This window comes from uncultured Mobiluncus sp., from assembly GCF_902488535.1.
Taxonomy (GTDB): domain Bacteria; phylum Actinomycetota; class Actinomycetes; order Actinomycetales; family Actinomycetaceae; genus Mobiluncus.
In genome coordinates, this window is record NZ_CABTWO010000010.1 from 1 (window position 1) to 85,176 (window position 85,176).

General features: G+C 57.2%; 69 protein-coding genes, 2 tRNA genes and 1 riboswitch. Of the genes, 34 read left to right on the forward strand and 37 right to left on the reverse strand.

The features are described from left to right. Positions 1–121: 121 nt before the first annotated feature. From RDL66_RS04720 to hisG, 12 genes are all read left to right on the forward strand, one after another. On the forward strand, positions 122–709 hold the full coding sequence (locus RDL66_RS04720) for a flavoprotein (protein ID WP_308535554.1): 588 nt from the start codon (positions 122–124) through the stop codon (positions 707–709). A 17-nt stretch (positions 710–726) separates the two neighbouring features. After that, the gene (locus RDL66_RS04725) at positions 727–1,386 is read left to right on the forward strand and encodes a phosphopantothenoylcysteine decarboxylase (protein ID WP_308535555.1); all 660 of its coding nucleotides are present in this window, start codon (positions 727–729) and stop codon (positions 1,384–1,386) included. Positions 1,387–1,395: 9 nt separating this feature from the next. After that, positions 1,396–2,589: a methionine adenosyltransferase gene (metK, locus tag RDL66_RS04730; protein ID WP_308535557.1), complete on the forward strand. Its 1,194-nt coding sequence runs from the start codon at positions 1,396–1,398 to the stop codon at positions 2,587–2,589. Between the two features lie 92 nt (positions 2,590–2,681). Next, positions 2,682–4,733, forward strand: a complete 2,052-nt coding sequence (locus tag RDL66_RS04735; RefSeq protein WP_308535559.1) for a primosomal protein DnaI — start codon at positions 2,682–2,684, stop codon at positions 4,731–4,733. A 52-nt stretch (positions 4,734–4,785) separates the two neighbouring features. Continuing rightward, the gene (gene fmt / locus RDL66_RS04740) at positions 4,786–5,751 is read left to right on the forward strand and encodes a methionyl-tRNA formyltransferase (RefSeq protein WP_308535560.1); all 966 of its coding nucleotides are present in this window, start codon (positions 4,786–4,788) and stop codon (positions 5,749–5,751) included. Continuing rightward, complete coding sequence (locus RDL66_RS04745) at positions 5,748–7,274, forward strand: transcription antitermination factor NusB (RefSeq protein ID WP_308535562.1); 1,527 nt, start codon at positions 5,748–5,750, stop codon at positions 7,272–7,274. The genes fmt and RDL66_RS04745 overlap by 4 nt, the downstream gene beginning before the upstream one ends. Before the next feature lie 65 nt (positions 7,275–7,339). Continuing rightward, positions 7,340–8,002 carry a ribulose-phosphate 3-epimerase gene (gene rpe, locus RDL66_RS04750; RefSeq protein WP_308535563.1) on the forward strand — a complete coding sequence of 221 codons (663 nt, stop codon included), beginning with the start codon at positions 7,340–7,342 and terminating at the stop codon, positions 8,000–8,002. 48 nt (positions 8,003–8,050) lie between these two features. After that, positions 8,051–8,172, forward strand: a riboswitch (FMN riboswitch). A gap of 99 nt (positions 8,173–8,271) precedes the next feature. After that, on the forward strand, positions 8,272–9,075 hold the full coding sequence (locus RDL66_RS04755; protein WP_308535565.1) for an ABC transporter permease: 804 nt from the start codon (positions 8,272–8,274) through the stop codon (positions 9,073–9,075). Between the two features lie 26 nt (positions 9,076–9,101). Then, positions 9,102–10,217, forward strand: coding sequence for an ABC transporter substrate-binding protein (locus tag RDL66_RS04760; protein WP_308535567.1), 1,116 nt, complete (start codon positions 9,102–9,104; stop codon positions 10,215–10,217). Positions 10,218–10,323: 106 nt separating this feature from the next. Further along, positions 10,324–10,524, forward strand: a complete 201-nt coding sequence (locus tag RDL66_RS04765; protein ID WP_308535569.1) for a hypothetical protein — start codon at positions 10,324–10,326, stop codon at positions 10,522–10,524. A gap of 59 nt (positions 10,525–10,583) precedes the next feature. Beyond that, positions 10,584–10,847, forward strand: coding sequence for a phosphoribosyl-ATP diphosphatase (locus tag RDL66_RS04770; protein WP_308535570.1), 264 nt, complete (start codon positions 10,584–10,586; stop codon positions 10,845–10,847). A 77-nt stretch (positions 10,848–10,924) separates the two neighbouring features. Further along, positions 10,925–11,773 (forward strand): ATP phosphoribosyltransferase, encoded by an 849-nt coding sequence (gene hisG, locus RDL66_RS04775; protein ID WP_308535573.1) that lies wholly within the window; start codon positions 10,925–10,927, stop codon positions 11,771–11,773. Between the two features lie 12 nt (positions 11,774–11,785). On the opposite strand, the gene RDL66_RS04780 is transcribed toward hisG, so the two are convergent. Further along, complete coding sequence (locus tag RDL66_RS04780) at positions 11,786–12,979, reverse strand: DUF3866 family protein (protein ID WP_308535574.1); 1,194 nt, start codon at positions 12,977–12,979, stop codon at positions 11,786–11,788. 68 nt (positions 12,980–13,047) lie between these two features. Here RDL66_RS04780 and RDL66_RS04785 point away from each other — a divergent pair, with 68 nt between their 5' ends. From RDL66_RS04785 to RDL66_RS04805, 5 genes are read left to right on the forward strand one after another with little or no spacing between them, the layout of a single operon-like run. Next, the gene (locus tag RDL66_RS04785; protein ID WP_308535575.1) at positions 13,048–15,195 is read left to right on the forward strand and encodes a WYL domain-containing protein; all 2,148 of its coding nucleotides are present in this window, start codon (positions 13,048–13,050) and stop codon (positions 15,193–15,195) included. Positions 15,196–15,204: 9 nt separating this feature from the next. Continuing rightward, complete coding sequence (locus RDL66_RS04790; protein ID WP_308535577.1) at positions 15,205–15,525, forward strand: histidine kinase; 321 nt, start codon at positions 15,205–15,207, stop codon at positions 15,523–15,525. 12 nt (positions 15,526–15,537) lie between these two features. Further along, positions 15,538–17,988, forward strand: coding sequence for a DEAD/DEAH box helicase (locus RDL66_RS04795; protein WP_308535578.1), 2,451 nt, complete (start codon positions 15,538–15,540; stop codon positions 17,986–17,988). Then, a complete protein-coding gene (lnt, locus tag RDL66_RS04800; protein WP_308535579.1) occupies positions 17,976–19,568 on the forward strand; it encodes an apolipoprotein N-acyltransferase in 1,593 nt (530 codons plus the stop codon). Before RDL66_RS04795 ends, lnt begins: the two co-directional genes overlap by 13 nt. Beyond that, positions 19,555–20,301 carry a polyprenol monophosphomannose synthase gene (locus RDL66_RS04805; protein WP_308535581.1) on the forward strand — a complete coding sequence of 249 codons (747 nt, stop codon included), beginning with the start codon at positions 19,555–19,557 and terminating at the stop codon, positions 20,299–20,301. The genes lnt and RDL66_RS04805 overlap by 14 nt, the downstream gene beginning before the upstream one ends. A 54-nt stretch (positions 20,302–20,355) precedes the next feature. Here the strand turns inward: RDL66_RS04805 and RDL66_RS04810 are convergent, their stop codons facing one another. From RDL66_RS04810 to RDL66_RS04825, 4 genes are all read right to left on the reverse strand, one after another. Next, entirely contained in the window at positions 20,356–20,706 is a 351-nt protein-coding gene (locus RDL66_RS04810) for an RNA polymerase-binding protein RbpA (RefSeq protein WP_297721358.1), read from the reverse strand. Positions 20,707–20,988: 282 nt separating this feature from the next. After that, on the reverse strand, positions 20,989–21,510 hold the full coding sequence (locus tag RDL66_RS04815) for a MerR family transcriptional regulator (RefSeq protein ID WP_297588608.1): 522 nt from the start codon (positions 21,508–21,510) through the stop codon (positions 20,989–20,991). A gap of 194 nt (positions 21,511–21,704) precedes the next feature. Further along, positions 21,705–22,442, reverse strand: a complete 738-nt coding sequence (locus RDL66_RS04820) for a MerR family transcriptional regulator (protein WP_308535583.1) — start codon at positions 22,440–22,442, stop codon at positions 21,705–21,707. Continuing rightward, on the reverse strand, positions 22,439–22,885 hold the full coding sequence (locus RDL66_RS04825) for an FHA domain-containing protein (RefSeq protein WP_308535585.1): 447 nt from the start codon (positions 22,883–22,885) through the stop codon (positions 22,439–22,441). Before RDL66_RS04825 ends, RDL66_RS04820 begins: the two co-directional genes overlap by 4 nt. Positions 22,886–23,057: 172 nt before the next feature. Here RDL66_RS04825 and RDL66_RS04830 point away from each other — a divergent pair, with 172 nt between their 5' ends. Together RDL66_RS04830 and RDL66_RS04835 are read left to right on the forward strand one after the other, a co-directional pair. After that, positions 23,058–28,157: a DUF3320 domain-containing protein gene (locus RDL66_RS04830; RefSeq protein ID WP_308535586.1), complete on the forward strand. Its 5,100-nt coding sequence runs from the start codon at positions 23,058–23,060 to the stop codon at positions 28,155–28,157. 65 nt (positions 28,158–28,222) lie between these two features. Further along, positions 28,223–29,083, forward strand: a complete 861-nt coding sequence (locus RDL66_RS04835; RefSeq protein WP_299294102.1) for a hypothetical protein — start codon at positions 28,223–28,225, stop codon at positions 29,081–29,083. An 88-nt stretch (positions 29,084–29,171) separates the two neighbouring features. Here RDL66_RS04835 and msrB read toward each other — a convergent pair whose 3' ends face one another. Continuing rightward, positions 29,172–29,564: a peptide-methionine (R)-S-oxide reductase MsrB gene (gene msrB, locus RDL66_RS04840; protein WP_308535588.1), complete on the reverse strand. Its 393-nt coding sequence runs from the start codon at positions 29,562–29,564 to the stop codon at positions 29,172–29,174. Then, the gene (gene uvrA, locus RDL66_RS04845) at positions 29,561–32,410 is read right to left on the reverse strand and encodes an excinuclease ABC subunit UvrA (protein ID WP_308535589.1); all 2,850 of its coding nucleotides are present in this window, start codon (positions 32,408–32,410) and stop codon (positions 29,561–29,563) included. Before uvrA ends, msrB begins: the two co-directional genes overlap by 4 nt. Before the next feature lie 81 nt (positions 32,411–32,491). Between uvrA and RDL66_RS04850 the strand changes: the two genes are divergently transcribed. Both RDL66_RS04850 and RDL66_RS04855 read left to right on the forward strand, forming a co-directional pair. Then, entirely contained in the window at positions 32,492–32,776 is a 285-nt protein-coding gene (locus tag RDL66_RS04850; RefSeq protein WP_308535590.1) for a YciI family protein, read from the forward strand. Between the two features lie 34 nt (positions 32,777–32,810). Then, positions 32,811–33,800 carry a bile acid:sodium symporter family protein gene (locus tag RDL66_RS04855; protein ID WP_308535592.1) on the forward strand — a complete coding sequence of 330 codons (990 nt, stop codon included), beginning with the start codon at positions 32,811–32,813 and terminating at the stop codon, positions 33,798–33,800. A 4-nt stretch (positions 33,801–33,804) separates the two neighbouring features. On the opposite strand, the gene RDL66_RS04860 is transcribed toward RDL66_RS04855, so the two are convergent. Next, a complete protein-coding gene (locus RDL66_RS04860) occupies positions 33,805–35,475 on the reverse strand; it encodes a cell wall-binding repeat-containing protein (RefSeq protein WP_308535594.1) in 1,671 nt (556 codons plus the stop codon). Positions 35,476–35,506: 31 nt separating this feature from the next. Beyond that, on the reverse strand, positions 35,507–36,529 hold the full coding sequence (locus RDL66_RS04865; protein WP_308535596.1) for a TerC/Alx family metal homeostasis membrane protein: 1,023 nt from the start codon (positions 36,527–36,529) through the stop codon (positions 35,507–35,509). Between the two features lie 288 nt (positions 36,530–36,817). Between RDL66_RS04865 and putP the strand changes: the two genes are divergently transcribed. Together putP and RDL66_RS04875 are read left to right on the forward strand one after the other, a co-directional pair. Beyond that, entirely contained in the window at positions 36,818–38,473 is a 1,656-nt protein-coding gene (gene putP / locus RDL66_RS04870) for a sodium/proline symporter PutP (RefSeq protein ID WP_308535598.1), read from the forward strand. Positions 38,474–38,599: 126 nt separating this feature from the next. Next, positions 38,600–42,109, forward strand: a complete 3,510-nt coding sequence (locus RDL66_RS04875) for a bifunctional proline dehydrogenase/L-glutamate gamma-semialdehyde dehydrogenase (protein WP_308535600.1) — start codon at positions 38,600–38,602, stop codon at positions 42,107–42,109. A gap of 186 nt (positions 42,110–42,295) precedes the next feature. Here RDL66_RS04875 and uvrB read toward each other — a convergent pair whose 3' ends face one another. The 4 genes from uvrB to rpsA all read right to left on the reverse strand — a co-directional run bounded on the left by uvrB (position 42,296) and on the right by rpsA (position 48,025). Further along, positions 42,296–44,467 (reverse strand): excinuclease ABC subunit UvrB, encoded by a 2,172-nt coding sequence (uvrB, locus tag RDL66_RS04880; RefSeq protein WP_308535602.1) that lies wholly within the window; start codon positions 44,465–44,467, stop codon positions 42,296–42,298. Beyond that, complete coding sequence (gene coaE, locus RDL66_RS04885; RefSeq protein ID WP_308535604.1) at positions 44,464–45,159, reverse strand: dephospho-CoA kinase; 696 nt, start codon at positions 45,157–45,159, stop codon at positions 44,464–44,466. Before coaE ends, uvrB begins: the two co-directional genes overlap by 4 nt. Beyond that, positions 45,152–46,327 (reverse strand): glycerate kinase, encoded by a 1,176-nt coding sequence (locus RDL66_RS04890; RefSeq protein ID WP_308535606.1) that lies wholly within the window; start codon positions 46,325–46,327, stop codon positions 45,152–45,154. The genes coaE and RDL66_RS04890 overlap by 8 nt, the downstream gene beginning before the upstream one ends. A 225-nt stretch (positions 46,328–46,552) precedes the next feature. Continuing rightward, entirely contained in the window at positions 46,553–48,025 is a 1,473-nt protein-coding gene (rpsA, locus tag RDL66_RS04895; RefSeq protein ID WP_297721309.1) for a 30S ribosomal protein S1, read from the reverse strand. A 286-nt stretch (positions 48,026–48,311) separates the two neighbouring features. Here rpsA and RDL66_RS04900 point away from each other — a divergent pair, with 286 nt between their 5' ends. Then, a complete protein-coding gene (locus RDL66_RS04900; RefSeq protein ID WP_308535609.1) occupies positions 48,312–49,574 on the forward strand; it encodes a dicarboxylate/amino acid:cation symporter in 1,263 nt (420 codons plus the stop codon). 56 nt (positions 49,575–49,630) lie between these two features. On the opposite strand, the gene polA is transcribed toward RDL66_RS04900, so the two are convergent. Further along, the gene (polA, locus tag RDL66_RS04905) at positions 49,631–52,426 is read right to left on the reverse strand and encodes a DNA polymerase I (RefSeq protein WP_308535611.1); all 2,796 of its coding nucleotides are present in this window, start codon (positions 52,424–52,426) and stop codon (positions 49,631–49,633) included. 33 nt (positions 52,427–52,459) lie between these two features. On the opposite strand from polA, the gene RDL66_RS04910 reads away from it, so the two are divergent. Continuing rightward, entirely contained in the window at positions 52,460–52,855 is a 396-nt protein-coding gene (locus RDL66_RS04910; protein ID WP_308535613.1) for a PaaI family thioesterase, read from the forward strand. A gap of 39 nt (positions 52,856–52,894) precedes the next feature. On the opposite strand, the gene RDL66_RS04915 is transcribed toward RDL66_RS04910, so the two are convergent. Further along, positions 52,895–53,503, reverse strand: coding sequence for a response regulator (locus RDL66_RS04915; protein ID WP_308535614.1), 609 nt, complete (start codon positions 53,501–53,503; stop codon positions 52,895–52,897). A gap of 108 nt (positions 53,504–53,611) precedes the next feature. On the opposite strand from RDL66_RS04915, the gene RDL66_RS04920 reads away from it, so the two are divergent. The 4 genes from RDL66_RS04920 to RDL66_RS04935 all read left to right on the forward strand — a co-directional run bounded on the left by RDL66_RS04920 (position 53,612) and on the right by RDL66_RS04935 (position 57,180). Next, positions 53,612–53,688 (forward strand) — tRNA-Leu (locus RDL66_RS04920). Between the two features lie 142 nt (positions 53,689–53,830). Beyond that, entirely contained in the window at positions 53,831–54,769 is a 939-nt protein-coding gene (locus RDL66_RS04925) for an ABC transporter ATP-binding protein (RefSeq protein WP_308535615.1), read from the forward strand. Between the two features lies 1 nt (position 54,770). Further along, positions 54,771–56,045 (forward strand): ABC transporter permease, encoded by a 1,275-nt coding sequence (locus RDL66_RS04930; protein ID WP_308535660.1) that lies wholly within the window; start codon positions 54,771–54,773, stop codon positions 56,043–56,045. Beyond that, complete coding sequence (locus RDL66_RS04935) at positions 56,032–57,180, forward strand: ABC transporter permease (RefSeq protein ID WP_308535617.1); 1,149 nt, start codon at positions 56,032–56,034, stop codon at positions 57,178–57,180. Before RDL66_RS04930 ends, RDL66_RS04935 begins: the two co-directional genes overlap by 14 nt. A gap of 75 nt (positions 57,181–57,255) precedes the next feature. Here the strand turns inward: RDL66_RS04935 and RDL66_RS04940 are convergent, their stop codons facing one another. After that, entirely contained in the window at positions 57,256–58,473 is a 1,218-nt protein-coding gene (locus tag RDL66_RS04940) for a DUF4032 domain-containing protein (RefSeq protein WP_308535619.1), read from the reverse strand. A gap of 72 nt (positions 58,474–58,545) precedes the next feature. Here RDL66_RS04940 and RDL66_RS04945 point away from each other — a divergent pair, with 72 nt between their 5' ends. Next, positions 58,546–60,039 carry a DUF1846 domain-containing protein gene (locus RDL66_RS04945; RefSeq protein ID WP_308535620.1) on the forward strand — a complete coding sequence of 498 codons (1,494 nt, stop codon included), beginning with the start codon at positions 58,546–58,548 and terminating at the stop codon, positions 60,037–60,039. A 99-nt stretch (positions 60,040–60,138) separates the two neighbouring features. Here the strand turns inward: RDL66_RS04945 and RDL66_RS04950 are convergent, their stop codons facing one another. The 14 genes from RDL66_RS04950 to RDL66_RS05015 form a co-directional block, all read right to left on the reverse strand. Next, on the reverse strand, positions 60,139–61,254 hold the full coding sequence (locus tag RDL66_RS04950; protein WP_308535622.1) for a Zn-dependent alcohol dehydrogenase: 1,116 nt from the start codon (positions 61,252–61,254) through the stop codon (positions 60,139–60,141). A gap of 178 nt (positions 61,255–61,432) precedes the next feature. Further along, entirely contained in the window at positions 61,433–62,803 is a 1,371-nt protein-coding gene (locus RDL66_RS04955; RefSeq protein ID WP_308535624.1) for a Y-family DNA polymerase, read from the reverse strand. Continuing rightward, positions 62,785–63,225, reverse strand: coding sequence for a translesion error-prone DNA polymerase V autoproteolytic subunit (locus tag RDL66_RS04960; protein ID WP_308535626.1), 441 nt, complete (start codon positions 63,223–63,225; stop codon positions 62,785–62,787). Before RDL66_RS04960 ends, RDL66_RS04955 begins: the two co-directional genes overlap by 19 nt. A gap of 100 nt (positions 63,226–63,325) precedes the next feature. Then, complete coding sequence (locus tag RDL66_RS04965; RefSeq protein ID WP_308535628.1) at positions 63,326–63,565, reverse strand: hypothetical protein; 240 nt, start codon at positions 63,563–63,565, stop codon at positions 63,326–63,328. Between the two features lie 162 nt (positions 63,566–63,727). Continuing rightward, positions 63,728–64,810, reverse strand: a complete 1,083-nt coding sequence (gene lgt / locus RDL66_RS04970; protein ID WP_308535629.1) for a prolipoprotein diacylglyceryl transferase — start codon at positions 64,808–64,810, stop codon at positions 63,728–63,730. After that, a complete protein-coding gene (locus RDL66_RS04975; RefSeq protein ID WP_308535631.1) occupies positions 64,810–65,658 on the reverse strand; it encodes an indole-3-glycerol-phosphate synthase in 849 nt (282 codons plus the stop codon). Before RDL66_RS04975 ends, lgt begins: the two co-directional genes overlap by 1 nt. After that, entirely contained in the window at positions 65,658–66,080 is a 423-nt protein-coding gene (gene hisI / locus RDL66_RS04980; RefSeq protein WP_308535632.1) for a phosphoribosyl-AMP cyclohydrolase, read from the reverse strand. Before hisI ends, RDL66_RS04975 begins: the two co-directional genes overlap by 1 nt. Positions 66,081–66,207: 127 nt before the next feature. Then, positions 66,208–66,999 (reverse strand): imidazole glycerol phosphate synthase subunit HisF, encoded by a 792-nt coding sequence (gene hisF / locus RDL66_RS04985; RefSeq protein ID WP_308535634.1) that lies wholly within the window; start codon positions 66,997–66,999, stop codon positions 66,208–66,210. 9 nt (positions 67,000–67,008) lie between these two features. Beyond that, positions 67,009–68,670, reverse strand: coding sequence for a hypothetical protein (locus RDL66_RS04990; RefSeq protein WP_308535636.1), 1,662 nt, complete (start codon positions 68,668–68,670; stop codon positions 67,009–67,011). Beyond that, positions 68,667–70,070, reverse strand: a complete 1,404-nt coding sequence (locus tag RDL66_RS04995) for a proteasome accessory factor PafA2 family protein (RefSeq protein WP_308535637.1) — start codon at positions 70,068–70,070, stop codon at positions 68,667–68,669. The genes RDL66_RS04990 and RDL66_RS04995 overlap by 4 nt, the downstream gene beginning before the upstream one ends. 3 nt (positions 70,071–70,073) lie before the next feature. Next, positions 70,074–70,271, reverse strand: coding sequence for a ubiquitin-like protein Pup (locus tag RDL66_RS05000; protein ID WP_308535638.1), 198 nt, complete (start codon positions 70,269–70,271; stop codon positions 70,074–70,076). Between the two features lie 45 nt (positions 70,272–70,316). Further along, a complete protein-coding gene (locus RDL66_RS05005) occupies positions 70,317–71,900 on the reverse strand; it encodes a proteasome accessory factor PafA2 family protein (protein WP_308535640.1) in 1,584 nt (527 codons plus the stop codon). A gap of 12 nt (positions 71,901–71,912) precedes the next feature. After that, positions 71,913–73,496: a proteasome ATPase gene (gene arc, locus RDL66_RS05010; RefSeq protein WP_308535642.1), complete on the reverse strand. Its 1,584-nt coding sequence runs from the start codon at positions 73,494–73,496 to the stop codon at positions 71,913–71,915. Further along, a complete protein-coding gene (locus tag RDL66_RS05015) occupies positions 73,489–74,544 on the reverse strand; it encodes a tRNA (adenine-N1)-methyltransferase (RefSeq protein WP_308535643.1) in 1,056 nt (351 codons plus the stop codon). The genes arc and RDL66_RS05015 overlap by 8 nt, the downstream gene beginning before the upstream one ends. A 90-nt stretch (positions 74,545–74,634) precedes the next feature. Between RDL66_RS05015 and RDL66_RS05020 the strand changes: the two genes are divergently transcribed. Both RDL66_RS05020 and RDL66_RS05025 read left to right on the forward strand, forming a co-directional pair. Continuing rightward, on the forward strand, positions 74,635–75,492 hold the full coding sequence (locus RDL66_RS05020) for a PD-(D/E)XK nuclease family protein (RefSeq protein ID WP_308535645.1): 858 nt from the start codon (positions 74,635–74,637) through the stop codon (positions 75,490–75,492). Positions 75,493–75,528: 36 nt separating this feature from the next. Next, entirely contained in the window at positions 75,529–76,536 is a 1,008-nt protein-coding gene (locus tag RDL66_RS05025) for an aldo/keto reductase (protein ID WP_308535647.1), read from the forward strand. A 59-nt stretch (positions 76,537–76,595) separates the two neighbouring features. On the opposite strand, the gene RDL66_RS05030 is transcribed toward RDL66_RS05025, so the two are convergent. From RDL66_RS05030 to RDL66_RS05060, 7 genes are all read right to left on the reverse strand, one after another. Beyond that, the gene (locus RDL66_RS05030) at positions 76,596–76,931 is read right to left on the reverse strand and encodes a DNA primase (protein ID WP_308535649.1); all 336 of its coding nucleotides are present in this window, start codon (positions 76,929–76,931) and stop codon (positions 76,596–76,598) included. A 157-nt stretch (positions 76,932–77,088) separates the two neighbouring features. Then, on the reverse strand, positions 77,089–78,183 hold the full coding sequence (locus tag RDL66_RS05035) for an FAD-dependent oxidoreductase (RefSeq protein ID WP_308535650.1): 1,095 nt from the start codon (positions 78,181–78,183) through the stop codon (positions 77,089–77,091). A gap of 126 nt (positions 78,184–78,309) precedes the next feature. Then, positions 78,310–78,798: a nucleoside triphosphate pyrophosphohydrolase family protein gene (locus tag RDL66_RS05040; RefSeq protein WP_308535651.1), complete on the reverse strand. Its 489-nt coding sequence runs from the start codon at positions 78,796–78,798 to the stop codon at positions 78,310–78,312. Further along, complete coding sequence (locus RDL66_RS05045) at positions 78,791–79,498, reverse strand: GNAT family protein (protein WP_308535653.1); 708 nt, start codon at positions 79,496–79,498, stop codon at positions 78,791–78,793. Before RDL66_RS05045 ends, RDL66_RS05040 begins: the two co-directional genes overlap by 8 nt. 49 nt (positions 79,499–79,547) lie before the next feature. After that, a tRNA-Leu gene (locus tag RDL66_RS05050) sits at positions 79,548–79,632 on the reverse strand. A 130-nt stretch (positions 79,633–79,762) separates the two neighbouring features. Beyond that, positions 79,763–80,125: a hypothetical protein gene (locus RDL66_RS05055; protein WP_297721240.1), complete on the reverse strand. Its 363-nt coding sequence runs from the start codon at positions 80,123–80,125 to the stop codon at positions 79,763–79,765. Between the two features lie 86 nt (positions 80,126–80,211). Further along, positions 80,212–83,199 (reverse strand): DEAD/DEAH box helicase, encoded by a 2,988-nt coding sequence (locus tag RDL66_RS05060; RefSeq protein ID WP_308535655.1) that lies wholly within the window; start codon positions 83,197–83,199, stop codon positions 80,212–80,214. 71 nt (positions 83,200–83,270) lie between these two features. Here RDL66_RS05060 and RDL66_RS05065 point away from each other — a divergent pair, with 71 nt between their 5' ends. Both RDL66_RS05065 and RDL66_RS05070 read left to right on the forward strand, forming a co-directional pair. Further along, complete coding sequence (locus tag RDL66_RS05065) at positions 83,271–83,735, forward strand: tRNA (cytidine(34)-2'-O)-methyltransferase (protein WP_299294174.1); 465 nt, start codon at positions 83,271–83,273, stop codon at positions 83,733–83,735. 103 nt (positions 83,736–83,838) lie between these two features. Beyond that, positions 83,839–84,945, forward strand: a complete 1,107-nt coding sequence (locus tag RDL66_RS05070) for a DNA adenine methylase (RefSeq protein ID WP_308535658.1) — start codon at positions 83,839–83,841, stop codon at positions 84,943–84,945. Positions 84,946–85,176: the final 231 nt, after the last annotated feature.

Sequence of the window (85,176 nt, forward strand, 5' to 3'; positions counted from 1 at the left end):
ATGTTGGATATGCAGTTGAAGGGCGATGAGCCGGAGGAAGAGACTCCTGAGGAAGACACCCCGGCACCGGTGGATCCGCTGGCAGCCTTGGCGGCCTCTTTCCCCGAGGGCCTGGCGAAAGATGACAACGCCTGACCTGGACGCCCCCCGCGGTTCTGAGAAAACCGTCATTTTGGGGGTAGGCGCTTCCGTGGCTTCGTTTAAAGCCATCGAAGTACTGCGCAGTCTCGCTGCTGCCGGGGTTAATGTGTGGGTTTGCCCCACGGTCGATTCCCTCAACTTTGTGGGGAAAGCGACCTGGGAGTCCCTGAGCGGTCACCCGATTCATACCGACGTGTTCCAGACCCCGGACTTCATAACCCACGTCACCTTGGCCAGCCAAGCTGACTTATTCCTGACGGTGGGAGCTTCCGCCGATTTGATGGCACGGTTCCGCATGGGTCTGGCTGACGAGTTCCTCACCCTGGTCGCTATCACGGTGGACTGCCCGCGTCTCATCGCTCCGTCTATGCACCCCACGATGTGGGAAAACGCGGCGACCCAGGACAACGCGGCGGTGCTGCGTGACCGAGGCTGGCGCTTTATCGGTCCTGAAACTGGCAAGCTGGCCGACAACACTTATGGTATCGGCCGCTTGAGCGAACCCGACGTCATCTGTGACGCGGTTTTGGCGCAGCTGGGCGTGAGCAACCCCGGTTCCATCAGTTAGTTTTCACAAGGCCGCCCATGAGTTTTCGTTCCGTAGTGGTGTCCGCCGGGGGAACCCGCGAGCCTTGGGACGAGGTGCGTTTTTTGGGGAATCGGTCTACCGGACGCCAAGGGTGCGAGGTGGCTCGGGCGGCTCTAGAGACCGGAGCCGACGTCACGTTAGTGGCCGGCAACGTAGAAGCGGCCCTCATTCCTCACGGGGTGAAGGTCGTGGAGGCCCCAACCGCTGAGGACATGTTGCGCCAGATGAACGCCGCCGCCGCGGGGGCGGACCTCGTGGTCATGTGCGCTGCCGTAGCGGACTTTCGCCCCGTTCGCATCACTGGCAAGATAACCCGGCACGCCGAGACTATCCCCACCCTACAGTTGGAACGAACCCCCGACGTCCTTATGAATCTCATTGAGCACCGCCGCGAAAACCAGACCATTGTGGGATTTGGGGCGCTGACCGGCAGCGAGGCGCAGGTGCGGGAGCAAGGACGCAAGAAAGCTCTGGCGAAGGGCGCGGACCTGTTGTGCGTGAATCGGGTCGGGGACGGCCACGGCTTCGCAACTGAGACAAACACCTTGATTTTCTTTGATTCCCAAGGCAACGAACGGGGGCAAGCCAGCGGCACAAAACTTGAGGTCGCCGAGGTCATGCTCCGACTAGCTGGAGAAATCTTCCAAAGTCACTAGAATTCATTTATGAGTAAAAAAGTCACTTTCACATCTGAATCTGTCACTGAAGGACATCCCGATAAGGTTTGCGACCGGATTGCCGACTCAATCCTGGACGCTATTTTGGAACAAGATCCGGCGGCGCACGTTGCGGTTGAGACGTTCGTCACCACCGGACTGGTTCACGTTATGGGTGAAGTGACGACCGAGGCCTACGTAGAGATTCCCCACATTGTGCGCCACGAGATTGCCCAGATTGGCTACACCTCCTCGGAGATTGGCTTTGATGGGCGCAGCTGCGGCGTGATGGTTTCCCTGGGACAGCAGTCCCCGGACATTGAAGCGGGCGTCAGCCATTCCCTGGAAGTGCGTCAGGGTCCCGAAGCTTACGACCCTCTGGATCAGCAAGGCGCTGGGGATCAAGGGATTATGTTCGGCTATGCCTGCGATGAGACCCCGGACTTGATGCCGATGCCGATTTGGCTGGCTCATAAACTGTCCCAACGCCTGGCTCAGGTGCGTAAGGAGGGAATTGTTTCCGGTCTGCGTCCCGACGGGAAAACCCAGGTGTCTGTCGAGTACGAGGACGGGGTGCCGCGTGCCCTGTCCACCATCGTGGTTTCAACCCAGCACGCCCCGGACCGCACCCAGGCGGAACTGCGCGCCATGGTCGAAGCGGAGGTTATTCGCCCGGTTCTCGATCAGTTGGATATCGAGCTGGACACAAAGGACACGGAAATTTTGGTGAACCCATCGGGTCAGTTCATTATCGGCGGGCCCGCCGCGGACTCCGGTTTGACTGGTCGCAAGATTATTGTGGACACCTACGGGGGTATGGCACGTCACGGGGGAGGTGCTTTTTCCGGTAAGGATGCCTCAAAGGTCGACCGTTCTGCTTCTTACGCTCTGCGTTGGATTACTAAGAATATCGTGGCGGCTGGTTTGGCGAAGCGCTGCGAAATCCAGACCGCTTACGCGATTGGCCGAGCCAATCCGGTGTCCCTGTCGGTGGAAACCTTCGGGACCGGGGTCGTGGCGGATGAGGAACTGGCCGCGGCGATTCGTGAGACTTTCGATTTGCGTCCCGCCGCCATCATTAGGGATTTGGATCTGACTCGTCCGATTTTCCGCTACACCAGCAACTATGGTCATTTTGGGCGCGACGGTTTCAGTTGGGAAGAAACCAATCGGGCGCAAGCTCTCAAAGAGTATTTCCAGTGAAACCGGCTGCGGGGCTGGTTTTGGCTCCGACTTTCGCGATGGATTGGCAACTGCCGGATTTTTGTCTCCGGGGTATGAGCTGTAATTAAGTCGTGCTTGCTGAACCGATATTGCCACTGGACGATTTCGCGCCTCCCGGACCGCGGGAGGTGCGGGTCGACGGTGTGGAAAAGCCCGTGGCGGAGGTACTGCTCAACACGTTTACGCCCGCCTTGTCCCGGCCTCTCGACTTCCTGATTCCCCCCAAGTTTGACTCGGCGGCCGCTCCGGGTGTGCTGGTGAAAGTGAAAGTGGGGACGAAACGCTACACCGGGGTCATCGTGGCTCGTAAAGACAGTACCGAGTGGCAAAAACCGCTGCGTGAAATCGAACGCACCTTGGGCGACTTGCCCCTGTTAGACGCCTCTACCCTGGAACTGCTGGAAAACGTCTCTCTCTATTACGGGACGAGACCATCCTCCCTGCTGCGTTACGCCCTGCCAGAGCGGCGCGTCAAGGTAGAACAGGCCTTTTCCACCGACCCTCCTCATTGGGACACAACCGCGGTCACGGTGGCGCCACCGGAACAAACGACTTGGGCGCGCTACGACGGGGGAGTCGAGTTTTTCTCTGATTTGTGTCAGGGGCACCACCCTCGTGCCGTCGTCAGCGCGCTACCGCTGGGGAACAATCCGCATTTTCAACAATCTTCGCGCTTCCAGCCTATCGCCGAGTTAGTGGCGGCGACCTGGTCTAACGGGGAACAATCCCTGGTGGTGATGCCTACGGTAGAGCAAGCCGACGAAGCCTATCTGTATCTGCGTGACTACTTCGCCGACTCAAACCAAGTCGTGCTGTACACCTCGGAAATCCCGACTGCCGCCTCCTATGAAACATTCTTGCGTTCCCGTTTCGGTTCCGCCGCGGTGGTGGTCGGCACTCGTGGAGCTGTGTTTTTGCCGTTGGCTCGTCCCGGTTTGTTCTACCTGTGGGACGACTTGGCGTGGTCGCTCAGCTCGGATATGTTCCCGAACTTTTCCGCTCGGCAAGTCCTGCTGATGCGTTCCCAGCTATGCGGCGCCGCCCTAGTGTTGGCGCACTATTCGGTCAACGCGGGGGATCTGCAGCTGGTGACCCGCCACTTTGCCCGCGGTCTGGCCCCGCATCGCGACGTTTTGCGCCAATGCACGGGACGATTTGAATTCCTCAGCGAGGATGCCCAACTGGCGGAAGGCATGACAGGGGCGATGCTCCTGCCAAACGCCGCTCTGCGCCTGGTGCGTCAGGGTCTGAAATCCGGGCCGGTTTTGCTGCTGGTTCCTCCCGACGGGGCGTTCTCCGTCGTGAGCTGCTCAAACTGCGGTGCAAATGCGGTGTGCGAAGTGTGCGGCGGACCCTTGACCTTTGAGGGTTCCCGGCTGGTTTGCACTCGCTGCGGCAACATCCCTGCCAACTATGCCTGTCCGAACTGTGCCAGCATGAAAATGCGCGGGCGCCACCTGCAGTCACGCACCGTGATTGATGACATTGGACGGGCTTTTTCGGGAGTGCCGGTGTTGGTTTCTCGTCCCGGAAAAGGGCGGGTCGGCCTCATTGACGGAGCATCTCGCCTAGTCATTGCCTTTCCGGAGGGAGAACCTTTCGCTGCGGGCGGCTACGAAGCCGCGGTTATCCTGCGGGCTCATATGTGGGCTAATCGGACCGCCTTGTGGACCGCTCAAGAAGTCATGCGGCAATTTTTGGCGGCGGGGGCCTTGGTGAAACCACAGGGACGTATCTTGGTGACAAACCGCATTGACCCGCGCTGGGAACAGGCTTTGGTGCGCTGGGATCCGTGGGGTTTTGCTGCCTTAGACCTGCAGGAACGGGAAGCGGGACACTTTGCTCCCGCGTGGCGCACGGCTTTGTTGCAGGGGGAATCCCTGGGCGAGGTGCTGGCTTTTTTGCGCCAGGAATTTCCGGAAATCACGGTGTTTGGTCCGGTACCGGCACGGGAAAATCCTGCGCTCAGCACCGCGTTTGTGTCGGTAGGGTTGCGTGAAAGTCAGGATTTCGGGCGGGCGCTACGCGCAGTGGAACTGCAAAATGCTCGGGAACGAAAATCTGGCAGTGCCTCCCTGCGCATCGTGGTGGATCCCCCTGATCCCGCCGGTCAAATCGGATAGACCGCGCTGTCGCCTTTAAACCCCTTAGTCGAACTTAGATAGGATAGTTTTTATGCGTATTGTTTTCGCCGGTTCTCCCCAGGCGGCCCTTCCCGTATTGACATACCTCGAGGAATCTGCACACGACCTGGTGGCGGTGTTGTCACGCCCGGACGCTCCCTCCGGCCGAGGCCGGAAGCTGGCTCCGTCACGGGTTTCCACCTATGCGGCCCAGCACGACCTGATGCTCTATCAGCCCAAAACCCTTAAGAACAATACAGAAGCTGCCGCATTTTTGCGTGACCTCCAGCCTGATTTGGGGGTCATCGTGGCTTACGGAGCCATTTTGCCGGCTGATATTTTAGAGATTCCTCAGTTCGGGTGGATTAATATCCATTTTTCCCTGCTGCCTCGCTGGCGAGGCGCCGCCCCGGTGCAGCGTGCTCTCCAGGCGGGGGATACCCAGACCGGTGTCACGGTCTTTCAGCTGGAACCCGCATTAGATACCGGTCCCATTTACGCAACCTGTTCTTACACGGTGCCTGAGCAAGCGGCGGCAGGGGATGTGTTGCTCGAACTCGCCGAGCTCAGCGTCAAACCGCTGGAGCAAGCCCTGTCCTTGATTGAACGGGGAATTGCCCCCGAACCGCAAGCGGACGCCGGTGTCACTTATGCGACGCCCCTGCACCCGGCGGAAGGAGAAATCGACTGGTCCGCTCCGGGCGACACGATTGCCAACCACATCAGAGGATTCACGCCGTCTCCCGGCGCCTGGACGATGTGGCAGGATTCCCGCATCAAACTGGGTGTTCTGGAGGCGAATCCGCCCGTGACGATGCCTATCCCGCCTCTGGAGCCCGGTCAGATTTTTACCACTCGTCACGAGGTATGGGTCGGGACCGGTTCGGCACCCGTCTGTTTAGGCGCCGTGGCTCCAGCCGGTAAGAAACCTATGCCCGCTGAGGCTTGGGCACGCGGAGCCCACCTGGAAAGCGGCGTGAAGTTTGGCAGCTCGAGCCCGATGGGAGGCCAGGAGTGAACCATCCAGGGGGTGCTTCCGGGGGCCAGCCTCGCTCGGCGCACAACAGTGCGAAACCCCAGGGAGCCGGTCGAAATTTTCGGAACTCCCGTACCGGTTACGCCTATCGAAGTAAAGCCCGGCGCGACCCTGCTCGTGACGTTGCTTTTCAAGCCTTGCGTCGCGTAGACCAAGACCAGGCTTACGCCAATCTGGTGCTGCCCGGCCTGATTGAACGGGCGCATTTGCACCGCCGCGACGCGGCTTTTGCTACTGAGCTGGTGTACGGAACATTGCGTTTACAAGGGCGCTACGACGCTATTATCGGACTGCTGAGTGACCGGGAAGTCGCAGCTTTAGATCCGGAGCTACTGACGGTGCTGCGGATGGGGATTCATCAAATCCTCCAGATGCGGGTGGAAAACTACGCCGCAGTAGACACCATGGTTGACCTGGCACGAGACCGTTTATCGGCCGGTCCTGCCGGGATGGTAAACGCAGTGCTGCGCAAGGTCACGGAACATGACCTGTCCTACTGGCTCGATGCCATCACGCAGGGACTGACCGGGGAAAAAGCCCTGAGCCGAGCATTTTCCTATCCGGAATGGATTGTGTGGGCGCTGCGCGATGCCCTGGTCGCCAACGGCCGGGATGCCGCGGAGCTGCCGGGACTCCTACACGCCCAAAACCGTCCCGCCTACGTGACGCTGTGCGCCCGGCCGGGTTTGATAACTGCTGACGAACTGGCGACCGCGGCCGAAACTTATCTCGACGTCGATACTCGCTTGGGTGAACTCTCCGATTGTGCGGTGGTGCTGTCCGGAGGCGACCCGCGGCGGCTGCGCGCAGTAGAGCGGGGCCTCGCCGGGGTCGAGGACGAGGGCTCGCAGCTGGTCGCCAAAGTCCTGGCAGCCGCGCCCGTGGCGGGGGCGGAGCGGACCTGGGTTGATTTGTGTGCCGGACCCGGCGGAAAAACGGCGCTGCTGGCGGGATTGGCTCGCTCGCGGGACGTCTCTGTCATCGCCAACGAGGTTTCGCCACATCGGGCTGAACTGGTGCGTGATTCCACGAAAGCATTTACGGACCAGACAGTGCAGGTTTTACAGGGCGATGGCCGAGATTTTGGTGAACTTCATCCGGGTAAAGCCGACCGGGTGTTGGTGGACGCACCTTGTTCCGGCCTGGGTTCGCTGCGCCGCCGCCCCGAAGCCAGATGGAACAAATCCGCTGCCGACCTAAAGGACTTGACCGCCCTACAGCAAGAGCTGCTGCAATCCGCTTTGCAAACGGTGAAGCCGGGGGGAGTCGTGGGATACGCGACCTGCAGCCCGCATTTGGCTGAAACCCGCCAGGTGGTGGAAAACACGGTGAAAAATCGTGCGGAATTGCGGGTGTTGGATGCTCCCGCGGTGGCCCGCGACATCATCGCCAACCCGCAACATGACCTCGGGCTGGGACCTTACCTGCAGCTGTGGCCCGACCGGGACGGTACCGACGCCATGTTCCTGGCGCTGATTCAAAAAATGCCTGATTCCCAGGAATAAAACCAGGTCAAAACCGTCCGAGACCCACTGCGGAATTAGACAATAGAGGAAAGAAGGGAACCGATATGAGCCTTAAGATTTACCCCTCCGTGCTGAACTGCGACCAGATGCATTTCGCCCAGGCGCTGCAAGACATCAAGAGTGCCGACGGGGTTCACCTCGACATTATGGATAATCATTTTGTGCCTAATCTGACGTGGGGGCTGCCGACTGCCACAGCGGTGCTGAACGCCACGAAACTACCGGTAGATGCCCACTTGATGATTGAAAATCCAGACCGTTGGGCTTTGGAATACGCCAAAGCCGGCTGCGCGATAGTCTGTTTCCACCTGGAAGCCTCGAAAGCCCCGGTGCGAACCGCTGACGTGCTACACAGTTTAGGCGCCAAATCCGGCATTGCACTGAATCCAGCCACCCCGGCTAGTGCAATCAAAGATATTTTGGGTCGGTTTGACCAGGTCACGGTCATGAGTGTGGAGCCGGGCTTTGGGGGGCAAAAGTTTATTCCCGAAGTGTTGCCAAAGATTCGCAAGCTACGCAAATTTGCCGAAGACGCCCGCCTAAACCTCGACATCGAGGTCGACGGGGGAATCAATGAAGAAACCTTGCCGCTGGTGCTGAAAGCCGGGGCTAACGTGGTGGTGGCCGGCTCCTACGTGTTCAAGCGGAAGCCCGCTGAGGCTCTCGCCACGTTGCGCGCCATCGGCGCCGACGCGCACACCCATTAACGCTTTTTCAGGATTGGTCCTGAGTGCGTCGCTGAGAGGCTATACTGTAAGTAGCTCTGGGGGCTGTGTAATTCAGCACCGGCGGTAAAGTCCGCGACCTCGTGTGCGCACGAGTTGAATCGGTGAAACTCCGATACCGACGGTTAGAGTCCGGATGGGAAGAGCCGCACGTTTAGCCGCGCCTGCGTATGTTTACCGAGGCATCGGTGAGCGTTCATCTTTCTTTGCCCTGGGCTGTCCAATGAGGTGACAAACCGAAAGGGGTGAAGATGTCAATGAGTCAAAACCAGACACCGTCAACGGCTAACGCCGTCCCGGAATTTCGGCCGCTCAACGTCATCGCCCCTCTCACTTTGGCGCTGCTCATTGTGGCAGTCTGGTTCCTCGCGACAAGTTCTGGAAACATTCCAACGTTTATCTTGCCGCGTCCCAGTGACGTAGTTCAGTCCGGTGTGGAGCTGTTGAGCGGCAAAACGTTTTGGCTTTACCTGGGCAACACGTTGCTGGCCGCGGCGGGGGGAACCGTCTTGGGACTCATTGTGAGTGTGCCGCTTTCATTTGCGATCCATCACCTGCGGCTCCTGAACGCGGCGGTTCAGCCGTTTTTGGGGGCTTCCCAAGCGGTTCCGGCGGTAGCGCTGGCGCCGCTGCTGTTGATTTGGCTGCCGACGCCGCGTTTTGCCATTGCGGTGTTGTGTGCTCTGATGGTGTTTTTCCCCATTTTGGTTTCCACCACCGTGGGTTTGCATCACCTGAATGCCAGCATTTTGGAAGCCGCCAAACTCGATGGTGCTGGAACGTGGGACCTGATGAAATACATGGAGATTCCGCTGGTGTTGCCGTCCTTACTGGGCGGCATCCGTAACGGCGTGACCCTGTCCATCACCGGAGCGGTGGTGGGCGAGATGGTCATCGGCGGACGCGGCATGGGAACCCTGATTACCTTGCAGTCACACAACGTCGATACACCGGGAATGTTCGTGAGTTTAATCATGATTTGCACCGTAGCCGCGTTGCTTTACCTAGGGGTCTATCGCCTAGAGCGTCATTCCAAAACGGTAAACGCAGTTTAGCTGCGTCTCAAAGAAAGGTTCACAAGATGTCACATCGTTTTATCAGGTCCCTAGCAGGGCTGGCTGTCAGTGCCGCTGTTTTGGCCGGCTGTGCTGCCGGTTCCGGTGCTGATAAAGGCAGTTCCGCTACGTCGCCCGACAGTTCGGCCGGGGCGGACCGGGCGGTCACAATCGGTCTGACGTATATCCCCAACGTGCAGTTCGCCCCGTTCTATGTGGCGGCTCAAGACAAGCTGTTCCGTTGGGATAACGGTGGGGGAGAGCGCCTCCAGCCCGTTAACCTGCGTCATCACGGAGCCGATGAGGGACTGTTCAACGCCCTTTTGTCCCACAAGGAGGACTACGTGGTGGCGTTTGCTGACGAAGCAGTGCAGGCGATTTCGGCCGGTATGGATTTGTGCGTGACTGGTATCCTGTACCAAAAATATCCGGTGGAAGTTATCGCAACCAAGCAGTCAGGGATTACCTCCTGGGCTGATTTGAAAGGGAAAACTGTGGGCGTTCCCGGCCGATTTGGCTCGAGTTGGTTTGGTTTCCAGGCAGGTTTACAGCAGGCGGGTTTGAGCCTTGATGACGTGAAAATTTCGGAAATCGGATATACCCAGCAGACTCAGATGGCCACCGGGAAAGTCGATGCGGTGGTCGGGTTTTCCAATAACGACCTGGTGCAGTTCCAGCTGGCGGGGTTGGAGGTGACCGAGATTCCCCTGCCGTCGAATCTTCCTTTGGTAGGTGCGGCCGTGGTGACTACCGGCGACAGGTGTGAAAACCAGGACGCCGCGAATGAGGGTGTCATCAACGCTATGGCTCAAGCCATCAACAGTATCCAGCAGGATCCGGAAAAAGCGGTGGAATACACGAAAAAGTATGACCAGACGCTGAACACTGCCGCCTCCTTGCAGGCTGCCCAGAAAGTCAACTTGGCGACGCTGGAGTTGGAGCAGTTGCCTGACTACGACCCGGCTGACCCTGGTCGCGCTGCCGCTCCTGACCCGCAAAAATTTAAGGCGATGATTGCCCTTTTGGGCGAGGTCGGGGCATTGGACGACAAAGTTGACCTCAGTTCTTTGGATCAGACAGGTTTGGAAAAAATTGCTAGGCCTTGGCAGTCCCTGCACGCCAAGTCGTCCGCCGCAAAGTAGATTCGGGGCATTTCGCGGGATTCGGGTGGTACAGACCCGAATCCCGCTCCGCATTGTTAAAATAAATGCAGAAAACCGCACTCGCGTATGTAGTTAGGCAAACCTTATGGCAACGATGGAACAGGAAAGCGCGCAACTCCCGACCCAACCGCCTCGTGAAACGGATAAACAATTTCGAGCCGGGTGGACGCTGTCCGAACAGAACGCCAGCACCGCGGGTGAGGTTTCCACTACGGCAGCCACGTTGGCTCACCAGGCCAAGGGATTGGATACGTTGGTCGGAAAGTTTACTTACCGAACCGCCTAGGGCCCTCGCCGTCAGGACAGAGATTTTTAAAACGCGGCGAGGTTGCATACTCTTAAAGAGTGAATAATTTTGAAGACCTGTACCAGATTATTTTGAGCCGAAAGAACGAACGCCCGGAGGGATCCCGTACCGTTGAGGAACTGGACAGGGGAGTCCACGGCATCGGCAAAAAAATCGTAGAAGAAGCCGCCGAAGTGTGGATGGCGTGCGAATACGAATCGGAGGAAGCGGCTCAGATTGAGATGTCGCAGCTCATTTATCACTTGCAGGTCATGATGGTGGCGAAAGGCTTTACGCCCCAAGATATTTACCAGCATATGTAGAGCGGTATTTCCCAGAGCCGGAATCCGGAACGACTCGGAAAACAGTCAATAACAGCTTGAGAAAAGGGGAGTCAGCCATGTTACGAATCGCGGTGCCGAATAAAGGATCGCTGTGCGAACCGGCAGTCACTATGCTGAAAGAAGCCGGTTATAAAGTAACCCGGCGCGGACGCGAGTTGACGATTATCGACAAGGGTAACGATGTCGAGTTTTTCTTCCTGCGTCCGCGTGACATTGCGGTTTATGTCGGTTCCGGGGTCGTGTCCTGCGGCATCACCGGTCGGGATTTGTTGATTGACTCCGGGGTGGAAGCGGTGGAATATCTCGGGCTGGACTTTGCCCGCTCCACGTTCCGGTTTGCCGGGCCGGCGGACCAGTTCCACGACTTTGCGGACATTCAAGGCAAACGGGTGGCGACCTCCTATGACCTGCTGCTGAAAAAGTTTCTCGATGAGCACGGGATTTCCGGGGTTCGCGTGGTACACCTGGACGGCGCGGTGGAATCTTCCGTCCAGTTGGGCATCGCCGATTTGATTGCCGACGTAGTCGAAACCGGTTCCACGCTGCGGGCTGCCGGTTTGCAAACTTTCGGTGCGCCTCTGTTGGAATCGGAAGCCTTGCTGATTACCACCGCGGGTCAAGAAAATCACGCTCAGCTGCAAACGTTGGCGGCACGCCTGCGGGGCGTGATGGTGGCGCGAACCTATGTGTTGATGGATTACAACGCTCCGTCCGCCCAGCTCGCGGGACTCTTGGCAATTACGCCCGGTATTGAATCCCCGACGATTTCCGACCTGGCTGAGGACACCTGGAAAGCGGTGCGGGTCATGGTGAAAGCCGCCGACGTGAACCTGATTATGGACCGTCTCTACGCGGCCGGGGCGCGCGGCATCCTGGTGACTGACCTGAAAGCCTGCCGTCTGTAACGCTGTTGCGCCTCAGCTCGCGGCGCTGGGGTCTTTCTGTGGTTTCTTGGATTCGCGGGTGGGCACGGTCGCTCCGTACGCTCCCGCCGCTGCCGCCGCGAGGAAAGCGGCCGGGTCTTCGCTAAGCGTTCGCCCCATTGTGGAAAGTTTTACCGGGAAGGCCTCTAGAGCCGCGTAAAGTCCCGTAGTGGGTTGGTTGATGACCCGATGGTGTTCTTGCAGAAGGCTCAGTTGGGACGTCACCAGGGGAGCGAACGTTCCTTTTGGGTCGGCCAAAGCTTTTTCTATGGGATTGTCGAGGTCAAAAACCGGAAGCACCACGTCCAGAGGGGGCAGTCCCATCCAGGTCAGCATAGTCAGGGAGTGGTGCGAAATGCCGTAATGCCGGGGGCGCGCGTCGCCGCTGGACATCCGCAGCACCGCAATGGGATGACCGTTTAAAGCCGAAGCCGTATGCAAAAATTGCGCCCCGTCGACCCCAGAGTAACCCCAACGAGTGCCGGTACCCAGATTGCCCGGACCTTGAGACACAATGACCGCATCGGCCTTGACGACCTCGGAGGCCACGAACAGGGCGGAGGGGAAACTGACGGCTTCAAAATCGCCGCCAAAGCATTGCCCGCAGGTGATGGTGGCAGCTAAACTCCCGGACTCGCGCATTTGGGCTACGGTACGGGAATACGCCAAAGGTAGGGCGCCGCCATCAGTTTGGATATAGACCAGCCGGGCTCGCGGGTTTTGGTGGAGGAATCCCGCCACGATAGCTGGCAGAGCGGAATGCAAATCCGTCACCAAAACGGGAAGTCCATCTAGGTTATCTGCCGAACGCAACAGAGAATGGTAGGGACTGTCCGGCTCGTCGGCACCCAGCACCACCTTTTGATGCGGGGTGTAGCGAGCCTTCACCAAGTGGCCAGGATTAGGCAGTTCGTCCGCCGGCAGGCGGGTTTCATTGGCCAGGACCATGGCTTCGCCGCCGGTGCCCAAGGCTTTAGCCAGGGGAGAGACTTCAATCTGGATGATATCGCCGGGCTCAGCGTTACCGAGCAGCTCCGGGTAGCAGATGGCCCGGCAGTTGTCGCCGGGCTGGAAACTCACGGCAGGGCCGGTTTCTTGGCGGGGAGGCGCAGCCACGATTTCGCAGCGCAAAACCTGATGTGGAGTCTGGCGCTGCACTTCCAGAACGCGAGCTTTCCGAATCATCACGGTTTAAGCATAACCGCTTCAACCTAGAGTTCAGAACAATCCCGGAAGTCCACCGCTATAATTTTCCTATGCACCAAGCACCGAGCGAACCCGACATTTTCGACGAAGATGACGATTATGAATGGCGTAAAGACCTCCCCAGTGACACGGAACTCGCTCCAGCATCGCGGCGTTACCAGGGACTTTTAACAGTCTTTTACCGAGAAGCCCGCCCGTTAACGTATGACGAGATCTACGCCGCCTACACCGCCACCATCGGACCTTACTTCCCGGCTCGCCCCGGCGCTGACGACTCGGCCCAGTCTCATGAAAACTACAGTGTCAAAATCCGCAGCGACATCAAAACTCTCAACGAAATCCTGGGCGATATCATCGTGGAAGATAAACGCAACAACGTCGGAACGGAACACCGCTACTTGCTGCGGCCCGATTCTCACCGCCAAACGCTGGCTTTTGACGCTACCGAATCAGTTTGGGTCCACCTGGCGCTGGGATTATTGGAGGGGGACTTTACCAAAATAGATTCCCATGTCCGTTCCGTGAGCGACATCGACCCCGACAATCCGCTGGAAGTTCAGTCGCAGGTGCTAATTTCGAGTCTGACGCAAGACATTTTTCACGCTATCGCCGCGCATCAATTCATCGAATTCGATTACCAAGCCCGCTACGGCGAATACACACATAGACGGGTGCGTCCCACAATGATGATGCTGTCACGCGGATTTTTCTATGTTCGCGGTTTCGATGAAACCCGCCAAGGTTTCCGAACATTCAAGCTGTCCCGGCTCAGCAACCTAGTTATTACGGACCAGATTTTTGACGTTGCCGAGTACGTGGAGTCCCCTCGCGGCGTCTCTCTAGAGAGCCTTTTGGAACGGGTCATCTTTGTGGCAGATCCCGTGAAAGCCTCGGAAGCAGTCATGAACGCGGAACTCATCTGTGAGCATGGTGATGTTACCCGCCAGGGAGCGGAACTGGGGTTGACCGGGCTTGAGCAGGTCCCTGTCGGGTGGAATCTTTATCGGGCCAAACAACCGGATTTCTATACTTGGAGCCGTCTGGCCACCGAAGCAATGACCTACCTGGTAGTGCTCGACCCCCCGAAACTTGTGACGGCAACCGTGCAAGCGGCGGAAAGTCTCACTCAGCTCAAGTTGACGGAGGGTGAGTATGAAACCGGACGTCTCAAATTCGACGAGTTTAGCCCCCGGAAAACTGGCGTTTCCATAGATAACCAGACGCGCGTAACGACCGAATCCCTGGCGGTGATGACGTTTATCTTTAATGCGAGCACTACCGGCGACACCTGTACCGTAGATGAACTGGCGAAACACTTTGGTCTCAAACCTCAGGACATCAAAAATATTATTTGGGATTTCTTGGATTTGGATGCAGCCGCCAGTAACGAAAAATCTGACTACGAAAGTTTCCTGCCCTCGATACGCAAGGACGGGACCATTGAAGTCAACGGTTCTCGCAGTTGGGTGATGCCCCCGTCCTTTAGCGCAGACGAGGCGTTGTCCCTCCTGTTGGGGTTGGAAGTCGCCGGTTATCTGGCCCCCTCGTCACAAGAGGCGATTGCGACCGCTCGTCTAAAGGTCGCCTCTTGGTTGGGGCAGGCGCACGAACTGGCCGCTCCGCAGCTGGTGACGAACACGGTGCCGCCTTCCATCCAAAACTCTCTGGAGACGTTAAACCGGGCCATCGAGCGGGGCCACACGGTCGTCTTTACCTATACCAACGCCAGCTGGGACACCGCGGCGCACCGCGTGGCACCTCGGTCTGTCTATACAGACCGCTATCATGTGTATCTGGTGGGGGTGAACCTCGAGAAGAACAAGTGGCACAAGTACCGCCTGGATCGCCTCAGTAACCTGCGCGTCACCGCGGAGACGATTCCTGAAAAACTCCCTCAAAAACCCAGCTACAAGTACCAGACGGTCGACCTGGAGCTGAAAAATCAGGCGAAATCCTACGTGGATACGATTCTTCACGCCCAGGCGGTCGATCAGTCCTCCACCACGTATCGGGTGCGTTTGAAAGTCAAAGATCCCGCTTGGCTGCAGCGGGTTATACAGATTCTCGCGAGCGAAATAGAAGCCATTATTGGTGGGCCAGCGATAGAGCCGGTGGTGGCGGCTGCCGGCGAGGTGGGCGCCGCGACCCTTGCGCTCTATGCACAGGTCGGCTCCGCACTATCGACCGCGGACAGGTAAGATTGAGTTATGAGTGTTCAGGGTATCGTGTGGCTCATCGCCGTAATTTGTGCCGTGATTATTTTCGCGGCCACGACCGCGTGGATTATCGTGCGTGGAATACGTCTCTATCGGACGGTTCGCGATATCGAGCTGCCCGCCGCCGAAACCTCAGATTCGGTCCGCCCACCGGCTCGAAAGCCAGCTCCCACGGGGGATGCCGCAACTTTGAGCGCGGCACGGGTGGCCCGCGCCGAGGTGAAGCAGGCTCGCAAAGCCAACAAGCAACGCCGCCTGCACTCCGCTCATGACCGTTGGGCGAGCTACGATTTGGTGGCACCGCGGCAGTAAACATCTGAAGCTATGAGTCCCAAACGTCACCGTTACCGCGAGAGCCAGAAAGCCGCTGCGCGATTGGCGCAAACGGAGGCTCCCGAGGCTACCAACCCTTCTCCTGCCCAGCGCTATCAGGCTTTCAGAGCGACCCAGCAATCCCCGGAACTTTACGAGTTCCAAGCGCTGTTCGATTTTCCCCTGGACGACTTTCAAATCGAGGCTTGCCAGGTGCTCGATAAGGACCAAGATGTCCTGGTCAGCGCCCCAACTTCGGCTGGAAAAACCATAGTCGGTCTGTACGGGATTTTCCTGGCTTTGCGCCAAGGCAAACGCTTGTTTTACACCACGCCGATTAAGGCCCTGTCCAACCAGAAGTATCTGGAACTCGTGGAGTTATTCGGTGCGGAAAATGTTGGGTTGTTGACCGGCGATACCGCGATAAACGGCGACGCCGCCATCATTGTGATGACCACGGAAGTGCTGCGGAACATGATTTATGCAGGCGCGCCGCTGGCGGACCTGGGATATGTCGTCATGGATGAGGTTCACTATCTCTCCGATCATTTCCGCGGGCCGGTGTGGGAAGAAATCATTATTCATCTCGATGCGGCGGTGCGCCTTATTTCCCTTTCCGCCACGATTTCCAACGCCAAGGTGTTCGCTCAATGGCTCCAGACCTTACGCGGTCCCACGACTGTCGTTTCTACCTCTGTCCGGCCGGTGCCGTTGAAACACTTTATGATTAGCGCCTCGGGGGAAATTCTGCCTTTGTTCGCCAAAGGCGAGGTGGGCGGACACCTGAACCGGGCTCTGTTAGCGCAGGCTGCCCAGCAGATCATGCCGCGCCGCGGCCGGATGCCCCGCCGGATACGTGCGGACAGACCGGCGGTAGCGCGCAGTCTGGAACAGCAAGAGTTGCTTCCGGCGATTGCGTTTATCTTTTCTCGGCAGGGCTGTAACGATGCGGCGGCGCAAGTGTTTGACGCCGGTTTGCGTTTCACCACCAAACCGGAGGCTGATCAGATTCGCCTCGAGATAGAGACCGAACTGGCAGGTTTCAGCCAGGGCGACCTGAGCGCGATTGACGTTTCGAACTGGGAAGAAACGCTGGCCGCTGGTATCGCCCCGCACCACGCTGGGTTGCTGCCGATTCAAAAGCAGCTGACCGAATCTCTGTTCGCAAAAGGCCTGATTCGCCTGGTTTTCGCGACCGAAACGTTGGCTCTAGGCATTAATATGCCTGCCCGTACCGTTGTCTTGGAATCACTGAACAAGTGGAACGGCCAAGAACGCGCGAACCTAACGCCGGGGGAATACACCCAGCTCACGGGTCGTGCCGGACGCCGCGGAATCGATTCTGTGGGGCATGCCCTGACCCTTATGGAAGTGAAGAATCCCCCGCAGCTGCTGGCCAACCTGGCCAGTCAGCAAACCTACCCGCTACACTCAGCCTTTGTCCCTACCTTTAACATGGCGGCAAACCTGCTGGCCCGCACCACCTTGGAGGGCGCGAAAGAAACTGTCGAAAAATCGTTTGCCCAGTACGTGGCGTTGGGAAGTTCGCGCAAACTGTTCTCACAGCTGCGCCGGTTTGAAGAATTGGCCGCGAATCAAGAACGCGAGGCACACTGCGAGCGTGGGGATGTGCTGGCGCTGCTAGACCTGATGAACGCCCTGTCCAAAGCGGAAAAGCAGGCCAAACAGCGGCGTCACAGCGGGGAAAACACCCCCGAAAACCAGCAGGCCGACCGCCGGGCTATTGAACAGGCCCGCGCCCAGATGAAAGCCCACCCTGTATACAGTTGCCCCGACCGGGACAAACACCTGGTGAAAGCCCGTCAGGCCGCCAAAAATCGGGAATCGGCCCAGATGACTCGCCAGAGGATAGAAAACCGCACCAAGTCCCTGGCTCGCCAGCTGGACCAAACCTGCCAAGTGCTGCGGGAACTGAACTATGTCGATGATGATTTCCGTCTGCGTGACGCCGGCACCATGCTGCAATCGGTGTATAACGAGCGGGATTTGCTGGTCGTGGAATGTTTGCGCCGTGGCGTTTTCGATGATTTGAACGTGGCCGATTTGGCGGGGGCACTCTCGGTGTGCCTGGCGCAAAACCGCACCGGAGGATTGTCCCGCTTGATTCCAGCCGAGGCTTCTCCCAGCCTGGCCACGGCGTTGGAATCCATGGGGCGGATTAACTTTGAAATCGCTACTCTGCAGCAAGAACACTTCCTCGAGACTTACCCGCCGTTAGAAACGGATTTGCTGCCCGGGGTCGTGGCGTGGGCGCAGGACGTCAGCCTTGGGCAGTGTCTGGAACTGACCGGCATGAGCGCGGGCGACTTCGTGCGGGTTATTCGCCAAGTCATTGACCTCGCCGACCAGCTGCGCAAACTGAATCTCGATCCGGCCCTGCAGACGAAATTCCGCAGCGTCATCAACCAGTTCAAGCGGGGAGTGGTGACGTGGGACTTCTGATAGCTCTGCCCCTGGCTTTCATAGGGGGAGTGGCCGGAGCCCTGGCTTTTCCGCACTGGAATCTGTGGCTGTTGCTGGTTCCTTCCGTCATGATTCTGTTGGGCACTCTGCGCTGGCAGTACGGGCACGGCAAAACTGGGCGCCGGGTTCTGTTGGTGTCAGCAGGGTGGGGCCTCGGTTTTTTCGGTCCGCAGTTGACCTGGACCGGGGTTTCCGCTGGTTCGGCCCTGCCGTGGATTGCCCTAACGATTCTAGAGACGCTGTTTATCTGTCTATTTGCACAAGTGTGGGTGCGCGCCGAACAGGCCATCCCACGGTTTCCCCGTTTGTTCGGGCTGGCGCGGCTGGTTTGGGCGCCTTTGGCTTGGGTCGGGGTGGAACAGCTGCGTGCCCTGTTGCCTTTCGGAGGTTTTCCCTGGTCAAAACTCGCTTTTGCCCTGGTTGATACCCCGCTGTTGGCGTGGGCGCCGTGGGGCGGCAGCGCGCTAGTCAGCGGGGTCTGCGTGTTCATTGCCGCTGCCGTTCTGGAAATTCTGGGTCGGCACCGCGGCGTAACAGTGCGGATAGTTTCACTCATTGCCGTTGTCGCAGCTACCGTTTTTCCCAACTTGGCACACCCCGCGTTGCCAGAGATTACCGGCCATATCACGGCAGCGGCGGTCCAAGGCAATACCCCTGGTCGGGAGCCGCAAACGGCTTTCGGACAGCCCTACGAAGTGCTACAAAACCACGTTGAGGAGTCTCTTCGCTTGCGCCAACGGACAGCTCAACACGTCGACGTGGTGCTGTGGGCGGAGAACGCGGCCGACGTGGACCCACGCACCAGCCCTCGTGCCGCCGCGTTGGTGAACGAAGTCGCCGAGGCTTTCCAAGAAGCCCCGCTCATCACCGGGACGTTGGGAGCCGGGGCGCGCGGACCGGGCGTACCCAGTCTCGCCGAAACCAACGCAACTTCCCTGCAAAACACCATCTTGGTGTGGGAAAACGGCCAAGCCAGGGACACTTACGCCAAAAAACACCTGGTTCCTTTCGGCGAGTACCTGCCTTGGCGGAAATTCTTTGCGGCTGCCATTCCCAGTTTCGCCGCTATGGTCCCTACTGACCTTACTGCAGGCGAAAGCGTGGCCCAGCTAGAGGTCTCGCTGGCCGGTAAAGATGTACTCCTAGCCAGCCCGATTTGTTACGAGATTGCCGATGATGACCTGGTGCGTCAAGCGGTCACTGGCGCGAACTTTCTCTACGTGCCGACGTCCAACTCTTTCTTTGGTTCATCTGACGAAGCTGACCAGCAACTCGCCATCGCCCGCTTTCGCGCCGCCGAACACGGCTTAGACACCATTCAAGTGTCCACCATGGATTCCACCGCGCGGATTGATGCCCGCGGACAGATAGTAGGCCGGGTCATTCCGAACTTTGCAGCCGGCAGTTTCGTTACAGATATTCCTCTGCGCAGCGGGGCTACGCCCGCCACCGTCATCGGGGGACTGCTCGGTCTGGGATCGCTGATATTAGTGGTCTTAGCTGCGGTTTTACAAGTATTATTGGCTCTGTCAGAAAGTTGGAAACGTGGAAAACACTAACCTCAACGCGAAAACTGTTATCGCCATCCCGACTTATAACGAGCGGGAAAACCTGGAATGGATTACCGGCGAGGTTTTCGCCCAAGCCCCGGGGATTCATGTCCTCATTGTGGACGATAACTCGCCTGATGGTACCGGTCAGCTGGCGGACGCCTTGGCCGCGGACCACCCGCAGCTCCACGTGTTGCACCGGGAGGGTAAAGAAGGCCTGGGACCAGCGTATTTGGCCGCGTTTGCCTGGGCTGATAGTCACGGATTTACCTGGGTCGGGGAATTCGATGCCGACGGTTCACACCGGCCTCAGGACTTACCGCGTCTGTTGGCTTTGGCCCACGGCAGCGGTCGTCCGGATCTGGTCATCGGTTCGCGGTGGCGCAGTGGGGGAGCGACCGCGGGGTGGTCTGCCTCGCGCCAGCTGCTGAGCCGGGCGGGAAGTTTTTATGTCAACGTGGTTCTGGGCTTGGGCGTGGCCGACACGACGGCGGGTTTTCGGGTCTATCGGGTCGATTTCCTGAACCGTTTACTGCAGCGTTACACGATTGAATCAAAAGGGTACGGTTTCCAGATTGAGATGACTTGGAGGACACGCCGGGCGGGGGGCAAGATTGTGGAAGTGCCCATCACCTTTGTGGAACGCCGGGCGGGTACTTCGAAAATGAGCGGGTCAATCATCAAGGAAGCGTTCCTGGAAGTCGCCAAGTGGCGGATTCGGGAACTGCTCCATAATTCGTGACGTTATGTCATTTTCCTTGGGCAGGGGCCACTTGATAACAAAAATAGGGTACTTTCAACGTCCGTAGTGGCGACGGCCGGTGCGCAGGGCTTCCAGACGTTCGTCTAACAGAATCTGGAGTTCCTCTTCGCTGCGCCGATCCATCAGCTGTTCCCAGTGGGTGCGCTGCGGCTTAGTGGTTTTTTCTTCTTGGAAATCTTCCACACCGTTGCGTATCGCGGTTTTCGAACAAACCGGACATTCCCAAGAGTCGGGCACTTCGGCATCTATCGCGAAGGGAACATCGAAGGCGTGGCCTTCCGGGCAGGTGTAGTCCACGTTTTGGCGCTCGACAAAAACAACGCCTTCTTCGGACTCGAGAGAATTGGAACCCATACGCATCCCGCGTAGTGCGCGATCAGCCACGATAAGTGCCTCCTTGTAATGCTTAGCGGTTCATTCTAACCGATTTGACGGATTTTTTCTCAAGGGCGGTGCCGGGGCGTTGGGATTGCCACCTAGCCGCGCCCCTCCAATCCGATAATATATATTATGTCATTTTATGTATTTCACGTTTATCCTGCTCAGTTCCCTAGGGTACGCGCACAAAAAAGTGTCCCGGTCGAAACGCATCTCCCTAACCCTCGACCGGGACACCACTGTCGTGCCAACGTTTTGGCACCGCGCTTGTGAACGCGAAAAAATTAGTTAGCTAACCTGGCGACGACGCGCGCGGCGCTCCGCCAGTTCATCGCGCACTACCACGTTATCGTCATTGATGTTCTCTACGGGCAGTTGCGCCAGCTCGCCCTCAATTTCGTGCCAGACGCGCCCCACCGCTATGCCGAACACACCCTGGCCGCCTTGCACCAAGTCGATGACTTCGTCCTGTGAAGTACAGGCGTAGACCGAAGCGCCATCACTCATGAGAGTAATCCCCGCCAGGTCTTCCACCCCCATCTTTGACAAGGTCGCTACGGCCACGCGAATCTGTTGCAGGGAAACGCCGGTGTCGAGCAGGCGCTTGACTACCTTTAGCAACAGGCAGTCCCGGAAAGAATAAAGACGCTGTGAGCCCGAACCGCGGGCATTGCGCACGGAAGGTTCCACTAAACCGGTACGAGCCCAGTAGTCGAGCTGCCGATAGGTAATCCCGGCTGCCTTGCAGGCAGTCGGTCCGCGAAAACCGGTTTCTTCGTCGATGACCGGCAGGGTTTCACCAAACAGCATCCCCTGCTTTATCTGCGGTACTCCAGACTTGCTTGGCTTTTCCAAGGCAACCTCCGTTCAAGTGTGTTTCTATTTTAGATTATGCACCATAGAAACGTGGGCAAATGTGCGCGGCGCGCCCAAACCTTGCACTTAAAGTTTAAGTGCAAGCTAGGCCGGAAAACAAACCCATTTCCGCACCTAGCAGCAAAAGCTTACAGTTCCTCAACTCCGACGCTCAGCAACGCCTCGGCCAGAGACGCCAATTGCGCCGAAAGCTCCACCGCCCGTATCTGGGCGCGATCCTTGGCGGCGGCGTTATTTTTTTGCCGTTCCGGGGCGACCACTCGGTCAATCAAATCCAAAATCGCATTTACGGCCGAGTAAACGGAGCGTAAATTGCGTGGCTCTATGCCCTGCTTTTCTAAGACTTCCAAAGCCTGCACCACCCCGACCGTACCGGAAGAAAATCGGGAGGAAAAATCCGGGCTAATGAGTTTGGCATTGACTGCCTTTTCCAGCAGCTCCTCGGAAGCCCCGGTATAAACCAGCAAATCTTGCAGCGTAATACGTGAGCTTACGGGCAGACGCATCTGGCCCTCCGAAGCCACGACTCGCATGACCGGCTGTACCGGCAGTGGTTCCTCCCCAAAATCCAGCAGCCGCAGATTTTCGCCAATCTGATTCAGCGGTAGGTAACTGTCACGCTGGGCTTTCAAGGCATAGCGAATGCGCTCTAAATCAGCCAAAGAATAGCCACGGTATCCATTGGGCATCCGGGCCGGACACACAATCCCGTGCTTCTCAAAATTGCGCAGCTTCGCCTGAGATACTGAAGGAAATTCCTTCACGATGATCTCATGGACTCGTCCAATGGACATAGTCGGCTCATGACTTACATCCGGGGGCCACGAGCTGCCAACGTCATTGACCTTTCGGGCTACCTGGTTCATTTCTTAAAATTCACCGCCGGGTAGTAAGCCAATCGAAACTTGCCAATCTGGACTTCCTCCCCCGGTGCCAGCAGGTGAGACTCGACTCTCTCGCGGTCAATATAGGTGCCGTTGAGGGAGCCGACGTCACGAACCAAGTAACCGTTTTCTTGGCGGAGGAACTCGCAATGCCGGCGCGAAACCGTCACATCGTCGAGGAAAATATCCGACTTGGGGTGCCGGCCCGCAGTAATGCGGTCCGTATCAAGCAGGAAACGCGCTCCTGCGGAGGGGCCACGCTGTACGATTAGCAGTGCCGAACCTGCTGGCAGAGCCGCGACAGCATCCTCGTCAGCGGAGGACAAAACCCGCTTACCCAGTTCTGGTTCCGCCTCAGGAACGCCACCTATAGCCCCGAAAACTGCAGTTTCAGTAGGGTCCGGTCCTGGAATCGTGTCCGACACTTCGTCCTCCTTTTGAGAAAATTTCGATATCTCTACTTTAGTGGAACCGCCGCAAAAAAGTTAACCGATTTGTTACTTTTCGGTCTGTCACAGGCTAGAACGGTACTCCAGGCTCTAAAATGGCATTTGCACGTAAGTATTGAGATGGCAATCAGGTCAAAGGGGAAGTACAGTGACGGACGCAGCCTCCCGGGGATGGGCGCTTTCTCTGACTGATACGCAGGTCGGAGTCACTCCCCTGGCTTCTCCCGCCGCCGCGCTGACTTTTCCCTTTTCCGCCAATTCCCTGAACGCGACCTATCGCCAGCTGCGCACCGGCGGTATTTTCCCGCTTTCTGCCGCCGATGGGGGCACAGAGGCGCAGCTCACCACCGCCGAACACTGGCATTGGCTCTTGGCGAACCGGCGCGATGGACTGGATTTACAGCTGGCTTTCGGTTTCCTCGCCGCAAACCGCGGCAACCTCCGATTTCCGGTTTTTCAGTCCCGCTTGACACCCGAACCTGACCGTCCGGTGGGCTACTTACGGCTGGCTAAGGACGAAAAACTGCAGCTCAACAGCACGTTGGTGCGCCTCTTGCAGCAAAAGTTTCAGATTCCGTCCCGCTGGGTCGGGGCGGGCCGAACCGCCCGCGGCCTCAATCTCGACGCCATTCTCGACGCCTTAGAGCAAGCTCTCCAAGACAGTCCCCTTAGGGCCAAAATGCACCTGGAACGCCAAGCTGCCGTGGGATTGGCTCATCTCAGTTGGTCGCCGGCGCTGACCGACCTGAAAGCCCACCTTGAGGATTACCGCAGCTCCGCCCTGGTGCAGCGCTACGCCGCCAGCAACGCCCCCACCCAACTCTCCGCGGATACCGCAGACACTGCTCCCCTGGCTGCAGATATTTTCGCACCGCTAAAAGCCGACCGTAAACAACTGCAGGTGCCGAAGTTTTTTGGTCAAGGCCACAGCCTCATTCTCTCTGGGGCCCCGGCGACAGGCAAAACTGATGCCGTCGTAAACACCCTGGCACAGTCCCTAGTGCAGCAACACTCCGTGCTGGTGGTGGGCAGCCGAACCAGCCTAAAGCATCTGCGCAGCCGGGTTCGCAAAGCCGGGTTTGAACACGTGTTCCTCACCCTCGACCCGCAAGCCGCCGACCGTGATGAGCGCAGCCGGGCGTTACTGCGGGCAGCTTGGGATCGACCGGTCAACGCTGACGCGAGTTACCTCGATTCCTGCCGAGCTTCCCTGAAAACCTTGTCTCAAGATTTGGATCTGTACCTCAACCAGATTCACGAGGTTGGCCCCAACCATGTTTCCGCGTGGCAGGCCTATACCGCGCAAATCATGACCGCCGCTGAGCTGGAGCCCGAGGAACGCGTTTTGGCAGGCCGCCTGGCGGCGGCTCCGAACTTCCCCTACCTGTCTCATGACCGGTCCGCCGCGGTGAAACTTGGTAAAGAACTGGCAAATCTGGATGCCAACTCGGTGAACGGCCTCGGCGCTAATCCCTGGTCCCTGGTCGGCGAAACCGCACGCAGCGTGGACCGTACGGAACTGAAATTGGCGTTGAAAGCCCTGGAACAAGCCATTACCCAAGCCCACCCCGCTGTGTTGGAAATCATGTCCGCCACTTCTGAACTGCAAGCTTGGCCGATTTTTGCCCGGTGGCTCGACTTGTTAGAAATTGGATACGGCAGGGCTCCCGTGGAACTGACCGAAGCGGAACGCCACGCGGTCACTTCTAGCATTGAAACTTTGCAGCAGTCCCTGCGAGACTTGTGGGACGAGGCCACTCCCCTGCTGGAAATTGCCGCTCCCGCCTATCGCTCCGGTAAAGACCTGGATTTGTTAATGGATGCCCGCCACGCGGAAGCCTCCGGTGGTTTTACCCGTAACAGTCGTCGCAAGGCCGTGCTGGCGCAGTTACAGCCCTACCTCAACGGGCCGGTCACCCCCAACAAGGTAGCGGACCTGTTGGAGGACCTCAACGCCTTGCGAATGCGCGCCGAAGCCTTGGGCTCACAAATTAGCGCCAACCCCGTGCTGGGACTGAAAGATTTTGATGCCCTGGCTGACGACGCCACCGAAAAATTTGCAAATCACGCTGACACGGTGCTCAGCGCCATTGAATTGAGCCGGTATCTGCCCAACCGCCGCTCAGATTTGGAGTCTTTGATGCCGCTGGCTCGCCAGGGCGGGCATCTAGGTCAGCAGGTACGGGCCATCTCCGAGGCTTTTGCTGACGTTTTGCAGTCTTTGCAGGTGTCCAGCCCGGATTTGGAAGCCTGGTCACAAGGCCTGCCGCCCCTGGGCCGTTACCTGCAGGTTCGTAAGGTCTGGGGGACGTCTCTCAGCTCTGAGGACTCGACGTTAGATGATATTTTGGCTTTCCGCGCGCTGACCCCCAAGTTGAAAGCCTTGGGTCTGGATGACCTGGTCGGGTGGGTGGCCGAAGGGAAGCTCAGCGGAATGGCTATTCAAGGAGTGTTGGAACACGCCCTGTCGGTCGCGGCGGTACGGGAGCGTCAGCGGGCTTTGTTGCAGCAGGGTTTCGAGCCCGAGACACACGCAGCTCAGGTGGAACGACTGTCGCTGAACTGCACGGAGACTCGCCGCGAAATCGTCAATCAGGTTATTGCTGCGGCAGGCGGGTTCGCACAGCGAGCCGATAAACAGATTCTGCGCCGTTTCGGGGCACGATTGCGTGAAGAGAACTTTTCCATCCGCCAGGCTTTACGTGACGATTTGGAAGGAGTCCTGACCCGCACTCCGATTGTGGGCCTGACTCCGCTTGAGGTCATCACTTATTTGCCTAATTTTGCTGATGAAACCCCCCGTTTTGATGCCGTGGTCATTTTGGACGCAGCCGAGCTGCCATCCGGAGCCGTGGTGAAGGCCCTGGCCGGAGCCACTCAAGCCATGTTTGTGGCGGCCCTGCCCGCTACCGTGAGTTTTGCAAAAGGCCGGGCGCGCAGCGTTTACGAAGCCGCCAAGTCGGCGGGTTTCCCCGAATACGAATTGACTGCTCGCTACGGCCAGGATTTGACCTCCACCCCCGGTCACTTGGCGCGGCTGTTGAGACCCGACAAGTTAGACACGTGGCCGGTGGCGCAGGTTCAGGCCCACCCGGTTTCAATCCTCGAGTTCCCCGCGGTGCATCGCCCCCTGCCCCTGGACCTAGCCAGTGAAAATCCTGGCTGGAGCGGTCTTGGCGCCGACTACGTGTGGTTTGAAAAGGCCGGAAACCTGTTGATGAATCTGTGCCTAAAGAACCGCGGTAAATCCATCACTGCACTGACTTGGACGTCTGAACTGGCGGCGGGAATCCGCTGGTATCTCGATGAAGCTAACCGCCAGGGTGAAATCAATCTGATGAATCTTCGGGTCACTCACCTCGGTGCCGCCACAGCCGCATTCCCCAATGCGGATTCCACCGCACCGGGGCTCGGCGGAGGTTATAACGATGGTGAAGGTCAAGCTCCCTGCGATTTATTGGTGTGTTTCCTGGGTTCCACGGCTCAGCCGGAACCAATAAAGACTTCTCTCGGTCGGGATTTGTCCTTGGCTTGGACGCAGGCTTTGCTGCAAACTAACGGTCAGGTGCTGTTCGTGGTGAACCGGGACCTCGACCAGAGTGAGCTGCCCGCCTTGCTGCAAGATGTGTTGAATAGTTCAGGTACCGAACGTGATAACGCCCCCGTTTCGGCGGTGCGAGATTATCTGGCCAAGCTGCTGGGACATGCCGGGCTGGAAGTTCGCACCAATTTGGGGCCGGCTCCGTTGCGCCTGGATTTGGCGGTTCGCGGCGACGCGGGGGCACCTTGGCTGGGTCTAATTTTGGACGGCCCCGAACAGCTACAGGTGCGTTCCGCCTGGGATCGAGAAGTCGGTATTCCCCAGTATCTGCTGGAACATTGCGGTTTCGGCGCTATCGAACACGTGTATTTGACTCAGCTGATGGAAAACACTGATGAAGTGACCCGGCGTCTCGTTTCCATAGCCCTGGATCTGGCGTTCCCCGGTGACGTGACGGACGGTTCGGTGGCGAGTGACGACCGCTACACTTCACCCTCGCGTATCGCGGCGGCCCAAAATAACCGCGGTGACGAGCCTTGGGAAGTTCCCGATGAAGATGCGTGGGATTTGCCCTTGCCTCTGCGCGAGGAGTTGGCGCGACTTCAAGCCGACAAACCAACCGTCGCCCCCGCACCGACGATATCCCCGGCAGAGACCGCGCCCCCGTCTCGTGAACCCCAGCCGGAACCTTCTGCCCCCACCCCACCTCCCGCGGAACAGCTCCCGGCCCGTATCGAGGACCTCCCCCCGGCGGCGCAACGGAAAACCAGTTCGGTACTGCCGGTCATCGCCGATATGCCCCCCGATGCCTTTACGCACCTGAATCGCAGGGAACTCACTGAAACTCGTGACGCCCCCACCTTGGGAGACCAACTGGGAGCGCAAGAAACCGACCTTTTCATGGAATTAGCCCAAAGTTCCGGGCCGGACGCGGAACTCGGCAAGATTTCTAAGCCCGGTCTGGGCGCGTTCGCGCCTCTTTTTGCGCCTGAGGCACCCAAGGACAGTTCAGAAAAATCGGCTGGCGTACCGACTAGTGCGCCACCGCTAAAGAACCCCGTGCCTCCACCCTCCGCACCGGCGGTTTCCGAGTCGACAACTCCCAGTTTTACCGCGCAAATTCCAACCAAGGCCGATGCTAAAACGGTCCCGCAACCGTTCGTACCCCGCGGCAAACCCCTGCAAAACCAGTGTTCCAAGGAAGTCCTCGATGATTTACAGGATCCCGCTAACGCTGCCGCCGTGGCGGACGCGTTGTCACAAGTGCTCTACACAGAAGGTCCGATTGGCGCGCCTCGACTGGCTAAACTCGTCGCCGATGCGTTTGGCATGCAGCGGCTACACTCGAAACGCCGCCAACGAATTTTGGAATTGCTGGATTCCGAAGTTCATCAAACAGTCACGAAATTCGGTACCTTTGTCTGGCCTGCCGGAACTTCAGCTCAGGAGTTCAACGTTTTTAGAACCGGATCGATTTATGGGCAGCGCGCCCTGGTGGACATCTGCGATGAAGAGTTCAATAACGCATTGACTTGGGTTATTGACACGCAACAGCCCCTTGAAGACGAAACCTCAGAAGCGGTGGCGCGTGTGTTGGATCTGACTCCGGCTCGCACCGATATTCGTCAACGTATGCAAGCCGGGCTGAAATCTTTGGAGCAGGCCGGGCGTTTGCGGCGTCAGGCGGGTCACCTGTATCTGCAATAATTTGCAAATGTTGAAACGTCGTCGCCTCTCAGGGTTTAATGACGGTAAGTGATTGGAGCTCACAGATGTCAAAACAGAAAAAAGGATCTTCCAAGCCTAATCTGACGGTGTCCAAACCCGGCAATCGTTCCGGCACTATTCTGGCTATTGTGCTGGTGGCTGTCGTGCTGGCACTGATTATCGTGTTTGTTAAGATTGCTAGCACAAAGCACGAAATGACTGCTCAACCTACAGACACCATCGCTGGTACGCAAACGATGATTGGTTTTGCCGAACCTCAAACCTATGCTGCCGGACGGGGAATCTGGCTCAAGGGTGGCAAAGTCTTGACTAACGATGAAATCACCGCCGAATCGAAAAAAGGCACCAAAGTCCTGGAACTGTACTACGACTACTTGTGCAACATCTGTAATGACGTCGAAGACCAGCTCAACAAAGGTAAACAGCTCAATGACTTGGTCGAGGGTGGTAAGGCCATTGTCGTGCTGCGCCCGACCTTGACTCATGCTCAGCAGCTGAAGTTCCCCAACATTGCTTATTCCGCTAATAATCTCATGTATTGGACGGCAGAAAATCAGCCCGACAAGCTATGGGAGCTCAGCAAGGACTTGACCAAGTTCGCCATGGACAACTACAAGTCCGCCGATTACGAAAAGAACCAGAACAATACCGAATGGGCAAAAACTATTCGTGAACCTGATGCCGAGCTAGCTAAAATAGCTGGTGAACACGGTATTGATTACAGTTCTGTCCCCCCGGCGACGGAGCAATCCGGACTTATGCCAATTAATATTTTGGCTGAGCAGCGTCTGAAGAGCCTCGGCCGAGAAAATGCCGGAACTCCCCTCTACATTGCCAACGGTCACCCCGTTGACATGAGCGGAATCGGGAAAGACGACAAGCTGCTAGAGAAAGCTACCCTCTAGAAGCCAGTCTTTAGGACCGGTTTAGCGCTCATTGCGGCATTTTGGTCGGGCGCGACGATACGCCACACCAGCAGGCGTGAATCGGGGTCTATTCCTGGGGTCGAAAACTCAGGGCCACCGAATTCATGCAAAACCGGTTGCCGGTCGGCGTTTGGGGCGCGTCAGGAAACACGTGTCCCAGGTGGGAGCCGCAGTTTGCGCAGCGAACTTCAGTGCGCACCATGCCGTGAGAGGTATCGGTGACTTCGCGTACCGCGCCTGGTTTCGCCTCGAAGAAACTCGGCCATCCGCACCCGGAATCAAACTTTGTGTCGGCATCGAACAGCGGCTCCCCGCACGCCCCACAACTGTAGAGGCCGTCACGTGTTTCATCGAGCAGTTCTCCGGTGCCCGGTCGCTCCGTAGCGGCTTGCCGCAATACTGCATACGCGCGGGGGCTCAGCCGTTCTTTCCATTCCTCGTCGCTGACATTGATAGTCATTTTTTACCTTTCGGTTTCAGGATTTTTGCCAGGTATTGCCCGGTAAACGAACCGGGCATTTTCGCCACGGCCTCAGGAGTGCCCTCAGCCACAACTGTACCGCCGCCTTTGCCGCCCTCTGGGCCGAGGTCTATTACCCAATCGGCACACTTGATGACATCCAGGTTGTGTTCGATGACCACAACCGTATTGCCTTTCTCAACCAGTCCCTGCAGGATGGCCATGAGTTTGCGGATATCGTCGACGTGCAGTCCGGTGGTCGGTTCGTCGAGTACATAGATAGCGCGGCCATTCGTGCGTTTATGCAGTTCACTGGCCAGTTTGACCCGTTGGGCTTCCCCACCGGACAACGTGGTGGCGCTCTGGCCGAGTTTCACGTATCCCAAGCCAACCGCGGTCAAAGTGTCCAGGTAGCGAGACACGCCGGGGATAGCGGAAAAGAACTCGGCGGCCTGAGAAATCGGCATGTCCAGGACATCGCGCACATTTTTGCCGTGATAATACACCTCCAAAGTTTCCCGGTTATAGCGCGCTCCGCCGCAAACCTCACAGGGTACATAGACGTCGGGCAGGAAGTTCATCTCGATTTTCAGGGTGCCGTCGCCGCGGCAGGCTTCACAGCGCCCGCCTTTGACGTTAAAGGAAAACCGTCCCGGTCCATACCCGCGAATCCGCGCTTCTTCAGTCTGTGCGAACAGTTTCCGTATCGCGTCCCAAACTCCGGTATAGGTCGCTGGATTCGAGCGTGGGGTGCGGCCGATAGGCGATTGGTCCACGTGAATAATCTTGTCCAGCAGGGTGGTGCCCTCAATCTGCTTGTGACGTCCCGGAACCACATGGGCACGGTTCAAATCTCGGGATAACGCCTGATACAGAATAGAGTTGACCAGGGTCGATTTTCCCGACCCTGAAACCCCGGTGACGGCGATGAGACACCCCAGAGGGAACGACACGTCGATGTTTTGCAGGTTATTCTCTCGCGCGCCCCGTACCGTCAGAATACGCTGGGGGTCAGGTTTGCGGCGTTGCCGTGGGATTGCAATAGATTTTCGTCCGGCTAAATAGTCCGCAGTCAGCGAGGACTGGTTTTTCAGCAAATCCTCCACCGTCCCGGAATGCACGATTTGTCCCCCGGCCTGACCCGCTCCGGGACCGATGTCCACCACCCAGTCTGCCGACCGGATCGTGTCCTCATCGTGTTCCACCACGATAAGGGTGTTGCCCAAGTCGCGCAGACCTTTCAAGGTGTCGATGAGACGTTGATTATCGCGCTGGTGCAGCCCGATGGAAGGCTCGTCTAAAACATAGAGTACGCCAACCAGTCCGGATCCAATCTGGGTGGCTAAGCGAATGCGCTGCGCCTCACCCCCGGAGAGGGTATTTGCTGCTCGCGATAAGGTCAGGTAGTTCAACCCAACATCAATGAGGAAGGACAACCGCGCCCGTACCTCTTGCAAAATCGGCGTAGCGATTTTAGCTTTCATACCAGATAAAGGAATATCTTTTAAATAGGATTGAACTTCGTCGATGGCTAAATCGGTGAGCTCGGAGATATTAAGTTTCCCGATACGGACCGCTAAAACTTCCGGCTTCAAGCGCCGCCCCTGACACGTCGGACAGGGCACCTCCCGCATATAACCTTCGTATTTTGCTTTGGAAAAATCAGAGTCAGTTTCATCGTAACGACGCTGAATATAGTTCGCGGCACCCTCGAAACCCGTGGTATAGACCCGTTCGCGCCCCCATCGGTTGCGATACTTGACCCGTACCTTATAGTTCTTGCCCCACATCAGGTAGTCGCGCACCTGCTCGGACAGATCCTTCCACGGAGTGTCGAGGTCGAACCCGACCTCGTCTCCCAGTCCCTTCAAGATGCGTTGCATGGTGTCTTTGGAACTGGTCCAAGGGCTGACGGCACCTTCACGCAGGGTCAGATCGGGGTTGGGCACCACGAGTTCGGGGTCAATTACCAGCCGGGAACCAATCCCGGAACAATCGGGACACGCTCCGTAAGGCGCGTTAAAGGAAAACGTGCGCGGTTCGATTTCTTCCAAAGCCAGCGGGTGATTATTCGGACAGGCTCGTTTTTCCGAAAAGCGACGGCTACGTTCGGGATCCTCCGCGTCGCGGTCGACGAAATCGACGACCACCAGCCCTTCTGCCAACCCCAAAGCAGTCTCGATAGAATCCGCCACCCGCGAACGCGAGCCCTCCCGGATAACCACCCGGTCAACGGACACCGAAATATCGTGTTTCAGCTGTTTTTCCAGTGTTGGGGGTTCTTCCAGGCGATGATTCTCACCGTCCACCCGCATCCGAGTAAAGCCTTTGGCGGCCAGCTGCGCAAACAGTTCCGAGTACTCGCCTTTACGTCCGCGGACCACCGGAGCCAAAACCTCTAGCCGCGTCCCCTCCCCTAAAGTGAACAGCCAATTTACGATCTGTTCGGCGGACTGGGCAGTAATTTCCTCGCCGCACACCGGACAGTACTGGGTCCCGGCTCGCGCAAACAGCAGGCGCAGGTAGTCGTAAATCTCGGTAATAGTGCCCACTGTGGAGCGCGGGTTGTGAGAGGTGGACTTTTGGTCAATCGATACCGCGGGAGACAGGCCTTCAATAAAGTCCACCACGGGTTTATCCATCCGCCCTAGGAACTGCCGGGCGTAGGAGGACAGGGATTCCACGTAACGGCGCTGCCCTTCGGCGAAAATCGTGTCAAAAGCGAGAGATGACTTGCCAGAGCCGGACAGTCCGGTGAACACCACCAAAGCATTCCGAGGAATTTCAACATTAACGGCCTGGAGATTATGTTCGCGCGCTCCGTGGACTTTCAAAGTTTCATGCACCAGTTAAGTTTAATGCCCAAGTGTATTTCTGACGATTCGGGTCGGTTTTCGTTGCGCGTGGAGCACGCCTAGAATCGACCTATGAGTAAAATCGTCGTTATCTACCACTATGACCCCACCCGTGAAGCCGACAGGGCCACGATTCGCCCCGAGCATCTGGCTTACTTGGGGAACTTGGAAAAATCCGGGAAACTTCAGGCCGCCGGCGCCTGGATGAACGAAACCGAAAAACCCGGCGCGCTAATACTGATGAACGTCGAGACCCCAGAGGAAGCGTTGACGTATCTGAAACACGATCCGAACCAGGTTCACGGCATAGTGCAGGAAATCGAGACGCATCAGTGGGGACCGGCTATCGGTTCCTAACTGCTGAATCTCCATAGCTGGCTGGCACGGTCCCATGTCTTTCATTCGTTGGTTCTTTACCTACGTAGACTGGTTTGTTTTTACCCTGTTGTTGATTATGATCGCGGGGATTTTTATCCCCCTGCCCGCAGCGGTAGTAGCCTTCGTGGGTGCCGTCAGCCACTACGCCATCGCCGTGCTGTTCTTTGTTTACGGAGCGCGCCTGAAAACCGCCGAGGTCATGGGCGGGTTAAAGAACTACCGCCTGCAGCTGGTCATCTTGGCTTCCACTTTTGTGCTCTATCCCCTGCTGGGAATGTTGAACTACCAAGTTTCCGGATGGTTCCTGGGGCCGAGTTTCGCTCTGGGGATGTATTACACCTGTTTGCTACCTTCCACGGTGCAATCCTCTATCGGCTTTACGTCCATCGCGGGGGGTAACATCGCCGGGGCGGTCACGGCCGCCACCATCTCTAACTTGGTCGGGACCTTCGCGACTCCCCTGCTGGTCCTGTTGCTGCTGGGCAAGGCCGGTACCGTCTCGCTAACTACGTTGCGCGACATCGCCGTGCTGATTCTGTTACCTTTCGTGCTGGGCCAGCTCAGCGGACGATGGACCCGCACGTGGTTGAACGCTCACCCCATCATCACGAAAACCGTCGATAAGGGCACGATTTATCTGGTGGTCGTCTCGGCGGTATCCAGCGCGAAACTTCACGGCTTGTGGGACAGCGTCGGAGTTTTAGACTTCGTGCTGATAGGTGCAGATGCCCTGGTCATCGTCGGTATCATGCTCCTCTTGACCTGGTTCGGGTGGGGCAAACTCTGCGCCTTGAATCGGGCCGACCGTATCGCCGCCATGATGTGTGGCTCAAAAAAATCTCTCGCTACGGGTCTGCCTATGGCCATGATTATTTTTCCGACTTCCATGTTCGGCGCCATTGCGGTACCCATTATGCTGCTGCATTTAGAGCAGCTCATCATGTGTTCGGTCATTGCGTCGCAGTTGGGACGCGGTGCCGGTTCCCGGGAAGCCGATTTCTGAAAACCTAGCCTCGAACCGCCCAGGCCGCAGCATCGCTGACAGCTCCCGGTCCTCCGATGACGACTGAAGAAGCGCGGTTGAGCAGTTGTGCCAATCGGGCTGCTGTTGGCGCGGAGAGATAACCGGGGTGGGTCAGCAGCAGGCAGGCGTTGCGGTGCGCGGCCAAAGCTGCCCCGGCCAGCCCATCGGGGAAGTTCACTCCGCTGGCGATAACTGCGGAAGTGGCGCCGGGTGCAAAGGCTTGGGCCACAAACTGAGCGGTTTGATAACGATCCAAGCCTTGAATGGGTTGTGACTTGTAGCCCGCTAATCCGGCCTGATTCCACGCCCGCACTGCCGGTCCACCGATGGGAAATATACTTGCACCCGACTGCGTTTGGTGAGCTTGGATAAACTCCGCAGTTTCCGGCGGAAGGGAAGCTCCGGCGTTCAACACCACTACGCCGTGAATAAAAGCTGCACCTGCCCCCGCGCTCAGTGCGTCAGGAAATGAAAGTCCGTCCGCAATCAAAATTGGTGTCTGGGTGATTCCCCTCTGGTTCCATTCCGCAATAGTTTGGGCGGCGACCGCTGCGGCGGTGCCGTAGCGATTCATGCCGTAGATGCGGCTCACCTGGACCCCACGTGCTTGTAGAGCCCCCAGCGTGGCGGGGTCAAAAGCGACCTGGCCACCCACCAATCGCACGTCGCGAATTCCCCTGGCTTGGATTTCGGCAACCGTGCCAGGTTCCACAAAAGGACCGTTAGACAGCACCAGCGGAGCGCCCAGCGCCGCGGCTAAAGGACCGGCACTCAAGGCATCAGGAGCCGCTTTACCGGTAGCGATGACCAGGGAGGGACCAGTGAACCCACCTTGGCGCCAGGCTTGTAAAGATGTCTCTACACGATTGCTGCCGGCAATTCTTCCCGGTGCTGCACCAGGTTTAGGCTGCGGATTCGGTTGCGGGGAGGGCGCTGCCCCAGTGGTGCCCTCAACGCTGGAAACCCCGATAGTTTCGAAAATCCAATTTGCGAAAGAAGAGCTCGGCACGTATTTGTAGTCTTCGAACCGCAAGTATCCTCGCGGGGTTTGCACCGCAGCCGACAGCACCCCATAGAGTTTTCCGCCGCTAATGAGAGGTCCGCCGGAATCACCGACCTCCGAATAGTTACCTCGCGCAGAGCGGGCATAGAGATAGCCGTCTTCGACGGTACCGAGCGCAGTCAGCTGAGTCGTCTTAAGATTCAATCCCGTGCCAAAACCGTAGGCTTCGCCAGCCTCTCCGGCAGTGAGGTTTTGGCTGGTGAAAGGCAGCACGGTTCTGCCGGGTGAATCTAAACGCACCAGAGCCACGTCATAATAGGGATGCGCGACGACACGTGTTACCGCAGAAGGAAAGTTTCGATTGATGCTCGCGCCGATGGACGCATAGGCGTATTCCAGATTGGCATTTGTGACGCAATGCGCGGCTGTGAGTACCCAGTTTGAGGAGACAAAGGAGCCGCTGCATTCCATCCAGCCATCGTCAGATGTGCTGGAAATCCGTAATGCGACTGCCCAGCCGGTCTCGCTTGAGTCCGTCAGAGTACCGCCCTCGATGGCGTATGCAGAGGTTTCACTGCCCGCAGCCAGGCCGAGGGTTGCCCCCAAGATGGTGAAAAGGGCGATAAACCGAGAGATAAGACGTCGACTCACGTATCAATTCATCGGCGAAACTTAACAAAATTTAGGCTTCTGGACGCTTCGTGGCGGTTCCGTCCGATTGTTTCCGTTCCCGGTATCGGCTGACCAGCAGAGAAACCACCGTGGTAATAATCAATACCCCGACGATATAGCCTAAAGACACCGGAATGGTCGCTTCGGGCAGTCCCGTAAAGGGCTGGCCGCCGTTGATGAACGGAATTTCGTTCGTGCTCAAAGCGTGCACGATAAGTTTGCCCCCGATGAAGGCCAATATGGCGGCTAAACCGTAGTGCAAGAAAATCAGGCGTTCCATCAGACTTTCAATCAGGAAGTACAACTGCCGCAGGCCCATCAGCGCGAAAGCGTTGGCGGCGAACACGATGAAAGCTTCCTTAGTTAGACCGAAAATCGCGGGAATGGAGTCTACCGCAAACATCACGTCTGCCGTGCCCACCGCCACAATAACCAACAGAAAGGGCGTAATGTGACGTTTGCCATCGATCTTGGCAAAGTATTGATGACCCACGTAATCGGGCGTGACCGGGAAAATCCGGCGAACCCAGGAAACGAAAAAGTTTTCTTTGTACTCTTCCTCTTCTTCGGAGCCGGCGTTGCCTTCGCGAACCTGTTGAAAAGCTGTGAACAGCAGAAACAACCCGAAGATATAAAAAATCCAGCTGAAATGTTCGATGAGGGCGGCTCCCAAGAGGATGAAAATCAGACGGAACGCCAGTGCCAAAGTGATGCCTACCGCGATAATTTTTTGCTGGACCTCACGCGGCGCTTTAAAGGCAGAAATAATGATGACGAACACGAACAGGTTATCCAGGGACAGCGACCATTCGGTGACCCAACCGGCGAAGTATTGTCCGCCCAAGTCCCAGCCTAAAGTTAGGCCGATGACCAGCCCTGCCACCACCGCTATGGAAATGTAGATGGCAGTCCACGCCGCAGACTCCTTTATGGAAGGGAAATGGTCTTTGCGGACGTGGGCGAAAAAATCAAAGGTCAAGATACCGATAATAACGACAAACAGAATTATCCAGGCCAGCAAGGGTATATGCATACGTAAACATTCCTCCGGTACGAAAATAGTGGGGTACCGAAGGTCTCTCCCCGCCTGATGTTTCGCAGGCCGATGGCACCGAGTTTCGCGGTTCCGCAGCACTGGCGGCGGACGGCTTCACTGTGATGACGATGCCCTCAGTTAGTGGGAATACTCCCCCTCGTACCTGCAATTCTATCAGGAGTCAGGACACGTTTCTTAAATGTGGGACTTAAGTACTATGATGGCGCTTGTCGAAGTATACGACCCGCATTGTTGCCGGTCTAATAATTTTCAGAAAGGTTCAATATGTGCATAACTACAGTTGTACCCGCAGGAGCCGCTGGAACCACGGCTAACCCCGCAGGCATCGCCATCGCGATGATTATCTATTTCGTAGCCATGATCATGATTGGTATCTATGGCTATACCCGTTCCAAGAGCTTGGACGACTATATGCTGGGCGGGCGTGATCTGCCCCCCTTCGTAGCCGCCCTTTCCGCCGGTGCGGCCGATATGTCCGGCTGGCTGATGATGGGTCTGCCCGGCGCCATGTACCTCAGCGGGATTTTCAACGGCTGGATTGCGATTGGTTTGACAGTTGGGGCCTGGATTAACTGGCTGGTCACTGCGCCGCGTTTGCGCGCTTACACGGAAGTCGCTGGCGACTCAATCACGGTCCCCTCGTTCTTTTCCAACCGTACCCACGACACCTCCAAGATTATCCGCTACGTAGCGGGCATTATCATCGTGGTTTTCTTTACCCTGTATGTGTCCTCCGGCATGGTGGCCGGCGGTACTTTCTTCCATTCGACCTTTGGCTGGGACTACCACGTCGGCATGGTTTTTGTGGCAGGCATCGTGATTCTCTACACCCTGGTCGGCGGCTTCCTGGCTGTGTCTTGGACAGATATGGTGCAAGGTCTGATTATGATGGTGGCCTTGGTAGCGGTGCCAATCATGGGCCTAGTGGTGATTGGCGGATTCAGTGGTGTCGCCGAGGGCCTGTCGACCACTGGTGACAACTCTCTGTTGAACCCCATGGGCACCGGACTTGACGCCGTAGGGTGGATGGACTGGATTTCCAACGTAGCGTGGGGATTGGGTTACTTCGGAATGCCCCACATTATTGTGCGTTTCATGGCGCTGCGTTCCCCGCGCCAAGCCACTCCCGCCCGACGCTTCTGGCTGGGTTGGATGGTGTTCTGCCTGCTCGGCACCGGTATGACCGCTATTATCGGCCGTGCCATGAGCGAAAAGGGCATTATTCCCGATTTGATGCCGAAAGAGGGCGTGGAGGGCAACCCCCAAGAGACCGTATTCCTGGTTATGGGTACCAAACTGTTCCCGGCCATTCTGGCTGGCTTCATGCTGGCCGCTATCCTGGCCGCGATTATGTCCACCGTGTCCTCACAACTGTTGGTGACTTCCTCGGCCATGGTGGAGGACATCTATCACGGGGCCACTAAGAAACAACTTAGCGATTACAAGGGCGTGATGTTGGGGCGTATCACGGTTTTGTTGGTGTCCGTGGTGGCGGCTGTGCTGGCCATAGATCCGTCAAACTCTGTATTGGGGCTGGTGTCTTTCGCTTGGGCAGGTTTCGGGGCCGCCTTTGGCCCCATCGTTATTCTGTCGCTGTATTGGAAGCGACTGACATGGCAAGGTGCGGCTTCCGGCATGGCCGTGGGCGCCGTGGTGGCGGTGCTGTGGAACAAGGCGTTCAACAACGGCGACGCTTCGTGGATTGTCTATACGCACCTGTACGAAATCGTGCCCGGATTCTTGCTGTGCCTGCTGGTGGCTTGGCTGGTTTCTAAAGCTACCTGGCGCGATGACCCCGTGATTCTCGAGGAGTTTGAACGTGCGGTGGCTATTGCTAAAGGACAGCCCGATCCGAAGGGTCTGATTAAGACTCTAGAAGAAAAACAGTCTGAATCCGCGGAAAAGAAACAGAATGCCTGATCTCTCACCAAAATAGACAGTTAAAGATACTGCAAAAAGTGTTAGTAAATGATAGGTAAAAGGTGACGGAATTGCTCTCGTGAGCAACGAGTACCCCGAGCGAAAACACAACCCAAAGGAGACAAGTTGAAACCGCTCAATGAACAAGAATTAGCTGAACTGAGGGAAGTCGGTCAGCTAGCTATAAAACGAGCTCAGAAATGGATTGAGGCCTCAAAGAAATACCCGGTCGATTACGCTTCTAAGCTGCTGTCACGCACTTTAAAGGACCCGCGTGGCCTAGACTTCACCGTGGCGTTTGTCGATGAAGTCGTGCGTCCGGAGGACATCAAGATTGCCGGCGAGAATCTGGCAGCTTTGGTGAAAGAAAACAAACCGTCTTTCTTACCTCCCTACCTCAAGTTGCCGGCAGTGTACGGTGGGGCTTTGGGTTCAGTCATCCCCGATATTGCGGTTCCGGCGGCCCGGCGTGTGTTCCGTGAACTCGTGGGCGACTTGGCGATTGACGTGACCAACAAGTCCTTGGGGCGGGCTATTGCGAAACTGCGCGCGGACGGGTCCCGTCTGAACATGAACCTTTTGGGTGAAGCCGTGCTGGGCAACAAGGAAGCCTCCCGACGCTTGAGTGACGTTGTGGAACTGCTGCAGCGTGACGATGTGGACTACGTGTCTATCAAAGTGTCCGCGGTAACCGGCCCCCACATCGCTTGGGACTACCAAAAGATGGTGGCATACGCGGTCGAGAACCTGGTGCCGCTGTACCGGGAAGCCAACAAGTTCAGCCCCAAGAAGTTCATTAACTTGGACATGGAGGAATACCACGACCTGCACATGACCATCGATGTGTTCAAGCAGTTGCTGGACCGCGAGGAATTCAAGGACCTGGAGGCGGGTATCGTGCTTCAGGCCTACCTGCCGGATTCGCTGGGAGCTATGCAAGACTTGCAGGCTTGGGCGGCGAAGCGTGTCGAAAGCGGTGGAGCGCGAGTCAAGGTGCGTGTGGTCAAAGGCGCGAACCTGTCTATGGAGCACGTCGATGCCATGATGCACGGCTGGCCGATGACCCCGCAACCCTCGAAACAGCATACCGACGCAAACTACATGCGCATCCTCAACTATGCGTTGACGCCTGAACACACCAAGAACATCCGTATCGGCGTGGCTGGCATGAACGTGTTCACCGCCGGTTTCGCATACGAGTTGGCGAACAAGCGCGGGGTGTTCCAGTCCCACGGCTGCGAGTTTGAGATGCTGACGGGCATGAACAGCTCGATGGCACGCGCGGTCATGGAAGACACCGGCCCGCTGCTGTACTACGTTCCGGTGGTCCACCCTGAGGAGTTCGACGTTGCCATCAGCTACCTGGTGCGTCGTCTGGAAGAAATCGCCGCGGAAGAAAACTTCATGAGCGCGGCTTTTGAGCTGACCACGAACCAGGCTATGTACGAACGCGAACGCAACCGCTTCGAGAAAGCCATTTCTATGGTCAACGACCTGGAGTTCGGGCCGCGCCGCCATCAGGACCGCAATAACGAAACCGACGAGGAACTGGCCAAACTTGTCCAGGACGACTCCGGTAAGTGGACGTTCCGCAACGTTCCGGATTCCGATCCGTCCCTGCCGGCTAACGTGGCTTGGGGCGAAGCGATTGCCGCCAAGATGCAGGATTCTCAGATTGGTCAGGACACAGTAGAGGCCTCCAAGATTAATAACGAAGACGAATTGCAGGGCGTACTGAAGCGCGCTGAGGAAGGTGGCGCAAAGTGGTGGGCGCTCAGCCCGGAGGAACGCGGCGAGATTCTGCACCGCGCCGGTGTCATCATGAGCCAACATCGCGCCGAGTTTATCGAAGTGATGGGTTCCGAGGCCGGTAAAGCCATCGACCAGGGCGACGTGGAAGTTTCCGAGGCTGTTGATTACGCTCACTACTACGCCGCAGAAGCCGTGGCGATGTCTCAGGTGGCGGGTGCCAAGTTTACTCCCGCCAAGATTACCGTGGTGACTCCGCCGTGGAACTTCCCGGTGGCGATTCCCGGTGGTTCGACCATTGCCGGTCTGGCGGCTGGTTCTCCGGTTATTCTGAAGCCGGCCTCCCCCGCTCGCCGTTGTGGGGCGTTACTCGCAGAATGCCTGTGGGAAGCCGGCGTTCCCAAGGACGTGTTGCAACTGGTGACGCTGGCCAACCACGACTTGGGCAAGATTTTGGTCACCGATCCGCGGGTGGAACGCGTTATTCTGACCGGCGGTATCGAAACCGCGCAAATGTTCCGCTCCTGGCGTCCCGACCTGGGCCTGCTGGCTGAGACTTCCGGCAAGAACGCCATCATCGTCACTCCTTCGGCTGACCTTGACTTGGCGGTAAAGGACGTTGTCACCAGTGCGTTCGGTCACGCGGGGCAGAAGTGTTCGGCTGCGTCTTTGGTCATTTTGGTGGGCACGGTTGGTACCTCCAAACGTTTCCACAACCAGTTGATTGACGCGGTGCAGTCGCTGAAAGTTGGTTACCCGTGGGATTTGGGTATCCAGATGGGGCCGGTCGTGGAAAAGCCTGGCGAAAAGCTGCTGCGCGGTTTGACCCAGTTGGAGCCTGGTCAGAGCTGGGCGGTAAAGCCGAAGGAACTTGACGATTCCGGACGGCTGTGGAGCCCGGGCGTGCGCGCCAATGTGAAACCCGGCAGCGAATACCACATGACCGAGTACTTCGGCCCGATTTTGGGTGTGATGCGCTGCGACACTTTGGAAGAAGCCGTCGAGTTGCAAAACCAGGTCGAATACGGCTTGACCGGCGGTATTCACTCCCTGAATCCGGACGAAATCAAGTATTGGCTGGATCATGTTCAGGTCGGTAACGCTTACATCAACCGTGGTATTACCGGTGCCATCGTGCGGCGTCAGCCGTTCGGCGGCTGGAAGCGTTCCGTAGTGGGTGCCGGTTCCAAGGCCGGTGGCCCCTCCTACCTGTACGCTTTGGGCGAATGGAGCCCGGATGACGCGACCTTAGGTAGCATTGCCGGTTCCGCTTCCGGTGCTTTGGCACGGGAATTGACCGCGCTGGCCGATGAAATCGGAGACCATGACAAGCTTGAGAAGTCTTTGGCTGGCGATGAAACCGCTTATGCCCAGGATTTCCAGGTTAATCGCGATCCGTCCCAACTCGGTGTGGAACGCAACATCTTCCGCTGCTTACCGGTTCCGGTGGTCGTGCGTATCGGTGAAAACGTCAAGAACTGGGAGATTGCCCACGTGTTGCACTCCGGGTTGCTGGTCGGTTCCAAGATTACGGTTTCTACCGTCAAGCCGTTGACCCCCGGTTTGGCTGGTTTTGCCTCCAAGCACGGTGTCAGCGTGATGGTTCAAGATGAAGCCGCCTGGTTGAACTGGGCTAAGAGCTGGGCCGCTCACGATGCCGGCTTTGACGGGCGGATTCGTATCATCGGTGAAAGCCGTACCAAGGTCGCTGAAGCTATCGACGGTTCTGTTGATGTTGCCATCTGGGATCACCCGGTCACCTATTCCGGTCGGGTCGAAATGATCCCGTTCCTCCACGAACAGGCAGTTGCTTTGACGAACCACCGCTTTGGAGATCCCACGCCAATCACTAACGGCATTCTCGAGGACCACGTGGTGGACTACTAATCCAACCCTTGGGCTTGAGCTCATAACTTAATCCATCCGGTGGCTGCTGAAACACAGCAGCCACCGGTGTTTTTAGTTCATATGCAAACTTAGACTCCGTAAACCCGAGTGCGCCAAAGCGGGCGAAACCAAGCCAACCCGACCGCCCTTGAGCGCACACTTTAACCCAAAACACGACCCGAAACGCTAGTTGCCCAAGGCTTTCCCGCGGCGGATTTCTTTCTTTAGGTCAGCGATTTCATCGCGCAGCCTAGCTGCCAGCTCAAACCGCAGCTCACTGGCGGCCGTGTGCATCTGTTCGGTCAGTTCCGCGACCAGCGAAACCAAGTCCACGGTATCGTCGTGCTCGCCAGCTTGAGTTGACTGGTTCTCTGTTGCATTGGCTCGCGCTCGATTGATAACCTCCAGAGCCGCGCGGGCGGCAGCCGCATCCTGAGCCGCGTTGCGGGCCGCGGCAGAAGGCTTTTGATCAGGCTGGCGATACCCGGTTCCCAACAATTCAGCCGTATCGATGTCCTCGCGTGCCAACATATCGGTCACGTCAGAGATTTTTTTGCGCAGCGGCTGCGGATCGATACCGTGAGCTTCGTTATAGGCAATCTGCTTTTGGCGGCGCCGCTCAGTCTCGTCGATGGCTTCGCGCATCGCGTCGGAAACCGCGTCAGCGTACATATGAACTTCTCCGTGGACATTACGGGCGGCGCGCCCAATCGTTTGAATGAGCGACTTAGCGGAACGCAAGAAACCTTGCTTGTCTGCATCCAAAATCGAAACTAGCGAAACTTCAGGCAAATCCAACCCCTCGCGAAGCAGGTTGATACCCACCAGCACGTCGAACTCACCTTGACGCAACGATCGCAGCAGCTCCACCCGGCGCAGCGTGTCTACGTCCGAGTGCAGGTATTCCACCCTGATTCCGCGCTGAGCCAGGTATTTTGTTAAGTCCTCCGCCATGCGTTTGGTCAACGTAGTCACCAGTACCCGCTCATCCGCTTCGGTGCGCAGGCGAATCTGTTCCATCAGGTCGTCAATCTGACCCTCCACCGGTTTCACCACAATCTTGGGGTCAACCAGGCCGGTGGGGCGAATAATCTGTTCCACTACCCCATCGCTGAGACCCAGTTCATAGTCCCCCGGTGTCGCGGACAGATACACTGTTTGCCCGATACGGTCTTGGAATTCCTCCCACTTTAGGGGACGGTTATCCATCGCGGAAGGCAGCCGGAACCCAAAGTCCACCAGCGTGCGTTTGCGCGACATGTCGCCTTCAAACATGCCCCCAATCTGGGGCACCGTGACGTGAGACTCGTCAATGACCAGCAGAAAATCCTCCGGGAAGTAATCCAGCAGGGTGTGCGGCGGCTCGCCGGGCTGCCGTCCGTCAATATGCAGGGAATAATTCTCAATGCCCGCACACATCCCAATCTGACGCAACATCTCTAAGTCGTAGGTGGTGCGCATTCTGAGGCGCTGTTCTTCCAACAGTTTGCCCTGATCATGGAACCATTTGCAGCGCTGCTCCAGTTCGTGCTCGATTCCGGCCAAAGCGCGTTCCATTCGTTCTGGACCGGCGACGTAGTGCGAGGCGGGGAACACATAGATTTCGTTCACTTCGTGCAAAGTCGCCCCGGTCACCGGGTGCAGCAGGGCCAGGGCGTCAATCTCGTCGCCGAACATTTCGACGCGCACCCCGAGTTCTTCATACATGGGAATGATGTCGATGGTGTCCCCGCGCACCCGAAAATTGCCACGCGTAAACTCCACGTCATTGCGGTTGTACTGCATCTGCACGAATCGCTTGATGAGGTCTTGACGTCCAATCTGCATCCCTCGAGTCAGGTGAATGCCGCGCGACACGTACTCTTCCGGCGTGCCCAAACCATAGATGCACGATACCGAGGAAACGACCACCACGTCACGGCGTGTCAGCAGGGAGTTTGTGGCCGAGTGCCGCAGACGTTCCACTTCATCGTTGATAGAGGAATCCTTTTCGATATAGGTATCGGTTTGCGGCACGTAGGCTTCGGGCTGGTAGTAGTCGTAATAAGACACGAAGTATTCCACGGCGTTTTTCGGCAGCAGTTCCCGAAACTCGGCGGTCAGCTGGGCCGCCAACGTTTTGTTCGGTTCCAGCACAAGGGTGGGGCGCTGCAGTTTTTCGATGAGCCAGGCGGTGGTGGCGGTCTTGCCGGTGCCGGTCGCCCCCAACAGCACGACATCTTTTTCACCGGCATTGATTCTCTCAGCGAGCTCTGCGATGGCTTCCGGCTGGTCCCCGGAGGGGGTGTATTCGCTGACGACTTCCAGCGGAATCGGATTTTCCACCAAATCGCGAGGTAGCGCCTTTTTTTCAGTCATAGTCCCAGTGTAGGCAAATCCGAGCCACCGTGCTTTGCAAAGTCTGAAAGCTCCGGCACCGGGCGGTCGGACAAAATCTTCCACAACGCTGCGGCGTCCGCTTCCAGATCCCCGCGCGTGCCGTAGTTATCCACCCAAAACGTCGCGATGGCTTCCCGCTGGTCACGGCTGGCTTGCGCGTCAATCCGCGCATGAGCCTGCGCCTCGGTCAGCTGACGATCCCGGGTGAGGCGCGCGAGTCGTACTTCCAGAGGGGCATCCACCATGACGCAGCAGTCAAAACGGGTGTGATTACCGGTTTCGGTCAAGAGAGGAATCTCGGCCACCAGCACGTCTTCCGCCCCTAACTGAGCCAACACCCGGTCCATTTCCTGCCAGACGAGAGGGTGCAAGATGCCTTCCAAGCGAGCTTTCGCGGCGGGGTCAGAAAAAATGAGCTGCGCCAGGGCGGCTCGATTAAGCTGTCCCCCCGGTTCCCACACCGCCGCGCCAAAAGCCTCTCGGATTTGTGCCGTGGCACATCCTTGCGGACCGGTGGCGGCACGTAACACTTCATCAGCGTCAAAACGGACTCCGCCGAGAGCAGCTAAACAGTTGGTGAACGTCGTTTTTCCCGAACCGATACCACCGCTGACAGCGACTTTTAGAGCGCGATTATCCGGAACGGAGAACGTACGCAGCTGTTTAATCATCAAGTGCTTTCAGCAAAATGTCGCTGATGGCCGGATTCGCTCCCACCGTCATCAGCTGCAAAGTCAAAGTTACCGCGTCTTCCAACATGACGGACGCTTTTTCAATGGCGACTTTTTCACCGGTCATAGCCTGATGCATGATGGGAATAATCGCGGTAAATCCGTCCTGCAGCAAAATCTCATGTCCCAAGCCCAGGCGCGCGGTGAAAGCCAAAACGGGAATGTCGTGTTGGCGAGCCAGTTGGGCCACTCCCCAGGGTGTCTTGCCCCGTTGGGTTTGCCGGTCGAGCTGCCCTTCACCGGTTAGCACCAGGTCGGCGCCTACCATAGCTGCGTTCAGATTCGTCGCTTCAGCCACGACCTCGAAACCGCGACGATTTTCTGCGCCCAAAGCGAGGAAAGCGGCTCCCATACCACCGGCGGCACCGGCACCTTCCACGTCCGTCACTTTGACGCCGGTGGTTTCCTCCAACAGTCGGCCCCAGTTCTTAAGGCAGCGATCGAGCTTACCCAACTGCAACGGTTTGGCGCCTTTTTGCGGACCAAATGAGGCCGAAGCCCCGCTGGAGCCGGTCAGGGGGTTGCGCACATCGTTTGCGGCCATAATCTTAACTTTGCTCAAACGCGGATCCAACCCCGACAAATCCAGCCGAGCGGCGTTAGCCAGAACGTGAACTTTCGGTTCGAGCTCGTGACCAGCCTCGTCAAACAGTTTTGCACCGAGATTGTGCATCATGCCCCAGCCGCCATCATTGGTCGCCGAACCACCCAAGCCGACCACTATAGTCTCGGGCTCCAAGTCCAAAGCGGCTTTCAGCAGCATCCCCACACCTTCGGTGTTGGAATCCATGATGTTGCGTTCCAGCATGGAAATGTACATAATCCCGCAGGCCTCGGCGGTGTCCAAGACGACCATGCGCCGCGCGGGAATCCAAGTAAATTCGCCCTGACGTTCGCGACCCAGGGCATCTACTGTCTGAGCAGTTTTCACTTCCCCGCCATAAGCATTAAGCATGACCGCGGCGGTCCCCTCCCCGCCGTCAGCCACCGGCACCGCAACCGTTTCGGCGTCAGGGAATATGGCCTCAACACCGCGCTTCATCGCAGCTACTGCTTCCTCGGCAGATAAAGAACCCTTGAACGAATCCGGGGCAATGACAATTTTCACGACAGTTCCCTCTCTGTGCTGAACTCAACATTGTGGCGGTGCTGAACAGGTTTCATCCGGTCATCGAAAACCGCGGTATTTCTCAGCTTAAGCCACCCCGCTGGGAAATGTGGCCAAATGCCGGTGCAAAATTCGAGCATAAAAGTGATGCGGAAACCAGTTCGTTTCCGCATCACTATTAAAATTGTTGCCGGCTTTGTAGCCGCGCCAGTACTAACGAGAGTTTTACTCTCCGGCCAGCTTGTCGCGCAGCGCCGCCAAAGCCTCGTCGTCCGCCAAGGTACCAGAGGTATCGGCTTCTTCCTCGGTGGTGGAGCTGTAAGAAGTCTGTTCAGCTACGCCTTGAGCGATAGCGGCTTCCTTGTCAGCTTCCTGAGCGACCTTGACCTGTTCCTTGTGGGCTTCAAAACGAGCCTGAGCCGCAGCGTAGGAGGCCTCCCAAGCAGCGCGCTGTTCCTCGTAGCCATCCATCCACTCGTTCGTTTCCGGATCGAAGCCTTCTGGGTACTTGTAGTTGCCCTCCGCGTCGTATTCGGCAGACATACCGTAAAGCGAAGGATCAAAGTCATCAGAGCTTACGTCCAGCCCCTCGTTGGCCTGCTTCAAGGACAGCGAGATCCGGCGGCGTTCGAGGTCAATGTCGATAACCTTGACAAAGATTTCATCACCAATCTTGGCAACCTGTTCGGGAACCTCCACGTGACGGGTGGCCAACTCGGAGACGTGCACCAAGCCCTCGATACCGTCTTCGACCCGGACAAACACACCGAAAGGCACCAACTTGGTGACCTTACCCGGAACGATTTGACCGATCTTGTGGGTACGAGCAAAGGTCTGCCACGGATCTTCCTGAGTAGCCTTCAAGGACAGGGACACGCGTTCACGATCAAAGTCAACGTCGAGAACTTCCACGGTGACTTCCTGGCCGACCTGAACCACCTCGGAGGGGTGATCAATGTGCTTCCAGGACAGTTCGGAAACGTGCACCAGGCCGTCCACCCCGCCCAAATCGACGAACGCGCCGAAGTTGACGATGGAGGACACCACGCCCTTGCGAACCTGACCCTTTTGCAAGGTAGACAGGAACGTAGTGCGCACCTCGGACTGGGTCTGTTCCAGGAAAGCACGACGGGACAAAACCACGTTGTTGCGGTTCTTATCCAGTTCGATAATCTTGGTTTCCAGCTGGCGGCCGATGTAAGGCTGCAGGTCACGGACGCGGCGCATCTCCACCAGGGAGGCCGGCAGGAATCCGCGCAGGCCGATGTCGATGATCAAACCGCCCTTGACAACCTCGATAACGGTGCCGTTGACGACCCCGTCTTCCTGCTTCACCTTTTCGATGTCGCCCCAAGCGCGTTCGTACTGAGCGCGCTTCTTGGACAGCAGCAAGCGGCCTTCTTTGTCTTCCTTTTGGAGGACCAGAGCTTCGATTTCGTCACCAACTTTGACTTCCGCGTCGGGATCCACGTCATGCTTAATGGACAGTTCGCGGGAAAGAATAACGCCTTCGGTTTTGTAACCGATATCGAGCAAAACTTCGTCGCGATCAACTTTCACGACGGTTCCGGAGACAAGATCGCCATCGTTGAAGTACTTGATGGTCTTGTCGATTTCTTTGATGAGATCCTCGGTCGAGCCGATGTCGTTAATGGCAACCTGAGGAACGGTAGTAGGGACATTAGTAGTATTGGACATTTAGTTGGTGACTCCAAGGTCAGGTAGTAGGAATAATTACCGGTGCTACCTCGCTCCGAGAAGGCTAAAAAACCACCTGGAAACGATAAAACACCAAGCATCCATGTTACTGGATAGCGCCAGCGTGTCCAAATTAAATCCGAAAAATACTCCCCTGAGTTTACTTTCTGAGCCTGGCGGGGTTGCTATCGGTCATTACCGGGGTTATTCGAACAGTAGGCTCGGGTCAGCGAACGGAAGGCAACCGGATGAAAGAGGTGTGTAAAAAGTGTGGTTTAATGCAGGAATGCAGTCTCTAGTTAATTTTTTCAAAAAGGGTGGCATCTTGCTCTGGGTTGTCATCGCGATTGTCCTGGGCATTATTTTGGGGCTTTTTGTTCCCAAGCCCGTCGTTGTGGTTTTCGCCACGTTCAACTCTTTGTTTGGCCAGTTCCTGAACTTCTGTATCCCACTGATTATTATCGGTTTGGTGACCCCCGCTATTGCTGACCTCGGTTCCGGTTCGGCGAAGTGGCTGGGAGTGACCGCGCTAGTCGCCTACATTTCGACTATGTATTCCGGGTTCCTGACCTATGGCATTTCCGAGAGTGTCTTGCCGAACTTCTTGCGCAAGGGTTCTCTGGCCTCAGTTGCGGATCCTTCGGCTTCCAGCATCGCCCCGGCGGTGACTTTGGAGATTCCCGCCCCGATTTCCGTACTGGGCGCGCTCATTTTGTCTTTCATTATGGGCATCGGTTTGTCTATGGTGTCCCGCGGCACGTTGCGTCGCGCTTTCGTGGAGTTCCGCGCCATCATCATCAAGTTGATTGAAAAAGTTATCATTCCTCTGCTGCCGATTCACATCTTTGGTATCTTCCTCAACATGACAAAGACCGGCGAGGTTTACAACGTCATCGCCGTGCTGGCGGTGGTGGTCATCCTGGTCTTGGCGCTGGAGGTCGTTATCCTCGTCACTCAGTACCTGGTCGGCGGTTTGGCTTTCGGCGTCAATCCTTTCAAGGCTCTGTTGACGATGCTGCCTGCCTACGCGACCGCTTTGGGGACGTCTTCGTCTGCTGCCACGATTCCGGTGACACTGCGTCAAGTCAAGAAGATTGGGGTTCCCGACCCGGTCGCATCGTTCACGGTGCCGCTGTGCGCCACGATTCACTTGGCGGGATCGACCTCGAAGATTACCGCTTTCGCGCTGGCTATCATTATGACTTCCGATATTAAGGTTACTGTCGCCCAGTTCGTCGGGTTCATCTTTATGCTGGGTGTCACCATGGTGGCGGCCCCGGGCGTTCCCGGCGGTGCGATTATGGCGGCGACTGGAATCTTGTCCTCCATGCTGGGATTCAACGATGCACAAGTTGCGTTGATGATTGCTTCTTACATCGCCCTCGATCCGTTTGGGACAGCTACGAACGTGACCGGTGACGGAGCTATCGCTATGCTAATGGCGCGGTTCTCGAGCGGCAAGATTGACGACAACGACAAAGAAATCGCCCAGAGCTTTGCCGGCGAAAACAACTTCGACACCGATAAGTATCTCGAAGATGTAAAGTAACCGATTCCAACTTACCGCGGACCGGTACCGGATCTCCCGGTGCCGGTTCCTGGTTTTTAGTGCGCAGCGGCTCTCCAATTAGGGCCGATGCCCACCGAAACTTCCAGCGGAACCCGCAGTTTCGCGACACCCGTCATCGCTCTACGTATCAAGGTTTCCAAGCTCTCCTCTTCTCCGGGTGCGACCTCTAAGACGAGTTCGTCATGGACCTGCAGCAACACACGAGACTGCAAATGTTCGCGTTGCAAATCAGCATCAACCTGGAGCATCGCTTCTTTCATAAGGTCGGCCGCACTGCCCTGGATGGGAGCATTTAGTGCCGCGCGCCGGGCATTATCAGCCACGTTCCGATTCGGAGAACGCAAATCCGGCAGGTAACGGCGCCGGCCACGCATAGTTTCGGTGTAACCGACCTTGGTGGCAGTGGCGACAATGGAATTCAAATAGTCCCGCACCTTTCCGAACCGCTCAAAATAGATGTCCATCAGTTGCTTGGCGTCCCTCTGAGAGATATTCAGCTGACCGGCCAAACCAAAAGCGCTCAATCCGTACGCCAACCCGTAAGAAGTCGCCTTGACGTGGGAGCGTTGGGTGGCGGTCACTTCATCGGGTGTCACTCCGTAAACCAAAGCCGCCACCGAACGGTGCAGGTCCTCGCCGGAAGCAAACGCCGCCAACAGTCCCTCGTCTCCGGACAGATGCGCCATAATCCGCATCTCAATCTGTGAATAATCCGCTGTCATCAATGCGGTATACGGTTTCTGAGGCACAAAAGCTTCCCGAATTTTTTGCCCGTCCGCGGTGCGTGCCGGAATGTTTTGCAGGTTCGGATCAATGGAGGACAACCGTCCGGTCGCGGCTACGGTTTGCCCAAAAGTGGTATGAATCCTGCCGTCATCTGCCACCCGGTCGCGCAGATTGCGCACAATCTGCAAAAGTTTTATCCGATCACGATGGTATAAAAGTGCTTCGAGGAACGGGTGTGGGTTGTACCGCGCAAGTTCCTCCAATGCTTTCGCATCAGTTGTATACCCTGTTTTAGTCTTTTTAGTTTTTGGTAACTCGAGCTGGGTAAACAGAACATCCTGTAGCTGCTTTGGGGAGGATAGATTGACCTCGCGACCAATGGATTCGAAAGCGGATTGCTCAGCCATAGTAACTTCAGATTGCAAACTCTGAGCAAATTCATCAAGGCAAAAAGTATCAATACCTATCCCGGTATATTCCATTTTTTCTAAAACCAGGGAAAGTGGGTTCTCCAATTCCAGTAACCCGTCGACCCTCCGGAAACGCGCCAGCTGCTGGAGCATGGGCTGCATCCGCAGCAAAGCATAAGCATAGATACCTTGATTAATCAGGGTTTGTGGCCACGGTTGAGCCACGGACTCTCCGTCCAGTTCCATCCCCAAGTCCAAAGTCATCTGTTCACTGATCTTGCTGATGTCGGAGGGTTTCTCATCAATTTCCCAACCCAGCAGGCGCTTCGTCACCCCGGCAAACTTGGTGCGGTTCCCGTCGGGATTGACCAGGTAATCGAGCATATTCACGTCCGTGACCGCGCCGTGTAATTCCCAGCCATGGGCGCGCAGCGCGTGACGCAACGATTTCGCGTCATACACGGTTTTTTCGCGGTTCCCCATCAAAGCATCGCGCAGCATACGTTCCGTTTCCGGTGTCAGCTCGTCAGGGACAATCAACACACACTGCCCCTGGGGAGTTTTGTCTGTAGCCAAAAACAGCCAGTCAATCCGCGGATTGGTGACCCCGATGTTACCCACTGCCCAAATACCTAAACTGTCGTTCTCAGTGCTTTTCAGCCATTGGGCGAACTGTTCCGAGGTGAGGTCCTTTCCCAGACGGACCCGCTCAGGATTCGGTATCACCCCGAAGCTGTCAGCGTCCTGTGGTTCAGGTTCCTCTATCGCGCTGGACGCAGCACCGGATGCTATTGCATTGGCGGACGTCATCCCGAGAGTTTGACCGAGTTTCAGTATCTGGGTGCGCAGCTGATTGAACTCCAGCTCATCGCACACGGCTTTTACTGCCTCAGCATCGAACCCGGTCCAGTGCAAGTCCTCTAAACCGACCCGAAGCTGCAGGTCGGTGCGTAGCCGGTTGAGCTGGCGATTCCGCAGGACGTCTTCTATGTGTTGACGCAAATTTTCCCCGCGTTTGCCTGTGAGCTCATCACGATGCTCTAGCAAAGCGTCCAGGGAGCCGTATTCGTTAATCCAAGCCGCAGCGACTTTTTCCCCGACCAAAGGCACGCCCGGCAAATTATCGGCGTGCTCGCCCACCAGGGCGGCGATTTCCGGGTACTGCTGGGGCCAGACATCGTATTTGTCTTTTACTGCTTGGGGAGTCATCCGTTTTGTGTCCGCAATACTGCGTCCCGGGTAAAGCACGGTGACGTTGTCGGAAATAAGCTGAAAAGTGTCGCGGTCCCCTGACGAAACCAATACCTCCATGCCGTTTTTGATCCCTTTTGCCGTCAAAGTCGCCAAAATGTCATCGGCCTCAACGTTGGGTTCCGTCAACCACTTAATCCCCATTGCAGTCAGCAGCTTTTGAATATTTTCGACCTGTCCAATGAATTCTTCGGGGGTGTCGCTGCGTCCTCCCTTGTATTCAGGATAAATATCAGTACGGAAAGAATGACGCGACAGATCGAAGGCCGCCCCGATATGGGTCGGCTTTTCGCTGCGAATCATTTTTAGTAACATAGAGCAAAATCCGTGTACTGCATTGGTATAGACACCCGTGGAGGTGCGGAAACTTTCCGGATCACGCGAAAAGAAAGCGCGGAACGCGAGGGAGTGTCCGTCCAATACCAGTAAACGTTTTTCAGCCATGACTTAAGGCTACCAGTAACCCAGGAGGCGAAAATGGACGAGAACAACATTGGTGCAGCGATTGCGAAAATGGGCATCACTTTCCGTGAGATTACGCCCGAACACGCCGTTGGAGTGATGCCGGTGGAAGGCAACACCCAGCCTTTTGGAATTTTGCACGGCGGCGCGGCCGCTTTGCTGGCTGAGACAGTGGCGTCATTTGCAGCCTATAAGTGGGCCCAAAAGTCCGGAAAATCCACAGTTGGGGCACACCTTGACATAACCCACATTAAACCGGGATTGGGCGGAAACGTTGTTTGTACCGTAGACGCGGTACATTTGGGGCGACGCACTGCGGTTTACCGTTTTGAGAACGTCAGCGAAGACAGTGGCAAGGTCATTTCCACCGGGGTGATGAGCTGCGCTATAGTCGAACACCTGGAAAAGTGACCTTTTCCAAATGGTGACGACGCAAACTATTGAACGGAATTAATCCCCTAGCTGGTCAATGACCGCGTCGGCAACCTCCCGCATGGACAAGCGGCGATCCATCGAAGTCTTTTGAATCCAGCGGAACGCTTCCGGCTCGGTCAGTTCCATCTTTTCCATCAAAAGGCCTTTGGCGCGGTCTACCTGTTTGCGGGTGCTGAGCCGATCTTGCAGATCCGCGATGGAATCTTCCAAAGAGAGCAGCTCCTGGTGACGCGACAGGGCTACTTCCACCGCGGGCAGTAAATCTTTGGGGTCAAAGGGTTTCACCAGGTACGCCATGGTGCCGGCATCTTTGGCGCGTTCGATGAGTTCCTTATCGGAAAAAGCGGTCAGCATCACGATGGCGCAGGGGGCTTCTTTCATGATTTTTTCGGCTGCCGCGATGCCATCTAGTTTCGGCATTTTTATGTCCATGACAATCAAGTCAGGTTCCAGTTCCAAAGCCAAGGTTACGGCTTCCTCGCCGTCGGCAGCTTCACCAACCACTTCGAAGTCGTTTTCTTTCATGGTTTCGATAATGTCGAGACGGATTAAGGCCTCGTCTTCGGCCACAATTACTCGCCTGTGTACTTTGGTGTCCTTTGCTGCAGATGTCGTCTTCGCCATCTCTTTCAGATCTCCCTTGTGAGTGGACTCGATTTGCTTTTCTCGTTAGATACTTTAGTATATATGAAGTCTTTGCGACGGGTTATTTACCAAACCTTCACAAAGCATGCCCTGGTAGCCCAACTGGTAGAGGCGGTCGGCTCAAACCCGGCTTGTTAAGGGTTCGAATCCCTTCCGGGGTACCAAAAATTACCGATTATCCTGGGATAATCGGTAATTTTTATTTTGCGAAAAGGTTGCGTTAAGTTCTGGTAAATTCACGAATTTGCACTTTGGGGCGGGTCTACGATGTTGGAGAACTCATAGGCTACGGCGCAAGGAAACATAGTGTCAAACGTGATTGAAGTCCAGAGACTGACCAAGGACTACAAGACATTACGAGCCCTGGACGGACTGAGCTTGGAAGTCCGCCAAGGCGAGATTTTGGGACTACTGGGGCCCAATGGCTCCGGCAAATCTACCGCCATCAACTGTATGTTGTCACTGTTGAAATTTCACAGCGGTACAGTCAAAATTTTTGGAAAAGTAATGCGCCCCGACGCTTATGACATAAAGCGCCGCATTGGTGTGGTGTTTCAAGACGTGGCAGTGTTCAACGAACTTAGCGTGGCGCAAAACCTGGAGTACTTCTGCGGTCTGTACGTGTCAAACAAGGCGAAACGTGACCAGATGATTGCCGCTGCGGTAGAGCTGGTGGGGCTCCAGGATTACCTGAAATTCCGCCCAAAACAGCTTTCTGGCGGCCTGCTACGCCGACTGAACCTAGCTTGTGGCATAGCCCACGAACCGGAACTCATCTTTCTCGATGAGCCAACTGTCGCGGTAGACCCGCAAAGCCGCAACAACATCCTTGACGGCATCGTTACCCTGCGTGACCGGGGTGCGACGGTGGTCTATACCACTCACTACATGGAGGAAGTCGAACAGATCTGCGACCGTATCATCATCCTCGACAAGGGAAAAATCATCGCGCAAGGCAGCGTCAACGAACTCAAACAACTGTCGAATATCGAGGAAAAGATCACTCTGCAAGGCACGGAACTACCCGAAGCGCTGTTGGAAAAATTGCGCAGTGATTCCCAAATCCAATCCGTCGAGACCAAGAACCGCAGCGTGGAAATCATCTATGGACACGGTCAAAACAATGTCTCGGCGCTGATTCACGACCTCGTGGAATCAAAAGTTGCCTACGAGTCAATCTATTCCGAACGCCCCACGCTGAACGACGTGTTTTTGCAGCTCACCGGCAAGGAACTGCGTGACTGAGATGGGACACCTGGTTTTATATAACGTCAAAGTCCTGGTCAGCAACCGCTCTTTAGTGTTTTGGACCTTGGCTTTCCCGATTCTTTTAGGGATATTGTTCAAGGTGGCTTTGGGCGACATTGTCAACAAGGAAGCTTTTGACACGGTGCCGGTAGCGGTCGTAAACTCCCAGGTCTACAAGGACAGTGCCTTTAAGATTGCCTTCGACGAGTTGGCGAAGACCGGAGATTCCAGCGTGACCGGCAGCGACAAACCTCTTCTGAAGGTTACGGAAGTGTCCAGCCTAGAGGCGGGCAAGGAGCTGCTCCAGAATGAAAAAGTCGACGGAATCGTCGAAATTACCGGCACCCCTAGCGAAGGGATGGTCAAAAACGCCCAAGCAAAACTGACCATCGCCACCAACGGCCTAAACCAGACCATCCTCAAGATAATTCTCGACGAAATTACCCAACGGGTGGATATGATTTCCACTCTCACCGAGCGAGAAATCACCGCGCAGCAGGGCGCATTGACACCATCCGCGACCGGCATAGTTGATGGCCCTGCCGGTCCTCCGCCTGGGACGCCCACTTTCAACCCCGGACAAATAGCCAAATCCGTCCAAAACCAGCTCAGTTCCAGCGGCTTTACCCTGCAAGACCGCAGCCCCAAGTCGATGGACTTATTAATGGCGGAGTTCTTTTCCCTTGTAGCTATGGCGGCTCTCTACGGGGGAATGTTTTCGCTGACAATCATGAATAACGCTCAGCCACCGCTGGGGGTTATCGGTCGGCGCATCGCCGTGTCCCCGACCAGTAAGTCCAAGCTGATTATTTCCGGCATCATCACCAGCTACCTGGTGGAATTGATTGGGCTGCTGGCGCTGCTAATGCTGTGCCATTCCCTATTCCAGGTCGATTTCGGCGCAAACTGGGGGTTAACCGTGTTGCTGGCCTCGGTAGGAACCCTGGCAGGTCTGAGTTTCGGGGCGGCCATTTCCACGTTGGTTCCCGGCGGAGAGAACGCCAAGATTGGCGTCCTCATCGCTGTGACCATGTTGGGGGCGATGTTGGCAGGAATGATGGGCGGAGCGATGCGCTACGCAGTGGATTTCCGCTTTCCGATGGTCAACAAGTTTAATCCGGTTGCCCTCATCACCGATGGCTACTATAACCTGTTCTTTCACCCCGGATACGACGGATACTGGCAGGATATCGTCATTCTGCTGGTTATTTCCGCGGTCTTGCTCGGCGCTTCCGTTATTGTCCTGAGGAGGCAGCGCTATGACAGTCTTTAAAGGTTTCGTGCGGGTACTGCTCCGCAATCTCGGTTTTGTCTTTATCCTTACCGCCATCATGGTGGTGATAGGTCTGACGGCTTACCAGGCGCCTGCCGGCGGTGCCGCAAACTTTACCGCCGATAAGCCCAAAGCGATACTGATAAATCAAGGTTCAGAAACCCCCCTGACCCGCGCATTTGACAGCTATCTGCGTCAGCGGACCAGCAACGCCGATGTGAAAATCAGCGAACGCGAAATTGACGACGCCCTGTATTACGAGGCGCTGGCCTACGCGGTTTATCTGCCGCCGGACTTCACCGACAAGATTCTGAAAGGTCAAGAACCGACGGTCGGAATCAAGTCGCGCGCCTCCGCGCAGAGTGCTTCGGCAGAGGCGCTGGTGACGCGTTTCCTGCGTTTGGCCACCGGCTACGGGAAATACCTTAACGACGAAGACGAGCTGGTCAAAGCAATTGAGTCCAGCGCGAAGCTCTCGGCGGATGTCGTCCTCACCAGCCAACTGGACACTAAAACCTTGATGCTGACGGCGGGGCTGTACAACTTCGGCAGCTACACCCTCATGGCCGGTTCCATCTATGTCATGACCATGGTGCTGGCAGCGTTCGCGGAGATAAACGTCCGCCGGCGCACCGTTGTTTCCTCAGCGAAACCACTACGAATAGACCTAAATCGTAATATCGGTTGCGCCATTATTATGCTGCTGCTGGCAGCCTTGAACGTGGGGCTGGTGTCGGTGTTGATACCAGCGTCCTGGTCTACGGGACGCGGAGGACTTTTTGCCCTAAACACTTTTGTCTTTGGTCTGCCGGTGCTGGCTTTGGGATTCCTCATTTCAAAGATTACAACCAACAAGCAGGCCTTGAGCGCAATCGTAAACGTGATAGCTCTGGCCAGCTCGTTCCTGTGTGGTGCTTTCATTCCCACGCGCCTGATGCCCGAGGCGGTCGTTGCTGTCGGACAGGTGCTGCCCGCCTTTTACTACATCGACAACAACAATACCCTGGCGCAAATGACAACCTTCAGCGGGGATGACGCCAACCATTTCTGGATTAATATCGCCGTCCAGATTGGATTCGCGATTGTGTTCTGGATAGCTTCTCTGGTCCTGGAACGCTATCGACGCAGGGTCTAGGTTTTGGCACTCGGTAAGGCAAGTTTTGGTTTTTGGCTAAACCAGATTTGGCTGTGTTTTCATCATGAAATGCGTTTACTGGCCTAAAAGGCTGATTTCATCGGGTTTCTCAGGTAAAACTTTGCGAATGTAAGAGTCAATGGCCTCGTGTAAACTGACCCGCTTCCCGCGGTTTTCCGACAGATACCAGCGGTGATCCAGAATCTCGTGAAACACCTGAGCCGGCTCCAGCTTAGAGAGCAGTTCCTCCGGGAGGGCCGCCAAAATCGGCTCATACACTTTGGTCAGCCAGCGGTGCGCCACTACGTCAAGCGGCACGTTTTCGAGATGATTGAGCATTCGGAAAGTCTGCATATCGTTAATCATGCGCCGCCCCTGGTTTTCCTGAACATCAAGACCTGTCAGGCGCATTACCTGGCGGTGATAATGCCCCGAATCCACGACCTTGGGCTGAATCAGCAACTGGCGCTCCCCATTCGTGGTGTCGGTCTTCATCTTAAGCTCCCCCACGTCAAAACCCAGATCATTCAAACGCCGAATGCGGTCCTCGATACGCCAGGTTTCATCCGCATTGAACGTTTCCACAGAGGTCAGTTCCTCCCACAAGGCGTCGTAGCGGTCTTGTAGCAGATTACCGATTTCAACGGTGTCGGCGGCTTCGTCAAGAGTGCCCCCGGCCTGGAGATCCATCAGCTCACCGATGATGTTCACGCGAGCGATTTCGACATCGTAGGAACGTTGCCCGTAAGTCAGGCCTTCGGGATGTAGTTCCCCGGTTTCCGCGTCGACCAGGTAAGCGGCAAATGCTCCGGCGTCACGGCGAAATAACGTGTTCGAAAGCGAAACATCGCCCCAATAGAACCCCAACAAATGCAGTCTGACCAGCAACACAGCTAGAGAATCTATGAGGCGAGTGGCGGTCTCGGGACTCATGTTTGCGGTAAACAGAGTTCGGTAGGGCAGGGAAAACGGCAGGTGATAGGTCACAAGGGCGCTGTTCAGCTCTTCCTCGGCAGCATCGGTACGGTGGGTGACGTAAGCCAGCGGTTGCACCACCGGCTGTTCCAAACGAACTAGATCACGCAACAGGGAATACTCGTGACGGGCCTTTTCCTCAGAGATTTCCTTCACCGCTATGATTCGCGGTCCGAGGTTCACGAAACGCACGATGTGGCGTGAAATTCCGTGCGGGAAAGAGGCAATATAGCGTTCTGGCCATTCCGCGAGGGGCAATTCCCAAGGCAAATCCAGTAAAGCGGGTTCCGCGGTGGCCGCGGTCACTGAGAACGTCACTCCCCTAGTGTAAGCTAAGACAATAATTAATTAACGATGCCTGGCTGAAACATTTGGGAAAGTGAAGTATTTATGAGCCGAAAAATTGGGTTTGACCATGACTTATACATTAAGATGCAGTCCGCACACATTGCGGAGCGCCGCGAAGAAATCGGGGGGCGACTCTACCTAGAGATGGGTGGCAAGCTCTACGACGATATGCACGCCTCCAGAGTGCTGCCGGGGTTCACACCAGACAACAAAATTTCGATGCTGCGCCAGTTAAAGGACGAAATTGAGATTTTGGTTTGCGTCAGTGCCTTGGACTTGCAGCGGCAAAAACGGCGCGCCGATTTAGATATTACTTACGAGGACGACGTGCTGCGACTCATTGACGTGTTCCGCGAAGGCGGTTTCCTGGTAGAAAACGTGGTGATGACCCAGCTCGCGGACGACAACGCCCTGGCTTTCGCGTTCAAGGAGCGCCTGGAACGACTGGGGTTGAAGGTCGCCAGACACCGCATTATCGAGGGTTATCCCTCGAACACGAAACTGGTGCTGTCCGAGGACGGCTTCGGTCGTAACGACTATGTGGAAGTCAGCCGTGACCTCATCGTAGTTACCGCCCCCGGTCCGGGTTCCGGCAAACTGGCGACCTGTCTGTCTCAGGTCTATCATGACAATAAACGCGGTATCGAAGCTGGCTACGCCAAGTTTGAGACCTTCCCCATCTGGAACCTGCCCCTGGAACATCCCGTGAATTTGGCTTACCAAGCCGCAACCGCGGATTTGGAAGATATCAACCTCATCGACCCCTACCACTTGGCGGCACATGGGGTACAGGTCACCAGCTACAACCGCGATACCGAGACCTTCCCGCTGCTGAAAACCATGCTGGAGCAGCTCACCGGGAAATCCCCCTATCAAAGCCCCACAGACATGGGTGTCAATATGGCAGGGTATTGCATCAGCGATGACGAAGTTTGCCAAGAAGCCTCCCGTCAAGAAATTATCCGCCGCTACTATAAGGCTTTGGTTGAAGAGGCTCGAGACGGTCGCGATTCTGAGGAATCTAACCGGATTGCGGTGCTAATGGCAAAAGCCGGCATCTCCACTTGGGAACGTCGCGTAGTGGGAGCTGCTCTGGAAGTCGAAGCCGCCACTAATCAGCCCGGCAGTGCTATTGAACTCCACGACGGCACGATTATCACCGGCAAGACCTCTGCCCTGCTGGGCTGTTCCGCCGCGATGCTGTTGAACGCGCTAAAATACCTAGCTGACATCGATCCGGAGCTGGACCTGCTGTCACGCGAGTCGATTGAGCCTATTCAAACCTTAAAGACCCAGCATTTGGGTTCGCGTAACCCCCGCCTGCACACCGATGAAGTGCTGATTGCCCTGTCCGTGTCGGCCGGAACTTCTGGCGAAGCGCGCGCCGCCCTGGGGATGCTCAAGGAACTGGAGGGCACGAACGTCCACACCACCACCATCTTGGGGTCGGTGGACGAAGGGATTTTTAGAAACCTCGGAATTCAAGTCACTTCGGAACCGAAGTTTCAACGCAAGCGCCTGTACCGCAAACGCTAGCCCCTCCCCCAATCGCCGCGTGCGCTAGGTCACAAAAATCGATTCCGGGTGAGTCCCCGCGGACTCACCCGGAAAACGGAACTTCACGATTATCTGTGTTTAGAACTCGGTGATCACCGAACGGATGACCTCGCCGCGCATGAGTTGTTCATACGCTTCGGTAATCTGGTCCAAACGGATGCGCTGGGTGACGATGTCGTGCATATTGAGCCGGCCGTCCACCGCCAGGTCCGCATAGTAGGGAATGTCGTGCTTCGGGTTTGTCGCTCCCATCCACACGCCCTTGAAGCCGCGCTGCATAAACAGCAGGTTGATGGGGTCAATCTCTAAGGAAACCGTGGCGTCCGGTTTCGCCAAGCCGATGCAGTAGGCGGTGCCGCCCTGGGCCAACATATCCCAGCACTGTTTCATCGTTTCCGCAAATCCGATGGCTTCGAAGGACTTGTCCACCCCGCCGCCGGTGATGCGGCGCACAGCCTCGACCGGATCTTCTTTCTTGGCATTGACCACGTGGGTGGCACCGAACTTCTTGGCGAATTCGAGCTTGTTGTCGAACACGTCAATAGCAATGATGGTGCGCGCGCCGCACACCCGCGCTCCGGAGATTACGTTCAATCCGATGCCGCCGGTGCCGATAACCGCAACCAAATCCCCTGGCTGCACTTTCGCCGAGTTCTTCGCTGCTCCGAATCCGGTGATGGTGGCGCAGCCGATGCAGGCGGCCTCAGCCATATCCACCTGATTGTTCACGACCGCCAACTGATTTTGGTGAATCAGGGACTTGGAAGCGAAACCGCCGATTCCCAGCGCTTGGGTAATCGGACGCCCGTCGGGGAACTTGAGACGCGGCGGCTCCCCCGGCTGACGTACGCATTCTTCCTGGTGACGGCAGGAATGTGGCTTGCCCGCCATGCACTTGTCGCAATGTCCGCAAATTTGCTCCAGGGTGGCCACCACGTGGTCTCCCGGTTTAATCCCCACAACCTCCGGGCCGACGGCTTCTACCGTGCCGGCGACCTCGTGGCCTAAAACAGCCGGGAATTCAAACATCTTGTCGTCGTCTTCCACCAGGTGCAAATCCGAGTGGCACAGGCCGGAAGCCTCGATATCGACCAGCACTTCGGCTTTGATGGGATCATCGAGGATGAGTTCTTCGGGCTTAGAAAACCCTTTACCAACGCCATACGCGATCGAGGCACGAATCTTTTGAGGCATGACTTTCTCCTTTGACAGTCCGTTGGGTACTTGATTGGAATCTCCAACCTCATACTCAATTCTTTCGCCTCTCTGTTTTTTCACAAGGGACCGGGGTCCCTTTTTTGTAAACTATTTCACCTGTTTTTCCGCGAGTAAGGATTGCTTTGCTTAATATTTCCGCTTTTGCGCCGCTGTGTTAGCGCACCAGAGCCAGCTCGGACCAGTGCGTCGTGCCGCGGTTAGACAGCATCTCTCGCTTCATGGTCCAATCCGGAGCGGCTTTCAGACCCGCGAGACCCAGCCCTACAGAGCCCTCCCCCACCGCTGCGTTGACTCGGTCAATAATTTTTCCCCGCCGCCGCGTTGCCGGATCCGGGGCAAACATGGGCAGTGGCTCTTGCGGGTCAGGCTTACCTAGGTCTGTCAGGCAGATGCCCGCCCGCACGTAATCTGCCTGCGGATCGACCTGTCCCAGCAGGACTTTCGCGGCTGCCCTCAAGACTGTCACCGGGTCGTCAGTGCGCGGGTGCAGCGGAGCCATCGCGCTGATACGTGAAAACGGCTCCTTGTACCAGGCAGTAGACGCAAAAGCCCACAGAGCCCCGGCGGTCATCTGTTGGCGGCGCAGACGTCGCGTCACATTTTGGGAATAAATGGACAGGACCTGATAAGCCTGGGTGACCCCGCGCACCGGCGTGGAAAATGAACGCGAATACATGACCTGGTAAGTGCGCACCGCATCCCGCTCAATAATCTCTATGCAGGGCACCCCGTTGAGCTCCAACACCGTTTGCTGCAGATTTACGTTGAAACGGCGGCGAATTTCGCTGGGGTCAGCCCTCTGTAGCTGCAGCGCGTTCGTAATCCCCAGAGCTTCCAGGCGGTTTTTCAGGCGTCGCCCCACGCCCCACAAATCACCGATTTCGGTACCGTGTAAAATCCTGTCGTGCTGAGCCGGGGTATAAGCATCCCAGCTGGCCACCCCGCCCAGGGCCGGGGTATGTTTGGCACCGTGAGAAGCGAGTTTTGCCAAAGTTCGGCTCGGAGCGATTCCGACTGAAACCGGCACCCCCAGGTCGTGCAGGATTCGGGATCGTAAGCTGCGGGCTATGCCCACGAACTCCGCGGGTCTGCCGTAGAGCGTCAGAAACGCCTCGTCGATGGAATAGACCTCTACCGAGGCGGAAAACTGACGCAAGATTTCCATAATTCGCGCCGAGATAGAGCCGTAAAGTTCGTAGTTGCTGGATCGGGCTACCACGCCGCAGGCCTCGGCCCACGCTCGGATTTGAAACCACGGCATGCCCATCTTAATGCCCAAGGCTTTCGCCTCCCGCGAGCGTGCCACCACGCAGCCGTCATTGTTAGACAACACCACTACCGGACGTCCGGAAAGCTCCGGATGAAAAATCCGTTCGCAGCTGGCAAAGCAAGAATCCACGTCCACCAGGGCAAAGCGATGTACCAGCCCGTCCTGGGGTTCGCATTCCTCGCGGGTTATTTCCCCCCGGCTAGGGGTGTGCTCAAGTTCGCGGCAGACCCCCGATCCTAGAGCCGGTGCAGACATCGCGTCACTACCCCCCAAATTTCCAGTTCACAGGGGTGCAGTACGGGATAGGTTGGATTAGCGGGATGCAGTTCCGGCCCGCGAGTCCCGAAGTGCAGGCGTTTCACCGTCATTTCACCGTCAATAACGGCAATGACCACGCTGCCTTCCCCCGCTTCTAAGGAACGATCCACAATGAGTTCGTCCCCATCGCTGATGCCCGCGTTGATCATGGAATCCCCCGCGACCCGCACCAGGAAAGTCGCGGGCCGATTACGGATAAGGTGTTCGTTAAGATCGATGTCGCGGTCGAAATAATCCTGAGCGGGCGAAGGCCAGCCAGCCGGCACCAAATCCGGCGCAAAAGGAAGGCCGGAGTGCGGCGCTGGCTGCGTTAACGCATAGGGGCGCCACGATTTTACAGACCGCACAGAATCGAACATGTGTTCGATTTTAGCACGTTTTGTCCCATTTGGTCAGTAAGCCAAAAATTCGCGGCAAGCCCATGGCTTACCGCGAATTCACACTGAAAGTGCCTAGCTGTTAGGCAGCTGCCGAAACCAAATCCAATCCCAAGAAATCCAGGGCCTGGACTCGGCGAGCACCGTCCTCGTTCAAGTCACGCAGAGCCGATTCAATCATCGGATCGTGGCGGTAAGCGTCAAACCAAGGACGCGCCACCTCGGACAGAGTCGACCGCGGGGACAAGTTAAGAGCTTGACGATCAGAGTTACGGTCAAAAAGCGACCAAGTCAGATGATGTATAGATTCATTAATATTCATTATGTTTACCTTCTTCCTCTTCATCTTCTGAGGGGCTGACGCATAGGTTGCGCCGGTAACCCCCCGCAGTAAAACCCCCTAGGAATTACTGCTTCAATACAACCATTATACCGTAACATCCGTAAAATCGCTGTTTAAACGGGGTAAGAGTCAGGTACAAGTTTATTTTTCGGGGTTTTTTACAGTATCGGCGGTCGTTTTTGCCTCGGGTTCGGGCTCGGGGTCACAAGGGGATTTTTCCTGGTTGGGTGCTGTGGGTGGCGTTTCCGGGGAATCCGGAGCTGGCTGGGGAACCTCGGTCAGAACGGCAGGCAGTTTCCGGTAGCGAGCCGCCGCAAACACGGCTAACCCCACGACAGCGATGATGCCGGCGACGACTTGGAACCAGCGGACTCCCCCGGCCACCGTGTACTGGTAGTCGATACGCACGAACTCCAGGAAAAACCGTCCCAGACTGTACAGGAACAGGTACAGGCCGCCGATTTCCCAAGAACACAGGCGTCCCCAAGACTGGCCGGTCGCGCGGCAAACATTGACTTGTTGGGCGAACTGGGAATCACGGGAACGCTTGCGAATCGTTTCATACAGCAGCAAGAGGCTCATGGCCAAAAGGTTCCAGATAATCTCATAGAGAAAAGTCGGATGGAACAGGGTGCCCGGTGCCGTGTTTGCCGGAGCCATCTGGGGGCTAATCTCTAGCCCCCAGGGCAGGGTCGTGGCTTTGCCGTAAACTTCTTGGTTAAAGTAGTTACCCAGGCGTCCTAAGGCTTGGGCGGCCAGGACCGTGGGGGCCAGCGCATCGAAGAACACTCCCAGGGGCTGTTTCTTGAAACGCAGGAATCCCACGGCGGCGAGGAATCCGCCGATGAGGCCACCGTAGATGGCCAAACCGCCTTGCCAGATGGCAAAGGGTTTCCACCACGGGATGCCCGGACCGAAGTAGTCACCGGGATAGGAAAACACTGCCATGGCACGCGCCCCGACAATGCCCAGCAAGCAAATCCAAATCCCGATGTCACCCACGAGTTGAGGGTTTCCTCCACGGGCTTGGTAACGCTTGGAGGTCCAGAAAATCGCCAGTGCCATGCCTAAAATAATCCAAAAAGCGTACCAGCGAATCGTGAGCGGCCCCAGGCTGAGCAGGATCGGTGAAGGCGGGGAGGGAATACTGGTGCGAACGGCAGAAAAAAGGCAGTCGGAGGAAAACGGTACCGAAAGCACGGCGGCAAAAGTCAGGGCGGACATCAATCGGTGCCTTCGGTCTTGTGGCGATACCGAGAGGCTCGGTCGGGACGCAAAGCGGGATGCTGCGCCGCGGAAGTCATCTTGCGCAACAGGCCCACGGGGTTCGGGGAACGCACCAGCGCCTCACCGACCAAGATAGCGTCAGCCCCGACCCGAGCATAGTCAAAAACCTCCTGCGGGCCGTGTACCCCCGATTCGGCCACCACGGTGATGTCGGGTGGAATGACGTCAATAGTTTGCTCGCACATGGACAGGTCCACCGCACCTGTTTCCCGATCCCGAGCGTTGATCCCGATGAGGCGCGCCCCGGCAGAAATAGCTTGGCGTGCCTCCAAACGAGAATGGCATTCCACCAGGGCACACATTCCCAGCGAATGAGTCCGTTCCACCAACGCCTCCAGCACCATCGGCTCCAGCAAGGCCACCATCAGCAGCACCATATCCGCGCCCATCGCCCGAGACTCGTGAATCTGGTAGGGGGTGACTACGTACTCTTTACGCAGCAGCGGCACGTCCAGCGCGCGGCGGACCTGCACGAAGTCTTCGCTAGTGCCCAAGTAGTTCGGGTAATCGGTCACCACGGAAACCGCTACGGCTCCGCCTTCGACGTATTCCCCGGCTAACTCCACCGGGTCTTCGATGGGATTGAGAAAACCGGCAGTCGGAGTTTGCCGTTTGATTTCCCCCATGATGGCCACAAAACCGGGACGGGAGTGCAGCACCGCCAGGCCGTCTTTCGGGCTGGGAGCGTGTCGAGCCTGATCTTTCACAAGTTCCAAAGGTACCGTGGCCTCACGCAGGGCGACCTCGGCTGTAGCTTGACGGTAAAACTCCTCATACGTCAGCATCAGCGTCCCGCCGTCTCTGTCTGCTGTTCGGCGGGAACGCACCAGGGAGCCGGGGTCGCCATATCGGCGTCCACCCGAGCCGACTCGATGACACCTCCGGCGTCAAAGCAGGAAAGGGTGCCGGTGTGGCAAGCCGCGCCTATCTGCTTGACCTGCAGCAGCAGCGCGTCTCCGTCGCAGTCAATCTCGATGCGACGCAGGAATTGAAAATGGCCGGAAGTGTCGCCTTTACGCCAGTACTCCTCACGGCTGCGTGACCAAAAGGTCACTCGCCCCTCGGAGAGGGTTCGCGCCAATGCCTCATCGTTCATGTAACCGACCATCAGCACACGTTTCGTGTCAAAATCTTGGATGACCGCGGCAAACAGCCCCCGGGCATCACGTTTTAGACGCCGGGACACATCATTGGGTAATTCGGTCACGGAATTATAATGCCAGCTGACGTGATATTTACCCAAATCGCTCAGAGCAAAATTATCCTCTGGAACTGCGGCGACTGACTGGGGCGTCAAATGGGTAAACCGAGATTTATCGTGATGGCGCGAAAAGCTAGCGAACTGGGAATCCGGCCGCCTCCAAGGCTGCCTTAACTTCAGCTACTGTAATCTCACCGAAGTGAAAGACGGAAGCACCCAAAACCGCATCCGCCCCGGCTTGTGCGGCCGCCACGAAATGTTCGACAGTCCCCGCCCCGCCCGAAGCAATGAGAGGAACGGGACAGACCGGACGCACCGCCTGCAGCATCTCAATGTCGAAGCCAGCCTTGGTACCGTCAGCGTCCATCGAGTTCAACAGGACTTCCCCGGCTCCGTGTTCGCAGGCCTGACCAATCCATTCCAACAGGTCAATCCCGGTCGATTGTTTGCCACCATGCGTGGTGACTTCATAGCCCGAGGGGGTGCGTACCTCGCCTTGAACCCGCCGGGCATCGGCCGACAGCACCAACACTTGCACTCCGAAGCGGGACGCAATCTCAGAAATAAGTTCCGGGCGGGCAATCGCGGCGGTATTGATACTGACCTTATCGGCACCGGATTTCAGTAATCGTTCCACATCCGCAACGCTGCGCACGCCCCCGCCGACCGTCAGGGGCACAAAAATCTCACGAGCGCACTGCTGCACAACTTCGGCCATCGTCGCCCGGCCCTCCACGGAGGCGGACACGTCCAGGAACGTGATTTCGTCCGCTCCGGCCGCACAGTATCGCGCTGCCAGCTCGACCGGATCCCCCGCATCGCGTAAGTTTTCAAAGTTGACCCCTTTGACTACCCGACCCGCGTTCACGTCCAAACAGGGAATCACGCGCACCGTCAAAGTGTCGTCAGCATAACGATTCGGCATTTTGCCACCTCAAGATTCTTTCGTCATTTTTGGATTATCCCAAGCCGCCAAAATGTCTACCACCAGGATAGTTGCCTGATTGCCGGAACCTTCGGCGGGCGGCACTTCCAGCAACATCCGCGAACCAATCTTGCGGTCCACAATGCCGCGCGCCACCCCCTGCTGCACTTTATCGTCCAGTTTTAGCTTCACCGGCTCAGACCAGTGGTCTTTCAGCACCGCGGGCGGATTTGAGTAGGAAAACTCCTGATATTTCACCAGTACGGTCTGACCGGGAGCAACCGTCGCCCCGGTGCCGGTAATCAAGGGGTAGGAACGAAAATCACCGCTAAAATCCGAGACGATAGCGAGGCAAACCTGGCCCTGGTCTTCACTCACGGTCAGCCCAGCATCGGGGGGCAATGCCTCCATCTGAGCGTTTAGGGTGGTGGGAATGATATCTATAACCCCGATTTCCATGGTGGAAGTACCCTGTTGCTCGACAGGCTGTTTCAATAGATAGCGCGAGCCCTCGGTGGCACCCCGCACCGCGTTATACAGTTCCGTACCGAAAACCTTGGCCGAAAGCGGTCCGACCAGCACGGATTCATCGCCAGAGGTGGATTGCAGCTTACCCGTCATTCCTGAAAAAACTGTGACTCGCAGCGCGACGATGGAGCCGTCCTGAATCTTTTGTCCGTCGCCTTTGATCAGACGTTCGGTGGAACTTTTTTCCAGAGGGATGGGTTCGGACAGGGTCAGCACAGGTTGGGCGCCAAGCGCTCCCAAGACTTCAATTTTTGATTTCGCAGGGTCACTGACCGCCACGGCACTGCGATACCACATAATCAACAGCACCAGAGCCACGCTCAGTGCCAGCAAAATCCCCAAGGTCAGGGCAACGGGCACAACTTTCGTTTTCGCCAGCGGTTTCGGCCTTCGGGGTAAAGATGCGGCGAGACGGAGTTTTGCCGCCCGGCGGGGACTGTGAGTTTTCGGCTTCTTCGGTTCCGTTACAGCGAGTTTTTGTACATCTTCACGCCGTAAACTGACCGTGGACACCATTTCGGGAGGAAGATTCAAGACCGAGTCTGGTACCGGCGCTTGTGGTGGCGCAGACACCTGAGCTGGGGCGTCAGCGGTATCTATAGACGAGGCTGCTGGCGCCGCCGGGAACGTGTGAGGCGATGCAACATTAGGCACTCCAGGCGCTGGACGCGAGGGAAGATTCAGTTGGCGAGGAACCGGGGCGGAAGTTTTCGTAGTGAGGCGCATCCCCGAACGAGTGGCTCGGGGCGGCAAGACGGCTGGCTTTACCGGTAGTGACGAGGGCGCCGCAAGATTCGTTGCGGCATCAGAAGCGTTCTTGGGTGGTTCCGCAGAACGCGTGAGGGAGGGGGTGGTGCCGGACGGCGGAGTTGGGCGAAGTTGCGATTCGGCTCTCCGGGTCATTTCCTGGAAAGCCTCCAAATCCTCAAAACCGTTAGCTTTCAGCCAAGAGGTCAGCAGGTCTTTGGCACCATCCGTAATCGGCGGGGTGGTCGGGGCGGATTGTTGCTCGGCAGCTTGCGCCAGCATTTTGGCACGCCGACGCGGCGAAAGGTTCGGGTCGACCTCACGCCTAACGTAAGTTCCTCCATCAACCGGACCCGCGGCCCGGTGCGAGGAGCGCCGAGGGGTTTCTTCGCTCAAACTGCCTCCATACTTTTCATAAGCATATCGACTTCCGCGCTGGCTATCGCGAAGGGGTCGCTGAGTGTCACGGTTCCCAATCCCGATTCCGGCAGACGTAAATGGGTCCAGTCAGCTTGCAAATCCGCCCGGTGTTCCCGCGCCGCGGCAATCAACGCGCCGCGCACTTTGGCGCGAGTATTTTGCGGAGGCACAGTTTTCGCAGCCTCGACCTCTTTCGGACAGGTCAGCCGTGTTGCCAGGCTGCGTTCATCCAAGCGAAGCCCTCCGGGGGTGATGTCGTGGTAAGCCAAATCTATACGGGCTACCTTCGGGTCTGATAACGCCAAATCATGGCGCTGACGCAGACTATTGAGTAAAGACAGTTTTGTCGCCCAATCCAGTTGGCCAGTCAAAACCTGTAAATCTTGGTTCCGCAGAGCCTCCAGCCATTGCCCCCATTGGGACAAGACCTCGCGGTAATCCGCACCCAGCTCGGCTCCGGAAAACAGTGCTGACAAGCGGTCGCGAAAAGCCTCTTGCACCTCCAAGGCACTGTAGCGCCGACCGTCTGCCAGCTCCACCCGGGCTTGCCCCCCAAAACTTGTGACATCGTCAGTAATGTCGCGTAACGCGACAATGGGCGAAACCAGAGATAGGTCGGAGAAATCCACCCCGGACTCCAAAGCGGCCAGCAACAGGTTCATCGTCGCAATTTTGAAACGTGTCGGAGGCTCCAAAACGTTGGAATCGCCAACAATGACGTGCAAACGACGATACCGTTTCGCGTCCGCGTGGGGTTCGTCACGAGTGTTGACCAAAGGTCGGGTGGAGGTGGTGGCCCCAGACACGGCGTCGTCTATCTGGAAAGCCCGCTGCGAAAAGCAAAAACGGGTTTCACCCTGGATCCGCAGCAGGGCGCCGGCCCCGGTAATGACTTGCCGCGTCACCAGGAACGAGACGAGGGAATCGACTAGGGAACGAAACTTCCCGTCCCGGTAGAGCAGATAGTTTTCGTGGCAGCCACACGAGTGACCCGCCGCGTCCAAGTTGTTCTTAAACAGGTGTACCTGGGTTTTTGTACCAGTTTGGGCGCTCAGGCGCTCGCTGGCGCCACCTGCCATTTCCGCCAGGATTTCCACCCCCGCCCGATCCTGGTTCAACACATCGTCCAAGTTCAGGCATTCCGCAGTAGCGTATTCGGGATGGGACCCGACATCGAGATAGAGCCGCGCCCCGTTGGGGAGAAACGCCGAGGTGCTTTGGCTGCGAGCTAACACGTCATGGAACAACACTCGTCCGGCCATGTCCGCGTCCGTCACCGGGGCACCGCCCGACACCGCGGCGGCTAAAATACCGTATTCCGTTTCGATACCGAAAATGCGGCGCGGCAATTGGTCCAGGTGAGGATTTCGCGCCAAGATTCACTCCCCGCCCTTTTGCACGAACCCTTGCACGAAAGTCCCGGCGTCTTCGGCAACCAGGTCCTCGATTTCGTCGAGCAGGTCGTCCAGTCCGGCCGGTTCTTGAATTTGCCCTTGTCCGGCCGGTATAGCGCCCGGTTCAGGTCCTTCGGGCAAAGCCGGATAGTTTGTCTGGTCTTGTTTCATAACAGTCTCCATTGTGCCACTTCGTCTAAAACCCTAGGGTATGCGTTATTTGCGCAATCACGAAGTTAACGCCTCATTAGAGAACGGATCGCGCAACTCAATCCGCTGTAGTCGATCCCACCCGGCACGGACCACCAAAGATGTCCAACTGGCCGCGACCAGGTCTTTTCGGTGGGCTACTGCGTTCCCGCGCACTTTCGCGCGGGTGCCGGTAGGAGGCTGGGTGGCCGCCATAATGATTTCGGTGGCGGGCGCGACGTCCTCAACGTGACCTTTGGCTCGCAACTTATCGACCGGGGACAAGCCGGGACGCAAATCTGCCCATTGAATGTCCAATGCCGCAAGCTTAGCGCTGGACCAACCGCCGGGAATCCGCTCGCTCAAGGCTTGGAAAATCGTGCGTTTCGCTACCCATTCGACGCGCCGCGACGCCGCTACAGGATCTTCGCGCAGCATGCGCACAGTATCTACCCAGGTCAAAGCGTCAGTAAGCGCGTCCGCCAGCAAAACGTCCCGGTCTTGGGAATGCAAGAAATCCGCTACCGTGTTCGCCGCGGCCCACTGCCACTCCAAAGCGCTGCGCTCTCTCCCATCGGCACACCGCAGTGTCGTAACAAAGTCAATGTCGTGGGAGACCTGCCACCCGGCCTCCACCGGATCACAATCCAGGAACAAGCCCTCTATCGGTGGAGCGCTGTGAGCGGTCTTCCACGCCGCTTCCAAAGCCGCCAGCCACGCCCGGCTCGAAGCAACTTTAGCCAGGATAGAGCCAGGGAACCGGTTGGCGTCACCGTTGATGACGTGCAGGCGGCGCCACTTTGAACCGGCGTGAGATTCATCACGAGTATTGACGATGGGACGGTTGAAAGTGGTTTGCAAACCAACCAAATCCCCCACAAAATCCGCACGCTGCGACATTTGAAATCCGCAAGTTTCGCTGTTTTTTCCGATGCCGACCCGGCCGGCACCGCAGATAACCGGGCGCGTCACCAAAAACGGCACCAGGCAGTCGCGCAACAGCGCAAACGGTACCTCGCGCGCCAACAGATAGTTCTCGTGCGAGCCGTAGGCCAGCCCTTTGGAATCGGTATTGTTCTTGTACAGCGCAATCGGCGAACCGTAGCTGGCGGCGACCTTCATGGCACGTCTGGCTACGTGCTCCCCAGCTACGTCCCACACCACCGCATCGCGAGCGGTCAAAACTTCGGGGGTGGAGTATTCCGGATGGGCGTGGTCCACGTAGAACCGTCCCCCATTCGTCATCACCACATTTGTGAGCATGGGAGAGGATTGGCCCACCAGCTCCTGCGCCGAAAACGTGTCGTCCTCGGCGCTGTGTGCCCCAGAGGAGGCCGGGGCAAAACGGTGGGGATCGTCGGTCAGCATGGTCGGGTCTGCGCTGGCGCGCTCCAACCGAGTACCGCGCAGGTCGTTCAAGGGGTCTTCCCCCTCCCAGTCCCAGCCAATGGCCCGCCCGTCAGGACGCAAACTGGCCTGCCAAGAACGCACGGCCTGCGCCGTGACTACTGACAAGCCCTCGGGAGTGTGCCGAAGATTGGGAATTGCGCCAACTTCCGTATCCGGGTCAAGCGCTACGCCGTACTCGGTCTCGATTCCTACCACACGCTGATTTGTCATCATCCCGACCCCTGACTATGAATATGACGGGTCGCGGACTACCCCACTGGCGACACAGTTGATTCCCAAATCTCGCGCCAGAGCCTCCGGGGGCAGCAACGCCGTGAGCGCCGCGGTCTGCGCGATAGTGTCCGTAAGCGCGGCGTTGAGGTCCTCCAGACGCACCCCGCGGCCCTCGCCGTTCAGTTCGCGGCCGATGGCCAGATTCTTGGCTTGGTTCGCGATGGACACCAGTAGCGCCCCGGAAATCATGTCGTTAAAGAACACTTTGCGCTCTTGCTCTTTGCCACCCACCTCTACGTAGCGCAGGGTACACAGATACGTGGCTGGTTCTTGGACAAACAGGCGATTGACCGCTGCTTCCACCAGGTTTACGGCAAAAATTGTCGCTCCCCCGGCCGCGTTCATCTGCGCCTCATCGAAAGGAGTCGCCGGACTGAGATGGTGTGACAAAATGCTGCGCGCCGCCGACACATCGGGACGCCCCACGCGAATTTTGACGTCAAAACGACCGGGGCGCAGCAGCGCCGGATCAATCATGTCCTCCCGGTTAGACGCACCGATGACAATGACATCGCGCAGTTCGTCCAAGCCATCCATCTCGGTTAATAACTGTGGTACCAGCATATTTTCCACATCGGAGGAAATGCCGGAACCGCGGGTGCGGAACAGGGCTTCCATCTCGTCAAAGAACACCACCACGGGGTGAGTACCCGCCGCCAACTCCCGGGCGCGGTCAAAAATGGCGCGAATCTGCCGTTCGGTTTCACCCACGAACTTGCTGAGCAGTTCGGGACCTTTCACGGAGAGGAACACACTGGGCTGATCGTATTGCACCGCCAAAGACGTGGCCACGGCCTTGGCCAGCATAGTTTTTCCGCAGCCGGGAGGCCCGTACAGCAAGACACCTTTCGGTGCGCTCAGGCCGTAAGAGGCGAACAGGTCGCGATGGGTGTAGGGCATTTCCACGGCAGCGCGGATATGGGCGATTTCCGTGTCCAGTCCCCCAATATCGTCATAGGTGACCCCCGGCACTTCGGGTTGCAGAGCCTGTTCCACGCCGGCGCTTTCCAGCAATTCCAAGCCCCAACCGGACCGCGGATCCATCAGCAGGGTGTCGCCAACTTTCAGGGTTTTGGCGAATCCGGCGCGCAGTCGTACCACGACTTCGGTGCCGCTGGACAGCCGCACGACCGCCCGGTCCATCTTTAGGTCGCGAATAACCGCCACGCTGCCGGACGGGGGCCTGGTCGCACTACCCACCACCACCGGGGTGGCGTCTATCCACACGGCATCCCCCGGCTGCAGCTGATCCACCCCCGCAAACTCCTGCACCGCCAAGCGGACGTGTTTGCCATCCCAAGCCACTTCGGCCAGCCGGGAGGGCTGGCTCGCGTCCGTACCGGGGACAGTGTCGGTGGAAAAGCCTTCAAAAATTGCTCGTGACAAGGGCGGTTGGCCGATTTGTCGCAGTTGGGAACGCAGGGACTCGAGTTGCGTTTTTGATTCACGCAAAGCGGTTTTCAGGCGAGCATTGTGTTCACCTACGGAGATGACCTCACGTTTCAGCTCTTCGATATTCGTGTCGGAATCATTCATCGTTTTCCTCCTCAAGCACGGTGCGGCGAGCCGTCTGTTCCCGCTGGTAGGCAGCTTTTTCCGTGACGTCCCTGATGACGCGGCGCAATTTTTGGTCCGAAATCGGCCGCGAAGCCTCGTAGTCAAGGTCCTCGTTTTCCCACAGGGCATCGCGAGGATCGAACTGACCAACTGCCTCTTCGCCGTGCCGAATGGAAGTTTCCCCATCAGCCAGGCGACGTGCCGTAAATATGAATCCGGTGTGGGCAATCATGCGGTGATCGGGTCGTACTGCCAAACCGTCTACGTGCCAGGGCCGAACCAAGGACTCCCAAGAGCGTAAGGACGTGAATCCGCCGAAGTTTCGTAAGTCTTGCACCATCCGCGCCAGCTGCGTAATGGTAGTGAGATAGCAGGTCAGCACCCCACCGGGCACCAGCACCCGATGAACCTGCTCCAGGTGCTCCCACGGTTTCAACATATCCAACACCACGCGGTCCACCGTCTGATCCGCCACGCCCTCGCGCAGTCCCTCACTGAGATCGGCCAGGCGCAACTCCCAGTTGCTCACATCCCCGCTGAACCACATTTCCACGTTGCACCGCGCTACCTCAGCAAAATCTGGACGCACCTCGAAACTGGTGACGTGCCCTGATGACCCCACGGCTCCCAGCAGGCTCATGGTCATCGCGCCGCTGCCAGCCCCGGCTTCCACCACATTCGCGCCGGGGAAAATATCGCCTTCCATCACAATTTGCGCGGCATCTTTCGGATAGAGGATTTGCGCCCCGCGCGGCATGGACAAATGATAATCAACCAGCAGGGGACGCAGGGCGGTAAACCGGTGTTCGCCGCGCTCCGCGGGAACAATTGTGCCCTCCGGTTTCCCGATGATTGTCCGGTGATGCAGGGCTCCTTGATGGCACTGGAAATAGCCGTCTTCACGCAGCAGGGTCGTATGCACCCGGCCTTTTTCATCGGTCAGCTGAACCCACTCTCCACTGCGAAAAGGGCCGCGGCGACGCGCTGGACCGCCGGGGACGCATGGTTTTTCTTGAGATTGAGCCATAGACCTTATCTTAACCTATGGTTTTTCACCTAGTCACAATCGGTTCGTAAACGGGAGGATTTTTGACGGCCAGACTATTAGCCTGAAAGCATGAGTGAGTCAGTTCCTACCCAGGCCTCTCGTCCCCCGGCGCTCTCGGCATCTTCGGCGAAACAGTTTCAACAATGCCCTCTGAAGTGGCGTTTCAAATATGTCGATAGACTTCCAGAGCCACAAAGTCCCGCCGCCCTGCGCGGTAGTTTGGTGCATAAGGTACTGGAGGACATGTTCGATTTGCCGCCCGCCGACCGCCAAGCCCCCACGGTACGCGAAACCGTGGACAGCGCTTGGGAAAAAGTCACGGACGGAGCCTACAAACTGTCCGAAATACTGGCCCAGACATCCGAGGAGGAATTGAAAGCCGCGGCCCGACAGCTTATTGATGCCTATTTTTCCCTCGAAGATCCGCGTCGGCTGCACCCCAGCGGTCGGGAGCTGGGGGTGGAAACGGTATTATCCAGCGGTTTAAGGCTGCGCGGTTTCATTGACCGGGTGGAGCGCGCGGACAACGGGGACGTGCGCATCATTGATTACAAGACCGGCAAGGCTCCCGATATGCGCTTTACCGGGGAATATGTCTTTCAGATGCGGATGTATGCCCTGCTGTATCGGGAACAGTATCAGGTCACTCCCAAACGTACCCAGCTGCTGTTTTTGGGAGGCAGCCCCCAGGTCTTAACCTTTGACCCCACCGACACCGACGTGAGCGAATTCGAAACTGAACTCAACGACTTGTGGCTTGACATAGCCGCTCACCTGCAGGCGCAACGTTTTGAAACCCGGCAATCCCGACTCTGCGACTGGTGCTACTTTCAAAACCTGTGTCCCGCTTTTGGCGGCACGCCACCCAACGTTGACCCGGCGATGCTGGAAAAAATTTCGGAAATCGGTCCTGCCGCCGCGGGCTAGGTAGTTCCGGGCACTTCCTCGGTTAGGCTGGAAACCATGGAAATGCGTCGTCTGGGAAATACCGGGATGCGGGTTTCAGCCTTGGGACTGGGAACCCTGACTTGGGGTCGGGACACTTTAGAATCCGAAGCGGCCGCTCAACTGGAGGCTTTTGTCGAGGCCGGAGGGAACTTGGTCGATACGTCCCCGACTTACGGAGACGGCCAGGCTGAACAGGTGCTGGGTCGCCTGTTGGGGCACTCCAGTTCATCCGCAATGGATGCCGCCAACGCGGCCTTGTCCGCTGTGACCCGTGAGGATTTGGTTATCGTCTCAAAAGCGGGGGTTTCGCGGCGTCACGATGAATCTTTTGTGGATGCCTCGCGCCATAATCTGTTGAGCAGCTTGGACCGCACCTTGGCGAACCTGGGCACCGATTACGTGGACTTGTGGCTGATTCAGGTCCCCGATCCGCACACGGACTTTGACCTGGTGCTGGGCGCGTTGTGGTCGGCGTGGTCGACTGGAAAAGCACGGTTCGTAGGGTTGTCTAATCATGCGGGCTGGCAGTGTGCTTACGCGGCGGCGCGCCTGCGGGAAGGCACCGTCAACGTGCCGGGTTTGGCGGCGGTAGAAAATGAGTACTCCCTGTTAAACCGGCAGGCTGAAGCCGAAGTTTTGCCCGCCGCCCAATCGCTCGGATTCGGATTTTTGGGGTGGTCGGCGCTGGGACGCGGGGTTTTGACCGGGAAATATCGCAACTCGGTGCCGCCGGATTCCCGTGCCGCCTCCCTTCACCTGCAGGGTTTTGTGCAGCCCTACCTGCAAGGACGTTACCGCAGCATTGTGGAATCGGTGGCGACCGCGGCTCAGGGTCTGGAAGTTTCCCCGCTGGCGGTTTCGCTTGCCTGGGCTCTGCAAAAGCCCGGTGTGTCCAGCGCTATCGTGGGGGCGCGCAGTGCCGAACAGTTCCACCAAATCTTGGGGGCGTTAGGCACGAAAGTGCCGCGTCAAGTCATGACGGCCTTAGATGAGGTTTCCGACCCGCGATTGCCGGTGGCATAAGGGTTTGTGCTCGACTCCCACGGCGTGACCCATCAGAAGTGACGCCGGGACAGACGAAATTAGTCGTCCTCGTCGTGCAGGTCGAAGTTCTCTAAATCGCCTTCGTCGAGATAATCGTCGTCATCGTCATCATCGTCGAGGTCATCGATGAGGTCTTCGTCGTCGTCATCATCGCCGTAGTCCTCGTCGTCGTCTTCCAGTATGTCGAAAGGCAGTTCAACCCCGGTGGCGGTAAACAGCGCATCGTCATAGGTAAAGAAAGCGTCGCGAAGTTTTTCTTCGGCGTCGCTCAGAACCGGCGAATCGTCCAAATCACTGTCCGCCGCAGACGCCACTTCCAGATGCCGCTGCAATGCGGCAATCAAATTATCTAACTCCGTACGAGGATCTTTCATAAGCTCAATTCTAATCGGCATGACCCAAGCTTGCAGGGGAATTTTCACGAAACCAGCAAGCTCACCCCATCAACGCGAGCTAACCGACAACACTTCTGAATCGCCCTGGTGCGAACCCGCCAGCAGCATCCGACTCGGTTGGGGGAACCAAAACAAACTAAGGCAGGTGCAGCTGACCTCTGACCATGGTCACCATCAGGTCAGTGCCTTTGATTTCCGAAGTTTCATCGGGACCCACGATTTGTGATTCTCCGTTGGGACCGTTCAACTGGGACGCTCCCCCCTCGACACCAAGAGGGAGGACAATCCACATCTTGCCGGGGGTATAGGTGGTGGAAGGAGGTTGCCCGGCGATTTCCGCTTTGATATTTGCCACGACTACCCGCGCGTGCGCCCGGGCGGCGTCAGCCCGTTTAGACTCGTGAACATCGGTAATGTCACCAACTGCGTAAACGTGATTCTGGCCCTTGACCCGCAGGTACTCATCCACCGTGACCTGTCCCTCACTGTTGAGGGAATCACCGTAGTTCGCCCGCAGATAGCCCGAAGCCGTTTGGGCGCCGTAGCACAGGAACCACATATCCGCGTCTATTCCTACTCCGGCCTGGGTCTCGACGTGGAAAGGCGCCAGCTCACCAATATCGGTCGGCGGCAGGTAAGCCAAAGGAGCACCCAAAACCAACTGCACTCCGGCCTGCTGCAACTCCGCGGTCAAAACGCTGCGCAGGTCTTCGGCATATTCGTTGGACCCCAAAATATGCGGGGAACGGTCCACCATAATAATTTCCATATCGGGGAAGTTCGTGAACAGCTCGCCGGCGAATTCGATAGCGACAGTACCCGCACCGACCAACATAACCCGCTTTGCTTGCGACAAATTATTCCGGGTTTCCTCCAGACGGCGTTTCGCCAACGAGGCCGTCGGGATATTGTGTTTCGCCGGATAAGGGTAGGTCGTTCCGGTGGCCAAAACTAGGTAGTCCGCTTCAATAGGGTCATGATTTGCCAGGTGAACGGTGGTTCCCTCGACGCGGGTCGCTTCCCCGTGCACGACCCGGCCATGCTTTAACAGGCGCGAATAGGGCATGAAAATGGTGTGGGTCCAAATATCATCGACCGCGGCGCGCAAAGCCGCCGCGTGATGCACGAACTGGTCTTTTTGTTCCACCAAAGTCACTTCGGCGACATCGTCCAAACCGCCGGCCACGGTGATTCCCCCGTATCCGCCGCCGACTACAGTAACTCGAACCACACTGCCTCCCGCTTCGGCTGCCCTAGGATAGATAATTTTCAAACAAAACGTCTTAATCCTAACCTAATAGCCCGCTAGTGCACCGGTTTCGCGTCAGATATTTCTGCCCGCCAGACGTGGGCGTGTTTATAGTTCCGCGGCCAGCGGGACCTGCAAGGCTCGGGCGATATTCGGGGGGAAAAATCCCTCACCTTTCAAAACTTTGCCGTCTTCGCGATAAATCGGTTTCCCGTCCGGTCCCAGCTTCGACATATTGGATGCCTGAACTTCCTGCAACACTGCCGGCAGGTTGATGCCCGCCTCCAGGGCCATGCCGTAGACGACATACGTCAAATCCGCCAAAGCATCGGCGACTTCGACAGTATCGCGAGCGCCCTCGTCGAGCTCGCTGATTCCGTCCATGACCCCGCGCAGCGCCGCATAGGCTTTCTGACCGTACAGCGCGCGCACCAACTCGGAAGTTTCTTCCAAAATCAGCGACAAGCGCATATGCATCCGCTCATTTTCAATGTTTGGCCCGGTAGTCACCACCGGCAGACCGTACACCTGATGAAATTGCCGCACCAGGGCTTCGGGATCGCGCGGGTCGGGGGCTGGCAGTGTTGTTTCACTCATCTTTTGTACTTCTTTCCTGGTCCGAGGCGTTTCCCCGGTTACCTTGCTGTAACTGTTTCATAAGGTCGTTCCACGAGGTCGCCGGTTCCAGCGGGTCCCCCGGCAACAGCGTCGCCACGGCACGGTCTTCGCGCTGCCCATGGTGCAAGCCAATGCCGCGCAAGATGCCGCCAAAACGGAATCCACAACGCCAGGCGACGCGGATAGAGGCCAGGTTATCCGGGTGTGCTTCCAAGGTCACGCATTGGAAACCCAACAGGTTGAACGCGGTGGTAACCGCCAGTTGCAGGGACTCTTGCATCAGCCCACGCCCCCGCCACTCGGGCGCTATCCAGTACCCAACATTGGTGGTTTTTTCCAAGCCGACCCGCAAAGAAATCGTGCCCGCCACGTGGGGAGTTTGGGATTCAAAAGCGCGGATAATCCAGCTGGCTCCCCCTTCGTCCCATAACCGGGGGCAAAGTTCGTTTATAAAATTGTCCGCGTGTTCCGGGCCGAAAGGCACCGGAACCGTCGTAAAACGCTGGATTTCAGGATCTTGGCAAGCGGCCGCAACTTCAGGGGCGTCCGCAGCCCGCGGCACATCCAAGGTCAGTTTGGTGCCATGCACCGGAAAGGGCCGATGTGCACCGATTTCCCCCTCGACGGCGCTGGTGGAAACAGATTTAGCGATTCCGTGAACGAAAGGTGTTTCAGCCATGAATCCTCCCGAACGAAATACGACAAAGACCCGGATTTTCCGGGTCTTGTGCGAGGAAAGGGACTTGAACCCTCACGACCGCAATTGGTCACAAGCACCTCAAGCTTGCGCGTCTACCATTCCGCCACCCTCGCTGGTGCTAAAGGCAAATCAAATTTAGCGGGTTTAGGCGACATTCTCAAAACGAAGTCTGCAACGACACCAGACCGGGGCGAAACTGGGCGCAAAACCCGAGGATTGCCGGCCCCGCAAACGAAACGAAGCTCAATCAGCTTCGGCGAACTGCCAAATCTCGACCATAGAAGCGGTCGGGGTCAGGAAAAAGGCATTTTCATCCACATCGTCTTTGCCAGTCGCGCTGGCTTTCACCAGGACGTAACCGCTGGCCAGCTTGATACCTATCTGAGCCGGATCAGTGGCCGCCTCGGCAGAGAGAGTGCCGTCAGGTCGCATGAAACGAACCGTTTTAGCCGACCCCCGCATGACTTCTGAGACCTCAGCGTTGCCCGAGTACACCCCAATCACGATTAGACCCGAACCCACTAACGGATCACCGCGAACCAGGGACTTCGCCCGCACGGCGGCGCGTTTGAAATAATTACGCCCTTCAACAATGTCATCGTTCACGGTCTCATTCTTTCACGCCCGCCTAGACAGCGCCTGAATTTGGGGAAAATTTACGCCGCACCGCCCTCGGAGCTGCTGGCCAATCCTCAGCTCAAAAGGCTGCGCAGCTGGTCAAGGGTGATTCCCGCGGAAACTTCGCGGTTTTCTTGACCGGAGAGTACCGCCCCGATGAGGTCGCGTTTCTTTTCTTGCAGCTCCAAGACGCGCTGTTCAATGGTGTCGGCAGCGACCAGCCGATAGACGTTGACGAACCTTTTTTGCCCTAGCCGATGCGCCCGGTCGACAGCCTGAGCCTCCACCGCCGGATTCCACCACGGGTCGGTGAGGAACACGTAATCCGCCTCAGTGAGGTTCAAGCCAAACCCACCAGCCTTCAACGAAATCAGGAATACATCGACTTCCCCGTTTTGGAACCGTGCCACCTGACGGTCGCGGTCCCGACTGGTGCCGTCCAGATAGGCGTAATCAATCCCCGCCTCGTCCAGTTTTTCCCGCAGTATCGCCAAGAAAGAAGTGAACTGGGAAAACACCAGCGCCTGGTGGCGCTGCCGGGACTTCGAGCTGCTATCGTCGCGCAACCCCTCCAACGTTTGCAACAGATACGTGACTTTCGCCCCGTCCTCGTGCGCGTGATGGTCGATGAGCTTAGCGCTCAAAGCGAGCTGACGCAGGCGGGTCAGCGCCGTGAGGATGTTGATCCGAGGAGAGTTAGCGTCCGCCGCCTGGGCTCGGGCCGCCGTCAAATATTTGGCGTACCAGGTGCGCTGCACCGGCTCCAGATCGATAGAGACAATCTGTTCGATTTTTTCGGGCAGCTCCTGAGCGACGCTGTCTTTGGTGCGGCGCAGCAAAAACGGCGCCACCCGATCGGAGAGCTCGGCGGCCGCCTCGCTGCGATCGCTGAGCGTCTCGGCGGCGAAGCGTCGCGTGAATACCGGCAGACTGGGCAGCACCGTGGGAACGGTCAGAGACATAATCGACCACAAGTCAGTAGCGGTGTTTTCGATGGGGGTGCCGGTCAGGGCAAAAGCCCACTTCGCGCGCAGACGCACCAGAGCTTTATGGGTGGCGGTGGAAGGGTTTTTCACAAACTGGGCTTCGTCGAAAACCAAACCTGAAAAACTCTGAGTTTGCCAAAAATCTATGTCCATCCGCGTCAACGTATAGGTAGTCAGCACCAGGTCGGCCTGTTGGACCTCGCGAGCCACCCGCTGACAGTCCGCAGCGGCTTTGCCCACGCTCGTCCTTTGGGTGTACACCCGCAAATTCGGGAACCACCGCGAGGCCTGCTCCTCCCACGTCCCAATCAAACTGGCCGGTACCACCACGAACACCGCAGCACAGTCCGCGGGACTATCCGCCAACTGGTGCTTTTGCCCGGCAATGACCGCCAGCATCTGCATAGTCTTGCCCAAGCCCATGTCATCAGCCAAGATACCGCCTAAACCGGCCTCGGCCCGAGCCGTCATCCAACGAAAACCGTCCTCTTGATAGCCGCGCCAAGTGCCTTGTGCCAACGTGGGAGTCGAAGCTTCGGGCGGATCAACCAATCTGTTGACGGCATGTTCCCAATCGCCGGAAAACTGGCGCGTCGCGGCCAGCGCATCCAGCGCTGAAACCAGCCCGAAATTGGAAATTCCGACTGTAAAATCCGCGCTGCCGGAAAAATCGTTGAGTCCCAAATCGGTGAACTCGCGAATCAGGCGTTTCAGCTGTTGATTTTTCGCCGCATACAAATCCACCCAGTTGCCTTCGGGAGTTTGCCACCAGCGCTCCACTCGCCCCAGAGCCGCCAGAAACTCTTTCGTGTCCAAGTCTTCCTGCCCCAGGCGCAACCCCAGGTCCAGCCCGTAACGCAGCCCCCAGCCACGCGGCTCGCCTTCGGGCAGTTCACCGAGATCTGCCTCGAAGTCCGGGGCGGTGTCGTCTGACCGGGGCGTCCCTTGAGCGGGTGAAAGCGCCTGGTCAATCCGCAAATCGAGTACCGGACCGTTAGAAAAAATCTGAATGTGTTGCAGTTCTGGGGAAATTTTGACTTCGGCGCGTTCGGAGACGTTTATGGTGTTCATGAACTCGCGAATCCGATCCAACTCAAAAATGGGAAATTTTTTCGTAAAGAACGTCTGAATTTCGGATTCATTCCATCCCCCCAGGGAGCCGACGCCCTGCATAGCAGCCTGAATTTCCGGATCAGGGGTGTTGGGGTCCAAGGCCACTTCCACTGCAGCGCTGGCCGAGCGACGGCGCACGGTCCAGCGGATTTCGACCAGTTTCGGGTTCATTTCGTTCAGTCGCAGCAATCCGCACAACTGGGGAGGACCAAAAACGTGTTCCTGGGTCAGATTCATGGATTCGTGAGACAGCACGCCCAACTCCCCCAGGCGTTTAGCATAGTTGGCCCAAAATTCGTTGGCTTGCGTAGCCGGGATTTCCCATCGAGCTTGCACTGCGGCCAGCGTGTTTAGTTCCTCGTTCACTCCCGCTTTTAAGCCGGCGCACGCCACGAAACGCCCGCGCAAGGCTTCCAGTCGCGGCCCGAGAGACCGGCAGACCGCCTCGGTCGTTTCGGGCGCTTCTGAAGGCACGCCAGCCACCGCAGTTTCGGCACCGGCTGCCACCGCAGCTTCGGCACCGGCCGCCACCGTCAACGAGCCGTCCTCGTGCTGTGTGATGACCAATACAGTTTGGGGGCCGGGCTCCGCGGGACGCAACACGGTGGTGCGTGAAGTGTCAGCAAACACGCTGACTCCGCTGGTGATGCACTTTTCCAGGAGGTCCAGACCGGTGGGGTCCAGGTGGCTTAATTTCACGAGCTGCGCCCGGGCACTGTGTTCAAAAAGGTGGCGCATCGCGGCGAGCTGGGTCGCGTTCAGTCCCTTGGTGACCGAGGCCCAGCGCGAGGTCAGGTCACGCCAAGTGGCGCGCTTTTCTGACCACTCTCCGGCCGGGTTGATACGCAGGGGAACTAAGGTTTCTCCCTCTATCTGGATGGCCATAGGCTGGTTCGTAACATCAACCTCGCCAGCATTGAGCAAACTGCCGAGCCCCGCGCGCCAATCCATTTCGTAAGCCATTCTGTCCATTTTACAGGTTTCCGCCGCGGATTTTCCGTTGCACCGAAAAACCTCCCTAGAATAGGGACGTTATGTTGCACGTGATTTTCTTTCAACCTCGCATCGCCGGAAACACCGGTGCCGCTATTCGTCTGGCCGCCTGCACCGGCGCTACCCTGCACGTGGTCGAACCGACCGTGTTTGACCTGGATAACGACACCAAGTTGAAGCGTGCGGGACTGGACTATCACGACCTGGCGCACCTGGAACGCCACCCCAATTTGGACGACTGCTTAGCGCACGTGCCCGGAAAACTTTATGCCTTTACCGGCCACACTGACATCCTGCTGCCCCAGATTCGCTTTCAGGATGGGGACGGCCTCATGTTTGGACCCGAAGATACCGGTCTGCCGGTTGAAGTGATGGATGACCCGCGTGTCACCAGTCGAGTTCGGATCCCCATGCTGGAAGGGCGCCGTTCCCTGAATCTCTCGATTTCAGCGGCGATTGGGCTGTATTACGCCTGGGGTCAGCTCGGCTACACCGGCGGTATGTAGTTTCATTTTTCCTGGTCACAAGTCTCGATTTCCCGTTTTTCCGTGTGCCTGCGCGGTTTTTCCCGTTTCCTCATGTTAATCTCGAGGAAAAGAGGGAGCACGTGTGATTAAGTACCTAGGTTCAAAACGCACTTTGGTGCCGGCGTTGGCACAGATTGCGGACCTGTCGGGTGCACGCACCGCCCTTGACGCGTTTACCGGAACGACCCGGGTCGCCCAGGCTTTCAAGGCCCTCGGTATTGCCACCGCTGCCAACGATGTGGCCAGTTATTCGAGGGTACTCGCGGACTGCTATATCGCCACCGACAAACGTCAGATAAACGACCGCGAGCTACGAGCTCTCTTGTGCGATCTAGAAGCTACCCCAGGCGAGCCGGGCTACTTCACGGAAACGTTTTGTGAAAAGTCTCGGTTCTTCCAACCAAAAAACGGGTCGCGCATTGACGCTATCCGCAATCGAATTGAGACAGAATTTGCCGCTGACCCCCGCTACCCTATCCTGCTGACTTCGCTGATGGAGGCGGCAGACCGGGTAGATTCCACGACCGGACTGCAGATGGCGTACCTGAAACAGTGGGCTCCGCGCGCGTACAATGACCTGGAACTGCGGATGCCCGAGCTTTTGGAGGGTACGGGCACCACCTACCAACGCGACACGAACGCACTCATCGCCGACCCCGCGACCCCACGTTTTGACCTGGTTTACCTCGATCCGCCCTATAACCAGCATCGTTACTTTACGAACTATCACATTTGGGAGACGCTGATCCGCTGGGATTGCCCCGAGGCTTACGGCGTGGCGCAAAAGCGGGTGGACGCCCGGGATTCCGCCACGCATTCGGCGTATAACCGGAAACGCGAAATGCCCCAGGCTTTGCAAAGCCTGATTGCACAGGTAGACACGGACACGCTGGTGCTGTCTTATAACAATGAATCTTGGATTGATTTTGACACCCTGTTTGACGCGGTGGCGGCTGGTTTTGAGGACTGCGTAGCGCTGGCTTTTGACTATAAACGCTACGTGGGTGCCCAAATCGGCATCTATAACCCGGAGGGAACCAAGGTCGGTAAAGTCACCCACCTGCGGAATCTGGAATACCTATTCGTCGGGTGCACCGCACAGGTTGGCGCGCGTATCCGCGCCGCTTTCTACGTCCCCGACGCCCCGGAAGTGCCCTCAGAATCGCGGCTGCTCGCCCAAGTGGGCTAGCCCCGGCCGGATTTTTCTGTTACTTTTGCGTCTTTTTGAGAGACAGGGCGCGTGGTGCCTCATGTCATTTTGAGCGCGAAGTTGGGGTTAGGCGCTGCAGGTTTTGATGCCTTGGGTGAGTAGGGCTTTCAATTCTTCGGGTGTGTCATAACGGTAGTGGAAGCCGTATTTACGCACTACATGGTTGTTTTTAGATTCCACATGTGCCTGGTCGTTCTTCTTGTAAGGGCG

Bases quoted from the DNA above. Each gene is read 5' to 3' on its own strand.
- RDL66_RS05025 (WP_308535647.1), top strand. From the start codon at position 75,529: ATGGAAATGCGTCGTCTGGGAAATACCGGGATGCGGGTTTCAGCCTTG.
- RDL66_RS04835 (WP_299294102.1), top strand. From the start codon at position 28,223: ATGTCAAAACAGAAAAAAGGATCTTCCAAGCCTAATCTGACGGTGTCC.
- polA (WP_308535611.1), bottom strand. From the start codon at position 52,426: ATGGCTGAAAAACGTTTACTGGTATTGGACGGACACTCCCTCGCGTTC.
- RDL66_RS04755 (WP_308535565.1), top strand. From the start codon at position 8,272: ATGTCAATGAGTCAAAACCAGACACCGTCAACGGCTAACGCCGTCCCG.
- arc (WP_308535642.1), bottom strand. From the start codon at position 73,496: ATGAATGATTCCGACACGAATATCGAAGAGCTGAAACGTGAGGTCATC.
- lgt (WP_308535629.1), bottom strand. From the start codon at position 64,810: ATGTCCGCCCTGACTTTTGCCGCCGTGCTTTCGGTACCGTTTTCCTCC.
- putP (WP_308535598.1), top strand. From the start codon at position 36,818: ATGTGCATAACTACAGTTGTACCCGCAGGAGCCGCTGGAACCACGGCT.
- RDL66_RS04865 (WP_308535596.1), bottom strand. From the start codon at position 36,529: ATGCATATACCCTTGCTGGCCTGGATAATTCTGTTTGTCGTTATTATC.
- rpsA (WP_297721309.1), bottom strand. From the start codon at position 48,025: ATGTCCAATACTACTAATGTCCCTACTACCGTTCCTCAGGTTGCCATT.
- coaE (WP_308535604.1), bottom strand. From the start codon at position 45,159: ATGATTAAACAGCTGCGTACGTTCTCCGTTCCGGATAATCGCGCTCTA.
- RDL66_RS04900 (WP_308535609.1), top strand. From the start codon at position 48,312: ATGCAGTCTCTAGTTAATTTTTTCAAAAAGGGTGGCATCTTGCTCTGG.
- RDL66_RS04795 (WP_308535578.1), top strand. From the start codon at position 15,538: ATGAGTCCCAAACGTCACCGTTACCGCGAGAGCCAGAAAGCCGCTGCG.
- fmt (WP_308535560.1), top strand. From the start codon at position 4,786: ATGCGTATTGTTTTCGCCGGTTCTCCCCAGGCGGCCCTTCCCGTATTG.
- uvrB (WP_308535602.1), bottom strand. From the start codon at position 44,467: ATGACTGAAAAAAAGGCGCTACCTCGCGATTTGGTGGAAAATCCGATT.
- rpe (WP_308535563.1), top strand. From the start codon at position 7,340: ATGAGCCTTAAGATTTACCCCTCCGTGCTGAACTGCGACCAGATGCAT.
- RDL66_RS04935 (WP_308535617.1), top strand. From the start codon at position 56,032: ATGACAGTCTTTAAAGGTTTCGTGCGGGTACTGCTCCGCAATCTCGGT.
- RDL66_RS04955 (WP_308535624.1), bottom strand. From the start codon at position 62,803: ATGTCTGCACCGGCTCTAGGATCGGGGGTCTGCCGCGAACTTGAGCAC.
- metK (WP_308535557.1), top strand. From the start codon at position 1,396: ATGAGTAAAAAAGTCACTTTCACATCTGAATCTGTCACTGAAGGACAT.
- RDL66_RS04720 (WP_308535554.1), top strand. From the start codon at position 122: ATGACAACGCCTGACCTGGACGCCCCCCGCGGTTCTGAGAAAACCGTC.
- RDL66_RS04945 (WP_308535620.1), top strand. From the start codon at position 58,546: ATGAGCCGAAAAATTGGGTTTGACCATGACTTATACATTAAGATGCAG.
- RDL66_RS05045 (WP_308535653.1), bottom strand. From the start codon at position 79,498: ATGGCTGAAACACCTTTCGTTCACGGAATCGCTAAATCTGTTTCCACC.
- RDL66_RS04820 (WP_308535583.1), bottom strand. From the start codon at position 22,442: ATGAACCAGGTAGCCCGAAAGGTCAATGACGTTGGCAGCTCGTGGCCC.
- RDL66_RS05020 (WP_308535645.1), top strand. From the start codon at position 74,635: ATGAGTGAGTCAGTTCCTACCCAGGCCTCTCGTCCCCCGGCGCTCTCG.
- RDL66_RS04960 (WP_308535626.1), bottom strand. From the start codon at position 63,225: ATGTTCGATTCTGTGCGGTCTGTAAAATCGTGGCGCCCCTATGCGTTA.
- RDL66_RS04785 (WP_308535575.1), top strand. From the start codon at position 13,048: ATGCACCAAGCACCGAGCGAACCCGACATTTTCGACGAAGATGACGAT.
- RDL66_RS04950 (WP_308535622.1), bottom strand. From the start codon at position 61,254: ATGCCTCAAAAGATTCGTGCCTCGATCGCGTATGGCGTTGGTAAAGGG.
- RDL66_RS05015 (WP_308535643.1), bottom strand. From the start codon at position 74,544: ATGGCTCAATCTCAAGAAAAACCATGCGTCCCCGGCGGTCCAGCGCGT.
- RDL66_RS04765 (WP_308535569.1), top strand. From the start codon at position 10,324: ATGGCAACGATGGAACAGGAAAGCGCGCAACTCCCGACCCAACCGCCT.
- msrB (WP_308535588.1), bottom strand. From the start codon at position 29,564: ATGACTATCAATGTCAGCGACGAGGAATGGAAAGAACGGCTGAGCCCC.
- RDL66_RS04760 (WP_308535567.1), top strand. From the start codon at position 9,102: ATGTCACATCGTTTTATCAGGTCCCTAGCAGGGCTGGCTGTCAGTGCC.
- RDL66_RS05005 (WP_308535640.1), bottom strand. From the start codon at position 71,900: ATGATGACAAATCAGCGTGTGGTAGGAATCGAGACCGAGTACGGCGTA.
- RDL66_RS04790 (WP_308535577.1), top strand. From the start codon at position 15,205: ATGAGTGTTCAGGGTATCGTGTGGCTCATCGCCGTAATTTGTGCCGTG.
- RDL66_RS04815 (WP_297588608.1), bottom strand. From the start codon at position 21,510: ATGCTGTTTGGTGAAACCCTGCCGGTCATCGACGAAGAAACCGGTTTT.
- hisF (WP_308535634.1), bottom strand. From the start codon at position 66,999: ATGCCGAATCGTTATGCTGACGACACTTTGACGGTGCGCGTGATTCCC.
- RDL66_RS04965 (WP_308535628.1), bottom strand. From the start codon at position 63,565: ATGAATATTAATGAATCTATACATCATCTGACTTGGTCGCTTTTTGAC.
- RDL66_RS04915 (WP_308535614.1), bottom strand. From the start codon at position 53,503: ATGGCGAAGACGACATCTGCAGCAAAGGACACCAAAGTACACAGGCGA.
- RDL66_RS04910 (WP_308535613.1), top strand. From the start codon at position 52,460: ATGGACGAGAACAACATTGGTGCAGCGATTGCGAAAATGGGCATCACT.
- RDL66_RS05030 (WP_308535649.1), bottom strand. From the start codon at position 76,931: ATGAAAGATCCTCGTACGGAGTTAGATAATTTGATTGCCGCATTGCAG.
- RDL66_RS04855 (WP_308535592.1), top strand. From the start codon at position 32,811: ATGTCTTTCATTCGTTGGTTCTTTACCTACGTAGACTGGTTTGTTTTT.
- RDL66_RS05065 (WP_299294174.1), top strand. From the start codon at position 83,271: ATGTTGCACGTGATTTTCTTTCAACCTCGCATCGCCGGAAACACCGGT.
- RDL66_RS04975 (WP_308535631.1), bottom strand. From the start codon at position 65,658: ATGCTGACGTATGAGGAGTTTTACCGTCAAGCTACAGCCGAGGTCGCC.
- RDL66_RS04725 (WP_308535555.1), top strand. From the start codon at position 727: ATGAGTTTTCGTTCCGTAGTGGTGTCCGCCGGGGGAACCCGCGAGCCT.
- RDL66_RS05000 (WP_308535638.1), bottom strand. From the start codon at position 70,271: ATGGAGACTGTTATGAAACAAGACCAGACAAACTATCCGGCTTTGCCC.
- RDL66_RS04930 (WP_308535660.1), top strand. From the start codon at position 54,771: ATGGGACACCTGGTTTTATATAACGTCAAAGTCCTGGTCAGCAACCGC.
- RDL66_RS04850 (WP_308535590.1), top strand. From the start codon at position 32,492: ATGAGTAAAATCGTCGTTATCTACCACTATGACCCCACCCGTGAAGCC.
- RDL66_RS05040 (WP_308535651.1), bottom strand. From the start codon at position 78,798: ATGAGTGAAACAACACTGCCAGCCCCCGACCCGCGCGATCCCGAAGCC.
- hisG (WP_308535573.1), top strand. From the start codon at position 10,925: ATGTTACGAATCGCGGTGCCGAATAAAGGATCGCTGTGCGAACCGGCA.
- RDL66_RS05060 (WP_308535655.1), bottom strand. From the start codon at position 83,199: ATGGCTTACGAAATGGATTGGCGCGCGGGGCTCGGCAGTTTGCTCAAT.